This is a genomic window from Marinicrinis sediminis (genome assembly GCF_042685085.1).
Lineage (GTDB): Bacteria > Bacillota > Bacilli > Paenibacillales > KCTC-33676 > Marinicrinis > Marinicrinis sediminis.
The window spans coordinates 714,908-803,238 of the sequence record NZ_JBHUMM010000043.1 but is presented as its reverse complement, the minus strand read 5'-3'; the positions used below and the strand labels follow the sequence as shown (position 1 = coordinate 803,238).

Genomic DNA, 88,331 nt, shown 5'->3' with positions numbered 1-88,331 from the left:
GCCAAGGCGAGGGTCGCGAGTTCGAATCTCGTCGTCCGCTCCATAAGTGCCCTTAGCTCAGCTGGATAGAGCGTTTGACTACGAATCAAAAGGTCGGGAGTTCGAATCTCTCAGGGCACGCCATTTCAGTCTGGATTAGAAATATTGAATTGCGCCGGCGTGGCGGAATGGCAGACGCGAACGACTCAAAATCGTTTGGGAAACCGTGGAGGTTCGAGTCCTCTCGCCGGTATCGTATACATAAGTAGAATGAAATCCACTGTCCAACAGAACTTTGTCTGTTGGATTTTTTGTTTTGTCTTGTTACATATGGCATGATTGATAGCAGTCTAAGAGAGTGTCATTGACATTGCAATGAAAAGTATATAGAGGAATTTGCTAATCATCACTTATAACAAGGTATAAGTGATGATTCAAACACATAGTGAAGCGACCAGATATCAAGGAACGACTGAAAACAGATCAAACAAAATAATTACAAAAAATAGTAGAAAAATATTTTATAATAAGTTATGGTTAGGGAAATTGGGTTTGGACTTCGAAATGTTGAACCCCAATTCGTCCGCATTGTTGGCAGGAACAGAATTATTGTTTCCCATGTTCTTTATCTTTGAAGCATTTGCTTCTAGTTTAGCTGTGGGTCTCAGTACTGTGACTCAACGATTGGAGAAAGGAAGTTCGAGGAATGTAAAAGTCTAGGGATTATTTCTATATACATGGACACCGGATTGACTACTTACATTCAAAAAAAGTAGCCAGATACATGACTAATAATGGGAGTTGAGTAAATGAAGCCGATCCATATTCAGAGAGCTCGTGTACACAATCTCAAAAATATTGACATCTCCATTCCAAAAAACAAGGTGACCGTTGCAACCGGTGTCAGCGGTTCTGGTAAATCCAGTCTCATGTTCGATATCGTATTTGAAGAAGGACGCAGGGAATATCTTCAGTCTATCGGCATGTTTGACGGTCTGGAAGAGGAACGCAAGTTTGACCGTATTTCAGGCATAGGACCTACTGTTGCGGTGCAGCAGAGCATCGTTCGCCAGAGCAATCCAAGATCGACAGTTGGTACGCGAACTCATATTTGGAATCTGCTTAGCCTTCTTTATTCAAGTGAAGGTCAATTGATCTGCTCTGAGTGTGATGCTTTGATCGAGAGGGGAGTGATCTGCCACAAATGTGGAAATGAAGAGGAACGTCTGGAAATCGGCTTCTTTTCGTATAACCATGCGAATGGGATGTGTATGACTTGCTCCGGACGAGGAGCTTATTACCACGTCAATATGGAAAAGCTGGTGCCTAACGAAAGGACGACAGTTCGTGAAATCTTCCACTCGATCGAAGTCACGCCTGGCATTGGCAGGGTGGTAGAGCGTAATCTCAAATCCTACATGGATATGCCTTACTCGCAGCTGCCGGAGGAAGTAAAGGACGAAGTCATAAATGGACACTACACGAATAACAGCGCGAATCAAAGTTTCTGTCTCTCCAGAATCTTGCAAATTCGTCATAACAAAGGGGAGTATCTCCAGGGTCTATATGAGCTGATCGAATGTCCGGAGTGTGATGGTTACCGTGTAGGAGAAAAAGCACGCCGGGTGTTGATCCATGGAAAACAGATCGGCGAAGTGGGTAAAATGACGCTCGTGGAGGTAAAGGCCTTTTTCGAATCGACCTTACAGCAACGCAGATTCTCCCAGTCCGGCACGAATCTGATTGAAGATGTCATGTCTAAAACCTCATCTTTAACAAAAGCCCGTCTCGGGCACTTGTCTCTATACAGAGAGATGTCTTCGCTCAGTGGTGGCGAGATTCAGCGTCTCTTCCTGCACGCCCATCTGGAATCCAAGATGGAATCCCTCATTTACATTCTTGATGAGCCGACTGTCGGTCTTCATGAATCGGAAAAAGCGGAACTGCTCAAATCGATCCGAGCATTGAAGGAAATCGGGAATACCGTGATCGTTGTCGAACACGATAAAAGCACCATCGAAATGGCTGATCATATTATCGACATTGGCCCCAAAGCCGGCGTTGAAGGCGGAGAGGTCGTATATGAAGGCAGTTATGCAGGATTGCTGCAATGTGAACACTCTTTGACTGGCTAATATTTGTCTGGTCGAGTGAAGATGCCTGTCCGAACGTTGAGAACCAATCTGTTCAGGGCTGCACACACCCCAAGTCTGACCATCCGTCATGCCCGAACAAATAATTTGAAGGACATTACAGTCTCCATTCCTCTAGGTGTTCTTGTTGGGGTGGCAGGTGTATCGGGTTGCGGTAAAAGCTCACTCATCTCTGATACGCTGGTGCCATTGTTACGAAGCCATTTCCGTGATTCATCCAACAATAGCCATCGATCTCTTGATGACAGTCAGATTGAGGATGATTCCTCCTTGATACAAACCTTGGCGCAGAGCCTGGACGGTGTCGAGAATCTATCCGGATTTGCAGAGGTTTCGCAATCCCCGATTGGACGAAACAATAACTCTAATCCCGTCACTTTTATTCAGATTTGGAACAAAGTTCGGAAACTGTTTGCCGATCTGCCGGAAGCCAAGCGATTGCAATTAACTGCGGGGCATTTTTCTTTCAACTCAGATGGCGCCTGTCCGGAATGTGGAGGCAGTGGCCGAATGGCCATTTTTCCTGGTGCAGCCATGAAAATCTATAAGACTTGCGAGGAATGTAAAGGCAGTCGCTACAATGAAACGGCTCTGAAAGTAAGGTATAAGGGGAAAACCATCTCGGACGTCCTGGATTTGCAAGTGTCAGAAGCGGTGACTTTCTTTCAAGAGCATAAGGGCATTATATCCACACTAGAAGTTATGGAGCGAATAGGCATGGGTTACATGACCCTTGGACAGCCAACTTCAACGATGAGTGGAGGAGAGTCACAACGGCTCAAACTCGCCAAAGAAATCGGCAAAAAAAGAAAAGGTAACATTCTGTATGTCATGGATGAACCGACAACAGGCTTGAGTCTGTACGATACGGCACAGCTCATCGCTCTTTTGGACGAATTAGTAAGCAATGGCAATTCAGTGCTGGTCATTGAACACAATCATGAAGTCCTGGCGTGCTGTGACTGGCTAATTGAACTTGGTCCAGAAGGAGGGTCTGGTGGTGGAAATGTCATGGCGACAGGATCCCCACAAGACTTGCTGGACAATCCAGTTTCTATTACGGGCAAGTATCTAATTCGCAAAGGTAAAGAACGGTCGGGTGTAATGACATAAGTTATGGAGTGGGAAAGGCAAGAAGCGCAATCCGTTGACATTCGTATAGCATATTTCCTGATAGATCTGATAAACGGCAATCTTAGCCAGTATGCTCAACGGGAACAAAATGAACACTTTATAAGCATCAGAATGCGGAAGAATCAAAAGCGAATATTCGACTTCAAGTGATATTGGATCAGACCATTTTTTGGGGGTTGGCAGAGTCATCTTTGTGTGTTACAATCATTTTTGTGATTCAAGCTCAACTCCCCATTGTGGTTAGGAGTTAGCATCCGGGACGTAGCTCAGCTTGGTAGAGCACCTGGTTTGGGACCAGGGGGTCGCATGTTCAAATCGTGTCGTCCCGACCACTTAAATACGCGGGTGTAGTTCAATGGTAGAACTCCAGCCTTCCAAGCTGGTAGCGTGGGTTCGATTCCCATCACCCGCTTTTAGAAAAAAGAGCCGCTTGGCTCTTTTTTTGTTGGGTGGAGCGGATGAGAAGCCACGCCGGGTTCGACCAGCCGTGAAGACATCGTGGGAAAGACAGAATAGGCTGAGCGTCCGTTCCGCCCGCCAGTAACAGGGATACATCATCGAACAAGCTGCTATTCGATGGAGGAACGGAGTATTCCCATCACCCGCTTTTGATAAAAATCACAAATCGGAGTTATGCAAGATGAGCGACCGCGTAAAGTGGATATTTTTATCGCCAAGTAGAAAACCTTCTGCTGTGGAACAAAAAAAGAGCCGCTTGGCTCTTTTTTTGTTGGGTGAAGCGGATGAGAAGCCACGCCGGGTTCGACCAGCCGTGAAGACATCGAGGGAAAAGCAGAATAGGCTGAGCGTCCGTTCTGACCGCCAGTAACAGGGATACATCATCGAACGAGCTGCTATTCGATGGAGGAACGGAGTATTCCCATCACCCGCTTTTAGAAAGGCTATGTTAAAATTTAATGTTGATGTATAACCATAAGAAAACCGCCTTGACGTTAAGGCGGTTATTTAAGCTATCGTCTCCCGTTAGTTTAATGACTATTCTCTTAGCTATTTGAATCAATTTCATAACTCTGAAGCCTTGATGTGACTGACTTTTTTAACCATAGAAAGAGAAGTGCCTCGGCAAGTCAGAGCAAGTTTTCTTGTCCTGCATTTGTATCTAGGAGGTATCTCTACCCTTGGGGTGGTTGAATTATGTCGGAGCACCCCACTCATTAGAACGACGGTATTCAGGCTGTTGGTCTTTCTGTTATGATTTATATTCTTTCATACTCCTAAAAAGTGGCCCAAGTTCTTGTCGTTGGATATTGACAATAACTTGGGCCTATAATCAAAGAAATCCCATATTCATTTAATTAGCCTTAATTTATGTCTTCAGACAACTACAACACTGACTGTTTGACGACAAAAGTTTGAGTTGATTTACCTTATTTTCCCATTATATCTACTAATTCAAAGTAATTTCTTCTTTCTTTTTAGAATCTAAATCAGTAATACTAAAGATCCAGTTTTCACCATTTGCTTTAATATCATTTATTACAGGAATGCCGTTAATAAAGGTGGATTTTTCAATTGCTTCTTTAACTTTTTTTGCATTCGCATTAGAATTAAGAATTTTTATGTTGGTTGCACTTGATATGGGGGGATTTGACTGGTCAATATTCCCTGAATATGCAACCGTTACTTGCTGACCAACAAAAACTTGACCGTTATTTTCAGTTCCTGTAATTTTAGTTTTTTCAGACATAACAAACCATATGGCATTATAGCTCTCACTTGAATTGTTAGTAATTAAAACACGTCCATCTTGGTCCTTTTTTACAATGTACCCAGTAATGTTTTTTCCATTTGTACTACAGGCTGTTATGAAAATTAGCAGTATTAATAAAATAGATTTATATTGTCTACACATAAATCTCCTTTCCCCATCATTTCTTATATTGTAAGTGTCCAATAACCTAATTTACACGTAAATAAGGAATAAAGTTGAGTGCTTCCTTAGCCTCATATATATGAGTATATACTGCATAACCATTTGCGTCTCTACCCTTATTAATCCCATTCAGCTCATGGTATATCCATACCGGTCCTCCACTATCTCCTCCTGTACTAGTGTAAGTCGCCCTTCTTAATCCATAGAAATAAATACCACTCCAATATCCTGATGTGTTAACACTGTTAATGTATCCACAGGAGACATTGTCCTGGTTTGCTCCTGACATACAAACAGATTGTCCATAATAGTCACCGTTCTGACTTTGGAACGAATCAATCCATCCACCACTATATGCAGTTGTATACAAATAGCCACTTAAATCCGAAAATCCAACTTGAATAAGTGCTACATCCGCTTTATTCTTTTGATACTTATTAACCATTGAGCCAATTGAATTGTAACCCTGATACCATGTTTGACCAGTTGAACCACAATGTCCTGCAGTTACAAGATAATAACCAGACCCATTAAGGCAGTGAAACTTGCTGTACACTTCACAAATGAAGTTGCTGAAGTGTTTATTGCTAATCCACCTTGCAAAGGACGATGATAAGAAGTTCTTGAGGAATCATCTATATTATCTATTTGTTGTTCGAAAAATTTCAATGGAACTGAAGAAAACATCTTGTTTAATGTTTTCTGTGAACCTTTTGTATTAGGATAAATTCCAATATCAAGCGCTTCATTGGGTATATCTACAGAAATTGAATTGATTTTTATCCCTTCTTCTTCAACAGCAGATAAATTATTAATGATGTCTAGATGTGCTTGATTTAATTCCTCCTCGGTGAATTTTGCCTTTTTAAATAGCACTTTGTTTTCAATATAGTCATTGTAAATCTCTTTCTTTTCTTGCTCATTTAGTTTGGATAGATCCTTTATCCCTATGTTAATTATTCCTCCATTTGGTTGGTCAACATATAACCAAGATAATTCAGGTTTTAGTTTTGCCTTTATCTTAGGAATAGCTTGCTTTTCTTTTTTGAATCTAGTATCTAATTCCTCCAATTCTAAATCAGTAAGATAGGCGCCGAATTGCTTAAATGAATTGTTTTTAGGTTTTTCTTTTATGGTATTAATAACTTTAGTTTTATCACTATCTAAACCAAAATCTTTTCTAAATCTTAAATTTTCAGCAAGTATACTTTCCTCAGAAATTCCTAAATAATTTTCTTCTGTGGTATCAGGACTTTCATGTGCAGATACTGGAAAGACTGTTGACAATACTAAAATAAAAATTAGTCCAGGCGTTAAGAAAAACTTTTTCATCATGTTAATCCCCTTTCAAAAATGGTATGATGATACATTTATATGATATTACAATATTAAATGGAATTCAATAGGAGGTGTACTTTTGCAGATTAATGCGATTCTTCTCGTTACTTAAAAGACTAAATTCACCTCATAACGGAACCCCATTTCACTCCGCAATTCTGCCCGTTAGCTTAACAAGAATAAGAAGAGATCCTAATTTTGGTATTCGTTTCAGTTACAGTAAACTGGCACGATTTTACCAACATATTTTTCTTATTCGATGAGGTATTCTCATATTCCTTGCTATCTATATAACGGAACCATGCCAAATACTGTTGCAAATATTTCGTTGCAACACCATTAAAGCGATCCATCCATTTCTTCAAGCGGCTGTGGTAACTATTTACGTTTTGGATATGGTAAACGCCTTTTACCCGTTGTTTTCCATCGGACTTGAATCGGTAATGAGCCAAGCCCTTTGAATTCGCATAGGAACTGAATGCTCTCCACGAATCAGTGCATAGCACGTTTGAGTCCGATATATGGCCACCAATCGCTTCATTCAATTTTGTAGTCCGAATACGTCCACGCCCAAGTACGCCAGAGTAACTCATTTTCTGACGGTCACGGTCAACGAGTACACACACCTGGTCATTACTAATACCACGATATTTGTCTTTTCTGCCGCGTTTACGTGGCTTGCGTTCAGAAATATTCCGTTTGCCCTTTTCAGAGTATAAGAAATACGTTCCTCCATTTCAACGATTCCCTGGAACGCTTCAGTTGAAATCTGCTTTAGACCGGCAGAATTCTTATGTCGCCAGTAAAACAAGGTGACGTGTGTGACTTCACCATTTAACTGCTCTGCACATTTTCTCAGAGAATAACCCTCAATCATACATTCAATAAAACGAACCCAAATATGAGGTCTCCTCGTTCGATGCAGAGGGGTATTTGTAAGGTCATTGAACGTTTGGCGACAGGACTTACAACGGTAACGTTGACGTTTAACCTCTCCAGTACGTGTTTTTACAGCGTACTTCCCAAAACGCACAACAGATAGGTTTTTGCAATGCGGGCAAACGAATCCATCTTTATGCTTCTGCTTTTGAATTTCATCAATCGCTCGAACTGGAACCGCCACACCTTTGGTTCTGGACTGCAAAAAGTAGATAAGCTCTCGCTTACCTTTATCGTCCAATGTATCAGCAAGCCTCTTTAGTTCCTTCTAATCCATGGGTAAACAATCTCCGAATAGTGATAATACCATCACTATAGAACGTTAGTTCGCATATATCAAATATCATCAACAAAATTTAACATAGCTTTTAGAAAAAAGAGCCGTTTGGCTCTTTTTTTTGTTGGGTGGAGCGGATGAGAAGCCACGCCGGGTTCGACCATCATAGCCCTCAGCCATTTGGAGCAAGAAAGATCATCAAACTGTCTCCATCGCCCTAAAAAGAAATTGGAGAAAGACCTTACCTAACCCGGATAAAGAAAGGTAGAACAACCAGACTGATCGCGAGAAGGGTGACCGCGACGGCACCAGTCCGTGAACGATGTTGTTTCCACAGAACGACTGCATACCCGATGGAATAAACAAAACCGGCCAACGCAATGAGCCACAACACGAATTTCATCATCGTCTTCAATCCTTTATATGGTCTTGGGAAGGCAATTTGATCTGTTTACCGAAACGATTGATGGAAACCTTTGTTTGAATATCAATCTGCATGTTCGGATACATCTTAAACCAGTCGGCCTTTTGATAAGCGGCCTGTGTTAAATAAGCTTTCCGAGCATGCAGAGACCAGTGGAAAGGCTCACCTTTCAGCGTGGTTTGAGTTTTTCGAATCAATGCGGCAAATTTTTGATTCAATTCATCCTCAATGGAAGCTTTCAGAAGCGTTTGGTTTTTCATATTGCACGCATAATCGACCATGCTCGGAATGTTCAAAATCTCAATCCCGATCGGAATCTCTGCATGGATCTGTGCCGGTTCTTTTTTCAATTGCATATCGAGCGTCGGCTTCTCACTTAAAATAATCCGAACCGTGATCCGGTATTGTTCACTTAACGGATCTTTAAAGGTCGCGATGATCTCTTTTATTTTTACCGTAGGATCAAGCAGAAGCGACAACCTGGTTTCCTCGCCATTTAAGTATCCAATTAGCTTTCCTTCCTTAAATACCCCCGACCCGATAAACTGGGAGGGACTCCCGCCTTTTTGTTCGATCTGCCCGGCCAGATATTCATCTTCATAGCCTTGCTTTCCATCTGCGGTCTTCGTCGTGGCATGCATAGATAAAAACAAGTCTGCATCGCCTTCCGTTGTGAATAAAAAGCGGTGGATCGTGGCTTTGGGAATGAGTCCTGTCACAATCCCGCGGTCCATCATAAATTGATAGAACTTGTGGGGGCGGGTCTCCAGCGTAGACTGCACCGAACGAATGAAGTCCTCGGCTTTTTCTGAGGTCACGATCAGATTGACATCCCTGCGGATGCTCTTGTCTTTGGCTGTGGCAAATAAAAATTGATAGAAATCCTCTTCTCTCGCTAGCTCCTCTGACACCACGATCACCGAAACAAGCTGAAACGTTATCGAACGGGTAACAAAGGCATTGGCTGTATGCCGGGCAGAAATGAAATCGGTGGACGTAAAGGTGACGATTTCCTGGGGGGCTTCAGTGGTTTGACTGCCTTTTGCCGCTGAACCCACTTCTGGGTTGGCAATTTGCAAGGTGACTTTGACCGTACCCTGTTTCTCGGACTTGTCCAGTCCAATTCCAACTACATACGCTTGTTCTTCCAGTTCAATTTGATCCCAGCAGCCGGTCAAGGTCCACATGAGGAGGACACACAGAGTGAGATGGCATACCTTCATGATGCTGATCTTCCTTTCCATGCAGCCGTTATCCAGATCAACATCGGGACTAGCAGAAAGAACGGGGAAGCATACCTTAGCAGTTGTTCACGGACCAGATAGACGTTTACGCCAGAATTCTCAGGTATCATCCCGATCCAAATGATTAATATGCCCAAGGGGAAAAACAAGTGCTCATGCTCCTGAATCTGAAACACCTTCCCGAACAAAATACCTAGCATATATAAGTAAATCGTGAATCGAACGATCGTGCCAATCAGCCAAAATGGAAGGAATAGCGTTTCAATATTGGTGAAAAAGGAACCAATCTGAATGAATCGGATAGATTCGTGAAAAGGATAAGAGATTTTTTCAATCGATGGGTAATCATAGAGTAAAATGAAAAACAGTGTAAACACGACAATTTGAATCCCACTCGTAATAAAACCCACATACAGGCCGCGTGAGAATTCCCGCTTATTCTTCAACAACGGCAGCAGAAACATCAGGACGAGAATATCCCCGTAGATCGAAATATGATACATGGATTCTTTTAAAATGGTGACATATCCGGGACCAAACAGGGGAAAGATTCGTCCCATCTGCAGATAGGGAATCATGAGCAAGAGGGCGCCTACGAATGTAATGATGATATAGAAGAGGGTGAGCCAGGCAACGGTGGCGATGGCTTCCAGTCCTTTTTTTGCACCGTAGACAAGAGCTAGCATCAGCAAGATATAGATCACGAGCATGGGCGACTTTTCAAAATACATAGTGCCAATCACATCTACATAGCTGCGTGTATCCGTGACAATCGCTACAAATGTAATGACGAGAAAGCAAAAAAACAAAAGTGTGCTTATTGGCTTTCCCAGTAGATGGGTGGCAATCTCGAACATGTGCTGATTTGGAAATCGATGATACACCTTCATCATCAGAAAAACAGGAATGCCTAACACTGCAAATGAGAGCAGGGGGACCATCCAGCTGGCATTCTCTGCACCCGAGTACATGAGAGAGGGAGTGGTATCCGTAGCTTTCATGCCGATGGCAAACAAGATCATCGCAGCAAATTCACGATATCCGATCCGGTCTTTGTTGAAAAGGCTCTCGTCTGACACCTGTGTCATCGTCATCCCTCTTTCCTGCTCATTTCAGATTAACTCGGCCGCTTCGATTTTGCTTTCTTTTGCTGATCTTTTGTCTTCAGATATCCCGGTCGCAATTTCTCCTGCATCAATTTTTTGCGAAAAATCGTATCCTTCGAGGAAGAATAGTGTGGGGACATGGGTGCCAGATAAGGAACCCCGAATGATTTGATTGTAACCATATAAAATAACCCCATCATAAACAAGAGCGTCATGCCAAACATTCCGAAAAATCCGGCAGAGATAATGAATAGAAAACGAAGAATACGTAATGTGAAATTCAGACTGATATCGTTGATCGCAAACGAAGAAAGCCCCGAGACAGCTACGATGATAATCACAATGGGACTAATAATGTTGGCATCCACAGCGGACTGACCCAGAATCAATGCACCAACAATGCCGATGGTGGTTCCGATCGGTGCTGGAACACGCAGCCCCGCTTCACGAATCAGCTCAAAGGCAAACTCCATTAATAATACTTCAAAAAATATCGGCAATGGCACCTTTTCTCTCGTACTCACAATCGCCAGCAACAGGTCTGCAGGTATCATTTCACTATGGTAGTTGGTAATCGAAATATAAATGGCGGAGGTAAACAGCGTCAAAAATATAGACATCATACGCAAAATCCGCGTGAAATTTCCATATAAATATTTCAGATAATGATCCTCCGAGGTATGAAAGAAGGACCAGAAAGTAGCCGGCAGGATCAGGCAGTCCGGACTGTTGTTCATCAGCAGAATAATGTGTCCATCCTCCAAAAAGGACGCTGCGCGATCCGGGCGCTCAGAATATAGAAGGGTGGGGAAGACCGAGCTAGTGCCATCTTCGATATATTGCTCCAGCAAACCCAGATTCTGAATGGCGTCCACATCCAGACTGCGAAGACGATCTTTGACGCGCTCCAGAATGTGTTCATTGACCAATGATTGATTGTACATCAGTATCACTTCATTATGTGAACGGGTGGAAATAGACATACGCTCGGCATACAACTGTTCATGATGGATTTTCTTGCGTACAAGCGAGATATTGCTGGCCAGATTTTCAGAGAACGCTTCCTTCGGTCCTTTTAGCGACATTTCATTCTGAACCTTGTCTATGCTTCTGCTGTCATACTTGGTGGCATGAATGAGAATCACTTCGAGAGAGCCATCGATAAACAGGGCAGCTTGCCCCAAATTGATTCCTTCAATAATGGTTTTCATCTCTTGGGCGAGGGTCAGATTCTGTGCGGTGATGAGGTTTTGAACCGGCTGTGGTTGCGTAAATCCGTGAGATTGCAGCAAAGGCTGGATCACTTCTGATTGCAGCGTTTGTGCATCCACAATGGTATCAAAGAAACAGAGAACAGCTTGCTGTCCCGTCGCGCGAATCTGTAAGGACCGAACCACAAAATCGCTGTTTTTCTCAGGTGCGTAGAGCGTTCGAATAACAGCCAGATTGTCTTCCAGGCTGCTGACAAGCGGGGGATAGGATTCGCTTCGGGAAGCAGACGGATGTGGTGGTCTGTGATGGATAAAAGGATGACGCATCCCGTTCACCTGCTTTTTCTGTATTCTCTCATGCCGTTTATCCGCTCTTCATTTTTCACACATCGTTTTTGGCGCGTCGTTTTTTCGCATGCTTAGTGAATTTCATGGTGGATCATTATGCTTACGATTGCCTGTGAACAGGCAGATTATTCCGTAAAAAAGGACAGAGGCGATGAAGCTTGCCCCTGTCCGGTGTAACAGATCGATATAGATCACGAATGATCCGATTTCTTTTTCTTCGGGAAATTGAAGTATTGATAATACTGGCACTCGATGCGTCCATTGTAGAGCTTGCGACGCTTGTTAGCTTCTTGACCGAAATGGCGTTCGAATGTCTTGGTAGGGCTAATGGCAAAAGTAGACCAGTCTTGCATTCGGCGATGAAGCTTGCCCAATTCCTGAATCAGAGATTCAACCTCCCGTTGCTCACTGATTCGTTCCCCATACGGTGGATTCGTGATGATAATCCCGCCATGTCCATGCGGAGAAGCTTGGTGAACGGGGAGTGCCTTGAAGCTGATTTCCTTGCTGAATCCAGCAGATTTGGCAGATTGTATGGCAATGTCGATAGCGGAAGCATCGATGTCTGACCCGCCAATTTGCAAGGGAATATCATCATTTACCGCATCATATGCTTCATTTCTGGCTGTATCCCAATCTTCCTCCGGAATGATCGGCCAGTGCTCGGAAGGGAACGATCTTCGCAGTCCCGGTGCGACATTCCACCCGATCATCGCGGCTTCAATCGCAATCGTGCCCGATCCGCAAAATGGATCATACAAAGGCCATTCCGGCTTCCAGCGACTGATATAGACCAGTGCTGCTGCCATCGTTTCCTTGATAGGAGCTTCTGTAACCAGTTTTCGGTAGCCTCTTTTGTGCAGGCTGGGACCTGTTGTGTCCAGTGTTAAGGTCGCCACATCTTTGTGCAAGGATACCTCAATGGCATACAGCGGACCCGTTTCTTCAAACCAGTCTGTCCGATAAGCTTCCTTCATTTTTTCCACGATCGCTTTTTTCACGATACTTTGACAGGCAGGAACACTGGACAGTTGAGACTTTTGTGAACGACCCTGTACCGGGAATTCTGCATGTGCCGGAACCCAAGTGGGCCAGGGGAGGGCTTTGGTTTGTTCAAATAATGCTTCGAAGGTCGTTGCCTGAAATTCTCCCATTTTGACCAGTACTCGATCTGCGGTTCGCAGCCAGAGGTTGGTCCGGGGAATGTCCGAGAGTGAGGCACGGAACGTCACTCTCCCGTTTTCTGTCATCTGATCCTCATATCCCAACTGTTTTAGTTCATAAGAGACGATAGACTCCAGACCCATCGGGCAGGTCGCTATCAGTTGCAGATTTTCCATAAGACGCATTCATCCTTTTCCATTTCACTTTGAAGCTTATATTATCATAGCATGGGTGAGATGAGAATCAATCCACTGCATCGATTTTCAGCCCGCCTGTATGCACATCGACGAGAATCAGTTTTCCCTGAAACTCCGTACCATCTTCATGTTTGAACTTCAGCTTGTTCGTACTGCCTTTCTCGATCAGTCGGCTGATCATGGCGGTAGTCAGAGTTTTATTGAAGCTTTTCTTCCAGATTACAAAGCGGCATCCACGTTTATAGTGGGTGCAGCCGAAGCCTTTCTTGCCCTGGATGATCGTACCGCCACAGGAGGGACGGGGACATGGAGCAAGCGGACTTAGGTGATCACCAGACTTCGATGAAGAAGGAGAGGAGGGACCTCCCGATGTTTGTTTGCGACTTGTCTGATCTGTTGACTGATTAGTTGCAGCGGTCTGTCCAGATTTGCGGGCGGATGGACTGGATGTTGTCCGTGATCGGGTGCGTTTACCCTTGCCCTTTCCTCGTGAACCCGCTTCCTCCCCAAAGGCAGTGGCTTCGACTTTCGACTGCGCCCCGACCTTCTGAATGATATGGGTCGTGAATTCCTTTACCTTGTCCATGAACTGACTGTCTTGCGCTTTTCCTCTGGCGATTTCATTCAATCTGCGCTCCCAGTGTCCGGTCATTTCAGGAGAAGTGAGCAGGTGAATCCCTGCTCCGCGAATCACTTCGACGGTCATGCTCCCTTTCTGGGTAATGTCGATCCGTTTGCCCTTCATTTGCACATAACCGACCGCTTTCAGTCTTTCAATCGTCGCTGCACGGGTTGCAGGCGTTCCCAAACCCGCTTCCTTCATCACATCACGGAGTTCTTCATCCTCGATCTGTTTCCCGGCACTTTCCATCGCTTTCAGCAAGGTGCCCTCTGTATATGGCTTTGGCGGTTGTGTCTGCTTTTCCTTGACTTCTGTCTGTTCACTATGCACCGGTGCTGACTCGTTTAGCTGAAAGGGAGTCGCCGTTTCTTCTTCCTCTGTATCCTCTGAGGTGTCGTTGTCTGTTGAAGATGATTGCTTTTTACTTTGAGCTTTGCGACGGGTCTCGTTCTCGTAGACCACTTTCCAGCCAAGCTCCTGTTGCTCTTTGACCGTTGTTTTAAACATTTCCTTTTCTACTTCTGTCCAGACCGTATGCATCAGATATTGGGCAGGGGGGTAGAATTGAGAGAGAAAGCGCCGAACGACCAGATCATAGATTTTCTGTTCATCCGTACTTAATGCACCAGCTTTTTTGGCAGTAGGGAGGATCGCATGATGATCATCTACCTTGGCGGCATTGCATATACGCTTGTTGCCGACATGCACGATTCCAGCTTTGGCCTGCTCCACCAACGGCCTGTAATCGGTGGCTTTTAACGCAGACAGGGCTTTGTGCATCTCCGGGATATTCTGCTCCGTGACATAATTGGAACTCGTACGCGGATAGGAGATGACTTTGTGTTTTTCATAGAGCGATTGGGCCAGATCCAGTGTTTTCTTCGCGGAGAGTCCATATTTGGCATTGGCTTCTCTTTGCAATAAAGTCAGGTCATACAGCTTGAACGGATATTCCCGTTTGTCCTGTTTGTCATATTGCTGGATGCGAGCGGGCTTGTTGGCCGTCTTGGCGGCAATTTGTTCCGCCTGCTTACGATCAGAGAGCGGGTCTCCTTGCCATAACCCCCGATAAACGGTGTCTTGCTGGCGAAAGGTTGCCTGCACATGAAAGAATGTTTTGGAAGAAAACTGCTCAATTTCTTTCTGCCGATCATAGATCAGTGCAAGAACAGGAGTCTGTACACGTCCAACGGACAGCAGCACCTGATGCTTGGTCGTAAAGGCACGCGAGCCGTTCATGCCAATCAGCCAGTCTGCCTCACTTCGGGCACGGGCTGCCTTGGTTAAATTGTCAAAGTCTGATCCATCTCGGAGCTGGGCGAATCCTTGCTGGATGGTTTCGGGTGTCAGATCCGATATCCATAATCTCTTTACCGGGTGAGACAGCCGCAAGTAACGCTGAATGAGAGAGAAGATGTATTGGCCTTCTCTCCCGGCATCACACGCATTTACAATCTCACCGCATTCTTTGGCCAATTCCTTGATCACTTTCAATTGATCCTTTGTTTTGGGATTCGGGATTAATTGAAAGGAATCCGGAATGATCGGCAAATCCTGAAAGCGCCACTTTTTGTAACGATCCTCATACTTGTCCGGTTCGGCCAGGGTCACCAGATGTCCGATCGCCCATGTGATGATATAATGCTGTCCGATGATATGGGTGCGCATATTGCGTGCTCTCGGTTCAATCGCTGCCGCAATGTTACGTCCCATATCGGGTTTTTCTGCAATAATAAGGGTTTTGCCTGGCATGTTTTCGATTTCCTTCCCCGTTCGTATTCATTCCAGTTTCTTTGTTCTCCCTATACGTATGTGCTCCCATTATAGGACATCCTGCCGAACGCGACAATCCATATGCGAAAGCATCATCGAAAATAGCATTCCTTTATTTTACAATGACTCCGACTAAAGTCCAGGATCTTCTTGACCTGAAGCAGGACGACAATGTGGAAAGTCCTGTGATACACTGTAGGAAACGGATTGATTAGAGGAGGAAATTTCGTGAACAGACGTGTATTGGCTGGCGTTCTGTTAATGCTGGCAGGAATATTTTTGTTTTTCAATGATGGGACCGATTACGGAGTTGGTTCTATTTTCGCTTATTTTTGGCCTTCGATGTTCGTCCTGCCGCTCAGTATTTTGTTTCACTGGATCTATTTTTCCTATGGCGGGAAGGAACAGGCAGGCTTGCTCATTCCGGCAGGAACGCTGTTTATCGTCGCCATCGTTTCGCAAATGGCGATGCTGTTCGACGGATGGTCCTATCTCTGGCCCGGATTTATTCTCGCTCCGGCAGTCGGATTGCTGGAATTTTACTGGTTCGGGGGACGCAATAAGTGGCTTCTGATTCCAATCAATATCCTGGGCGGTATTTCTCTGCTGTTCTTTGTGGTCTTTTCTATTGGCCAACTGTTTGAACAGGCAAACAATCAACCCCTGATTGCCATTGGCCTTGTCATCATCGGCGTATTCATGCTGATCGGCAAAAGAAAATCAGATTCTGTACACGACGGGATACGTTAATATCGTGAACAGGCTCTATAGCGAAGCGAGCAGACCGTTGCACCCAGCGGTCTGCTCGCTTCTTTTCGTACCAAGAAAGTTTGCTGGCGATGACAGATATATGGGCAGGATGAATGGCATACATGTAAGAATGGAGAGGCGCTCGTATTAGCTGTCTTGGTAAAAGACTGAACGGGAAAGGTTGCTTTATAAAGCTGAGAGAAGACATGTTCGTCCCGCTACAATGGAGAGGGAATCAATCTCGCTGATGAGCAGCAAAAGGGGTGGAAACAAGAATGGAGAACAAGAAGGATGCCAATTCGGGCATGGCTGATTTGCATGCATTTGCAACGGGTCCATTGCCTGCAGTAGAGCGCAGAGATCGTGCCATTGACTATCGAACACAAACGGCGATGTCGCATCAACGTCCTCCACTGCCACATCATGTGTGCAATGGGGATGAGATGAATTATGCCAATAAGATCGGCAGCTTTTCCAAAACATTGCCACACAATGCGTTTGGAGAAGTGGATCTGGATGCGTATTACTCCTTCCTGCGTGCTCTGACTACCGGACAGAGGGAAGATTATGAGGCCATTCCGATGGGCGGCACACGCAAGCTTGCAAATCCGCAGGCAGCTTATTGTTATGATCTCGTAGGAGCAGATTGTCATCAGATGCTGATGCCGACACCGCCTGCTTTCAGCAGTGCATGGAATGCGGCGGAGATGGCAGAAGATTACTGGCGTGCCTTGACAAGGGATGTTTCCTTCGCAGAATACGATCAGCATCCTCTCATTCAGGCAGCAGTCTGTGATCTGAATCGGTTTTCCGATTACCGGGGACCGAGGGCAGGCAAGGATGTAACCAGTGACGTTCTCTTCCGAGGAGAGACACCTGGTGATCAGACAGGTCCATTTATTTCCCAGTTTTTGTGGAAGGATATCCCGTATGGTTCAGCCGTGATACCGCAGCGATATGCTGCTCCGGTTGCCGATCAGGCTTTTATGACGACACAGGAAGAATGGCTCCATATCCTGAATGGCGGAGCTCCAGCCAAGCAGACTACATTTGGTGGAGAGCCGAGATATATTCACAACGGTCGGGATTTGGCTGAGTTTGTCCATCATGACTTCACGTATCAGAGCTGTCTGTCTGCTTGTCTGATGTTGCTGCAATACGGTCAAAAAGCGCTCGATCCTGCCAATCCGTATTTGTCTTCGCATACCCAGGGCGGATTTGTCTCTTTTGGGGCCGCACATATTCTCGATTTCGTAGCCAGATCTGCCAGAGCGGCGCTGGAAGCAGCCTGGTTCCAAAAATTCCTGGTTCACCGCAGACTTCGCCCGGAAGCATTCGCAGGACGTGTCCATCAGCATGTGACAGGTCGAAGAACGTATCCGATTCATGATGATCTGCTGGCATCAGAAGCGCTGAAGGAAGTATACAACCGGTATGGCAGCTATTTCTTGCCTATGGCTTATCCGGAAGGAAGCCCGACGCATCCCGCGTATCCGGCTGGTCATGCTTGTATTGCAGGAGCAGGCGTGACGATGCTGAAAGTTTTCTTCCATGAAGACATGGAGATCGAAGCACCTGTCATGGCCAGTGCAGACGGTTCCAGTCTGGAGCCTTATACCGCTACTGAATTGACGATCGGAGGAGAGCTGAACAAGCTGGCCTCGAACATCGCACTCGGCAGGGATACCGCCGGGGTACACTGGCGCACGGATGGTGTGGAAGGCTTGAAGCTGGGGGAGTCTGTCGCGATTCATATTCTTCAGGATTATAAAGAAAGCTACCCGGAAGCATTCTCTGGTTTTACTTTTACGTCATTTGATGGCACGAAGTTGACCTTGTAATCTCACAATCGACTGATCACCCACCTTGCAACAGTCGGAGAAATCACCGCTTCAGTTTTGCCAGGCACACGCGTACACGGACGGCCGGTTCGTGTACGTGTGTTTTTACGTGAAGAGGTTTTTGGATCGGGTCAATGCCTGTGCAATTTTCTCAATACCTGCTTCTATTTGAAGGGGATCTACATTAGATACATGGAGCTTTAACAGGCGTTCTCGATAAAATCCGTTTAGATAATGCGGGTCAATCGGTTCCAGCAAAACTTGCTGCTGACGCAAATCTTCAATGAGGGAACGGGTATTGATTTCTCTGGGAAGGACAACATGACTGTTCATACTTAATTCTGACGGCTTGTCATACTGGGGTAGATACGTATCCAGCGCCTGTTGCAGACAGACAGCCCGGTTTTTGTATGCCTGACTCACTTGTGTGCGATAGCGCTCAAACATGCCGCTCTTCAGGTAGAGTTCAAGGGCAGCTTGCGAGATCATAGAGCTGTCGATATGTGTGGCAAGTGTAAAAGATTGATAGGTTTTACATAAGGATGACGGCAATACAGCAATCCCGATTCGAAGGCCAGGGAACATGATTTTGGAAAAGCTCTTTAGATAGATAACTCGTTCCTCTGTGTCCAGGGCAAACAGAGGGTCCTGCTTGCGATCAGATTCGAAGTCTGCGAGATAATCATCCTCCACAATATACACATCGTATTTATGGGCGAGTTGGAGAATCGCTTTTTTCTCATGATTGGAATAGGAGGTACCCAATGGATTATGAAAACGGGGCATGGTATAAAAAAACTTAATGTTTTCGCGCTTAAACAGTTGCTCCAGCTCATCCAGATCGATGCCAGAGACAGATCGACGGATACCTACTGCATGTAACGGGTACGTATGGATCATATCCATATATAAGTGGTATCCAGGTTGCTCGACCAGCAGCGTGGAGCGATGATTGGGAAATGGCATAATAGACAGAATCGACAACGCCTGCTGTACACCTGGCGTAATAAATAGATTGCGTTCATGCGCAAATACCTGATACGTCTGAAGCAATTTCTTCGCTTCCTGAATCAAGGATGGAAGACCACTTAGTGTCCCATATCGAAACAAATCCTCCTGGTACGTATCGATCGATTTCATGATGCAATGCATAAAATCCGAATATGGGAAGTCATGCCACACCGGCGACGAACCTGCAAAATCAATGACATCTGTCGGGGATGACGAGACGGGTTTAGGATGATGAACGACGTAATAGCCGCTTTTAGGTATCGCATAGATCAGATGTTTGTCCTCCAGCTTTCCAAGTGCAGCCAGCACTGTGCTCTTACTGGTCGTGAACTGTTTGGACAAGTCTCTGATTGAAGGCAGCTTCGCACCGGCCGGAAGCTGACCGGACTCAATGAGTTGACGAAGCTGGTCAGCCATCTTTTCATATTTATGCATGACGGTTGCTCTCCCTTGTCTATCTGTATCGGTACAGATGCATCATTTTCGTATCGTGTTTCCTTTTATTTTATCATACGCTTGATGCACGGGCCCGAATGATACGTGAAGGAGTTGTGCAAGTGGTTAAAATCAAGCACACGAAAGGGAAAGAGATACGAAGCATACAGCAACCGAAAGAGATACATGAGATACAAATAAAGCATCCGAGTCCAGATCCCGCGAAGAGCTGCGAATCCAGCAAACGTAAGAAAGCCTATATGGCGGCGGTCAGCTATGCGTTCATCATTGGATTTTCGTTTTTGTTTGTCAAAATGGCTTTAACGACTGCGAGTCCGACGGATATACTCGCGCATCGTTTTTCTGCGGCCTGGTGCGGCATTTTAATCGTAGCTGTCCTGACAAGGAGAAAGGTATGGCCAGATCTGAATACCTTCCTAACCATTCTGCCTTTGGCCATCTGTTTCCCGCTTCTGTTTTTTTCCTTCCAGGGATTTGGACTGATGTACACCTCTTCAACAGAAGCTGGACTCATCCATGCCTTGGTGCCCGTTTGGACGATCCTGCTTGCCAGATTGATTTTGAAGGAACAGACCACGCTATCACAGTTGTTCTTTATCAGTTTGTCAGCTGTCGGTGTCGGATATATGTTTTGGATGAAAGGGTCAGATGTCCCCTTCAATCATTACATGGGGAGTGGTTTAATTCTGTTATCTGCCATTTCAGCTGCCCTATATGCCGTATTGGCGCGCAGAGTCACTCAGAGAGTCTCACAGTGGTCGCTGGTAGCCAGTATGACATGGATCGGATTTGTGGGCTTTAACACGACAGCCATCGGCATGCACGTGGGAAACGGCAGTTTGATGTCCTTTTTTGAGCCCTTCAAACATATTGAATTTGTGACGGCCATTCTTTATCTCGGGCTGCTGTCTCCGGTAACCGCTTATTTGTCCAATTACTCCCTGTCCATCCTTGAAGCATCGAAGATGAGTGTATTTAATCATCTCGCGACTCTCGTGACCATTACAGCCGGGGTGGTCATTTTGAATGAGCGTTTTTATCTGTATCATGTAATCGGAGCCGCTGCTATCATGATCGGGGTAATCGGAACCAACCGCAGGAAGAAGCAAAAGCCGAGCCATCCATCTTTTCTTCCGGTACGCTTATCTCTAGCACATGCACAAGCACAAGCACAAACAGAAGGTCGGCAGAGAAAAAATGACGATAATAATGAAGACAGAAGATAAACGCGAAGACGAACGACAAAAGAAAAGAAGGATAAGAAGGAAAAGATGTGCGAAGGAGGCTGCGCCTTGTTTTTGCGATCAACGGATCAAGCAGATTCTTTTTTGTCCCATGTAAATGACACGCTGCACGCTCGTCATCGTGCCATGATGGATAGTTTGTGGAAGGTGCTGACGGCAGGGAATATGGAAGACGTACATCGACTCGAAGCGTTGGAACATGAGTATGAACATACGTTGCAATCACCGTTTTGGCAACAATCGATGGAAGAGCATTCCCATAAGCATGCGTTGACGGCATCTGCAAGGCGTCAGCTTCATGTCCTGCAACTGGACATGGATGCAGTGACTGGTGACACTGAGCTGCGGAGACGAACGGCGGCGTTATGGAATGATTTGAATTTTCGAATCTCTACCTATCGGACGGAACTGGATGGGGGTCATTTGACGAAGTCAGAAGTGAAGCTGCTGCTTCAGACCGTGCAGAATCAGGAGAAGCGAGAGAAGCTGTGGCGGGCGTTTATGAAGTTGGGGCAGGAAGTAGAAGCCGGATTGCTCGAACTGAGAGCGCTCAGAAACAGCTGGGCCCGACAAAAAGGGTATGCCAACTTCATAGAATGGAAATACGTGAATGAAGAAATGGACCCGTCTTTCATTCAAAATCTGATGAAATCGCTGCGAACAGCCCTTGATTCGTCACATAACCAAATCAAATCGCAATGGGATGACTTGCGAGCTGCCAAATTCGGGATTCTTCCATCGGATTTACGATCCTGGCATTACGAAGATCCGTTTCTTCAATCAGCCAGCTTCAGTCCTTTCACGGAGCGAATGGAGCTGTCAGACGAGATTGTACGGCTTCGGAAGTGGTTTGAAGCCCGTCAGATCCCCATTGATACACTGTTGGACAACGCCCAACTTCATCCGCGTTCGGGCAAAAGTGAGGCCAGCTTCTGTCTGTCTATTGATCGCGATCAAGATGTTCGTATCGCATGCAATCTGACAGCGGATATCCATGGACTGACAGTGCTGCTGCATGAGCTTGGACATGGCCTCTATGCGACAAGTTGTGATCCTCAGTTGCCCTTTCTGCTTCGTCGCCCCGCACATACCTTCTTGAGTGAGGGAACGGCGATGCTGTTTGAACGAATCTGCCGCGTAGACAACAGGGAATGGAAAAATGAACGGTTGATCAAATTATATGGCACGCTTGCAGCCATTACGTTCGAGGAAAAATGGTATGCGAATGAGGACATCCCTTCGAACGAGCTGTGGTGGGATACGATTGAGGACATTCAGGGAGTGAAGCGCCCGGATGACTGGAACCATCCGTACTGGGCTGCATTCCCTTACTATACGACGCTCCCAGGGACGTACTACTCCTATCTGCTCGGAGAAATTGCAGCCTCTCAATTCCAACAGTCACTGGCGGCGCATTATACCGACTGGACGAGCGTGGAAGCCCTTCACGAATTGAAGGATGCCATCTGGAAGCCGGGAGCCTCCATGGCATGGTCACAGTTACTGGCTAATTCCATGTTTCGATCACTGGACCCCCAACCGATGATCGATCAATTTCAGATATAGGCATACATGTAGCGCTTATCGCATTTACTGATAAAGACGTGATCGGATAGAGATATGAATGTAAGGAGAACAGTCGACGTTTGCTCATAAACGACAGGCTGTTTTTTATTTGTTGATTCCATTTCTTATACGTCAAAAAGTGGTTTCAAAGGCCAACTAAATGGTTAATAAAGGGAAAATGGCCCTCTTTTTCAAATCTTTGCGATGAAAAGGAAGGAAATGAAGCCAGGTTGTAGAATGTAGGATATGGAAGTATTCACAATCTCTGAAGGAGGATGCGGAGTGGAACAAGTAACAGTTACAGGTGTTCAGGGTGTTCCCGGAAAAAAAGAAGGGTTTCGTGGAGTGGGACATAAGGTTGTGGCTCCTTTTTCCGAGCTCGGAACGAAAATTCGTGAAGCGAAGGACGATGTGCTCAAGCAAGTGAAAGCCAATTCCAAAATGGAGAGCCAGCCACTGTTGTACTGCATATCCCCACCAGAAAAAATATCCAGTATGGAAGATGATCATACCGTGTATGTTTTGGTAAAAGAGGAGAGCTTCGGTGAACAGAAGCCGCCTGAATCTTTTATCCAGCTGGATGTTCCGACACAGTCTTGTTTGCATTTTCACTATGAAGGATCGATGAATGACATCATGTCCTTTTACCAGGAGTTATTTTCCCGAATTTCTGGCGATGGAGATATTCCGTTTGATCAGGAAGGCTATCGGATTGAAGAATATGGGGAGAATCACAAGTGGGATGATAAAGAGACCGAAGACAATGAACTTGAGATCTTTTTTCCGGTTCAAGCATCATAACCAGATGCAGCGCTTCTGCCAACCAGGCAGGAGCGTTTTTTTTATGCCTTTGACCCGCTAAGACCGAACATTCCACAATCCTGGCAGAGTGGTGCACGTATCGCGATGCTACAATTCGGAGTGAATGGTGCGAACTGCAGTGACCACGGTTGAGGATGATGAAAAGAGAGGGAGGGATCATCTTTGGAAGCTCTGTTTCAACATATGGACACGGTATTTATACGGGTGAAACATTTTGAACGTGCTGTTCAATGGTATGAGAGCAAGCTGAAGCTGTCCGTGATCTGGCGAACTGATCTGATTGCTGCCTTTCGTGCAGGTGACAAGACCACGATTACGCTCGTCCAGAAAGACGTGGTGCCCGATCCATTTCCAATATGGAACTTGTATACTCCTAACATTGTGCATGCGCATCAGGTGATGACAGAGAACGGGATCAAAACGAGCCCCATTCGGGATTACGGAACGGTGCAAATGTTTGACTTCACGGATGTAGAAGGCCATCTGTTCAATGTTTGTCATTATTAGGGAAAGAAAGGAGGACGCGGGATGAGCGCGGCACAACTGACGGCGGAAGAAAAGCAGTTCTTTCAAGAGAACGGTTATTTGATCAAAAAAGGCGTATATACACAATACGAGCTCGACAGGCTCAGTAAGGAATATGTAAAGATCTGGATTGAGTTACTTGCGGAAGGGAAAATTCTGCAAAATCCGGAAAAACCTTTGACCAGTCTGTACCCCAACCGGCTAAGAGATTTCCATCGTGGCAACCGGACGATCACCGCATTTATGTTGAAAACGGAAGCGATCTCCTTGCTTGAAAGTCTGATTGGCGAAGAACCGCTGGCCATTCAAAGCGGGTATTATTACAAACCACCAGGCTCACGCGGACTTGGTTTTCATCAGGATAATTATCATATCGGGGTATCGCCGGGTACGTCTTATGCCATGTGGGTGAGCATGGAAGCGACAAATGCAGAAAACGGGAGTCTCGTATTTGTCCCTGGTACCCATCAGCTGCCACTCGTCTCCTCCGAAGTGGTGCCGGGCAGTAGTGATGCTTATGGCTCTGAGGTGCTGCGTGTGCCGGAGGGATATGAGAAAATTCAGATTGAAACCGAAGCGGGAGACGTCGTTTTTTTTAATGGCAATATGTATCATGGATCTACGAAAAACCGGAGCGAGCATCGCTATCGTCGTTCCTTCGTTACCCATTTCGCTCCAGCCCGTACAGAGAAAATCACCCTGAACTACGGTCAACTAGTCGGGAAGGATGGCAGAAGAGTGCGCAGAAAACTGAATACCGAGGCCAAAATTATGGAGATGGAACAGTCCGTGTTCCATTATCAGGATGCTTCTTTTTATGATCAAATTATAAAAGGAGTTACGGATCGATGATCATGTTCTACCCGTTAAGCAAGGAGAGAGACAAAAAGAAAGCCCGGCAAATCCTTGACTCCGTCTACTATTTGTCCGAAGACATTGAGGATGTTCGATTGACCGAACATGGGATCGAGGTCGCCTACCAAGGAGAACAAGTTGAGGAGATGAATCATCAGCTGACCGCGTTTATGAAGAAGAGCTTGCAGAATCGATTCGCTACCAAATCGGTGATCCGGGACAATCGCGATAAACGGCCGGAGTCCTCTCATTTTTCGATGGCGACGCACACGCCTAGCGGTGGCTTGCACTTGACCCATGACCTGGTGCTGTTGGAGCATGCGCTGGACGGGATATTTCGAGAACTCGCATTGAAGCATGGGGCGAAGCTGCGCAGATACCCGTCTTTTTTCTCCCGGGATCAAATGGCGCGCAGCGGATATCTGGAGCATTTTCCCCAGCATGTATACGGCCTCTCGGAAATTCCGCATGACGAGCAGAAGCTGGCTGATTACCGCGCGCTGTGGCTGCAAACGAAGGAAGTTCAATCTGCCTTTGAGAGCAGTGATCTGTATTTGCAGCCCTGTCTCTGTTTTCATGTTTACGATGAACTGGCCACTGTACAGCAGGAGGAAGGGCTTCAGCTATTCAGCGCAGAAGGACCATGCTATCGGCACGAGCATCGGGGTCGTTTATCTCCTTCCAGATTGCGGGAATTCAGGATGAGGGAGATTGTCTATGTCGGGGAAGGGAAGCCGGTCGCCGACATGCGGGATCAACTGATCGAGGATGCCTGGAGCTGGTTTCAGGAACTAGGACTGCGCGGGTACGTGGAAACGGCTACAGATCCTTTTTATTTTCATGAAGATCATGCCCTGATGTTTTTTCAGTCATCCGGTGCGTTGAAATATGAATTGCGATTCCAATTGGATGACAATACGGATTTTTCCATTGCTTCATTCAATCTGTGCGGACATGTTTTGTGCAACAGCTTCGGGGTGCAATCCTGCTACGGGGAAGTACATTCGGGCTGCACGGGCTTTGGCATTGATCGCTGGTTGCAGGCTATTGTAGCTGTACATGGAAACCAGCGCAAACAGTGGCCGGAAGCACTTCGATTGCGATGTGAAGCCTGAATCTGGTTCCGATCCGAGTCGCATGAGAAGACGAAAGACTGGTTACCAAAAACAGAGGAAGCGACTGGGATTAATGAGATGATAGGGATGTTGAGTGACAATCAGATTGGCTTTCCGGGGACGTCATTCAACCCAACTACCGTCGAGGAGGAGATTGTTCCATGTCTAAATTCGAGTATATCGATAATGTGTTCGTGAAAACGAAAAACCCGAAAAAAATGTTAGAATTCTATTCCAAAACGTTCGACCTGCCATTGGTTTATTCCAACAGTTGTGTACAGCGTTTGCAAGTTGGTTCCAGTGCCGATCGCGCTATGCTGGCGATCGTAGATGAAAACCATCTGGTGGGCGGCCAGCATTCCCTGCTCAGCTTCAATGTCATGAACATCGAAGAGTCTTACGAGTACTTCATGAAGCAAGGCATCGAGTGTGATACACACATCCGCAAGTTTGGACCGAGCATGGAGTACATCTATTTCGAATTCAGAGATCCAGACGGCAACATCAACACGGTCGTTCAATGTCCGGAAATCACACAGGGGCTTCGCTAATCGAAGCCACATGATCACCCCCTTCAACAGGGCGTGAATGAAATCTAGACTGCCCATGTCTTCTCGCATGCAATGAGAGGACAGGGCAGTCTTTTTAAGTTTACGCCTCTCTGTATCTCTCTGTACTTGTCTGTATCTCTCTGTACCTGTCTGTACCACAAGCAGAAATAAAAAAACCTCCTGACCCGGTGAAAAAGGAGACAGGAGGAGGAGGCAGCGAAGCATTATGGGCTTGATGTAGAGCGATCCTGTTGACGGAGAAAGGGCTTCTCGAATTGCAGCTTGTGTGCTTTGTTCAATTTACGTTTGACGATCTCTCCGTGCCGGTTAAAAAGGCTGTTGTAATGAACGAACACTTTCTTGACCTCAATGCTTGTAAAATGGGTAACAAAGGCTCTGCGAAACTGATACGATGTCTGATTGGCATTGGAGCCGTGCAGGATTTGGCCATTGAACAGCACCGCATCCCCTGGTGAAGTAGGCACGTCATCGATCACATATCCCTTCGGCACTCTGACAGCCTGTCCATAGGTGGAGATGTGCGCGGGCAGCCGAGGGGGCTGAAGCTCCATCTGCTGGGTACCAGGCACAAATCGAAGCGCACCATTTTCCTTCGTGGCTTCATCCAGGCTGATCCAGACCGCCCAGGTCGTTCCGGGCGTAACGCCAATATCATAATTATCCTGGTGAAAGGGAAGCACTTCTGCGCCCGGCGCCTTGTAGAAGCAGCCTGTCCCGACAGCCAGAGGTTCTTCGCCCAGAATATCTTCAATGAGGGAAAAATTGCGCGGATCGAGCATTAGTTTTTTCAATCGTTCATTGACCAGATGCCGATCCCGGACCGGATAGAACAGGCTGGTCAGTGGGCGCGCTTTTTCCTGCGTGAAAGTCTGATCCCGGATCAGATCCATCCACTCTTTCTCAAACTCATGACGGATGTCGCGGACTTCATCTTCGCTGTACAACCCTTTAATGACGACATACCCTTTTTCATCTAAATGAGCTCTTTCCTCCGCATGTAATCGTCTCATGAATTTACCATCATTCCTTTCCAGGGACGCTCTCAAGATTAGTCCAAGCATACGACAACGAAAGAGGAGAGGCTCGACTTTATTTGTCAAAAGAGGTTCTCTTTCCAGATTTCTTGTATGAATTGACAACAAAAACCTAATATCTGACAACATATTCCTAACAGGTCAATTTGAAAGGAAGGTAAGATAAAATTACATGAAATCTTTTCATGAATGATGATGAGAAAGGGTGATTGGTTTGAATGTACTCGTAATCGTTCAAAACAAAGGAGGCTCAGGTGATGTGAATATCGCAAACAAGATTTCAAAAAAATCCAAACTAGCCGTGACTGACTGTTTTCAAAGCATCCTCCAGCTAATCAATCAATCTTCCTATCATTTCATTGCCTTTCTGACTGAAAAAGAGTCTTTCACCCAAGATTGGAACGTATACAAATTGAACACTAACTGTCCGACACTGGTCCTGACCAAGGTAAACGATATTCATATCCAGCTGCTGAACTATTGGATCGACACGTATTCAACCACGACTGACCCTGCACAAACGAATGGCCTCATATCCGATTCACTACCCTTCATCGAAGACCACCTGTGTGACAATGATCTCTCCCTTGAGCTTGTAGCCAACCACATGTTTGTCAGCAAATATCATTACTCCAGACTGTTTCAGAAACAAATCGGAATTGGCTTCAAAGAATTTGTCATGCAAAAACGAATTATGAGAGCCAAAAGACTGCTTGACCAGGGGGATTCGGTTACCGATACATGCTACTGCGTTGGCTATAACGACCTGACCCATTTTTCTCGTGTATTCAAAAGACTGGTCGGAGTGACTCCTTCTGCTTATCGCAGAATGTCTGCACCCGTCCCTGTAGCCAGATAATTCATCACAACCCTGAAGGAGATGAGTGTTTTGAAGAGCTGGAATGGCAAACAAATCGATCCGAGATATTTTATATTGCTGTTTCTCTTTACGTTTGTATTAACGGGTCAATTATTTTTGGACTTTTTTCAAAAATGGGATGCATTTTTTGCTGCGATTGGAACGGCTATGGCTGTAGAGTTTGTCCTCTCGGGTCTTATACATAAATCATGGAAATTTCCGCTAAGTGCACTCATCTCCGGGATGGGCATCAGCCTCATACTGAGTTCCTTTCTGATCTGGCCGTATGTGCTCGCTTCCGTGCTGGCGATTTCAGCCAAATATATGTTCAGACTGGGCGGCAGACATGTATTTAATCCCAATAATGTGGCGGTCGTATGTGTGCTCTTCTTCTTGCCGCAGTATGTGGTGAGCACACCCAAGCAATGGACCAACGACATTCAGGTTATGATCCTGATGCTGGTACTGGGTGCTATCGCCGCCTGGTCCGCAAATCGACTGGATACGGTCGCTGCTTTTGTGGCAAGCTTTTCGGTATTTGCGTGGATGCGCCATATCTGGGCAGATGAGCCGATTTACTATTCCATGGGTCCCATGATGGGCGCTTCCTTCCAATTGTTTGTTTTCTTCATGCTCACCGATCCGAAAACCACACCATCCAGTCCCTATGCCCGTGTTTGGATTGCGGTCTGTATTGCTGGAGTGGACGCCTTGCTCAGGGTTTATGGTGTGACCAATTCCTTGTTTTACGCGGCGTTTATCATTACGGTCCTGATCGGTATTCCTTACCGCTGGTATATGACGAGAGAACGAACCCTTCCTTCTGCCTAAACCGGATGCCATGGTTTCCTTTTATGGATGAGCTGCTGGCAGATATAAATAAAGCGAGGCCTCGAACGGGTACGAGGCCTCGCTTTATATGATCTGGTCGATTTAATGAAAGTGATGATGCAGTCTGTACAGGGATGAACCTCTCTGATCCTGCCTAAAACGCGTACCAGCCGAGCTTGAATCCCCAAGCTCCCAAATCCCACCATCGGGCAAGCCCCCAATAGAACAGGAAGTACGCACCGCCCCCGGTGAGAGCCAGCGCACTGATCAGCTCCGCCTGATAAGGCTTGTTTTGCAGCCAGCGTGTAAGAGGCTTACGAGCGATCCAGATCAGAACCAGCATCAGGAGAATCATGACCGCAATCTGTGCCAATCCTTGAAGGCTCATGACGGCTGCCCCATACAGAGGCTGTCTGGCTTCTGCCGCGTAAGTCAGAAAATCCCGAAAAACGGGAAAGGGTCGCCCGATCGTAAACAACCCAACCAGCATTCCCATCACACCGGCCTTCGTATCCGGTCGGCTGAAAAAAGTCACCAGGCCACGAGGCAACCGCTTGACAAGGCTGTGAAGAAAACCAAGTGCAATCATGGCCCAAATGAGCATGAATAGTCCGATGGAAGAAAATACCCATTGGGCCTGAGCCAGACGGACCGATCGTTCATTCATCGCCACGATTTGTTCCGTACGCAGCAGACTGATATATCCCCCATACACGGCACAGACGAGGATGACGCCGGCTGAAAATACGAGCAAGGCGCGTATGGCCGTCTTCTTGATCGAAGTACGGCTGGAGCAGGCCAGCCCGGGCATCATGGCGAAAACAACACAGTTGCAGGCGGTAAAAGTAGCAGCCAGACCTGCAATGACTGCAAACAAAAAGCCGAATCCATAGCCGTGATCACCGAATGATCCGGCAAGCTGCCCGGTGTCTCCAATGGTGCTGCCCGCCACCCAGTCCTTGCCGATCCCGTCCACCACATGGTAATTCCAGAATCCTGCGATACAGATGCCGATCGCAGCCGCGATCAGGGCCCATCGAATGCGAATATGCAATTTTAATTGTGGATGCACACGATCCTCTCCTCTCCATTCCACCCGTTCTCGAACATCATAATGAATGAGGGGGGAGATCACTCAGCTTTTGTTGCAACCAGCCGGATAGAAAAATAAAAAGCCGAGAGGCACAAATAGGCCAGTGATACAATGAGCCACAACAGACAGAATGGGTCAAGTCCACATTGGGGTTGCGCAGGACATCTGAGATTAGGAGAGGATGCTATGAGTGATCAAAGCCTGTATACAGCCTGTCAGATTGCCATCTGGGGAGATCAGCTTGAGAGAGGATTGGAGGCAGCCAGCTATGGCAACATAGAGGCCGTCGAGCTGGGAAGCAGACAGATCCTTCCATTTGAACAGACGCATGAAAGGGGCAAGGAGCTATTTGCGAAATGGAACCTGACACCTCTTGCCGTCTATGAATTCGGACATTTTGACAGCTGGAGCAAACGCAGAGAAATTTACCTCCATCATGATCGCATTGCTGCCTTGCTTCACCTGCTTGGCATCCCCAACGTCGTGCTGGGGCCAGGAATTCGCTTTTCGAAGAAACGGGATGTACAGGAACGGGAGCATCAACTTCGTATGGTGACAGAAATCGCCAAGCGATACCAGCATAATGGGATTTCGGTACATGTTCACCCGCACTTTGGTCATTGCATCTTCACCCTCCAGGATATTCAGGACCTGATCGAGGGGGCCGGGGAGATCATCAGACTGCTTCCGGATCTTCTCCATCTGGCAGAAGCCCGAATCGACATTCCAGACTTTCTATCGACTTATGCGTCTTACATTGACATGATTCATGTGAAGGATTACACACACAGGCAAGGTGACCGATTGCACCATCATCATCGTTTGACAGAAAGCTGTTCGATGGGCACCGGGGATGCGCCTTTGCAGGACGTACGAGCCTTTGCAAGGCAACTCGCACAATCCAGTGCCAAATGGTTAACGTTGGAATATGAACGCAATCAGCCACCCGAGCCCGAGGAACTCCGACAGGATGCAGCGCTGTTGCACTCTTGGAAGGCATGCTGCCATGAATGAAAGATCCATGCCAAGCCGCTGCTTCAATCAGGTCATCGTAGATGACAATGGACGGACCATCACGAAACGAAGCCAGGATGAAGAGAAACTGAGAAATGAGATTATGTGGTATTTACGATTGCCCAGGGCTTTGCATTCGTATCTGCCCGACATCATCAGCTACAGCCTGTCAAAAGGGAATGTGTATGTCAGGCTGGAGCGGGTTATGCTGCCCTCTGTGCATGATCTGTATATGGAAGCCCAGCATTCACTGACGATGATCGATCATATATTCAATCGTCTGACAGAGGTGCTGGACGCATTTGCTTGCTACCGTTATCCAGCGCCATTTCCGACACGCTTTATACAGGAGATGTATGTGGACAAGACCGTGCAACGCCTTCAGACGTGGTTAACGCAAAGCCGCTGGGCAGCTGCAAATTATGAGCGGGGAGAATGGCGCCTGAACGGGGATGCTGTTCCTTGTCCGTTGCGGCTGCTCGAAAAAGAAGGTTCGTATCTGATGGACAAGCTGAAACGACCTTTCGCACGGATCATACACGGAGATTTTTGCTTTTCGAATTTACTCATGGGGCGAGAGCCGCAGGAAATGAAGCTCATTGATCCGCGCGGCAGCTTTGGAGCTGCGGGGATATACGGAGATGTCCGCTATGATCTGGCTAAAGTTCGTCATAGTGTCGGCGGGTATGAGCATATCATGACAGATCGATTTCATGTCCAGCAAACGTGCGCGAGTCTGCATGCCCAATTGCACCAGCAACCCAGACATCAGAGCTGGATCGTGGCCTGGGATGAGCGATGCGGGTTTCTGGCACCTGAGGTGAGGGGCCTGGAGGCGTTGCTGTTTTTGTCCATGATTCCCCTGCATCGCGATACACCGGAAAGACAGCTGATGATGTATGGGTTGGGTACCAGGAAATTGCTGCTGGCGCTGGACGAGCTGTAGAAACCCGATACGACAGGTGGATACGGGATGTAAGGTGGTCAAGCTGGGAATAAGTGGGGAGGTAAACAAGCGATGAGAATAGTCATCGATCTGGACGGTACGATTTGCAAGTTGAGAAGACCGGATCAGGATTATGCCGATGTGGAGCCCATTGCCGGAGCGATTCATACCATTTGTCAGTTGAAAGAGGAAGGGCATGAGATCATCATTTATACGGCTCGAAACATGCGAACGCAGCAGGGCAATGTCGGTCGTGTGTTAGCTCATGTCGGGGACATCACCTTGTCCTGGCTTGATAGGCACGGCATCCCCTATGACGAGATCGTATTCGGCAAGCCGTATGGTCATGTATATATTGATGATCTCGCTCATCCCTTCCGTGACTGGTCATCTGTCAGAGACGCACTGGCTAAGCGTGAAGCCGATGATCGTGAAAGGGGGGAGACCACATGAAGCCGATGAATATCGTCATTGCAGCGGCAGGAGCTGGGCATCGATTTCGCAGGGAAGGCTTTCAAGCCCCCAAACTGATCATTGAAACTGCGGGCAAACCGATGCTGCACTGGGCGATGGAGAGTTTGCAGCCTGCACTGCCGCAAGCGAAAGTCTTCGTCATTTGTCTGGAAGCAGATCTTCAGGATGGAAGAGTTGAACAGGTCATCCACTCCGGCTGTCCCCACGCAGAGATTATCGCGATCCCCGAACTGACAGACGGACAGGCGGATACCGTGCTGGCGGCCAGAGATCGACTGGATATGCAAGCCCCTCTATGCATATACAACTGCGATACATATATGCAGCTGCATCCCGAGGCATGGTCCCGGATGAGAGAGGTCAATCCGGCTGTATCCGGCATCGTTCCGGTATTTCAATCCAATAGCCCCGGCTACAGCTATGCAGAAGTGAACGAATGCGGACGGATTGACCGTTTACGGGAAAAGGAAGTGATTTCGCCGTATGCGACCACAGGACTTTATCATTTTCAGCAGGCTGAATGGTTTGTAGCGGCTGCGGAGCAGGCCAGGGCGACCCCGACAGGGGATTCAGATACGGGCAGTGAGCGATATGTTGCCCCCCTGTACAACTGGCTGATTGAAGAAGGCCATCAGTTTGAGATCGTACTCGCCAAGGCATGCTATCCAATCGGAACTCCTTCTGAACGGACAGCCTTTGTGCAATGGATTCACAATCATTCAAAATCAGACGGAAGGTGAGGGATGCAAGATGCACGTCTTTATCGGATTAAGCGGAGGTATGGGCCCTGTACTGCGCACGGTCCCGATTGCCCGACAGCTCGTTCAAAACAAGATGAAGGTGACCTTTAGTGTATACGGACCTTCCAGCCAGATGTGGATTGAACGATTGGGATTCCGGCACGAAGCGGATACCGATCCCACCATGCCGGGAGCTGCATTTCTTCTTCCCAAACAGCCGCATTTTTATCATCTGGATCATTACTATGCCCAGCAGGGCCTGCTGGATCGTCATTTCTTATCCTCATGGATTGAGCACCGCATACACATGCTTGAGAAGCTGGAAGCTGACGTCGTCATTGCTGATCTCAGTCCACATACCCTCATTGCGGCCAAGGTACTCGGTATTCCTTCCATTTCCCTGACGCAGTCGTGTCTGCATGCAAGTGGCAAACCCCTCAACTACTGGACTCAAACCCCTCGCAATATTCCCAAGGTGGTTCCTGTACTCAATGATCTTCTGCGCAGCTACCAGTTGCCGCCGATCGAGCGAATGGAAGAGTGCAATCGGGGAGATCTGGATATGGTGCCAAGTATCCCTGAACTGGACCCTTTTCATGATCGCAGTGTTCAATTTGTAGGACCGATCAGTATGGACTTGCATACAGACAGCCCTTCGCTGCGCCCGTTTCAGGAACCGTGGCCTGTCATCCTGGTCTATCCGGGCAGAATGACGGATGCGGCTGGGGCATCTGGCAACCGTTTGGTTCAGGCTGTCGTGCAGGCATTCGGCAACCGCCCTGTCCATGTGATCCTGGCGACCGATGAGAAGCTGCCGCCCGCTCTTCATCATTCGACTGCTTTTCCGCAAAATATCCAGATCGTCGCTTCATATAATGAAGAAATGCTGGGCAAGGCAGATTTGTTTATCCATCATGGCGGCCATGGCAGCTGCTTGTCTGCCTTGATGAGCGGGGTGCCATCGCTGATCATACCGACCCAGACGGAAAGAGAATTCAATGCCAGACAGGCTGCATCGCTTGGCATTGCCGAGTATATGCTGCCAGATACGTTTACATCCGCACATCTGTATGAATTGAGTCGATACATGCTGGATGATCATTATCAGGATCGTACGCTGGAACTGCGAAAGGCCGTATTGCGCAGAGGTTACCGGGGAGCGAAAGAGGTCAGCGACAAAGTAAAGCTCATCTATAAACGCAATGTACATCGCTCGTAAGATCGCAATTTTAGCCGACTTTGAATCCCAATATGCCAAGCCTTCGCACAGGTCAACGCGATATGATGAAAAGGCAAGCAACATACCAAGAGCATCAGTTCGACGGTCGCCTCGGAGAAGAAGAAAGTGAGCCATGCGTGAAGGGAATGGAAGGAAAGGAGGGTTGAAATGAAAGAACTGGCAGACTGTATCCGCATCGTCCAGGAAGTGATTGCGAGAGAAGTATCCCAGCAACCGGATGATATATCAGCAGATAGTGCGCTCTATGAGACACTGGGAATCGATTCATCCGGTATTGTCACATTGCTGCTGGAGCTGGAGCAACGGTGTGGCATTGAATTTGACATGGAAGAGCTGGAACCGGAGCACTTGGCTACCGTACAGAGTCTGGCCGTCTGCATTTTTGAGCTGAAGTCCAGCTAGTCGTGCATGACGAAAGGAAAAGAAACCATAACGAAAATAAAGGAGCGGTTAATTGAAATGAGTCTGTTTAAGCGATTGGATTCGGTCTTTCTGCCTGTTACAGATGTAGAAGCTTCAAGTGCGTGGTACGAAACCCATCTGGGGATGTCCCTGGAGATGAAGGATACGAAATGGAAATATTATTCCTTGCAATTAAAGGGAGCGGAGAATGATCCCATCCCCTGGATTACCCTGTATGAAGTCAAGCAAGTGACACCGATGGAGCATATGCCCTTTAACTTATATACGCCTGACGGGATGGCGCGCTACACGGATATGAAGGAAAAAGGATTGCAAGTAACGGAGATGATAGATACCGGTTCCATGCTTGTGTTCGAGGTCATCGATCCTGATGGCAACCGGATTGGCATTGTCAGCTGGCCGGAAGCAGAATAAGCGTACGGAAGGAGAATGAGCTTGAAGCTGTTAATTTTGGGCGGATCCATGTTCGTGGGGTATCATATGACGAAGGCCGCATTGGATGCGGGTCATGAAGTGACGTTATTCAATCGGGGGAAGACAGACCCGGATGCCTTTCCGGAAGCCGAGAAGCTGATCGGCGATCGCATGGAAAATCTGACTGCATTACAAGGCAGACAATGGGATGCTGTCATTGATACGTCCGGCTATTTGCCGCGCGTCGTCAAGGCTTCCGTAGCACTGCTGGCGGATCAGGTTAAACAATATATTTTTATCTCCACCATTTCCGTTTATCAGGATTTTCTGAATCCGGGTGTGGATGAGACGTATCCAGTGAGCGAGATGGATGACCCTACCAATGAAGATGTGCGCAGCTATTACGATGAGCTCAAGGTACTGTGTGAGCGAACGGTTGAGGATTACTTTCCAGAGCGTGGTCTGTATATCCGTGCAGGCCTGATTGCGGGTCCGAGAGATCCGCTGGATCGGTTTACGTACTGGCCGACACGTATGAAACGGGGTGGGGACGTACTGGTTGGCGGAAATCCGGATGATGCGATTCAGTTTATTGATGTACGTGATCTGGCCGAATGGACGATTCGAATGATCGAGAACGAAGAGACCGGTGTATATAATGCGACTGGACCGGACGAACCCCTGACGATGCAGCAACTGCTGGAGACTTGCCGGCAGGTAACGGATGTGGAAGCCAAGTTCATTTATGCAGACAGCGATTTCCTGATGGAGAAGAAAGTGATTCCGTGGGACGAGCTACCACTCTGGAATCCGAAGCAGGGAGAGACGGCACATATGACCTACTATTTGGCCGTCAGCAATGAAAAAGCCAGAGCGAAGGGACTTCGATTCCGACCATTGCAGGAAACCATCCGGGATATTCTCTCCTGGGATGCAACAAGGCCCGTTGATCAAATGCGTTATGCAGGACTGGCGGAGAAGAAAGAACAGAAGCTGTTGAAAGAGTGGCTGGAAAGAACAACGCAGTCGCAATAGCAGGAACGTTCATCTCCGTCTAAAAATGGATACACACCATGAAAGCTGTTCCGGCGGGTTAAGGCCCGGGGAACAGCTTTTTGTTGATGATGCCGTAACTTGTTCGAATACTTGCCTGCGTGAACTATAGCTCAGGCAGAGCCACATACTTCGGGTTGAAGGTTTCACGTACATACATAACGGGAGATTGCTCCAGATAGATGAGGTAATGTTTGAACGACGCCAGTACGGCACAGGAATGTCCTTCTACCTGGCGCACACCAGAACCGAGCCCTTTTCGAAATCCGGAAAAACGACCTTCACTCCACAACTTGCCAATCGGCTTCTCTTCCTCGTGCAATCGATCCACGAAGGCGGGACAGCGCATGTGGCAGATCCAGACGACGTTTTGTGAAATCCACTCTTCGCTAGCGGTTACCAGCATGGATCGTCTCAGCATGACCGTGCGCTCGTCTTTCAGCTCCAGGACCTTTTGGATCAAGGGGGGAGCTTTGTCAGGCGGACAGCACTGTTCCATCTGGACACGAACGGAGAGTGGTGTGTCCAGCAAACTTTCGAGAAGCTGGGTCGTGGAACCATCGCTGTTCAGCAGCATGCGGGTAACGGCTGCGGACATGTTCAGATTTGCTTCCATCCACGTTTTCCTCCTTCAGAATGATACCTTGTCAGTGGCCTCCAGCAACAACAGGCTGCAATGTTGCATAGGGCCCGCCATCATGAGCAGGACCTGGTCACCTGGCTGAAACGGGATGTGCTGCTGAGCTTCAGACAGGGAAATCAGGCCATCTGCACTCAGCAGATTGGTTCTGGGCTGCTGCAATCGTGTGTAGACCGGTATGGGACTGAGCAACTGCTGGATTTCCTCGATGAAGTTCGCACTCACGGCTTGAACGATCGCGATGCGAATTCGATTCACTTCTGGTTTTGCGGCATGCATCCAAGCTTGCAGTGTTTTCTTCGTTCGGGTGATCAGGTATTGCTCCTGTCTGATCTCCTCATTAAGGCTCCAGCGGTAAGGATTAGGGGAAGGGAGCGGCCAGAAGTCAAGCTTCCAGGAACGGATGAACCAGTCACCTGATGACCTGCTCCACTTGCAGGCAACGGAACTGCCTCCAAACGGATATCGCTGATGCCATTGTCTGGGCAGGGGTGCCTGCATCCGATCACATAATACGACGATTGCACTGTCTTCCTGAACCCATTCTTTCACTTCTGCGGCTGCATAAGCCGTTGCAGGCAGTAAGTCATGCTCCAGCATTTGTATCGCGTCTGTCAGGACCGAGGCACCGCTGTGACTGATGGCGAAAGGCGTCAGTTGTCTGAGGTGAAACGCCTGCTTGAGAAACAGGCAAGGGGTGAGGAAATAGCTTGACTCTGCTGTAACAAAGCCATATAGCAGCGACCGGGCATGAGAGGCCAGCGCGGGCTCCTGCTCAAGTAATTGTTTTACTGCGAGATAGGCGAATTCTGCCGCACTCCCCTCGATATCTGCAAACGGAGTCAACGAAGAACTGGTTTCTGCTGCTACTCCCTCATCCTCCGGGTCCTCTTGCATGGCAAAGGGATAACCTGACGAGACAGGAGAGATCCCAAATTCCTTGTGTAGTTCGACCATTGGCTGATCGATGTGCCGCACCTTTTGTTTCTTGCCCTGCCTTGACGTCAGATTATCTTTCTCCTTCACATAGGGAGAAAGCAGTGAGATATATCCCATCTCTACCATCTCCCTTCTCTACCATCTCCCTTTGCTAATGGTGACTGTGCTGGAAAATGGAGCAGCCAAATGTGCTGCCCATCCCGACAGAGAGCGTAGCATAGTAATCTCCATCCTGAAGCACCCCCTTTCGCAGCGCGTGCTGATAGTTCAGGATCGGATCGGCATTATGGGCATGGCCAATGCGGGACAGCAGAGGAAAATAAAAGCGTTCCAGCGGCAACTGGCTGCCTTCACTGACCCGACGCCAGGTTCCTTCATTTACATTGGCCGGGAAAATCCATTTTAACTGACTCAGGTCAAGCTGGGCCTGTGCAGCTGTTCGACGCAGCAGCTTGATCAGCCCGAAGGAAAAGGTTTGCTGAAACCAGGCAAAACGTTCCGGGCTCGATCTGACACTGTTATACACAGACGCTTCAGCATGCACACAGGAAGCCAGGAGCCGATTGACAGGCTGTTGCCGGCTGAGCAGGACAGCAGCCGCTCCGTCAGCAGAAACGGTGCTGTCTTGCAAATATCGGCTGTTCGGCATGTACATTTTATCTGCGGCGAGAAGCAGAATGGAACGGGCCTCTGTTCGTTCAAATCGCTGTCTAGCTGCGGAAAAAAGCAGATCCATAGATGCACAGTTTAGTTGTGTCAATGCTTGTACTGGAACATGGGATAACGGCCATCGCTGCTGGATGCGGGCAAGGGGATCATATAAAAAGGGAGCAAGCGGATTGAACGTATGGGTGTACAGTATACAGTCAATGCTGTCTGCCATCTTCCAATGTCTGGTGAGCAGTTCGTTGGCAGCCTGCTCCATCATCTCTACCACGTTGTGTTTCGTTTCCACTGCAATGGTGTCCAGTTCATGCTCGTCCATTAAGCGGTGCAGTTCTGACGGACTAATCTGAAGCTCTGCCTGCATATCGGATAAACGGATTCGCTCTGCTGGCACATAGCATGCGGTATCGACTATACCGTAAGCGTGCTGGCTTTTGTCTTCAACAGGGATATCCTGCGTTCTGCTCATCCATGCTCACTCCTTATCCACCCGGATTGCTCTCAATGTATCGTGTGGATGACCGCTTGTCCATGAATGGTACGTGACCTTTTTGTACATCAGGCATGACCGTTTGACAGGCAGACCCAATCAAAGCCGAGTTGCCGAATGCGGGATCATTTTATAATGAAGCCAAACAACAGAGGAGGGAGCTGCAAATGGGGGATTGGCTAAGTGTACTGAGCAGACATGAGGAACAGGACCGGATTGCCATCCGTGATGGGACAAGCGATCTCACGTATGCCGCATGCTGCGAGATGTTAAAAGAACTTGCACTGTCCCTGCCGCTACATGTGGATCGAATCGGGTTGATGATGGATCAGAGTGCCCAGGCCATCTTGATCCTGATGACCCTGATGGACGATGGCATTGCGGTCTTGCCAGTAGATGACAAGCAAACACGTGCCGATCTCATGCGGATAGAACGCACCTGTCCCGTAGATCTCTGGATTATACCTGATGAGAAATGGTCGTCGCTATATCACGACACAGATGATCATCTTCATATGTACAGCGAATATCTGCCAAGTCCCACGTCCCCGGAGACCCGCAGGGAATGGCTGAAACGGGAGAAGCCCCGATTTGGTGAGCTGTATTTGCTGACCTCGGGCAGTACGGGCCAATCCAAGGCGGTCTGTCATTCATCTCTCACCCTGCAACGGGAAGGCAACCAGTACCGCCGCTGGTTTGGCTATCATGCAGGCGATCGGGTTTTGGTTACGGTGCCCCTGAACCATTTGTACGGATTGTCCGGTGGGCTGGCTGCCGCGATGCTGGCAGGCGCAACGTTGATCATTTGCAGACACCCCGCTCCAAGAAAGGTATACCAGATGGTGGAGACGGAGAGGGCCACCTTGCTGCTTGCCGTTCCTGTCATGATCCAGCTGATGAATGATCTCAGATTGAAGGAATGCGGTGGACTGTATTCGCTGCGTGCCGCGATCTGTGCGGGCGGCAGACTGGAGCCTGAAACCGCGGCACGATTTCAGGAGCGATTTCAGGTTCGTCTGTTACAGCTGTATGGCAGTACGGAAACCGGCGCCATCGCAGCTGAATCCTGTCATCACTATCACCGCCATCCATCCCGTTATGTGGGGGCGTTGCTGCCGCAAATAGAAGCACGACTGGCTGCCAGTGGAAGACTGAGCATTCGGAGCCCGAGCCTGTGCCTTGGCTACACGGAGGGGAATCAGATGATTCCATGTACAGAAGACGGATGGTATGAAACAGATGATCTGGCTGAGATCAGGGATGGACAACTGGTTCTGCTTGGACGTGTCCCTAATTTTATCAATGTAGCGGGTCGCAAAGTTTACCCCCTGGAGATCGAGGAAGTGTGTCGTTCCCTTCCTTCCATTCAGGACGCGAGAGTATGGGGGACAGCGGATTCGCTGCACGGCGAGCGGATTGTGGTGGAATTCGTTGCCACAGAGAGTATGTCTGTTCCGGCGCTGAAGCAGGCGCTGCGTGCACAGCTGGCAAGCTACAAGATTCCACATGAATGGATACAGGTTGAGAAGATCCATCGCGGCTGGAAGCACGCACCTGCGGGTGAAACAGACGGTGAATAGGGAGTGAAGGAACGTTGCACACACACAAAGATTTTATTAGGAGGGAAATGAGCCGAGTATTCCGTTCACACTCCCTCTCACTGGATGAGATTGACATGGATGTCCCGCTAGTCTCAGACGAACTGAACATTTCCTCGATTGTCTGGATGCGTATTCTCCTCGAACTGGAGCACTGCTTTGATATGGATATCGATATCGAGCAACTTGGCGAACATGAGCTGCCCACTTTGCAGCATTTTATTGACATGATCGAATCTGCACTTGTCCGCCAGGGCATTCCACAGACGAGTCATGATGGGGAGGAGGGCGAAGACCTTGCATGAAGGAATGGTCATTGGATTGATAGGTGTAAAACCCTATCTGGTCGGTTCACTCATCCAGGCGCTGCCAGCTGGTGTCTCACTCCTGTATGCCCGCTCTCTGGAAGAAGCCCAGATTTGGAAACAAACCGGGTCGCTAATCAATGGCATGGTCTGGGAAATGAATGAGGAGATTCAGGACATACAGGACATTCAGGAGAATATCGATCTCTTGTCAGACCAATTGCCTGTCTCTGAATATCTGACCCTGTATGTATTAAGCTTGCCCGTGAGTGCGGAACCAGCCCATCATCCCTCTTCCATTAATGCCACCCAATCGGACAGACTGTCCACGCCAGCGATACATGGCCGACAGGGGATCTATCCGGTATATTCCCGCAAAGGTGCAGAGGTATTTTGGATTGAACCGGGATTGGAAATGGCCGTCTGGTGGGAGCACCTGCTCATGACTTTGCGCAAAAGCCGTCAGGAATGGGTGCTGCAAGAAGAGGTGGTGGTCAAACCTGAACTGCATGCCGTCTGGAACAAGGGCAAGCTGAATATGTTGCCGGGCAGGGAATGGGAAGTATTCTGTCTGCTGCTGAAGCATCGCGGCAGATTTGTTTCGACGGAAGAAATTCGTCTGGCCGTATGGGATGAGTATGCCAGCAGTGATACGGTACGCCAGTATATTTATCGTCTGCGAAAAAAATTGTCCTCTAGTAATGGACAAGGGTCGTTCATTCAGCACAGGAAAGGCATGGGGTATTGGCTTGGTGACCTCGATGAATCCGTATATGAGCAAGGATATCCTCACGATGAAGGTTCAGATTGGATGGACAGGAAGCAGGAGGTTGAACGATGGAAATGATCATTTCGCAAGAACAGAAAAACCATTTTGATGAGCAGGGATATGTCGTGTTGTCACAGGCGTTGTCTGCAGAAAAGGCAGATGACATCAATCGGGCCTTTCATCGTCTATGGCATCAGCTTGTCCTGGATGGCGTAATCAAACAGGATGAACAGCGACCGCTGGAAAGTCTTTTCCCGAGACTTCGGGATTACCATCTTACCCATTCGGACATTACAGAACAGGCATTGTCGGATCAGATGTTTGCCATCGCCGAAGCCCTGATCGGAGAGGCTGCACTCGCCATATCGACGAGCTATTACTTCAAAGGGCCGGGAACGAGAGGACTGCCCATGCATCAGGACAATTACAGTGTAGGGGCAGAGCCCGTCTCGACCTGTTCAGTATGGCTAAGTCTGAGTGCTACATCCGCTGATAATGGAGGACTGTATGTCGTTCCCGGTTCTCACAAGCTGGGACTGATGGTTCCGGAATCCATTGAGGAAAGCGACGCGGAATACGGTGAAAAACTGGCGCTTCCCGATGGTTTTCAGAAGCTGCCACTCGTGACGGAGAAAGGAGATATTGTGGCCTTTCACGGCAATTTGCTGCATGGCTCCGTGGAGAACAAGTCCAGGCATGATTTCAGGCAGGCCCATGTCACGCATTTTACGAGTGAACGTGTAGAGAAAGTATCTCTGAACTATCGGTCGCTGCGCAACCGGGACGGAGAATGGGTTCGTCGCAGACTCAACTTGCAAAAAAGACGGACATCTTTGAAACAATCGGCCTGGAGCGGAGTGGGAGGGGATTTTCAGTGGGAATAGGGGTGGAGGTTCACGAAGCAGCACAACGTCATCATACGATTATAGGAATAGGCTGTGACATCCAGCAAATATCGAGCCTGAAGCAGACGATGGACAGGCAGTCTCGCTTTGTCCCTTCGCTGTTTACGGCCGCTGAGATTAGCTACTGTGAAAGCCGGGGAAGGCCGGAGCAGCATTTTGCAGCGAGATGGGCGGCCAAAGAAGCGTTTTACAAAGCGGTGAGCAGGCTGCTGGAAGGTCCTATTCCATTCCGGCAGGTTGAAATTTGCCATGCGAATGGCGGACAGCCTTGTTTGAATCTGTATGGAGAGTTGAAGCAACAATGTGAAGCAAGGGGTCTTGCGTTTTACCTTAGTCTTTCCCATTCCGCTGACATGGCAATGGCCTATATCGTGGCGGTCACCCATAACGAAACGGGGGCATCACCATGATCCGAAAAACATTGCCGATTCATGCCAACCCGGGTCTTGAGACAGAATGCTATCATAATTTCAGACTGAGCCTTTTACTGGCAGATGCACAGAGAGAACCATGGGCATGGGGTCATTTTGTCAATTTGCAACTAAGCTGCGAAGCGTCGTTTCGTTTTCCGCTTGTTCGATTTGAAGAGCATCTTGACCTGTATGCCCCCGTATTGAAGGAAGAACCACTGCCCTGTGAAGGTCGTGACTGCATTGCGGTTATCCGCGAAGCGATTATGCGGGATCAGTATGTCGTCATCTATTTGAATTGGAAACACATTCCGGGGTCCAATCTGTATGAACAAAAAGATATGGTGCATGACGCGATCATCTATGGATTTGATGATGAACGAAAATTGTTGCAGATGATTGCGTTTGAGGTGGAAGGACGTTCCTACGCGCCGATCCATCTTTCCTATGAATTGTGCAGACGGGAATTTGAGACGATCTTGCAGGAGGAATTGCATGCCCAGCAGTGGTTTGCCTACTATGGATTCCCACTGTCTGCGATTACGGTCCAGAACCATCGCGATATGAACTTTGAAGCGAGCAGTTTGTATTTTTCACTGGATCGAGGAAAAGTGGGGATTCAGAAAGGTAGCGTCCAGATGTTTGCTAATGGCTATCCGGTCAACGAGGCGATGTCAGATTATTTCGCACAAGTCGCCGCGGGGCGGGAGCTGGACCCGCGCGAATATCATTTCTGGAACATCGTCATTGTGAAAATGGTCCAGCACAAAAAATGGATGCTGCGAAGACTGCATTATTTGCAGGCGAACAACCCTTCCAAACTGCTGCAGGCCTGTCAGCGATTGTATGAGAAGGCCAAACAGCAGTTGATGCAAGTACGCATCGATTCCTTCAAGTATCAGAAAACGGGCGAGATCCATTATGTGCGTCAGCTTAGTGAGCATTTTCATTTGATCTATGAACAGGAAAAACGTGCTGTTCCTTTATTAATGGAGCATCTGATCCAAGTACGCATGAGCCCCTGGCAGACCGAGACCAATCGTACAGGAGAGAAAGGAAGATGAGCATGCAGGATGACAAGCTGCAAGAACGGATCATGAACTGTCTGGAGGAGATATTGCCTTCGACTGTCACGGTTACGGCGGAATCCAACTTGTGGGAACTGGGAATCAATTCGATGACGTTTATCCGGCTGGTCGTAGCGCTGGAAGAGGCATTGGATATCGAGATTGAGGATGAGTCCATTTATTTGGAGCACTTTCGCAATGTGGAGAGTATCAAGGCGCTCGTCAGCCCTTACGTATCGTCGTCATGATCACAACAAACCACGGAGGATATGCTGTGGAAAAGCTGAGAGATTTGATCCTGAACATGAGAAGATATAGTTGTCCCCGGGGGGCACACACTACTATCCATTCAGGAGGGAATTTCAATGAAAGCAGCAGCTTTAAAGAAATTATCCATGACGCTTGAAAACTCCAATTCCAAAACGTATCTGGAACTGCTTGACGGTCGTGCAGAAGAACTTCACTTCGAGCAGGCAGAACCTACTCACTTCACCGTGAGCGACTCTGAGTTCAGCTTGAAATCCGGGGTAACCGTAGATCTGGAAATTCAAAACGTAGATCTGGTTGCAACTTCCAGCAAATTGTGGCCTGGACAGCAAATTCGCGTTCGCGGCGGATTGCATGGACAAGGCCAAACAATGAAAGCCAGTGCAACCATTCCTTTCAACAAGAAAATGGCTGAAGGTGTACAAGGTGAATCTTACCTGTACTGGGTAATGGAAACACCGGAAGGCACGTTCCACAACAAGCAACCGATCCACATGAAAGGAACACTGAAAGGTCTTCCACCGAAGGATGCTACTTTCTATTCTGAAAGTGTCATTCCAATGTTTGACGAGCAAGACAACCAAGTTGGCCAAATCTATGGCTGCCTGCAATCCAACTAATCCCGCAACATGAGTCAGTCACAATAGAAGTGCGGAAGGACCATCATCGATGGTCCTTCTTTTTCAAGGGAGGAGAGACATGAAGTCTTATGATGTCATCATTGCGGGTGCCCGCTGTGCAGGCGCCTCCACCGCCTGTTTTCTCGCGGAACAGGGATATCGTGTGCTGTTGATCGAAGCCTATCAGGCGCCCGGACCAACCCTGTCTACCCATATTATTGGAGAGACGGATATCTATGATCGTCTCGGTCTAACTGGAAAATTTCAGGCAGCCAAAATCCCTGAAATGACCCGTATGCGGGTAGATCTGGACGGACGAGTGATGGAATCCGCGATCTGTGTAACAACCAGAGCCCTAAGCGTCAGGCGGGAGCTGCTGGATTCATGGCTGCTTGAGCGTGCCGGGTCCTATCCCGACGTGGATATTTTACTGGGGACAAAGCTGGTGGAGATGGAGATCGTGGAAGGCGAGGCGGAAGAAGACTGCTCCGTGAAGATCACTGGCCACAATGAGCAGGGAGAGAAGATATTGGCACAGGCCAAGGTTGTCGTGGGCGCGGATGGCCGTCACTCCACTGTGTCTGAACTGGCGAATGCCCCAATGGAACGGGAATCCGATAAAGATCATTTGGCGGTGATATATGCGTACTTTAAAGGATTGCTTCCGCTTCCCATTCCAACCGTCGAATGGTATTGGACGTATCCGGGACTGATGCTGTGCAATCCGCTGGACAACGGTCTGCATTGTATCGCCTGGATGACGCCGCAAGCGCAGTTCAATCCGCAGCGGAAAGATCTGAAGGCCTATCTCCTGCAATCGCTCGCCCGCATCGAAACGCTGGCTCCCCGTCTGACCCACAGCGAGATAACAGGGAGAGTGAAGGGCGTACCGGCCAAAGCCAGTTATATCCGGCAGCCATACGGAGATGGCTGGGTACTGGTCGGAGATGCTTCCGCATACTTGCATCCGGTATCCGGCTCCGGGATTGACAATGCCATTTGCATGGCTGAACAATTGGCCGCACAGCTTCACCTGTATTTGCGTGGTGATCTGAGCTGGCAGCAAGCGATGGCATCATACAAGCAGCATCGTGATGAGCGAATCATCCCGCAATACGACGCATGTCTGCAAACGCTCAGTCGAGCGGGCGAACAGCTGGAAGAAGATCAACTGCAGGCGCTCGATTGGCTGCTTACCTTTCCAAGTTTGTCGAAATCGCTGACTGGACAAGCAGCCTCCATTTATCACAATTTGACAGGAGGACACACGCATGCTGGAATGCCCCAATGACCGCACGTTGAATATCACGTATCTGGAAGCACCGCTGGAACAGGTCTGGTGGTCTGTGGCGACCCCCTCGGGCTCCAATACGTATCTGACCTATTATGCTTCGACGTCCGGTGTAGATGGATCACCCAGGATCGGAGACCGCTATCAGCTCAACTATGGCGACATCATGAATGAAAATGAAATTGTGGCATGTGAACCCATGCGTAAAATCGCATTTTCAGATGCGTATCAATCGATGGACCCGGATGGTCAGATGCAGACCTATTCCGTTCAGACCTCTTATGAACTGGAGCAGGCAGGTTCGCTGACGAAGCTTTCTTTGCAAGTGAAAGGATTTGAACCTACGACGCATGGCCAGTGGTTTCGGGAATGTCTGGAGATGGGATGGCGCAGATCTCTCATGAACTTGAAGTCCGTCCTGGAGCTAGGTCTGGATCTTCGCACCGAGATGTTCAGTTTTCCGCGGCTGGGCGTCTTGAACGGAACCGTCAATAAGGAACAATCTATTGTAACAGGTGTCCCCCAAGGTGAAGGGAATTATTTACTGGAAGTATTTCCGAACAGTCCAGCTGCACAGGCAGGACTTCGAAAGGGTGATGTGGTGCGGTCCATCGGAGGAGCAGATACAAATGATTACGCAGAATTTGTCCGTGTCGTATCTGGCTACTATGGACAGCAGGCAGAACCAGGACTGACCTTTGTCCGCAACGGCAAGGAACAGGAGACAACGATTCAGTTTACACTGGATGATACGTTTACAGGATTGATTGATATCGAGAAGACGCCACTGGAGGAAATTCGCAGGAAAAGGGAGAAGCTGGCCAAGCAGCGTGCTGGCTCAGGTCAACGATGGTCGAATCCGAACGAGGAGTAAATGCTGGAGAGTCAGGTGATGGCGTGCCAAAAGAGAGAGGCATTTATTTTAAAGAGCAGACAAAACCAGTGAGCGTGTCTTTGCGATTGTACCCGCCATTTGTTCAAGGATATTTATTCTACGCCTATCCTGCCAGTTTGATCGGAATGACGGATGAAACCAAACCATGGATTTTCAGTCATTACATTCAAATGTGCATCGACCCCGATTTTGAGCATAGCCCGGTACCCTATACGTTCTATGCGTTTGACTATGCGATGTGCCCCTGGTTAAAGGTGGAATCGATCTCGAGAAAAACGTTGCAGGCCTGCGGCCCGGACCCGCTTTCGTTTTTCAAAGCGTGTATCGCACAGCAGCAGTGTATCTATGTCTATCTGGATGAATATCAGATTCCACACCGTGTTCACTATCGCAAGTCGCGTTTTATCCATGAAAACCTGATCGTCGGATATGACGATAACGAAGGCGCGTTTGAACTGCTGGGCTTTGATGAGTATATGATTTTTCGCAGAACGAAGATCTCGTATGAACAGATGCTGACTGCCTATGCCGGCGTGGATGACGGGATGGATCAACCTGATGAGCTTCATCAAATCTTGAATTCGGACAGTGCACGGGTGTTTCAGCGCATCCAACTGTTTCAACGCCACTCAGATGTCCGCTATCCCTTTGACACACAGCTGGTGTGGGAAAGCATGCAGGATTATGTACAAGGTTACAATACGTCCAATCGGCTGTCCATGCTGAGAAAACCCTGGAACCGGGCATACGGGATTCACTGTTACCCCTACATCCTGGATTATGTCCACCGGCTGATTCACGATGAGGTGCCATTCGATATCCGATATCTTCATAACCTCTGGGAGCATAAGCAGCTCATGACCAAACGGATTCACTATATGCAGCAGCATCAGTTCTTGGGACGGGATACAGCGATACAGAAGGAATTTGAAAAGCTGGAGCATCAAACTTTGCTGCTTCGCAATCTCATGCTGAAATATTATTATCAGCCAAATCGAGCCCATCTGGAACACATCGGGGAAGCATTGCCGCAGATTGGAGAAAAAGAGGTACCCTTACTTAGATGCGTCATGGAAGATATGCAACATCAAGCTTGCCTGGCCGGACGACCCATCTCCGAGTAAGGAGATGGGAGGGTTCATTCTCTTGTTCGAATGTCGTTCACCCTTGCATCCGTAGGCTCCACCAGTCCGGTCAGCAGAGCGTGATAAGAAAGGCGGGCAGTCGTTTCGTACTCGGTTCCTCGTCGTACATATTGAATGTCTACCGTATCTTTTTTTCCATATGAGCGGGAGAGCTCCTTTACAAAATGGGCGTAAGTGGGCACTTTATGCTGATCCAGAGCGACGATGATGTCGCCTTTTTGCAATCCAGCGAGCGAGGCAGGGCCATCAGGGAACACTTCCATCACCCAGTTCCCCTGCACATGATTCGGGTCAAGAAAGTGGGCACGAAGCTGCTGAGAGGTAGCGGTATAGTTGCATATCCCCAATCTTGGATAACCAAAGATCGCTTGTCTCAGATCCAGCCCCAGTTCCAGTCTAGTTTTCAGGTTGAAGAGGGACTGCTTCCAGCCGAAATCGGCACATTCCCGTATCCATTGCAGCAGCTCATCGTCAGATTCATAGCCTTCGACGATGGCGGACACCGCATACATAGAGGACGAATCCCGGGAAAAATCCGGTTCCTCTACAGGTTCGATGAGAAAGGTAGTCGTTACCTGGTAGGATAAATAACTGTCATCGGCTAACAAGGATTTGAAATGATCGTGAAAGGTCACGCTTCGCATCGGTTCGATTTGTGTACACACCGCCTCATTCAGCATGTCCCCGATTACAATATGCACAACGGTTCCGCTCTCCAAAAACGCGGTGGACATGTTCACACGATCGGTCAAGTAATCGTTCATGCCGGATGCCGTTGTCAGATGATACCAGATCGATGCAAGAGGCGCTTCAATCACCATCGTCGTTTTTGTCTTTTCGGTATGCATGTTCTCAGCTCCATTTCATATTGGGATTGAGATAAACGGAAGAGAAGCAAAGCTCTCTTCATTATGTGCGCGCCAGACGAATGGAAACTAGGCTTTTCCTAACGAGGATGGATGTGCGGGAGCATCCAAAGCTGAGTAATGCTGTAAAGCCGTCGATATAATGTGAAGCAGAAGCAGAATGACAAGAAATAAAACGATTGGAATGGAGGATCTCATCATGCGGCAATTGATTTTGGAGCTGTTAAGCCAGGATGGGTGCGGGGTTTTGCCCAAGGAGGAGATTGCGGAAAGCAAGCGATTGTACGATATCGGATTCGATTCCCTCCGGTATATGGAGTTCGTGGTACTCCTCGAGGAAAAGGCGGGAATTGCCGTTCCGGATGAGTGGCTGGAGATTCGAGCTGAGACCACCATCGACCAATTGATTAAGGCGTTAACGGATCACCATGGTTAGCGCACATGTGGTGATTCCCGTTCATAATCAGTCGCTGCCGTTGCAATTAACGCTGGAAGGGTTCACCAGACAGACGATTTCTTCCTCCCAATTCCAGATCACGGTCGTGGATGATGGCTCAGACGTTTCGGTGCAAGAGATCGTACAACCTTTCACCTCCAAGCTCCCGGTTCAATGCATGCGGCTGGAAGAGCGAAGCGGAAGAGCTCGTGCGCGCAATATCGGTGTAGAGCAGGGAGAGGCTGATCTGCTCATTTTTTGTGATGGTGATCGTATACCCAGACCCGATTTTATGGAGGCTCACCTCCAGACCCACCGACAGAAGGAGCGCCCCGGCCTGCTGGTGGGTCAGGTCAGAGACCTGTATCTGGCCGATCTGCCAACCCAGCTCGAACGGGCCAGAACTTCTGTTGTCAACCAGGTCCATGATCGCATACCGCAATATCCTTCCCTCGTATATGGATTGTTTGATGAACAGGGTGAGACGCATTCCCCTGTGGCCTGGATTGCCACGTTAACCGGGAATCTCTCCATGCCAACTTCGCTGTTCAGCCAATTGGGCGGATTTGATGAACGGTTCCGGGAATGGGGTTTTGAGCATTTTGAATTCGGTTACCGCGCCAGTCAGGCGAAGATGCCCTTCTATTATGAGCCAAGGGCCATCAATGTCCATCTCGCCCATCGGCGGGACAAGGATGCCTACGTCCAGCATTTAACGGAGAGCCATACTTATTTTTACGGCAAGCATCCTGATGCAGCCGTGAAGGGATTGTTGCCGTTTATGCTCGGTGAACTCACGCTGTCCCGATTTGAAAAGGTGGCCAAGGGAGAAGAACAGGACGACCAGACCATTGAAAAAGCGACACACAATCGCGTACGCATTCAGAACTTTTAATTGCAGTGGAAGACACTGGAACAAGGAGGCGTGCTGAGAGGCATGCAGAAATCGAACTTGATGTCACTATTGCCGCAGCAAGATCCGTTTCGGCTCATCGACCGGATTGTGAGCTATGAGCCGGGACAGCGGTTACGGGCTGAAATGGATCTGTCCAGGCTGTATTCGGATTTCGGTCAACAGGCCATCGTTCCGTTGCATGTGCTGGTCGAGTCACTGGCTCAAACCGCTGTCATTTATGTTCAGTTGGAGACGAATCCACTGGAGGATCATGAGGTTCCTTTACTGGGAAAGGTAGAGGCCAAGGCAATAAAAGACGTCGCCTGGACGCAATCGGTTCAACTGGAGATTACACCGGTTCGTATCCTCGCCAAACAAGCGATGCTGACCGGTCGCGTCCGTACTATTCCCGAAGAGGAGATCCATCTGACGGCAGAGTTATATGTAGCCGTTTCCAAAGGGCAGGTGAGTCATTTGTGAAACCGGAGCAGATATTGCCCTATGCCAAGCCATGGATACTGATCGATGATATGCAGTATGAGGAATCAGCCGGATGGGCAACCAGCAAAAAATTGGTGAGCAGCAGTGATCATTATGTAAGAGGCCATTTTCCGGAACAAAGCATCTATCCCGGTGTGTTGCTTGCGGAAGGAATGGTGCAGACGATCGAGGCTGTGCTTTTACATGAAAAGATCTGTATGAAGCTGGTCGAAGCCACCTCTCGCTTTTTACGTCCCGCTGTCCCGGGCGATGAGGTGCACTTTGTAGTCAAAATCTGCGACAGGCAAGCAGACAGATGGGTGTGTGAGGGAACCGGATTTGTGGACGAACAACAGATGATTCACAGTACGATGACATTTGCCAAATAGAAGATTCGACAAACCAACGCGAAGGGATGGGGTGAGAGGTTGAACGGGCGTGGAGAAGAACGATTCGTGGAGCTGGAGGATGGCGAACATCGCATGGCAGGTATCCTGCATCTGCCTCCTGGCTCTGACAAAAAGCAGGGAGAAGATGCTGCATTTCCGGTCATCTTGTATTGTCCCGGGAAAAATGGTGAGCGCTATGAGGTGCACCGTCTGGCTGTAAAATTTGCCCGATATCTGGCCAGTATCGGGATTGCCATGCTGCGGTTCGATTACGTGGGGCTTGGACTCAGCGACGGACACACTTCACAAATGACGACTTCCACCAAATTGTCCAATGTGGCGGCTGCGTATACCTGGCTGACTGAACAGCCCGAAATTGACAAGCATCACATTTGCCTGCTCGGATTCAGTGACGGGGCTCGGATGGCCTTGATGTCAGCTAACCGGTTAGGAATTGATCAAATCATCCTATGGAGTCCGCTGTTTTATGAATTTGGTGGAAATATGCCGGGAGGACGAAAGCCCCGATTTTCCCGCCATCCCGAATATACGGATCGACTGGTGATGCCTTGGGCTGGCCTATGGATCAGTATGGATTTTTACCGCGATTTGCACGGCCTGGACATTCAGCAGGAGCTGCACCGTTATGCCGGCCGATCTCTGGTGGTATACGGTGATAATGATCCGCTCATCGAAGAAGAATTCGCGCAACTTCAAACGAATCAGATTGCGATATACGCCGGAACCGATACACATCAAGTTACGGCCATTGCAGGGGGAGGACATCTGTTTACCTCCTGTGAACTGGAAACGAAGCTGATCCATCGAACGACTCGCTGGCTGCAAGAGCAGTTTGGTCATACGGAAGGGAACCCGGTTCAAATGGATGCTGTGGAAGGGGGGATTGAGCGATGTGGCGACAGGTGAGATTCGGCAGACAGCTGGAAATGACCGGACTGGAAGAACGGCCTGAACGAGGACGGGAGAACTTGCCCCTAGTCGTGACCCTCTCAGGACTCGGGCAAGCCATGAGTGAGAAAAACTATCTCTTTTCCCAGCTTCGCAAGCGTCTGGCGGATCGTCGGCAGTGGGTGGTGCAATTTGATTACCGCGGACATGGAGACAGTCAGGGAGAACTGGGTGAGGTCAGCCTCTCCACGATGGTGGCAGATACGCTTCAGGTTTTGCATGAACTTACGAGACAGACTACGCCTCCTGCCATTTATTTAGTCGGACATGCGCTCGGCGCGGTCGTGGCCCTGCAGGTCACCTCCATCTGGAATAGCCGAACAGGTGCAGACACTTCCGTTGAAACAACTTCACATCCTTCCCCTACGTCCGGGCCCAGTTTGGCAATTCCTGTCCTTATTTCACCACCTCCACTGGAACGAGCGGATGTGTACGCGCTTTTTCCGCCTGACGCCCTGAAAAAGGCTGAAACCGTTGGTGCTATAGATGCTCGTGAACTCATTCCGGGAGAGGATTATTACACCTTCAGCGATTTGGATGCCGATCAGGTGCAGGTGATTCAGCAGTTGGGCGCGCACTTGTTGTATCTGCATGGACAACGAATTAGTTCCACTATGATCCACGATTGGGCGCAGTTGAATATGCAGGCTCTGTACGAGGCGCAGCGTGTGCCCATTCATCTCTTGCACGGTGTTGAAGATGAAGTCTCATCTGCTCTGACTACGCATGTCCAGGCAGACATTCGGCTCTGTCCATTTCAGCCGGGACGCAACTTCTATCATCATCCGGCTGCGATGGATGATCTGATCAGGAAATTGTGCAACCTGATTGTGCCGCAGAAGGCTTGTCAGGGAACTTGTACACGCTGTCGATGTGAAACATATACAAGACAGGCAAACGAACGAATAGGGAGGAAACAGGATGACCACGTCAATGCTGAAGGATGACCTTCAACACACACATAAATGGGACTGGCGGTTTCCGGATGAGTTTGGTCTCAGTGAGCGCAACCTGGATTGTCTGCAACTTTCAATCCTGGAAATATTGAAATGGAAAGGGGTGGATGATCCCATCCCCCTCTTTCTCCAACCCTTTGACTGCCACTCACATGAACTCTTGTTGCGGCGAAGCCGTCCTGAATTGAAACGGTTATGGACACTCATTCCTTATCCATTGCTAGACCAGGCACAATCTGCTCATCTGCTGCGCTCGCTACTGGATGGCGAAGGCTATGCACTGGTCAGGTACCAAGCGTATGAGGCCCCGTTTTCCGCGTATTGCGGGAAGCATGACGTAACGCACTGGGCGCTGATCCTGGATATGACGGAGGACGAAGTCATTCTGCTCGATGATGCCGGTGCACCCGAATTTTATAACGGCCTGCTCGGCCGGGTGCCTGTGGACACTTTTTTTCAGGTGTTGGCAGATCATCCCGACAACGGGTTTGCCATACTCAAGCCCAAAACCATGCCAGATGCAGCCGAAACCCGGTGGGAACAACAATGTTTTCAGCTGATGCAAGCATCCGTCACTGAAATGAAGGAAAAGGGGGGACTGCAACGTTTGTCCGCTTTTGCTGATGCCGTTGAGCATGTACCGCTTGTGAGCCTGACATCCTCACTCGAGCAGCTGGAATTCGATATTCATTATTTTCGCCGCTTGCGTGAGCTCTGGTGGACAGCCGTCCAGCGCAAGGCCCTGCCAAGTCCATGTGTGAATCCGGAGTGGCCACAGATTCTGGAAAAGCTTTGTCATACGTGGTCGTATGTGATGGGGGTTTTGATGAAATGGAAGCGTCAGCCAGAACGGGATTACCGAGTGAAACTCATCGGACATTTGAGGCAGGCTGTCGAACTCGAGGGGTCACTTATGGATAGCTGGGAAGAACAAATTGGCAACAGGGAGTTTCTGTCATGAATACACCGCGGGCCATAGCCGCTCAGCTCATCCATCATTCCCTACGTGTCTCGCCAGGAGAAAAAGTCCTCCTGGATGTAACCGGGACGGCGGACGATTATATAGAAGCCATTGTCACCGAGGTTTACGAAGCAGGAGCAGAACCGCATGTTATTCAGCATTCCTTTCCGGTGTTGAAGTCGCTCGTCGCCTCCAGCAGCCAAGCCCAGCTTCAACGATGGGCAGCGGCAGATGTGGCGAGGATTCGTAGTATGAATGTGTATATCGGGCTGCGTGCCGAACAGAATCCGTATGAGCTTTACGATCTGCCTGAAGAACGCTATCGGGATTATGTCACCCATTATTTGCAGCCCAAACAGTATGCCATGGGCAGTCTGTCCAAATGGAATCTGTTGAAAACACCGACCTCTTCCTGGGCTCAGCTGGCGCACATGAGTAATCGGGCTTACGAGAGGCTGTACCGGGACGCTTGCACGATGGATTACGCGGCATGGGCGGCAGCCGTACAGCCCTTGTCTGAAATGTTCGCTACTGCCAAGCACGTCCGTATTACGGGCCCCTCAACCGAATTGACGTTCTCCGTAGAAGGGATGACCAGTATGATCTGTGCCGGGCAGTATAATTTGCCTGATGGAGAATGGTTCACGGCACCGGTGCTCGATTCTGTGGAAGGGCACATTCAATTCAATGTACCCACTTCCTACATGGGGACCTCTTGTGACCAGGTTCGGCTGGTATTCCGCCATGGCTGTGTCGTTGAGGCATCGGCTGCGGTCAATCAGCACTGGCTGGAGCAGATGCTCGAGCAGGACGAAGGTGCGCGCAAGGTCGGAGAGTTCGGAATAGGTCTGAACCCGCACATTGTAAAGCCCACCCAAAACTTGATCTTCGATGAAAAGATGCAGGGCAGTCTTCATCTCGCCCTTGGTCAGGCCTATCCAATGGCAGACAACGGCAACGTTTCCAGGCTGCACTGGGATTTTGTCTTGTTGCAATCAGAATCACACGGAGGCGGTTCCATAGAAGTGGATGGAGAGCTGGTTCGTCACAATGGACGATTTGTCTTACCCGAGCTGGAAGCCCTGAATGGTCCTGCATGAAGATAAGCGAGGCTAGAGACAGGAAAAGAGGTGAGAAATCATAGCGAGACAAATCGTCATCGTCAGTCAATGGTTGCTCGGTCATCTGGTTCCGGTATTAGGACTGGGAAGAGAACTCGCTCAAAAGGGGCATCACGTAAGTGTTGCTGCACCCTTGCCCTTTCAAAAGCTGATTGAACAGCTCGGGCTACATTTCATCCCGGTCACAAGAGGAAAGTATCCGCATCATTTCCTGCAAGAAACCTTAGATGAAATGGATGAGGTGCTTGCAGCGCACAGAGTGGACTTGATGATCTGTGACTCTGCGCTCAGTGCGCCAGCCTATTACGCTGAAAAACATGGCATTCCATGGGTGAGTTATCAGACGGCGCTGTACTGGCCGGATAGCTCTTTGCCGGGAGACGCAAGGACAAATGCCAGACTGAGGGAGCAATATCGACAGAAGCTCAATCAACTCAGACAACATTACGGATTGCCGTTACTGCACGATGATCTGCGATCTCGCGGCGATCTGGCCGGATATTCGCCCGACCTGCATCTGGTCATGGTGTTGCCTGCCTTGATTCCACGATCTATCCCCTTGCCCGAGAGCTTTCAGGTTGTTGGGCCGTGTGGTCTGGCAGAAGAGGTGGAAACGAAAGCCGCATCCTTGCCCACACAGCCGCAACACGCTCATCTGTTCGTCTGTACCACTTCAGCAGACAAGCCGGGATACAGAGAGAAAACCGATCATTATCTAACCGCCGTAGTAAATGCATTTCCCGACCCCGTCATGCAGATCACCATTCTGGACAACCCGCCTGACGGATTGAAGCATGCCGTTGCCGATAAAACACCTTCACACATTCGTTATGCAGGAACGGCACTCCGTCATCATCAGGTACTGCCCACAGCGGATGTGATGGTTACCCATGGCGGCTGCGGCACCATTCAAAAGGGTGTGCTTTATCAGATTCCGATGCTGGTTATCTCTCTCGGGCTGGATCACACCCTGCTTGCCGACCATTGCGAGCAGCTTGGCCTAATTAGACAAATCAAACCCCACGAACTGAACCCCGAAACGATCAGGCAACGCATCAAGGAACTTCATCAGGATGCAGATATTCGACACCGTCTCAAACAAGTATCGTCAGACCACGGCATACAGCAAGCGAATCAGTATGCCGCTGAACAAATCGAAAATAAATGGATGAGGGGATGAATGATGTTGGAACAGACACAATTGATTGACATGATCAAGCAAATCAGTGGCAGGGAAGAAGTGAAACTCGAAGATACCTTTGAGGCACTGGAAATGGATTCAACGAATATCGTTGAGCTGCTCATCGAGATGGAGATGGTGCTCGACATCGACATCCTGGATGCCAACCTTAACTTGTATGACATGATTCGGGTAGCAGACGTGGAGGCATACATCCAGCAAATTACCAAGGGATAGGAGTAACCGTATGATTCGAATCGGTGCAACGGCAAGCTATGTGCCGACAGAGAGATTGTCTGCAGCAGATTATTATGCACAGGGAGAGATCAGTGAAGCAGACTTGGAGGGACTGAAAAGCAGAGGGGTCACGTCTGTGCCGATAGAACCGGCAGCTTCTGCAGAAGAGATGATGATCCGGACCTTGCATAAATTGCTGGAAGGTTCCTCCATTGAGCCTGCATCTGTAAAATGGCTGCTCGTGCCTTATTTGAATTATGCCTTTCGTTATGATGATCCGGTACTGGAACGAATAAAAAGCAGATTTGATCTGTCCCGGGCAACCTGCTTTTCCCTCCGAGATCTGCTCTGCTCAAATACGCTGATGGCCATTCAATTGGCCGCTCGAATGCTGGAGGCGGAAGCAGATGAACAGGCAACTGCGCTTATCCTGTGTGTGGAGAAATGTCTGCTCCCGGATCAGCGTCAAGGCGGTGGGCACTTTCTGACAGGAGATGCAGCGGCTGCGCTCTCTCTCCATGCAGGCACATACGGAGACAAACTGCTGGCCTTTCGCGCCTTTTCGGACGTTCGCACGATTCAAGAGGGCAAGATGAAAAACGGTCAAACGGAAGTACCGGACTATTTTTATTACGTCACCCTGGTCAAGCAGATCAGGCAGCTTCTGACTGATGCCCGTATCCACCACACCGATCTGAGTCTGATCATCCCCAACAATGTCACACCTGAAACATGGCCCTTGCTCGCCAGGCTTCTCAAGCTGCCTGTGGAACGATTCGAACTGGAGGGTTTCACGCGGTACGGACACCTCAACAACTGTGATATCGTACTGAATCTGGATCGCATTCGAAACAGCAATCGACTGAAAAAAGACGATTATTATATCCTGTTGACTCTGGGGAACGGGGGGGTGGTCTGTTGTGCACTTTGTCAGAAAGGGTAGCTTGTATGCGTCTGTACCCAGCGTGCACACCGCCTATACGAACAAGCCGTTGAAACGTGACTCGATCGAGCACCGCCTGTACGAGGAAATTCGTGCACAGACCAGGACTGCTTGCAATCCTGTAGGTGCGACCAATGGTGCAAGGCCGAGTGGGAGAGCATCGGATGAAGGGCTGTTTTTCGAATACACCCCCGTTGAATACGCAGGACAACAGATTGGGGAAGCAGCCCGGCGACGTTCACCGCAGCACCTGATTGGCTGTTATGCGGCGTACCCACTGACTGATAAAATCAACGCCCTCCTGACGATTCAGAAGCAGTGCAAGCTTGAACGTACCATGCCTTTTTCCATTGCAGATGCCGGCAGTTTGGCCCTGTTATGGGCGATTCATGCGGCAGAAGTGATGCAACACACGAGTCTGCTCATTAGCATGGAACAGATGGAAACGGGCGAATGGCAAGAGAGGCAACAGAAGCAAGAGAGGCAACAGAAGCAAGAGAGGCAACAGAAGCAAGAGAGGCAACAGAAGCAAGAGAGGCAACAGAAGCAAGCAGTCACAGGTGCAGACGACTTTGACATCTCGACGACGGCTTCCCGTTATCCACTTGCGGATGCACTCGGTTGCTTGTTTCTCTCTCCAAAGCCAGAGGATGGAGATTGGCTGTTGCGTGGATACGGCATGACAGATTCCACCATTAAACCTACAATCATTCTTCCAATTGCAGAAAATGAACGTGTTTTCTCAGGCGGGGAAACGGATAGCACGACACAAAATCTGCATGGCCTAGATGAAGAAGCTGGCTGCTCAGTTGAAGCTGTGGATGGGGAGATGGCCGAGAAGTCGATTCAATGGCTGCACACGTTTATTCAATCTTTCGATCTGAGTCCGAACGAAGTGATGGTCATCCCCCACCAGCTGAGTCTGGCCTATATGGAGCCTTTCCGTGATCATTTCTCTAACGTATGGCTGCAAACCGATTTTCGAAATCGGGCTACAGCCGATCCGCTCTATGCCTGGTCTGCCCTGCTGGATGAGCGGCAACCGGAATATATTTGCCTGAACCTCATGGACCCGCAACGTGGCACTGGTGCCATGCTGTTACAAAAAAGGAGGCTTGCACATGACTGATTTTCGTGCCGCATGGCTGGAAGCCCGTGACCGTCGCACAGAGGACCAGGTAGCCTGGCTGGCAAATTTTGAAGTGGAACAGCAGTGGAAGGAACCTCATCACCTCGCGCTTCCAGGCCTTTCCTCCCAAGTACCCTATCATCATGCCCTGTCGGAAATGGCGCTCTTGCTAGCGGAACCGCAAGATCTCGTTTTTCTTCATCAGGAGCCGGATGTGGATTTTCTGGCCTACCTGTCTTCCTTTGGCTGGAGACCACCCACCATGATCGCCATCCACTCGGGTACAGAAAGTCCCAATCACCGGGCAGAGGGCTTCCATCACCTTCTGACTGATCAATTGATCCAGCAATGGCAGGCATCATCATCCAGGGCATCCATGCAGCAGCGCTTTCAGGACTGGGCTCATTCGGGTTCACGGCCAGGCTCCCTGATGGTTCATGGCACTTCTCAGCTCGAGGAACAATTATCCCGGATGCTGAATCTGAACATGCTCTCATCGAGTAGTGATGTAGTGCGAGCGGTAAATAGTAAAATTTTCAGCCGGGACAGATGCCTCAAACACGGCATTGCTCAAACAGAAGGCCGATCTGTGCACCACTTGTCTGAGCTGGAAGAGGCTTTCAGGCATTTAAAACCTGCTTTGGTTCACCATCCGCTTGTCCTGAAGGATGCCTATGGGGTGTCCGGCAAGGGTCTTTTTCTCATTGAAGATGAACCCAGATTCAGGCAGTTGCAAAGCAAGCTGATGAAACAGGCAGAGCGAATCGGTTCAGATCGCATGGAAATGGTGCTGGAAGTTTGGGTCAACAAACTGAAAGACCTGAATGTTCAATTTATGGTATACCCTGATGGCCAGACGTCACCGCCCATCATTCAGGAAGCACTGGTCGTGAATGGCGCACATGCCGGACATGTATCCGCTCCCCACCTCTCCCCGCTGATGCACCAGCAACTGGAAGCGGCGGTTCGTCTACTTGGCGTTGAACTGGCTGATGAGGGTTATGTTGGCCCTGTTGGACTAGATGCGCTAATGACGATCGACAATCAGCTATATCCTTGCATTGAACTGAATGCCCGATTCAATATGTCTACGTATCACAACCGTGTGCGACAGAAATGGATGCCAGCAGATACCATTTGCATGACAACGGCCTGTTCCTTCCGAAGGCACAAACCGGTCAGCTTCAAACAGATGAAGCAATTACTCGGTCCGCTGCTTCTGACACCTTCTTCAGCATCTGGCTTGCTGATCGTATCATTTGCCTCGGTCAATTCCATCTACAGCCGTGACGAGAAACAGACACGGGGCAAACTCTATGGCGTCATAGCCGGCAACAATAGAAAACACTGTGAGCAGATTCAACAGCAGGTGCAGAATCGGCTGGATGCTCTGGAGGCAAACATTTAATGACCTAAATGATTAATGGCATAACTTATTGAAAGGTTCACGATCCGATGTTGAACGAACCGAAGGTGATAAACAGCGAAGCGAAAAGGCGAGAGGAGGTTTCTTATGCTGCCGCTTGATCCGTATCAAGATCACACGATGCTTGAAGGGCTTGCTGAACAATACGGCACGCCCTTTTATCTGTACGATGCCCATGTCATTCAGAAACAGATTTATGCCCTGCAGTCCAATCTGCACCCCGCGATTCAACTGTGTTATTCATTGAAGGCAAATCCAAATCCCACCATCGTACAGCTTATGCTCCAACAAGGACTGCACGCAGAGATTTGTTCCGAGCATGAGCTCGCAGCCGCCATTTCTGCGGGAGCACAGCCTCATCAAATGATGGTGCTGGGTCCGGGGAAGAGTCGGCAGGAGCTGCAAAGGCTTCTGTCAATCGGCGTGAAATATGTCATTGCCGAATCATTGCAGGAATTGCAAATCATAGCCGAGCTAGCTCGGGAACGTGCCTGTCCGGCACAGGTCGGCATTCGTGTGAACCCGAAATCGGTCGTACAGGGAGCCAGATTAAAAATGGGCGGCACGGCCAGACAATTCGGTATCGATGAGGAACAGTTGCCACAAGTGATTTCATGGATGGAAGAGTGCGATGTTCTGTCTTTGTCTGGCATTCACGGGTATTTCGGTACCCGCATTTTATCTGAAGAGACGCTCGCAGCCAATTTCTCCTATATGCTGAACCTTGCTGAGCAGTTCATGGACACTTATTCGCTTCCTCTCCAATATGTCGGTCTCGGGGGCGGGTTTGGCATTCCGTATTATGAGAATGAGAAGCCTTTGCACCTTCCCAGACTTGGACAATTGACAAAGGAGGCGTTCCAAGCTTTTCACAAGCGGCATCCGCACATCGAATTGCTCGTGGAATCCGGACGTTTTTTGTCTGGTCCGGCAGGGATTTATGTGGCGAGAGTTCGCTATGTGAAGGAATCCCAGGGCGTGCATTTTGCTATTCTCGATGGCGGTACACACCAGCATGCAGCCGCTGGCGGATCTGGAAGTCTGCTGAAACGCAACTTTCCGATTGAGGCGATCATCCAAGAAGAACGGGAGAAAAAGGCCTATACCCTCACAGGACCGTTATGTACACCGGATGATGTGATCGGTCGGCAAGTGATGCTCCCTGAACTGCATCCTGGAGATCTTATCGCCGTTTACCAGTCGGGGGCTTATGGGCTTACCTTTAGTCCGGTCCTGTTTCTCAGCCAGTCTCTGCCCCGGGAGCTGCTGCGGGAGCAGGAACAGATTCACCTGATCCGTGACCGACATGAATTTCTGGTTCCCAAGGCAAGACGAACAAATCTGTCTTAATTCGAACAACAAACGCGCAATGATCTCCGAATGAAGACGCAATTAAAGTCGAGAGATGCACCTCCGTCATCCTGTACGATGTACCTAATCACACCTGGAGGTGGAAAAGCATGCATTATGATATCGTCATTATCGGAGCTGGTCCAGCTGGAGCAAGCGCAGGTATTTTTGCGGCCAGAGCGAAGAAAAATGTCCTTATTCTGGACGAGGACAATAGTGGTACCAAGAAGGCATGGATTGACAATCATTATGCCGTAATGGGCATGACAGGGTATGACGTTTTCGAGACAGGCAAGAAACAGGCGGAGAAATTCGGTGCCAAGCTGTTGACCACCAAAGTACTGAATCTTGTACCTGTAGCAGACGACTGTAGCGAGCAAGACAAAGCCGCACAGGAAGGGACAGCAGGACGATTCAGGCTGACGACAGAGGACGGGGTTTTTGATGCCTCGATTGTCATGATGGCTTCCGGGTCCTCCAAGGAACTGGCCAAATCGCTGGATATGAAAATGAAAAAAGGGTCGGAGCCTGGTACCGGTATGGTGATTGACGTAGATGCCGAGGGTCGAACGAGTATTCCGGGTATCTGGGCCGCTGGGCTGTGCACGGGAAGCAGTATGCATGTAGCGGTAACGGCTGGAGATGGTGCGCGAACAGCCATTCATATATTGAGTGAAATGAACGGGAAGCGACATGTGGATCACGATATGATGTGCTAGAAAGGAGGCGAGGAAATGACGATGAGAACATTAAGGGAAGAAGAACGCACGTTTTTTGAGCGGGAGGGCTATTTACTGTTGAAGTCCTTCTATTCTGCGGAGGACATTGCCAAGCTGAATGATGCCTATTGGGAGATCTGGAAGCAGTTGATGGCGGAGGGCAAGATTATGCAGGCTCCGAATCGCCCTTTCGACAGTCTGTTTCCGCGACTGCGTGATTATCATTGGGAAAATGAAGAAATTCTGGATTTTATTTTGGAGCAACAAGTGATTGGTCTCCTGCAGGAATTGATAAATGAAGAGATCCTGGTTTGCCAGACGAGCTATTATTTCAAAGCACCGGGCGCGAAAGGACTGCCGATGCACCAGGACAATTACAGCATCGGGGCCTCGCCGGACACCACCTATGCAATCTGGGTCAGTCTGGACGCTTCCGGGCAAGAAAATGGCGGTCTGCAGGTTGTGCCAGGCTCCCATGTATTTGACATCCTGTCTCCGGAGATCGTCCCGGAACGAATCAACGTATATGGCAAGCAGATTAATATCCCGGACGGTTATGAAGCGATTGAGCTGCCGACAGAACCGGGTGATGTGGTGATATTCAACGGCAACATTCTGCACGGATCGACGGACAATACGTCCACGAATCAGTTCCGTCGCGCCATCGTCACACACTATGCCAGGCAGAGTGTGGAGAAGATTACGTTAAATTACAGCAATCTAGTCTTGCCAAACCGGGAACGAACGAGACGCAGACTCAATGCGGAGCCGAGAGTCGTAGAGACCAAAGATACGTTATTCGAATTCAAGGATGCAAAGTTTTTTGATCAAATCATCAATCGACAATCCAAAGGGTAGTCTGTCATGAAGATGCCCGATATGCTGACGCTCATTGCTGGACATACCGGACCATTCTGCAAGACAGAGGGAAGAGTCGTATCTTATCCGGCACTGACAAAAGCCGTGCAGTGGAACGTTGCGGCTCTGGAGAAGCTCGGTTTTGCCCATGACCGTGAGAGAGAGGGGCAGCCACTACTTGGCCTGGATATTGCACTCGGATGGCGATCGGTTCCCGTCCTGCTGGCTGCCTTTGCTTTGCGTGTGACCGTGATGCCGATTGATCCCGGGCGCAATCCCAGACTGGCGGAGTCGCAGCTCGCGCAAACCTCGCCAGCCCTGACTGTCCATTCTCAGATGATCGATGAGGATGGCTGTATGGTGAACTTCCCGGAGGTGTTCCCAATCTGGCACCAGGAGCTTGCAGATACGGCCGTCCTGATGTACACCTCGGGAACAAGTGGACATCCCAAGGGCGTCATGCTCACCTATGACAATCTCTCCTGCAATGCTGCCGCGATACTCGGCTATCTCAACCTTCAGTCTGCCGACTGTCTCTATCTCCTGCGTCCACTGACGCATGCCTCATCCCTGACCGGAGAGTTGCTTCCGGCGCTGGTGAGGGGATGTGTGCTGGTGATGAAATCACAGGATCAGCCTCCATTGACCGCGATCCGGGAAATGGCACAGACCGAATCCACCATTCTCTGTACGACACCGACCGTGGCGGCCCGGCTGTCTCATTTTGCAAACCGGTATGATCTATCCAGTCTACGTCATCTTTATGTTAGTGGGGAGCGGCTGTCCGCGTCTCATTTCCATCGCATCCAGACCGGATTTTCGCATGCCCGGATCGGCAATGCATTCGGTTTGACTGAAGCATCGCCGCGCATCAGCTGCAAGCGAGTCATTGAGGATGATGCCGATCTGGACAATGTGGGAACCGTATTGCCAGACGTACAGATACGGATCGTGAATGATCATGGCGAGTTGCTGCCTGACGGAGAACGGGGCCATTTGCAGGCAGCGGGTCCCAACATCATGAAAGGTTATTTTCGAGATCCTACAGCGACGACGGCACGACTGCAAGGTGGTTGGCTCGCGACTGGGGATATCGCAAGTATCCGGGACGGTGAGTTGTATGTGCATGGCCGGGCTGATCACATGATTGTACGAGCAGGCATCAATGTTGATCCCCTGGAAATAGAGTCCTGGCTGCTCCAGCTTGATGAAGTGGAAGAAGCCGTTGTCTTCGGCAAGCTGGATACGGGGGATGTCCGCAACGGAATGCGGGTGCACGCCTGGATTGTTCCACAGGCAGCAGTGAAGGAAAGCGAGCTGTATGACCGGATTTTGTCTCACTTGACGGACAGCAGGCTGTCGATTGATCATCTGGTATTTAAGCAGGAGTTGCCCAAGACCTCTTCCGGCAAGCAGATTCGACCCAATATGAATGAAGGCAGGTGATGAGATGGCATCCAGTCACGTGTTGCATCCTTTTACGTATATGCCGCCCGTCAGTCAGAGAAATGGAGAAGAATGGCTGAAGCTGGTAATGGGAGAGGGGTGCTGGGTATATGACGAACAGGATACGGCCTATCTATATACGACGACGGCCGTTCCGGCACTGGGTTTCGGTCAGAAGCAGATTCAAAAAAGGCTCCATCGGCAATATCGCAAGTTGAGCTTTGCCTCCATATGCGCCTCCACCCATGAACATGTCGAGGAATTGGCCCAGCGTCTCATCGATGTCACCTCCTCTCGATTCAGTCAGGTTTTTTTCAGTAATGACGGTTCCGGTGCAGTAGAAAGTGCAATGAAGCTGAGCCGGTTGTACCATGCGATGAGAGGAGAACCTGAACGCACTGGATTTATCAGCTTTTCGGGTAATTATCATGGCACTACGTTTGCCAGCGGATCTGTGACCGATATGGGCATTGACGGGGTATTTGGACCAGGACTCGAGCAATGCTGGATTGCGCCATTTCCAAGAAATCATCTAGACCTGGATCAGCTGGAGCAACAAATGTTGGAGAAAGGCACCGACCAGATTGCAGCAGTCTTGGTTGAACCGATACAGGGTGTCGGCGGCATTGTGGCCATGCCTGATGCTTGCTTTGCACAAATTCGCCAGCTATGCAACAAATACGGCATTCTCCTCATTGCCGATGAGGTCACGACAGGACTCGGTCGTGCCGGTACATGGTCGGTAAGTGAGGATCAGCAGTTGCATGCCGATCTGATCGTATACGGAAAGGGACTTACAGCCGGCTACTTCCCCATGGCTGCCACACTGATAACTGATGACATGGTACAAACGCTATTCGCTTCAGGCGGCATCTTTTTGCACGGGGCTACTTTAAGTGGACATCCAGTCGGTTGTGCGGCCGCTCTGGAAGTGCTGAACATCATGGAACGGAAACAGCTCGTTCGCAGGTCAGCGCAACTGGGCGCCGTGATATTGCAGAAGCTTCAACATCGCCTGCATGACTACGAATGTGTGCGAGAAACGAGAGGCAGAGGATTGATGCTCGCTGTTTCCTTTCAAACAGCGGCTAAAGAATCGGTCGGTGCGGATTGGGGTACCAGGTTTTCAGGCTATTTGCGGGAAGCCGGCATTTTGGCGAATTTCTTCAATTCTGATCTGATCATGTATCCGCCCCTTACGATTTCAGATCAGGAAGCACAGTTTTTGATCGAAGGTGTTGTTTACGCCGTGGAGCGAATGGAAACAGGAGGTGGATGAAGATGACGCAAGAAGCGTGGACACAATTTTTCGGACGTGATTATGTCGCTTTTTCCGAGATGATTTTATCCCCTGAACGAACCCAGTTCGAGCGAAATGCCATCGTGGAAATGTTGAAATTGCCGGCAGGCGCTTCGATCCTGGACCTGGGTTGTGGACAGGGACGTCTCAGTATCCCGCTTGCCCAAAGCGGATATCGGGTCACCGGATTCGATGGGGCCCCGCATTTGCTTGCGGAGGCAAAACGTCGGGCGGAAGCCGCGCATGTCCAGGTGAACTGGGTACAGGGTGATATGCGTGAGCTCGTGTTCTCCAATGAATTTGATGCGGTGATCAATATCGGGACGGCTTTCGGCTATGTTCCTTCTCAGGAAGAAGATCAGAGGATTCTGGAGCGAATATACCGTGCACTGAAAAAAGGCGGCAGGTTTGTACAGGATACGGAGAACCGGGACTTTAAATTGACGCATCTCGGGCAGACCTGGAGTCGCATGCAGGATCAAATAGTTTGCAGCCACCGTGCTTTTCATCCCGAGACAGGGAGATGGCAGGAAAATCTGTTCTGGTTTACGGAAGAAGGGAAGAAGGAGACGCTGCTGGATCTCCGTCTGTATAGCGCCACGGAACTGATTCAGATGACGGAACAGGCCGGATTGAAGGTGCGGAATGTATATGGCGGATTCGATCTGCAGCCGCTGGCGGTACATAGTCCGCGCATGCTGTTGCTGTCAGACAAGGGGGAGAGAAGCGTATGAATCAGCCTTTCGAAGCGCAACATCTCATTATTTCGACTGAGGAACGGATTTGGGAAAAGGGTGTATACGAACAGACCGAAATGTGTTACTTGTGGGCGGATGAAGAAACGTCGCGACGATGCTTCCTGCTGAAAATGCTGCCAGGTTCCTCCATTCCCAAGCATGATCATCCTTATCGCGAGCTGGCTGTCGTCCTGGAGGGTGAGGTTCGTTTAAATGATGACGTGATGAAGGCAGGAGATTTTCTGACTGCAGGACTGGGGCAGGCGCATGACGTGTATTCGGAGCAAGGATGTGTGATGTATATTCACGTCGATTTTGATGTAACGGTGTATGAGCTCGTGAAAAAGGACAGGCCAGGTACATGAGCCAGGCTTCGTACCCTACGACGCTATTCAATGATCACTATCATGCCGCATACCGCTATGTATCGGATTATACCGCCTACGCCCTCCAGCGTATGCTCATGAGCCATGGTGTCAGGCTGGACAAGGGAGCTTCCTTGTCGCAGATCGTGCAAACACTGGGTTGTCAGCCTCCATTCGAGGGTCATGTGAAGTGGGTACTCGCTTTTATGGCCCAGCAGGGTGTGGTCTGGCAAGACCATGAGAAGCGATGGATTGGCAAATCCCTGACACGTCCAGTCCGCCCGAAGACCATTGCCCACGTGCATATTGAACCTTCCATCCGACTGATTGATCATGTGTGCGAGCATTGGCCAAACGTCATCAACGGAAAACAGCGCGCCCTACAAGTCCTGTTCGGAAATACGAACGAAAATGGCGAGTCTCTGTGGGAATCGTATTTCTGCAACAGCCATGATTTGTACGCTGTCCATAATCAGTGGGCAGCCGAGCACTGTGCCAGTCTGGCAGCCCGCATGGATGTAGCCAAGTGTGGTCCGCGCGTGCTTGAGCTGGGAACCGGCTTCGGATCTGCAGCCCGGGCATTGCTGGCTGAATACTTGCTGCAAGGTCTGCCGCTTCGCCATCTGATGCTGTCAGACATAAGCCCTGCGCTTGCGACCCGGGTGCAGCGAGAACTTCAACCCTGCCATGAACAGATGGACATCACCAGCTGTAAACTGGATATTAATCGGATTGATCCTGACTTAGACCCCAATTACGATGTGGTGCTCGCTGTCAATGTCGCTCATTGTGCCAGTCATATCAGGGAATCCCTTGCGGGACTTAAAAAGCTGCTGCGTCCCGGCGGGAGACTGGTTCTGTCTGAATGTGTACGAATAGATGATACGACACGACTTCACCAGGAATTTATTTTTTCGCTTTTGCCCCACTTTTCACCGATTCCGTCCACCCCCGTCTTGAACTCGGACCCGTCTGTTCCTTGCTTTGGTTTCCTGAAAGCGTCGGATTGGGAAGAGGCCTTGAAGGGAGCCGGGTACTCGGACGTTCAAGTCCATATTAATGAGGGTGAGCAAGTTTGCGGAGCTCTCATCACAGGGACAAACAAATAGGCGTGCTCTTGCAGTTCGCCTGTTTGTTTTTTTGTTGGCCAAAATACAGTTAATGTCAATAAAAACAGATTGTGAGTATATTAAAGCCGAGTGAAAATCACTGGAAACGCCTACGATGGAGTTAAGCAAGCAGAATCAATCTACATTGGCAGGAGGGAATTCATTGATTGTCATATGGAACGTCGATCAGGAGCTGCTGCACTCGAACTGGCAAAGTGAACCTGAAGATCAACAGGAGAAAGACTTGATCCAGAGTGCAGAATCGTTTGAAGATGTGCGTGATTTTGTTCTGAATGGGCGCTTTGAGGCCGTATTTATCCTCACATCCCGTAAAGAAGTACCCGGTATGGCTGCTCTGCAATCTCTGAATACGGTCATCCCCATCTACACTTTCACCCAGGTGGACAAGCATGCGCAGTTTATTATTTTGTATTTCCTCTATTATCTGGCTTCTGTAACCGAGGAGTCGCATCAGGAACAGGCGGAGCTCGCCGCCTCACGGGACGATGTGGACTGGGATCAATCCCTTGCCTACATCCGGGAGCATCTCTATGATAATGATCTCTCTCTGGAACAGGTGGCGAAACAAAATTATGTGTCCAAGTGGCATTTTTCGAAAATATTCAAGAAACGGTTCGGGATTACGTTCAGGGAATTTCTGATTCAGGAACGTGTCAGTCTCGCCAAAAAACTGCTGTTGACTAATGAATCCGTTACAAGCGTGTGCTATGCCGTTGGTTATGGGGATTTAACACATTTTGGACGCATTTTTCAGAAAAAAGTCGGAATGCCGCCTTCCCGCTATAAAAAACTGTATTGGAAGCCGGATATGCACGAAAGGAGAATCCGATGAAAAAGATGCTGCTTGTCCTGCTGCTCTTTTATGCACTGGTTCTTTCGATGTGGGGATATCAGCAATGGACGAAGCCGTATGCGCTCCCGAAGCTGAATGAAGACGTGAAGTGGGCGGATTATCGCCTGGATTTTAGGGAAGAGGCGATCTTGCATCAGGCCGTTCAAAGCGGGGAAATCACTCCTCTAGCGCCTGTAAGCTCTATCGAGCATACAGAAATGGCTGATCAAGCCTATATGTACGCACTAGAAAAGGGAGACATCGCGTTGCTGAAGCAGCTCGTAACGTTCTCCCCGGCGCAGCTCGCATACAGCACCTCCCTTCGCATTCAGATGACAGAAGCAGGGAGGACGGAAGAGTTGATGGATTTCTGGGCACAGCTTCCACAGGATGAATACCCGGATATCCGCCTGCAAAAGGCACTGACCTATATCGACATGCTGCAGGACCCTTCTATCGGAACAGCGAAGCTGGGCCAGTATTCCTATCAGTCCATTGCAGAGCTCGAACGAATTCTGGATGCGTATCCGTATGACTGGATGGCGCATTACGCAAGGGGCATCAATAATTTGTACTGGCCGGTGGGACTGAAGCGAATTGATAAAGCCATCCAAGATTTGTCCTTTTGTGTGTCGGTCGCACGAAGCTATGCAGACAGGCAGACACAGCTCTGGCCGATGGCCTATACAGCACTGGGAGATGCCCTCGTGAAAAAGGGGGAAGTCAGTCAAGGGATCAAGGTATGGAGCGAGGGATATGATCGCTACCCAGACTTTGCTGAGCTGGAAGAACGAATGAGGGCAGGAGAAGAGGGCGCCGTGAAACTGGTCGCCTCGATGCGCGGCATGGAGCAATTTCAGCGTCCTCAGCCGGATTTGACCCATATTCAGCAAATATGGACGGACCAAAGTGCAGGTGAATAATGGTGAACTATTCAAATGCGGAAATTGTCGTCACAGGAATTGGCGTATATAACACCATCGGCATCCATGCAGATTCATTTTGGGAACAATTACTCGCAGGCAAGAACGGACTGCGGAAGATCGACCTGTTTGATGTCAGTGAGCAGCGTGCCCAGACAGGCTGCCAGCTTACCGAGTTGCTGCCATCCGCCTGGTTTGCTTCGGAGAGCGAGACGATGGGGCGTACCACCCGCATCGTGTTGCCTCCCATCGAGGAAGCACTGCTACAGGCTGGACTCGACCAAGCAGATTGCAGTGGCGGTAAAACCGGCCTCTGCATCGGCACGACGATGGGTGAGATCGAACCGCTTGAAAAGGCGATGCGCGGCGATCCGAACGGGCAAACCGGCGGGCCGCATGCGATTGCCGAACAGATTGCTACGCTGCTGGCTCTTCAAGGGCCGATATGGACCTTTACCAATGCTTGTGCCGCTGGCAATTTCGCCATTGCCCGTTCGATGGATGAACTCCGCTCAGGACGTGCAGATCGGATGATTGCCGCCGGAGTCGATGCCATGTCATGGGCTGCTTTCACCGGATTCAATAGTCTGAGGGCCATGTCAACGGATGCTTGCCGGCCTTTCGATGTGACTCGCAAAGGTCTGATTCTCGGCGAAGGAGCTGGCGTGCTGGTCATGGAACGCAGAGAAAGCGCGGAAGCAAGAGGGGTCACTCCGCTCGCTCACATTCTCGGATACGGGATGACCAGTGATGCACACCATATCACCCGCCCAGATCCGAAAGCGAAAGGAGCGGTGCGGGCAATGCGGGAAGCAGTCGCGATGGCTGGGATTCATCCGGATCAAATCGATTATGTCAGTGCCCATGGAACCGGGACGATGGCTAATGACCGTATGGAAGCGACGGCACTTCGTGAAGTCTTTGCGAACCATCCCACTTCAGTCAAGGTCAGCTCCATCAAAGGACATATCGGACATACACTGGGGGCAGCGAGCGCGATCGAAGCGGTCATGAGTGTCAAAGCGCTGCAAACCCAGATGCTTCCGCCCACCTTGCACTTGGAGAATCTGGACCCGGCCTGTGTAGCCGATTCGCTTCATATGTTAAGGGAGCCATGGAGAGGCAAGGTATCGCTGATCCTGTCCAATTCGTATGCATTCGGCGGAGTGAATTCCTCTATTGTGTTGTCTGCGCCACAGGAGGGGGGCGTCTTTCATGAATAAGTGGATGATGGTGGAAGCTAGTGCAGCCATCGGCCCAGAACTGAAGCAACAGGCAGACGACACGGCCCTGATGCTGCAAGCAGGCCATGTGCGCAAATGGTCGAGGCCAGCCCAGCAGGCGTTGCACGTAGTCAACAAGTGTTTGCAGGACGTGCAGGGATTGGAATCGGAGCGTACGGGGTTTGTCATTGGCGCCAACCATACGACCTTAACGCCGATTCTGGCCCTGGATGCGGATGCCCGTCAGTTTGGCGTGCAACAAACCAATCCGGGATTGTTTCCTGAGACCGTTTTGAATGCCATTGGCGGACATCTGGCTCAATATTTTCAGTTTACCGGGCTGAATGTGACCATCTCCAATGGCTCTAACACAGGTTTGGCTATTGTGCAATATGCCATGGATGTGCTGGCAAACCAAAAACTCGATCACGTCATCGTCGTCATGTTTAACCAGCTTCCACCAGCAGAGTTGCAGCCTTACCTGCATCCGATTGAGATGGAACAGGAATCCGTTGTGGCCCTCTTGATGAGCAGATGGAACCAGGATGGTTCAAAACCGATTGCATCCGAACAATCCATTGCGTCGCAACCAATTTCTGAGTTGTATGCAGTGCCGGATACATGTGATCTTCTGCATGCCAATGAATTGCCCTGGCATCTGTATGAGCTAGGCCGTCAATATGGCAGAGCCGTATGCTGCCTCGCGAACCGGGAGATGGCTACAGATTGCGTGTCCGTCAGCAACCATGACGGCCATACGCCTGATTCCCGGCAACGGTTGGAAAACGTTTCAGAAATCCGACGTTATGAACTCGAGCCGGCACTTGGTGACAGTCATCTGCTCATCTGGGTGCCACTATCGGGGCGTTCAGAAGAGAAGGAGGTGCAAGATGAGCACCGCACATAGCCAGATTACCGGTACAGCCATGCTCACCTCGTCAGGTCAGAGCAGCGAAGAGGTCTGGAAAGCGGTCTGTGAGCAACGGGCGGCTATTTCTGAACGGCATTGGCAAATGAACGGGGAAACGGCGATTGTCTTCCCGTGCTACGCTATTGGGTCTGTGGATCTCAGGCAATGGATCTCCTCTTCGGCCATTCAGCAGATTCGGGATTGGGGACTGGCAGAAGATCGGGATTTTACGTATCTCGTTGCCGTGATTGCAGGTGCACTGTCTGATGCAAAATGTACGGAAGAAATGAGAAAATCCAGCCGTATTTCCCTTGTGATCGGACACGAGAATCTGGGTGTTGTCAAGCTGATTGACCAGCTGATGCAGGACATGAGCCAGCAGGAATCGGCCTGGCAGCGTGGATTCGAATCGTCCTTTACCCAGTATCAGCAGCACTATTATCAGTTGCAGAGCTTTCCTTACTTGTATTATTTGTCCAGACTGTTTGATTTGAACGGACTGACCTATACCGTCAACAATGCGTGTGCATCGGGCTTGTATGCCATAGAACTCGGAGACATGCTGCTGAAATCGAATCAGACGGATATGGTCGTGGTGGCTTGCTCGGATTATGCGCATGTTACGGAATATTTGTGGCTGAAGGAAAAGGGTGCGATGTCCACGGGACAGCAACTGAAGCCCTTTGATTCCACGAGAGATGGATCGGTGCTCGGAGACGGTGCTGGCGCCATTGTGATGGAACGCAGAGAGAGTATGGAACATCGCAAACAGGCCGTACACTGCTATGCGGTCTATGCAGGAGGAACATTTGCCCAGGAATCGTGGCATATGACTTTGCCTGATGTGACGCAGCATACGTATGCGAATGTCATAGAGCGTGCGATCCGTCAATGGGTGACACCGGAACGTCGGGATCACGCGGTAGATTTGCTGGTTCCGCATGGCACAGGCAGTCCGATGTGGGATCGGTATGAGGCCAGTGAGATCCAGCGCGCATGGACGGCTTGCCAGCTTCCCCCACCGTTCGTGACAGCCTTCAAGGGCTATATCGGTCATACACTGGGTGCCAGCAGTATGATTGAAGCGATCTTGATGATCCATTGCCTGAAGCATCAATGTGTGCCCCGCACCTTGAATGCGGATCAGCCAGATCCTCAGCTCAGATTGCCAATCGCCGAGCAGACCAGGCAGGTTCCGCTGCACACGGCTGTCAAGTCGGTACCCGCCTACGGCGGCTTTCACGTAGCTGCGGTATTTAAGAGAGGGGAATGAAGGAGGGCGTATGAAGCAGACACAATGGAATTTTTCAAATCAATCTGCCATCGTAACTGGCGGGTCCAGAGGGATCGGGGCCGCGGTGGTCAAAGGGCTGGCTGATGCGGGAGCCGAGGTTCTCTTCACCTATTCACACGACGAACAGGCAGCGATGAGACTGATTGAACAGTGCGGGACTTCACGGGTCACAGCGGCCAAGGTCGATTTTACGGATCCGGGAGACATGGAAGCATTTCTCAATCAGCTGACAGACCGGAAGGTGGACTGTGTGGTCAACAATGCCGGCTTACTGCGAGATGGCCCGCTGTACAAAATGAAGGAAGCGCACTGGCAGCATGTTTTTCAGGTTAATGTGGAGGCCCTGTTTGCCGTATGCAAAAAACTGATTCCCGCTTTGGCGATCAGCGAAGGTCGAATTGTCAATATTTCATCCGTCTCCGGCATCAGCGGCACGGCCGGGCAAGTGAATTATTCAACGGCCAAGGCAGGGGTCATTGGCTTCACCAAATCTCTGGCAAGAGAGATTGGTCCACTTGGGATTCGGGTCAATGCTGTCGCCCCGGGATTCGTTGAAACGGACATGCTGCTGACGATCCAGCCACAAAAGCGCAAGAGTCTGTATCGCGATGTTCCGCTTCGCAGACTGGGCAAACCGGAAGAGATCGCCAGTACCGTCCTGTTTTTGCTTTCAGATGCCGCGTCGTATATGACCGGTTCCATCGTGGTAGCAGACGGGGGATTGTATTAAACAGGTTAAGCATCGAGGCTGGATGAAACACGGGAGCCTGAATGAGGAACGAATAAGCAGGATGAGAAGAGATGAGGACAAGTATGGACAAGTGAGGACAAGCACGGACAAGTGAGGAAAAAGGAGTCGATGAGCGATGGATAAGAACATAAAGCAGCGCATGATTGCGCTGACGCTGCAAGTGACAGGTCAGGGGGAACCACCTTCTGATGATCAGCTGGATGCATACATGGCACAGCCTTTGTCTGATTTGGGGATTGATTCGCTCAGTGCTCTGGAGCTTGCGGTACATCTGGAAAGAGAGCTTGGCGCTCGTCTGGAGGAAGACGAATTGGCTGAGGTTCAGACGCTCGCGGATATCGCGGCCGTGATCGACGAGAAATTGCAATGAGCGGAGTACTGACCTGGATGAAGCAGGATTTCGAGCGAGTGGCTTCGACGATTCCGGTGCTGCAGCAAACGAGCCAGCGGACTTTTCAAGCGCGATTCTCAATCATACTGGAAGCTTTTTTGACCGGATACAATGCCGCATTGGCGGATCGAACCCTGCATATCCAAGCGATACAGGAAAGTCTGGACAATCAATATGATCCGTATTATGTGGGATTCGCCTATGAAGGGCTGGGCATGGGACTAGGTGCCCGCACCCTGCGATATCCATCCGAGATTTCTTCACTGGAACATCAGTTCAAACGGTTCTCCCCCCGATATATGTATCAATATTATGTCGGGCTGGGCTGGTGGATGCATACGCGTTACGGATTTCGACCGAAGCCCTACCAGCAATGGCTATCGCGACTGGACCCGCTGTATGGCTCCATTGTGTTCGATGGCGTCGGGTTTCGCAGCGGAATATGGAAGCTGGCGATCGAGGGGGATCGTCTGCTTGCCCGATTCAGGCAACTGGGATATGAAGCGGAACGTACATGCTTGCAGGGACTTGGCAGGAGCATCTGGTTTCTCGGTGAATGCAACCTGCTGAAAGCCTTGCAGCTGGTGGAATCGTTGCCCAAGTCACATCAGCCAGATGTGTGCAGCGGCTTGGGACTAGCCGTGGGCTATACCGAATTCGAAGATTTGAAGTGGATGCTGAGCCTGCAGGAATGGGTGCCACAAGAACTCCGCATCTCATATCAGCAAGGTCTGGCCTTTGGCTTGTATGCAAGAAAAAGACAGATGAATGGTTTCATTCACTGGATTGATTGCTATGCGGACTCGATTTCCAAACCGGTTCATGCTTATCTGGATATCGTGACGAGGTCCTATGAGACGATGCAGCAGACGGATGTGCCATACACTTATTCCCATTGGCTGGATGATGTGAGGTCGCGACTGGAAGCCATGAACGTATGAAGAGAAGAGGGGTCATTTCAGCTTCAAGTGACATGAAGACGAAAAAACAAGGAGTGGAGATCATGTTTTCGTCCAATTCGAGCATGTACAAAATGATGAGGATCACCGTCGGCTTCCTCGGACTGTGTCTTCTCCTGCTAACGGCGTGCGGGGGCAGACAGGAAGAGCATCCCATTGATTTTCACTATACAGATATTACAGAAGAGGCGGGCATTGATTTTGTTCACGAGAAGCCTGTCTTTGACTCGAAAGTGGATCGGATCATGCCTTGGCTGGCTTCCACAGGAGCCGGGGTATTCACAGCGGATTATGATCAGGACGGCTATATGGATTTGTATATGATCAATTCCGCGCGAGGCAGTCTGAATCACCTCTACCGCAATCTGGGGGATGGCACCTTCGAGGAAGTAGGAGAGGTTGCCGGAGTGGCAGATGTAAACCAGGAAGGGGTGTCCGAAACAGCCCTCTGGTTCGATTACAACAATGACGGATATCCGGACTTGTTTGTCGGAACATGGAGCAGTGAGAGCAAGCTGTTCGAGAATAATCAGGACGGAACCTTTACCGATGTCAGTGAAGCAACCGGACTCAGCCCTCTGGTCGGCAATTTCAACAAGGCGGTCGCAATCGACTATGATCGAGACGGCTGGCTGGACCTGTATGTCGGCGGGTATTTTCATGAACAGCACAATATGTTCGCCCTGACGACGACGAGAATTATGCATAACGATTTTGAACGCGCGCGCAACGGGGGACGCAATGTCATGCTTCGCAATGAGGGCGGTACGTTTACTGACGTGTCAGATGCGCTTGGTGTTGCAGATACGGGCTGGACACTGGCTGTCGGGGCGGCAGATGTCAATCAAGACGGCTGGACCGATCTATATAATGCCAATGACTTCGGAGCTGATACGTTTTACTTAAATGAAAAGGGACAGCGATTCCGTCAGGTTGTTCAGTCGAGAGGCATCGGTGAGGATACGTTTAAAGGCATGAATGTAGATTTTGCCGACGTCTTTCATGATGGACGACTGGCCATGTATGTGACGAATGTGAGCAAGCCGCTGTATATCCTCGAAGGCAATCAGCTCTGGCATGAAGATGAAAGTGGCACCTATGTGGATCGTTCCATCGAAATGGGCATCCAGCTCGCTGATTTTTCATGGGGTGCCCGTTTCTTCGATGCGGATAACAAGGGTGAATTCAGTCTTGCTGTCGCAACCGGATTCATATCTGCCAGCAAAAAGCGAGACTATTGGTTCGATTTGGGTACCCTGGCCACGACGCCAGGAACGATTGTAGAGGATGCGGACAACTGGATGGACTTTGAAGACAAGAGTCTGTCCGGATACGAGCAGTCTTACCTGTTCTGGAATGATGGCAACCGCTTCAGCAATGTCGCCGCTCAGGCAGGCATTACCTTCGACAGCGACAGCAGGGGGGTGGCACCAGTAGATCTGGACAATGACGGTGATCTGGATCTTGTGTTTGCGAATCAGGGAACTTCACCCAATGTGTATCAGGCAGAGGTAAACCCGGATCATCACTGGATCAAGCTGAAGTTAACCGGAACGATGCCGAGCAATCGGGATGCTGTTGGTGCACGGGTAACCTTTGAAGTGGGGGGTACGAAGACCGTGATGGAACGTGACGGGGGAAATTCACACGGTGCCCAGGCGGACCCGAGATTACACTTTGGACTGGATGACGCCGAACGGGTAGATCGCATCACCATTCAGTGGCCGAGCGGGCGCGTTCAGGTATTGGAAAATGTGCAGGCGGATCAGATTCTGTCAGTGATGGAACCGGATACGCCCCTTCCCGTGTCCGATGAGGAACAGCGATGAGCATGGAGAGAGAGATTCCAACCGTTCAGCCCATTCGAGCGGCCGTGATAGGTTGTGGCAAAATCGCTCAGGTGCGCCATCTCCCGGAGTGGAAGGAGCTATCTCAGACCACTCGTCTCACTGTCCTCTGTGATGCCAATCGGGAACGGGCTCAAGCACTGGCTGACCAGTTGGACGTTCCCTATGTCTGTACGTCTCATTCTGAAATGCTGGCGCAGTTTGCCGATCAGTTTGATGCTGTTTCCATCTGTACACCCAATACCCTCCATGCTCCGGTAGCTATGCAGATGCTGGAAGCAGGCAAACACGTACTTGTGGAAAAACCGATGGCCCTGAACTGGAAGGATTGCACCCGTATGGCGGAGATGGCTTATCGCCATCAGCTTGTGTTGCTGGTCGCGCACAACCAGCGGCTTCATCCGGTGTACAAGCGTGCACGGGAAATCATTCAGTCTGGAAAGCTGGGACGCATGATTCAATTTTCCGTTCAGTTTCAGCATGGGGGACCGGAGGGATGGAGTATCGATGGCCCGCAAAACTGGTTCCTTGATGCACAGCATGCGGGTTGCTACGGGGTGCTGGCCGATCTCGGGATACACAAACTGGATCTCGTACGCTGGATGCTTGGTGACGAAGTGGCTACTTCGGACATGGTCAAACAACACGTAAGAGGCTTGACGCAGATCGAAGACGCGGCTACGGTGCTGCTGCAAATGGAGAGCGGAATCACCGGGACCATTCAGGTCAGTTGGTGCAACCCGGGTCAGGATCATCGCACCGTATTTTACGGAGACAAGGGCAACCTCATTCTCGGTGAAAGCCTGGACAGCATTCGCATCGACATGCATGATGGCCGGCAGTGTGAAGAGACGATAGCCTATCGGTTGCGAGAAGATGGGGGCATGAACTCAGGCGTCATTGAGGAATTTGTGAATCGTATCCGGACAGGAAATGGATATGCGTCTCCACTGAGCGGATTAGAGGCCGTGCAGACAATGCGCAGTTTTTTTCAACTGTTTGCCCGTTGACCCATTGACCTAGTGACCTTGCTAGCGGCATGTGTGCAAGATCAATCAACCTGAATGAAAGAGGTGGAAGACGATGAATATTGATTTGACTTTATATGATGCTTCGCTGATTCCTGCGATCATGTTTTTATTGATGGTATTAAATAAACAGGGAGTACCGAAACGATGGATTCCGGTCTTTTCCTTGGCCTTGGGAATATTAGCCGCCCTTGTTATTGTAGAATGGAGCGCAAATGGCGTCATAGTCGGCATTTTGCTTGCGGCCAATGCGGTTGGCTTTCACAGCGGGACGAAGAATGTATTTAAGTCTCCCACAGGCGATTCCAATTCTGAAAGCTGATCGGAACGACGACATCACGGACAAGGGAGACGATCCTCATGCTTTCCATGTTTATCAGCTCAACGATCAAGGACCTCCATTATGTCAGACAAACCTTGGCTTATCAGATTGAACAGCAGTTGGGACATGAGGTGATCATGTCTGAATCGATCTCATTTGACTGGAATGACGCGGATATTATTCAAAGCTGTTTGAATGAAGTGGAACGGGCAGATTTCTTCGTGTTGATAATCGGCAATCGGGGCGGTACCCCGCTGCCTGAAGGCGGTATGACCATTACCCGAGCCGAATATCGCAAGGCAGCCGCGAAGCGAAAGCCGATCTATGTCTTGATCCAGCAAGATACATGGATCTTGTATGAACAGGCACCGGATCGACTGGAACCTGCACTGAAGGAACTGATTCAGGAAGTGAGCAAAGAATGGAAAACCTACTTGCGGGCTTTTCAACATGCAGAGGATGCCTTTCGTTATGTTCGAACACAGTTGTCGCAATGGTGCAGGCAGTTTGCCCAGTTGAACCTGAGTGTATCCGAGATTGAAAAGCTGAAGAAAGAGCGGGAACACTGTCAGGCGTACTACCGTTTCGTGCATGCACTGTTCCACCACGAAGGAGATATGGATCGATTGCTGGCTATTCTCACACAGGAGATCGAGAGCGGACAGATTTCCAGCAGAATGGTGGTGGAGCAGCCTATCATGCAAATTAGCCAGGCAACCGGCGCGACACTGTACCGATATGAAGCATCGTGCCAGTCTCTCTGCATGGCAGGCTGTGCGGGAGATGCAGACTGTCAGGACAGCTATCCCTTGTCCAACGCTAACAACTATATGGGCGCTGCTTATCTCGCTCAGGAGATGAAGTTGTATGAGAAGGACGGTCTGTATGACCAGAAGGAGCTGATCCTTTGCCTTCCGTTGGCTCAGCTTTATGTGCTGACGCTGCATTTTCTGATTGAAGAAGTATTCACCGATCAACATGCGCACCAGGACATCCTCGATGATTTTTTGAATAAAAATGAAAGATTGATTCATACGTTTCATATGTACTTGGAAAGGAGGAAGCCACATGGACAGACCGGAGCAGACAAATGCGGGGATGCTGCACCCTGACGGGATTCAGACCATGGCAGAACCAGAGTTGCCGTATCAGTCAGGCCCCTCCGTATTAAGCAAAAAAGGGGATATCGCAGAGATGGCAAGCAAGAAGTTCAGTTTTGTGCAATTAGCCCATTTGTCCGCTATTCCGCCTCATCATTTCCCAGGCAAACGCAAATAATGCCTGAATTCGAGAACAGCGCCAAACGCTCGACTTCGATCGACGGTAACTGACAACACAATACACCGCTTCACATCACTTCAAAACGCTTCACATCATAGGCTGGCTGTCGGCTGCCCTGGTTCAGATTGAGACTTTCTCTTCTGATTCAGGGCTATTTTGTTTGGAGATAGATAAAAAAAGATAAAATTAGGGTAAGGAGACACTGGAAGAAGAGAATGATAGAAGGAAAGGGGGATGACCGTATCGAAGGAGATCATCATGAAGGAATATGAAGTCAGTGGTGGGGTGAAAGGAGCCGATGAAGATGTGGCTGAAGTGGTTTGGGAGTAAAAAATGCGTCATATGCGGTAAAAAGGCGATAGAGCCGCGTGCCTATGTGAATGATGAAGGAAAACCTGTCAAGGTATGCGTGCAGTGTGTGGACTATGCAGAACGTCGTCTCTATCGGAAGAAATAGCAGTATTTCATTATCTGAATGTAAACAGAAAGGGTGTTGCAAGGATGGAAATTTGGTATCACGGACATTCCTGTATTCAGCTGATCGATGGAGAACATGCCTTAATCATAGATCCGTTTATTTCTGGCAATGAGCTGGCCGTGACGAAGCCGGAGGATGTTCAGGTAGATGCGGTGTTGTTGACCCATGCCCATATGGATCATATTCTGGACGCCGTTCCGATTGCGAAGGCAAATCAGGCACCGATTGTCGCGACCTTCGAGCTGGCCAATTATATGAGCTGGAAGGGGGCAGACACGAAACCCATGAACATCGGGGGAAGCATGGATCTTGGATTTGCCACTGTTCAGATGGTACAGGCCTTCCACAGCTCTGCGATTGTCGATGAGGAAACCCAGCAGATTATCTATGCCGGCATGCCGGGCGGGTTTATCGTACACTGGAATGGGAAAACGATCTACCATGCAGGAGACACCGCGCTCTTCTCAGATATGAAGCTGATCGGGGAGCAAAACGAAATAGATGTAGCCTTTATTCCGATCGGGGATGTGTTCACAATGGGGCCGGATGAGGCTGTTATCGCGGCGGAGTGGATTGGAGCCAAGAAGGTGATTCCGATTCATTACAATACGTTTCCTCCTATCCAGCAAGATCCGCATCATTTTGCGGAGCGTATTCGTGAAGTGGCGCTTACAGGTACGGATTCTTCAACTATCTCACACAAGATGACTAGTCACGTCTTGGCGCCCGGTGATCGATTGGAATGCTAAGTCAAGGGTAACGTCAGGGTAATGCGTATTAACCTCGTTAAGGAAACCCGCATATTCAAAAGCCTGGTTTCTCAGTAAATACTGGAAATCAGGCTTTTATAATCTATCACTTTTTTTATTATTCACTAAGGAGTACTTCGGTTATCAGATATTGTAGATAGACATTTTTGATCTGATCATAATAGTCAAAGTATAGTTCGACCTCATTCCCTCTACTTCCATTATACGACTTGTTGATCATGATTTATAGACTACATCTTCTCATTTCCCTGCCTTATACTGTTATTAACAAAACTAAAAAAATAAGGTGGGGAATCGAAATGGATGAACATAACCATGTTCTAGATCATGGCCCTTTCTTTCATGGAACGAAAGCAGAACTAGAAATTGGAGATCTCTTATCACCTCAACACGGTTCAAATTACCAAGACAAAAAATCGAATCATATCTATTTTACTGCTACCTTAGATGCCGCAAAGTGGGGCGCAGAGCTAGCAAAGTCTAATTCAAAAGAAAGAATTTACATTGTAGAGCCACTAGGGAATTTTGAAAATGATCCGAATTTAACAGACAAAAAATTCCCTGGAAACCCAACACGATCTTACCGATCTCAATCGCCTTTAAAAATCGTAGCTGAATTAAAGTCATGGGAAAGACATTCCGATGTAGAGATAAAACACATGCTTACGCATATAAAAAAGTTAAGTGAACAAGGGAAAGATATCATAGATGATTAATTCTCAACATCTGTACGATCATAACGGTTAGAAGACGGGGATTCGTCAAGAAAATGTGCTCAGCATTGTATTTCGCATTTTCTTGACGGTTCTTTTTCAAAAGATTTTGTTTGAAGAAGAAATAGATTAGAGATATGATCCGAGACTTCCAGTAAACCATATTTTTATTATGTAAACCAAAGTGTTGACATAGATGCCATCGCGATCTTGATCGAAACAGAAGAGAGGAAGGTCATTCAGTGGGAGCAAGCGGAGCAGGCTATTCAAATGCACATGCACAATTGATTCTGGACAGTTACCAGCATTGGACTGGGGCGCAGTTGATGGAAGTCAAGCATCCTAATGAAGCCTTCCTGACGTTGTATCATGCGCCAATCGTGGTGCTTTCACATGGAACGGAAGCCGATCCAATTCTGAATTTTGGCAATGCGGCCGCGCTGAAGCTTTGGGAAATGAACAGGGAAGCCTTTACCCAAATGCCCTCCAGACAGACAGCGGAACCGATGAGCCAGGCAGATCGATCCGAATTTATGCAAACCGTCACTGAACAAGGCTATATCACGGACTATTCAGGGATTCGTATTTCGCGCACCGGAAAACGCTTTTTGATACGTCAAACAACAGTGTGGAATCTGGTTGACCCTAAAGGGGTCTATCGCGGACAGGCAGCAGCGTTTTCCAGTTATTCGAGTTGCTAAGTAAGTGTATAAATGAATCGCTTGTATGAAGATGCGCGATCCCAACTCATACTATCTATGGAAAGTATGTTTTCAATATTTATTTATAACATTAAATATTAAAGGGGTTAATCGATGAAGATGAAGGGTACTTGTGAGCTCTGTGGCCGTACAGAGATTGATCTGACCGTACATCATCTTGTCCCGAAAGAAGAAGGTGGCGTTCACTTGCCCACGGCAGATTTATGTATCGCCTGTCACAAGCAGATTCATGCCTTGTTTACCAATCAGGAATTAGCGGTCAATCTGAATACCGCTGCACGACTTCGAGCGGAGCCGCGAATGGCTGCTTTCGTGAAATGGGTTCGCAAGCAACCTTCTTCCACCCAGATTCAAATCAGGAAATCCAACCGAGTGAAATTTAAAACTACCAGGTAACGATCTAATCCGTTCAGATTCCTTTCTCCAGGACATGCTAGACTGATTCAGGTTTTTTTGACACGGGTATGTACCTCTCATACACAATTGAGCCATTGCAAAGACAGAGAGGGGTTATGGAAAGATGAAAACAAGAAACCTGCTAATCAGTATGGGAATTGCAGGCAGTATACTAGTTACGGCTTGTGGGGGTACCGATTCCAATTTGAACACTCAAAACTTGAATCAAGTGAGTATAGATGCCGATCCTGCCAAGAAATTTCCAGATCCGAAAAATGTTCCGGTTGAAATGGATCAGGCATCGGATGAAGAAATGACGAACGATACGGCTGAACTGAGCGAAACCGATGTAAGGATGGAAGGCCAAGTTACGTTGAACGATGATCGTCTCCTGATTGAAGGACTGTCTAATCTAATGCCAGGTGCCATTTTAATCGCGGAAGCCACATTAAAAGGATCGGATTGGGTTAGCGAAGAAGGATCGGCACAGGTCAATCCGGATGGAAGCTTTTCGATTCGACTGGACAAACCTGAGTTGGAAGAAGGACAAATCGATTTATACGTTCGATTCCGACCAGCTGATCAAGCGGATGATGTAAAACTTCGATATGGCAGTGAAGGAGAGGAATTAGAAGGAGATCTGATTTCATCTTATGAAGAAGAGGATACAACGCTTCAACAGGTTCAGGTATCCGCACAAGTAGATCTGTCTGAGGAAGCGCCTTCTGTTCCTCTTACTGCTGAAATGGAATCTGACCTTCCCTAATTCTTTGTAATGTGATCTGATATGAATCCGTTGTGTCACCCTGGTGATCAGAACCGCAATGTAGTGGTTCTGATCTTTTTTTGTTCCATGTATTATCTCTCGAGCAAACGTTCCAGTTCGGATATCTGCAAGATCGTCACTGTACTTCGATCAAACTCGATGAGTTGTTCATTCCGCATTTGACTTAGTTCTCTGGAAAGAGATGGACGCTGTACGTTCAAATATTCTGCCCAGGTTTTTCGCGAATAGGGAAGCTGAATCACATTTGAATTTTGACGACGACTGAGCTGGATGAGAACAGAGGCAATCCGTTGGCGAAGAGATCCCAGGGACAGTATTTCAATTTTCTGATTTAGCAACAGGACCCGCTGTGACAGGTCTTCCATAAAGGAAATCATGATAGCCGGATCGAAGGAAAAGAGGTGAACCAGGGCTTCTCGAGGTAGCCACAAAATGGTGGTGGGCTCACGGGCGATTACCGTAGCCGGATACGTTCGTTGTCGTGAAAAGAGAACCGCCTCCCCAAAGCTGTCTCCTTGCTGAAGCGTAGTCAGTAAAACAGAATGACCGGATGGATAAATTTTATGGATACCCACGCTTCCCGTCAGGACAATACCCAATACATCTGCCTGATCCCCTTCACTGATGATCCATTGTCCATGACGATAGGTTCGCTCATATGTATGCACCTGATCAAACATACGTTGAATTTCATTTGCAGTCTTCATATGAAAAATGACGCAACGTCGAATTATATGCCATTTCTGTTCCATATTCATGACCTCCCTATCTAGGTTCCCCACCATATCGTAACACAGGTTACCGACTTGTGGCTGACAGAGTGCTTACAATATACATGAGGATCACAGGCGGACCTGATGGAACGGGTCCATAAACGCTTGTAATAAGGGAGGATGCTGTATGACGGATGCGATGTTCTGTTTTCAATGTCAGGAAGCCGCGAAGGGAACAGGTTGTACGATAAAAGGCGTATGTGGCAAAGACAGTGAGCTTGCTGCTTTGCAGGATATTTTATTGTACATGGTAAAAGGCGTTGCCACCCTGCATCTGACAGCCCGCCAAAACGGATTGATTTGCGAAGAGGCGGAGATGTACATCATGAACAGCTTGTTTGCGACCATAACCAATGCAAATTTTAATAAAACCGTATTCTATAACCGAATTCGCGAAGGCTTAACATGGAAAACACATATTCGTCAACAACTGGAGGAAATGGGTGTCGATCTAAATCTGTCATCTCTCCAGCATGATGCTGTAACCTGGTATCCTCGTACGGATGAGGATATTGCGTCCAAATGGATAAAAGCCAGTGTACTGGCAACAGAACAGGAAGATATTCGCTCCTTGAAGGAGTTGCTCACATATGGCGTGAAAGGAATGGCCGCCTATGCGGAGCATGCCGCTCAGCTCGGCTATCGGGATCCCGAAGTTCACGCCTTTATAGATCGAGCGTTAGCGGCTACTTTAGAAGATCAGATCGCAGTAGATGAGTGGCTGTCTCTCATCATGACATGTGGAAAATATGGGGTGCAAGTCATGTCACTGCTCGATCAGGCCAACACCTCGACATTCGGACATCCCGAAATCACCAAGGTTAATATTGGGGTGCGTCAGCGTCCTGCCATTCTCGTAAGTGGTCATGATTTGAAGGATTTGGAGGAACTACTGAAGCAAACGGAGGGTACTGGTATCGATGTATATACCCATTCCGAAATGCTGCCAGCACACTATTATCCGGCTTTTAAGAAATATGAGCACTTTGTCGGCAATTACGGCAATGCCTGGTGGAAGCAAGAGACGGAATTAGAAATGTTCAATGGTCCGATTCTCTTCACGACCAATTGCATTGTGCCTACGAAAAAACCGTATGTGAATCGCATGTATACGACTGGGCAGGCCGGTTATCCCGGAGCTGTTCACATCGAAGAAAGAAAAGCTGGGGAGCCGAAGGATTTCTCCATGATCATTGAACATGCCAGACGCTGTGAGCCACCAGTACAAATAGAAGAAGGCGAAATCGTGGGTGGTTTCGCACATCATACGGTGCTTGGATTGGCAGATCAAGTGCTCGAGGCCGTTCAATCTGGACAGATTCGCAAATTTTTCGTCATGGCCGGCTGTGATGGTCGTATGAAGTCGAGAGAATATTATTCAGATTTCGCTGAACAGCTTCCGGAAGATACCGTTATTTTAACGGCTGGTTGTGCGAAATATAAATACAACAAACTACCACTTGGTGATATCGGTGGCATCCCTCGCATATTGGATGCCGGTCAATGCAATGATTCCTACTCGCTTGCTGTTATTGCGCTTAAATTAAAAGAAGCATTGGGACTGGAAGACATCAACGAGCTCCCGATTTCATACAACATCGCCTGGTATGAGCAAAAGGCTGTTATTGTATTGCTGGCCCTTTTGCACCTGGGTGTAAAGGACATTCATCTCGGCCCGACATTGCCTGCATTCCTGTCTCCAAATGTAGCTAAAGTACTGGTAGAACAGTTTGGCATTGCAGGCATTACGACCGTAGAAGCAGATATGGCTGCATTTTTGTCTCACGCAGAGCAATAAATGACTTCATACGTCGCACCTGTCACGCTTCACTCATTTCTCTAACACACGTTGCAACCCATTTATATGACGCACTTAAATGGGTTTACCATCGGAGTCACCACCATCACAGGACATGAACTGACCGCAAAGGGTTCGTTCACATGTTCTGTGATTTTTCTTGTGCGCTCATTCTGATCAGCAGACGCAAATATCGATGTTGGTTGATAGGGAATGAGGATGAAAATGATCAGAAAATGTTGAAGGATAGATAATTATGGTAATATAGATACAAGAAGACAGTCATCTGGTGAAGAAAGACTGGAAATAGGGAGCGCAAGTAAAGGGATAAGATAATCGGGAAAGGAAGGAAATAAAATGAGTGGAAAGTATGAACACACGGCCAGGTCCCATTCAACACCTTCAAATTCGAACAAAACCAATCAGGTTGCGAAAGGGATAACGGGTTCACCTCATGAGGGAATATCCTCTCATGGCATCATGCAAATGCAAAAATGGATGGGCAATCAGGCAATGATTCATGCCTCCAGTCAGATGATACAACGGGTATCTGCCGCTGGTACGATTGGAAGCAAGCAATCCGGAGCACCAACGTCTCGTGTCATTCAGAAGGGAGGAGATGAAAGATCGAATGAGGCAAATACCGAAATTATCAAGAAAATTACTAAGGTAAATGACATGGTTGTCTATTACACCAGAGGCAAAGAATACTATCATGTGGAAGCATGGGAAAATCAAAAGAAAGTTGGAGTCGTAGACATTCAGGACGGCGATCCGACCGTGTTGCTTACCCATTCAGATGAACAGGGGGGACGTGGCAATGTTTTGGTCACAATCGCTATTAAAGTAATTGCGAAATATCATGCCAATGGTAAAGGAAACGTGATGCTACCGATGGGAGGCGGAGCCGTGGTGAAGCTCATGATTTCCAAACTGAGTCAGGTCTTTGGAAATCCTGATATCCATGCAGAAGCTGAAAAATTAAGAAAGGCAAGGAAAGCCAAAGAGAAAAAGGGACAGAGCAGTTCATCACAAGATCTCGATCGATTTGACGAGCAATTCGTAGAGGAGCATATGCTTCACATGCGCGCCTTAACAGAAGGTGAGTATGCCGATCAAATCAAATTGATGTCTCCTGTGGGCATGGTCGTGAAAGAACCGGATGATCAAGCTAAAGTACCGGAAGTGGATGTGGGGGATGATTATCTGAATCAACTTCTCAGAGCACCTAAGTTGACAGTCACATTTCCGAACGCCTTGTTCAGAAAATTTGCCAATGAACTCGGATAAAGAAGAGGAGTGGACGAATAATGAAAAAATATCTATTTATCACAAAATACGTATTTTGTGCGTAAGATGATCTATCCTAAATCTATCATTGCGTGCAGTCAGGACGTGAAAGTCTGTATAAACAACATCACATCGTAGTCGAAATAAATTGATAGGTAGTGCAGTTGCAGTTGGACGGATTCCTACTATAACTGAATGGTAACGGAATGGCTGTAGCAGCTAGTAAATAAAACTCTGCTGTAGATATAAATTGTGTTAACCC

Annotated in this window: 89 protein-coding genes, 4 tRNA genes and 1 pseudogene; 77 read left to right on the top strand and 17 right to left on the bottom strand. The window is 49.0% G+C overall.

The window, feature by feature from the left end; genetic code table 11:
* Positions 1 to 46: 46 nt before the first annotated feature.
* The 6 genes from ACFSUC_RS17545 (at position 47) to ACFSUC_RS17520 (ending at position 3,678) form a co-directional block, all read left to right on the top strand.
* Positions 47 to 123, top strand: a tRNA-Arg gene (locus ACFSUC_RS17545).
* A gap of 30 nt (positions 124 to 153) precedes the next feature.
* Positions 154 to 232, top strand: a tRNA-Leu gene (locus tag ACFSUC_RS17540).
* Positions 233 to 788: 556 nt separating this feature from the next.
* On the top strand, positions 789 to 2,114 hold the full coding sequence (locus tag ACFSUC_RS17535) for a hypothetical protein (protein WP_379930945.1): 1,326 nt from the start codon (positions 789 to 791) through the stop codon (positions 2,112 to 2,114).
* Positions 2,115 to 2,402: 288 nt separating this feature from the next.
* Positions 2,403 to 3,245: a hypothetical protein gene (locus ACFSUC_RS17530; protein ID WP_379930944.1), complete on the top strand. Its 843-nt coding sequence runs from the start codon at positions 2,403 to 2,405 to the stop codon at positions 3,243 to 3,245.
* Positions 3,246 to 3,521: 276 nt separating this feature from the next.
* Positions 3,522 to 3,598, top strand: a tRNA-Pro gene (locus ACFSUC_RS17525).
* A 9-nt stretch (positions 3,599 to 3,607) separates the two neighbouring features.
* A tRNA-Gly gene (locus ACFSUC_RS17520) sits at positions 3,608 to 3,678 on the top strand.
* 996 nt (positions 3,679 to 4,674) lie between these two features.
* Here ACFSUC_RS17520 and ACFSUC_RS17515 read toward each other — a convergent pair.
* The 9 genes and pseudogenes from ACFSUC_RS17515 to ACFSUC_RS17475 all read right to left on the bottom strand — a co-directional run bounded on the left by ACFSUC_RS17515 (position 4,675) and on the right by ACFSUC_RS17475 (position 15,782).
* On the bottom strand, positions 4,675 to 5,139 hold the full coding sequence (locus tag ACFSUC_RS17515; RefSeq protein ID WP_379930943.1) for a DUF3221 domain-containing protein: 465 nt from the start codon (positions 5,137 to 5,139) through the stop codon (positions 4,675 to 4,677).
* A gap of 528 nt (positions 5,140 to 5,667) precedes the next feature.
* Positions 5,668 to 6,495, bottom strand: coding sequence for a hypothetical protein (locus ACFSUC_RS17510; protein ID WP_379930942.1), 828 nt, complete (start codon positions 6,493 to 6,495; stop codon positions 5,668 to 5,670).
* Positions 6,496 to 6,668: 173 nt separating this feature from the next.
* A pseudogene (locus ACFSUC_RS17505) lies at positions 6,669 to 7,678 on the bottom strand (IS1595 family transposase).
* Between the two features lie 277 nt (positions 7,679 to 7,955).
* Positions 7,956 to 8,120 (bottom strand): hypothetical protein, encoded by a 165-nt coding sequence (locus ACFSUC_RS17500; protein WP_379930941.1) that lies wholly within the window; start codon positions 8,118 to 8,120, stop codon positions 7,956 to 7,958.
* A gap of 5 nt (positions 8,121 to 8,125) precedes the next feature.
* Positions 8,126 to 9,361 carry a Ger(x)C family spore germination protein gene (locus ACFSUC_RS17495; RefSeq protein ID WP_379930940.1) on the bottom strand — a complete coding sequence of 412 codons (1,236 nt, stop codon included), beginning with the start codon at positions 9,359 to 9,361 and terminating at the stop codon, positions 8,126 to 8,128.
* A complete protein-coding gene (locus ACFSUC_RS17490) occupies positions 9,358 to 10,476 on the bottom strand; it encodes a GerAB/ArcD/ProY family transporter (protein WP_379930939.1) in 1,119 nt (372 codons plus the stop codon). Before ACFSUC_RS17490 ends, ACFSUC_RS17495 begins: the two co-directional genes overlap by 4 nt.
* 23 nt (positions 10,477 to 10,499) lie before the next feature.
* On the bottom strand, positions 10,500 to 12,026 hold the full coding sequence (locus tag ACFSUC_RS17485; RefSeq protein WP_379930938.1) for a spore germination protein: 1,527 nt from the start codon (positions 12,024 to 12,026) through the stop codon (positions 10,500 to 10,502).
* 212 nt (positions 12,027 to 12,238) lie between these two features.
* On the bottom strand, positions 12,239 to 13,387 hold the full coding sequence (locus tag ACFSUC_RS17480; protein ID WP_379930937.1) for a THUMP domain-containing class I SAM-dependent RNA methyltransferase: 1,149 nt from the start codon (positions 13,385 to 13,387) through the stop codon (positions 12,239 to 12,241).
* A gap of 67 nt (positions 13,388 to 13,454) precedes the next feature.
* Positions 13,455 to 15,782 (bottom strand): type IA DNA topoisomerase, encoded by a 2,328-nt coding sequence (locus tag ACFSUC_RS17475; protein WP_379930936.1) that lies wholly within the window; start codon positions 15,780 to 15,782, stop codon positions 13,455 to 13,457.
* Between the two features lie 249 nt (positions 15,783 to 16,031).
* On the opposite strand from ACFSUC_RS17475, the gene ACFSUC_RS17470 reads away from it, so the two are divergent.
* On the top strand, positions 16,032 to 16,553 hold the full coding sequence (locus ACFSUC_RS17470; RefSeq protein WP_379930935.1) for a hypothetical protein: 522 nt from the start codon (positions 16,032 to 16,034) through the stop codon (positions 16,551 to 16,553).
* Positions 16,554 to 16,828: 275 nt separating this feature from the next.
* On the top strand, positions 16,829 to 18,394 hold the full coding sequence (locus ACFSUC_RS17465) for a vanadium-dependent haloperoxidase (RefSeq protein ID WP_379930934.1): 1,566 nt from the start codon (positions 16,829 to 16,831) through the stop codon (positions 18,392 to 18,394).
* Between the two features lie 105 nt (positions 18,395 to 18,499).
* Here ACFSUC_RS17465 and ACFSUC_RS17460 read toward each other — a convergent pair whose 3' ends face one another.
* Positions 18,500 to 19,840 carry an aminotransferase-like domain-containing protein gene (locus tag ACFSUC_RS17460; RefSeq protein ID WP_379930933.1) on the bottom strand — a complete coding sequence of 447 codons (1,341 nt, stop codon included), beginning with the start codon at positions 19,838 to 19,840 and terminating at the stop codon, positions 18,500 to 18,502.
* Positions 19,841 to 19,962: 122 nt separating this feature from the next.
* Between ACFSUC_RS17460 and ACFSUC_RS17455 the strand changes: the two genes are divergently transcribed.
* From ACFSUC_RS17455 to ACFSUC_RS17425, 7 genes are all read left to right on the top strand, one after another.
* Positions 19,963 to 21,087, top strand: coding sequence for a DMT family transporter (locus tag ACFSUC_RS17455; RefSeq protein WP_379930932.1), 1,125 nt, complete (start codon positions 19,963 to 19,965; stop codon positions 21,085 to 21,087).
* A gap of 66 nt (positions 21,088 to 21,153) precedes the next feature.
* Positions 21,154 to 22,671, top strand: coding sequence for a hypothetical protein (locus ACFSUC_RS17450; RefSeq protein ID WP_379930931.1), 1,518 nt, complete (start codon positions 21,154 to 21,156; stop codon positions 22,669 to 22,671).
* 282 nt (positions 22,672 to 22,953) lie between these two features.
* Positions 22,954 to 23,472, top strand: a complete 519-nt coding sequence (locus ACFSUC_RS17445) for a GyrI-like domain-containing protein (RefSeq protein WP_379930930.1) — start codon at positions 22,954 to 22,956, stop codon at positions 23,470 to 23,472.
* A gap of 183 nt (positions 23,473 to 23,655) precedes the next feature.
* Positions 23,656 to 24,000 (top strand): VOC family protein, encoded by a 345-nt coding sequence (locus ACFSUC_RS17440; protein ID WP_379930929.1) that lies wholly within the window; start codon positions 23,656 to 23,658, stop codon positions 23,998 to 24,000.
* 21 nt (positions 24,001 to 24,021) lie between these two features.
* On the top strand, positions 24,022 to 24,870 hold the full coding sequence (locus ACFSUC_RS17435) for a phytanoyl-CoA dioxygenase family protein (RefSeq protein WP_379930928.1): 849 nt from the start codon (positions 24,022 to 24,024) through the stop codon (positions 24,868 to 24,870).
* Positions 24,867 to 25,988, top strand: a complete 1,122-nt coding sequence (locus tag ACFSUC_RS17430) for an aminoacyl--tRNA ligase-related protein (protein WP_379930927.1) — start codon at positions 24,867 to 24,869, stop codon at positions 25,986 to 25,988. Before ACFSUC_RS17435 ends, ACFSUC_RS17430 begins: the two co-directional genes overlap by 4 nt.
* Before the next feature lie 161 nt (positions 25,989 to 26,149).
* The gene (locus ACFSUC_RS17425; RefSeq protein ID WP_379930926.1) at positions 26,150 to 26,539 is read left to right on the top strand and encodes a VOC family protein; all 390 of its coding nucleotides are present in this window, start codon (positions 26,150 to 26,152) and stop codon (positions 26,537 to 26,539) included.
* A gap of 224 nt (positions 26,540 to 26,763) precedes the next feature.
* Here the strand turns inward: ACFSUC_RS17425 and ACFSUC_RS17420 are convergent, their stop codons facing one another.
* Entirely contained in the window at positions 26,764 to 27,570 is an 807-nt protein-coding gene (locus tag ACFSUC_RS17420; RefSeq protein WP_379930925.1) for a phytanoyl-CoA dioxygenase family protein, read from the bottom strand.
* Between the two features lie 283 nt (positions 27,571 to 27,853).
* On the opposite strand from ACFSUC_RS17420, the gene ACFSUC_RS17415 reads away from it, so the two are divergent.
* Positions 27,854 to 28,453: a helix-turn-helix transcriptional regulator gene (locus ACFSUC_RS17415; protein ID WP_379930924.1), complete on the top strand. Its 600-nt coding sequence runs from the start codon at positions 27,854 to 27,856 to the stop codon at positions 28,451 to 28,453.
* A gap of 30 nt (positions 28,454 to 28,483) precedes the next feature.
* The gene (locus tag ACFSUC_RS17410; protein WP_379930923.1) at positions 28,484 to 29,284 is read left to right on the top strand and encodes a hypothetical protein; all 801 of its coding nucleotides are present in this window, start codon (positions 28,484 to 28,486) and stop codon (positions 29,282 to 29,284) included.
* A gap of 154 nt (positions 29,285 to 29,438) precedes the next feature.
* Here the strand turns inward: ACFSUC_RS17410 and ACFSUC_RS17405 are convergent, their stop codons facing one another.
* Positions 29,439 to 30,356 (bottom strand): hypothetical protein, encoded by a 918-nt coding sequence (locus ACFSUC_RS17405; protein WP_379930922.1) that lies wholly within the window; start codon positions 30,354 to 30,356, stop codon positions 29,439 to 29,441.
* A 207-nt stretch (positions 30,357 to 30,563) separates the two neighbouring features.
* On the opposite strand from ACFSUC_RS17405, the gene ACFSUC_RS17400 reads away from it, so the two are divergent.
* From ACFSUC_RS17400 to ACFSUC_RS17365, 8 genes are all read left to right on the top strand, one after another.
* Positions 30,564 to 31,391, top strand: a complete 828-nt coding sequence (locus ACFSUC_RS17400) for a sugar phosphate isomerase/epimerase family protein (RefSeq protein WP_379930921.1) — start codon at positions 30,564 to 30,566, stop codon at positions 31,389 to 31,391.
* A complete protein-coding gene (locus ACFSUC_RS17395) occupies positions 31,384 to 32,337 on the top strand; it encodes a hypothetical protein (RefSeq protein WP_379930920.1) in 954 nt (317 codons plus the stop codon). Before ACFSUC_RS17400 ends, ACFSUC_RS17395 begins: the two co-directional genes overlap by 8 nt.
* Positions 32,338 to 32,409: 72 nt before the next feature.
* A complete protein-coding gene (locus tag ACFSUC_RS17390; RefSeq protein WP_379930919.1) occupies positions 32,410 to 32,790 on the top strand; it encodes a 5' nucleotidase, NT5C type in 381 nt (126 codons plus the stop codon).
* Entirely contained in the window at positions 32,787 to 33,551 is a 765-nt protein-coding gene (locus ACFSUC_RS17385; RefSeq protein ID WP_379930918.1) for an NTP transferase domain-containing protein, read from the top strand. The genes ACFSUC_RS17390 and ACFSUC_RS17385 overlap by 4 nt, the downstream gene beginning before the upstream one ends.
* A gap of 10 nt (positions 33,552 to 33,561) precedes the next feature.
* A complete protein-coding gene (locus ACFSUC_RS17380; RefSeq protein WP_379930917.1) occupies positions 33,562 to 34,770 on the top strand; it encodes a glycosyltransferase in 1,209 nt (402 codons plus the stop codon).
* Positions 34,771 to 34,938: 168 nt separating this feature from the next.
* Positions 34,939 to 35,193, top strand: a complete 255-nt coding sequence (locus ACFSUC_RS17375) for an acyl carrier protein (RefSeq protein ID WP_379930916.1) — start codon at positions 34,939 to 34,941, stop codon at positions 35,191 to 35,193.
* A 57-nt stretch (positions 35,194 to 35,250) separates the two neighbouring features.
* The gene (locus tag ACFSUC_RS17370; RefSeq protein ID WP_379930915.1) at positions 35,251 to 35,628 is read left to right on the top strand and encodes a VOC family protein; all 378 of its coding nucleotides are present in this window, start codon (positions 35,251 to 35,253) and stop codon (positions 35,626 to 35,628) included.
* 21 nt (positions 35,629 to 35,649) lie between these two features.
* Positions 35,650 to 36,663 (top strand): SDR family oxidoreductase, encoded by a 1,014-nt coding sequence (locus ACFSUC_RS17365; protein ID WP_379930914.1) that lies wholly within the window; start codon positions 35,650 to 35,652, stop codon positions 36,661 to 36,663.
* A 124-nt stretch (positions 36,664 to 36,787) separates the two neighbouring features.
* On the opposite strand, the gene ACFSUC_RS17360 is transcribed toward ACFSUC_RS17365, so the two are convergent.
* From ACFSUC_RS17360 to ACFSUC_RS17350, 3 genes are read right to left on the bottom strand one after another with little or no spacing between them, the layout of a single operon-like run.
* Positions 36,788 to 37,297, bottom strand: a complete 510-nt coding sequence (locus ACFSUC_RS17360) for a chorismate pyruvate-lyase family protein (RefSeq protein ID WP_379930913.1) — start codon at positions 37,295 to 37,297, stop codon at positions 36,788 to 36,790.
* A 15-nt stretch (positions 37,298 to 37,312) separates the two neighbouring features.
* On the bottom strand, positions 37,313 to 38,377 hold the full coding sequence (locus ACFSUC_RS17355) for a hypothetical protein (RefSeq protein ID WP_379930912.1): 1,065 nt from the start codon (positions 38,375 to 38,377) through the stop codon (positions 37,313 to 37,315).
* Positions 38,378 to 38,411: 34 nt separating this feature from the next.
* Positions 38,412 to 39,395, bottom strand: a complete 984-nt coding sequence (locus tag ACFSUC_RS17350) for a 3-oxoacyl-[acyl-carrier-protein] synthase III C-terminal domain-containing protein (RefSeq protein WP_379930911.1) — start codon at positions 39,393 to 39,395, stop codon at positions 38,412 to 38,414.
* Positions 39,396 to 39,583: 188 nt separating this feature from the next.
* Here ACFSUC_RS17350 and ACFSUC_RS17345 point away from each other — a divergent pair, with 188 nt between their 5' ends.
* From ACFSUC_RS17345 to ACFSUC_RS17295, 11 genes are all read left to right on the top strand, one after another.
* A complete protein-coding gene (locus tag ACFSUC_RS17345; protein ID WP_379930910.1) occupies positions 39,584 to 40,996 on the top strand; it encodes a class I adenylate-forming enzyme family protein in 1,413 nt (470 codons plus the stop codon).
* Between the two features lie 47 nt (positions 40,997 to 41,043).
* Positions 41,044 to 41,319 carry a phosphopantetheine-binding protein gene (locus tag ACFSUC_RS17340; protein WP_379930909.1) on the top strand — a complete coding sequence of 92 codons (276 nt, stop codon included), beginning with the start codon at positions 41,044 to 41,046 and terminating at the stop codon, positions 41,317 to 41,319.
* Positions 41,312 to 42,166: a winged helix-turn-helix domain-containing protein gene (locus ACFSUC_RS17335; protein ID WP_379930908.1), complete on the top strand. Its 855-nt coding sequence runs from the start codon at positions 41,312 to 41,314 to the stop codon at positions 42,164 to 42,166. Before ACFSUC_RS17340 ends, ACFSUC_RS17335 begins: the two co-directional genes overlap by 8 nt.
* The gene (locus ACFSUC_RS17330; protein WP_379930907.1) at positions 42,157 to 42,972 is read left to right on the top strand and encodes a phytanoyl-CoA dioxygenase family protein; all 816 of its coding nucleotides are present in this window, start codon (positions 42,157 to 42,159) and stop codon (positions 42,970 to 42,972) included. The genes ACFSUC_RS17335 and ACFSUC_RS17330 overlap by 10 nt, the downstream gene beginning before the upstream one ends.
* Positions 42,963 to 43,403 (top strand): holo-ACP synthase, encoded by a 441-nt coding sequence (locus tag ACFSUC_RS17325; protein ID WP_379930906.1) that lies wholly within the window; start codon positions 42,963 to 42,965, stop codon positions 43,401 to 43,403. Before ACFSUC_RS17330 ends, ACFSUC_RS17325 begins: the two co-directional genes overlap by 10 nt.
* On the top strand, positions 43,400 to 44,467 hold the full coding sequence (locus ACFSUC_RS17320) for a hypothetical protein (RefSeq protein WP_379930905.1): 1,068 nt from the start codon (positions 43,400 to 43,402) through the stop codon (positions 44,465 to 44,467). Before ACFSUC_RS17325 ends, ACFSUC_RS17320 begins: the two co-directional genes overlap by 4 nt.
* Positions 44,464 to 44,718: an acyl carrier protein gene (locus ACFSUC_RS17315; RefSeq protein ID WP_379930904.1), complete on the top strand. Its 255-nt coding sequence runs from the start codon at positions 44,464 to 44,466 to the stop codon at positions 44,716 to 44,718. The genes ACFSUC_RS17320 and ACFSUC_RS17315 overlap by 4 nt, the downstream gene beginning before the upstream one ends.
* A 117-nt stretch (positions 44,719 to 44,835) precedes the next feature.
* On the top strand, positions 44,836 to 45,357 hold the full coding sequence (locus ACFSUC_RS17310; protein WP_379930903.1) for a hypothetical protein: 522 nt from the start codon (positions 44,836 to 44,838) through the stop codon (positions 45,355 to 45,357).
* 79 nt (positions 45,358 to 45,436) lie between these two features.
* On the top strand, positions 45,437 to 46,648 hold the full coding sequence (locus ACFSUC_RS17305; RefSeq protein ID WP_379930902.1) for an NAD(P)/FAD-dependent oxidoreductase: 1,212 nt from the start codon (positions 45,437 to 45,439) through the stop codon (positions 46,646 to 46,648).
* Entirely contained in the window at positions 46,629 to 47,522 is an 894-nt protein-coding gene (locus ACFSUC_RS17300) for a PDZ domain-containing protein (protein WP_379930901.1), read from the top strand. The genes ACFSUC_RS17305 and ACFSUC_RS17300 overlap by 20 nt, the downstream gene beginning before the upstream one ends.
* A 68-nt stretch (positions 47,523 to 47,590) precedes the next feature.
* On the top strand, positions 47,591 to 48,667 hold the full coding sequence (locus ACFSUC_RS17295; protein WP_379930900.1) for a hypothetical protein: 1,077 nt from the start codon (positions 47,591 to 47,593) through the stop codon (positions 48,665 to 48,667).
* Positions 48,668 to 48,681: 14 nt separating this feature from the next.
* Here ACFSUC_RS17295 and ACFSUC_RS17290 read toward each other — a convergent pair whose 3' ends face one another.
* The gene (locus ACFSUC_RS17290; protein WP_379930899.1) at positions 48,682 to 49,536 is read right to left on the bottom strand and encodes a PDZ domain-containing protein; all 855 of its coding nucleotides are present in this window, start codon (positions 49,534 to 49,536) and stop codon (positions 48,682 to 48,684) included.
* Positions 49,537 to 49,753: 217 nt separating this feature from the next.
* Between ACFSUC_RS17290 and ACFSUC_RS17285 the strand changes: the two genes are divergently transcribed.
* From ACFSUC_RS17285 to ACFSUC_RS17095, 39 genes are all read left to right on the top strand, one after another.
* The gene (locus tag ACFSUC_RS17285) at positions 49,754 to 49,990 is read left to right on the top strand and encodes an acyl carrier protein (protein WP_379930898.1); all 237 of its coding nucleotides are present in this window, start codon (positions 49,754 to 49,756) and stop codon (positions 49,988 to 49,990) included.
* Positions 49,983 to 50,885 carry a glycosyltransferase family 2 protein gene (locus tag ACFSUC_RS17280; RefSeq protein WP_379930897.1) on the top strand — a complete coding sequence of 301 codons (903 nt, stop codon included), beginning with the start codon at positions 49,983 to 49,985 and terminating at the stop codon, positions 50,883 to 50,885. Before ACFSUC_RS17285 ends, ACFSUC_RS17280 begins: the two co-directional genes overlap by 8 nt.
* A gap of 42 nt (positions 50,886 to 50,927) precedes the next feature.
* The gene (locus tag ACFSUC_RS17275; protein ID WP_379930896.1) at positions 50,928 to 51,365 is read left to right on the top strand and encodes a FabA-like domain protein; all 438 of its coding nucleotides are present in this window, start codon (positions 50,928 to 50,930) and stop codon (positions 51,363 to 51,365) included.
* The gene (locus tag ACFSUC_RS17270; protein WP_379930895.1) at positions 51,362 to 51,754 is read left to right on the top strand and encodes a 3-hydroxyacyl-ACP dehydratase FabZ family protein; all 393 of its coding nucleotides are present in this window, start codon (positions 51,362 to 51,364) and stop codon (positions 51,752 to 51,754) included. Before ACFSUC_RS17275 ends, ACFSUC_RS17270 begins: the two co-directional genes overlap by 4 nt.
* Before the next feature lie 39 nt (positions 51,755 to 51,793).
* Complete coding sequence (locus tag ACFSUC_RS17265; RefSeq protein WP_379930894.1) at positions 51,794 to 52,681, top strand: alpha/beta hydrolase family protein; 888 nt, start codon at positions 51,794 to 51,796, stop codon at positions 52,679 to 52,681.
* A complete protein-coding gene (locus ACFSUC_RS17260; RefSeq protein WP_379930893.1) occupies positions 52,666 to 53,670 on the top strand; it encodes an alpha/beta hydrolase in 1,005 nt (334 codons plus the stop codon). Before ACFSUC_RS17265 ends, ACFSUC_RS17260 begins: the two co-directional genes overlap by 16 nt.
* Positions 53,645 to 54,640, top strand: a complete 996-nt coding sequence (locus ACFSUC_RS17255) for a hypothetical protein (RefSeq protein WP_379930892.1) — start codon at positions 53,645 to 53,647, stop codon at positions 54,638 to 54,640. Before ACFSUC_RS17260 ends, ACFSUC_RS17255 begins: the two co-directional genes overlap by 26 nt.
* A complete protein-coding gene (locus ACFSUC_RS17250) occupies positions 54,637 to 55,740 on the top strand; it encodes an aminopeptidase (RefSeq protein WP_379930891.1) in 1,104 nt (367 codons plus the stop codon). Before ACFSUC_RS17255 ends, ACFSUC_RS17250 begins: the two co-directional genes overlap by 4 nt.
* 73 nt (positions 55,741 to 55,813) lie before the next feature.
* On the top strand, positions 55,814 to 56,941 hold the full coding sequence (locus ACFSUC_RS17245) for a glycosyltransferase (RefSeq protein WP_379930890.1): 1,128 nt from the start codon (positions 55,814 to 55,816) through the stop codon (positions 56,939 to 56,941).
* Positions 56,942 to 57,178: a phosphopantetheine-binding protein gene (locus ACFSUC_RS17240; RefSeq protein WP_379930889.1), complete on the top strand. Its 237-nt coding sequence runs from the start codon at positions 56,942 to 56,944 to the stop codon at positions 57,176 to 57,178.
* Between the two features lie 10 nt (positions 57,179 to 57,188).
* Positions 57,189 to 58,121, top strand: coding sequence for a 3-oxoacyl-[acyl-carrier-protein] synthase III C-terminal domain-containing protein (locus ACFSUC_RS17235; protein WP_379930888.1), 933 nt, complete (start codon positions 57,189 to 57,191; stop codon positions 58,119 to 58,121).
* Positions 58,099 to 59,250, top strand: a complete 1,152-nt coding sequence (locus ACFSUC_RS17230; RefSeq protein ID WP_379930887.1) for a hypothetical protein — start codon at positions 58,099 to 58,101, stop codon at positions 59,248 to 59,250. Before ACFSUC_RS17235 ends, ACFSUC_RS17230 begins: the two co-directional genes overlap by 23 nt.
* Entirely contained in the window at positions 59,243 to 60,658 is a 1,416-nt protein-coding gene (locus ACFSUC_RS17225; protein WP_379930886.1) for an ATP-binding protein, read from the top strand. Before ACFSUC_RS17230 ends, ACFSUC_RS17225 begins: the two co-directional genes overlap by 8 nt.
* Positions 60,659 to 60,763: 105 nt before the next feature.
* Complete coding sequence (locus ACFSUC_RS17220) at positions 60,764 to 62,026, top strand: diaminopimelate decarboxylase (protein ID WP_379930884.1); 1,263 nt, start codon at positions 60,764 to 60,766, stop codon at positions 62,024 to 62,026.
* 110 nt (positions 62,027 to 62,136) lie between these two features.
* On the top strand, positions 62,137 to 62,745 hold the full coding sequence (locus ACFSUC_RS17215) for an FAD-dependent oxidoreductase (RefSeq protein ID WP_379930883.1): 609 nt from the start codon (positions 62,137 to 62,139) through the stop codon (positions 62,743 to 62,745).
* 15 nt (positions 62,746 to 62,760) lie between these two features.
* Positions 62,761 to 63,603, top strand: a complete 843-nt coding sequence (locus tag ACFSUC_RS17210; RefSeq protein ID WP_379930881.1) for a phytanoyl-CoA dioxygenase family protein — start codon at positions 62,761 to 62,763, stop codon at positions 63,601 to 63,603.
* Between the two features lie 6 nt (positions 63,604 to 63,609).
* Positions 63,610 to 65,049 (top strand): class I adenylate-forming enzyme family protein, encoded by a 1,440-nt coding sequence (locus ACFSUC_RS17205; RefSeq protein ID WP_379930880.1) that lies wholly within the window; start codon positions 63,610 to 63,612, stop codon positions 65,047 to 65,049.
* Between the two features lie 4 nt (positions 65,050 to 65,053).
* Positions 65,054 to 66,328 carry an aminotransferase family protein gene (locus ACFSUC_RS17200; RefSeq protein ID WP_379930879.1) on the top strand — a complete coding sequence of 425 codons (1,275 nt, stop codon included), beginning with the start codon at positions 65,054 to 65,056 and terminating at the stop codon, positions 66,326 to 66,328.
* 2 nt (positions 66,329 to 66,330) lie between these two features.
* A complete protein-coding gene (locus tag ACFSUC_RS17195; protein WP_379930878.1) occupies positions 66,331 to 67,083 on the top strand; it encodes a class I SAM-dependent methyltransferase in 753 nt (250 codons plus the stop codon).
* Positions 67,080 to 67,451, top strand: a complete 372-nt coding sequence (locus ACFSUC_RS17190) for a cupin domain-containing protein (protein WP_379930877.1) — start codon at positions 67,080 to 67,082, stop codon at positions 67,449 to 67,451. Before ACFSUC_RS17195 ends, ACFSUC_RS17190 begins: the two co-directional genes overlap by 4 nt.
* Positions 67,448 to 68,560 carry a class I SAM-dependent methyltransferase gene (locus ACFSUC_RS17185; RefSeq protein ID WP_379930876.1) on the top strand — a complete coding sequence of 371 codons (1,113 nt, stop codon included), beginning with the start codon at positions 67,448 to 67,450 and terminating at the stop codon, positions 68,558 to 68,560. The genes ACFSUC_RS17190 and ACFSUC_RS17185 overlap by 4 nt, the downstream gene beginning before the upstream one ends.
* Before the next feature lie 163 nt (positions 68,561 to 68,723).
* Positions 68,724 to 69,413: a helix-turn-helix transcriptional regulator gene (locus ACFSUC_RS17180; protein WP_379930875.1), complete on the top strand. Its 690-nt coding sequence runs from the start codon at positions 68,724 to 68,726 to the stop codon at positions 69,411 to 69,413.
* Complete coding sequence (locus tag ACFSUC_RS17175; RefSeq protein ID WP_379930873.1) at positions 69,410 to 70,336, top strand: hypothetical protein; 927 nt, start codon at positions 69,410 to 69,412, stop codon at positions 70,334 to 70,336. The genes ACFSUC_RS17180 and ACFSUC_RS17175 overlap by 4 nt, the downstream gene beginning before the upstream one ends.
* A 2-nt stretch (positions 70,337 to 70,338) precedes the next feature.
* Positions 70,339 to 71,559 (top strand): beta-ketoacyl-[acyl-carrier-protein] synthase family protein, encoded by a 1,221-nt coding sequence (locus ACFSUC_RS17170; RefSeq protein WP_379930872.1) that lies wholly within the window; start codon positions 70,339 to 70,341, stop codon positions 71,557 to 71,559.
* Entirely contained in the window at positions 71,552 to 72,466 is a 915-nt protein-coding gene (locus ACFSUC_RS17165; RefSeq protein ID WP_379930871.1) for a beta-ketoacyl synthase N-terminal-like domain-containing protein, read from the top strand. The genes ACFSUC_RS17170 and ACFSUC_RS17165 overlap by 8 nt, the downstream gene beginning before the upstream one ends.
* Entirely contained in the window at positions 72,450 to 73,742 is a 1,293-nt protein-coding gene (locus tag ACFSUC_RS17160) for a beta-ketoacyl synthase N-terminal-like domain-containing protein (RefSeq protein ID WP_379930870.1), read from the top strand. The genes ACFSUC_RS17165 and ACFSUC_RS17160 overlap by 17 nt, the downstream gene beginning before the upstream one ends.
* Before the next feature lie 10 nt (positions 73,743 to 73,752).
* Positions 73,753 to 74,493 (top strand): SDR family NAD(P)-dependent oxidoreductase, encoded by a 741-nt coding sequence (locus ACFSUC_RS17155; protein ID WP_379930869.1) that lies wholly within the window; start codon positions 73,753 to 73,755, stop codon positions 74,491 to 74,493.
* A gap of 136 nt (positions 74,494 to 74,629) precedes the next feature.
* Positions 74,630 to 74,884, top strand: a complete 255-nt coding sequence (locus ACFSUC_RS17150; protein WP_379930868.1) for an acyl carrier protein — start codon at positions 74,630 to 74,632, stop codon at positions 74,882 to 74,884.
* On the top strand, positions 74,881 to 75,846 hold the full coding sequence (locus ACFSUC_RS17145; RefSeq protein WP_379930867.1) for a DUF1702 family protein: 966 nt from the start codon (positions 74,881 to 74,883) through the stop codon (positions 75,844 to 75,846). The genes ACFSUC_RS17150 and ACFSUC_RS17145 overlap by 4 nt, the downstream gene beginning before the upstream one ends.
* 62 nt (positions 75,847 to 75,908) lie before the next feature.
* Positions 75,909 to 77,693: a CRTAC1 family protein gene (locus ACFSUC_RS17140; protein ID WP_379930866.1), complete on the top strand. Its 1,785-nt coding sequence runs from the start codon at positions 75,909 to 75,911 to the stop codon at positions 77,691 to 77,693.
* A complete protein-coding gene (locus tag ACFSUC_RS17135; RefSeq protein WP_379930865.1) occupies positions 77,690 to 78,721 on the top strand; it encodes a Gfo/Idh/MocA family protein in 1,032 nt (343 codons plus the stop codon). Before ACFSUC_RS17140 ends, ACFSUC_RS17135 begins: the two co-directional genes overlap by 4 nt.
* Positions 78,722 to 78,794: 73 nt before the next feature.
* On the top strand, positions 78,795 to 79,061 hold the full coding sequence (locus ACFSUC_RS17130; RefSeq protein WP_379930864.1) for a hypothetical protein: 267 nt from the start codon (positions 78,795 to 78,797) through the stop codon (positions 79,059 to 79,061).
* 38 nt (positions 79,062 to 79,099) lie between these two features.
* Positions 79,100 to 80,173 (top strand): DUF4062 domain-containing protein, encoded by a 1,074-nt coding sequence (locus ACFSUC_RS17125; protein ID WP_379930862.1) that lies wholly within the window; start codon positions 79,100 to 79,102, stop codon positions 80,171 to 80,173.
* Positions 80,130 to 80,339, top strand: a complete 210-nt coding sequence (locus ACFSUC_RS17120; RefSeq protein WP_379930861.1) for a hypothetical protein — start codon at positions 80,130 to 80,132, stop codon at positions 80,337 to 80,339. The genes ACFSUC_RS17125 and ACFSUC_RS17120 overlap by 44 nt, the downstream gene beginning before the upstream one ends.
* Before the next feature lie 504 nt (positions 80,340 to 80,843).
* Positions 80,844 to 81,569 carry a metal-dependent hydrolase gene (locus ACFSUC_RS17115; protein WP_379930860.1) on the top strand — a complete coding sequence of 242 codons (726 nt, stop codon included), beginning with the start codon at positions 80,844 to 80,846 and terminating at the stop codon, positions 81,567 to 81,569.
* 320 nt (positions 81,570 to 81,889) lie between these two features.
* A complete protein-coding gene (gene arr, locus ACFSUC_RS17110) occupies positions 81,890 to 82,306 on the top strand; it encodes an NAD(+)--rifampin ADP-ribosyltransferase (protein WP_379930859.1) in 417 nt (138 codons plus the stop codon).
* 239 nt (positions 82,307 to 82,545) lie between these two features.
* Positions 82,546 to 83,004 (top strand): MEKHLA domain-containing protein, encoded by a 459-nt coding sequence (locus tag ACFSUC_RS17105; RefSeq protein ID WP_379930858.1) that lies wholly within the window; start codon positions 82,546 to 82,548, stop codon positions 83,002 to 83,004.
* 114 nt (positions 83,005 to 83,118) lie between these two features.
* Positions 83,119 to 83,421 (top strand): HNH endonuclease, encoded by a 303-nt coding sequence (locus ACFSUC_RS17100; protein ID WP_379930857.1) that lies wholly within the window; start codon positions 83,119 to 83,121, stop codon positions 83,419 to 83,421.
* Between the two features lie 124 nt (positions 83,422 to 83,545).
* Positions 83,546 to 84,187 (top strand): hypothetical protein, encoded by a 642-nt coding sequence (locus tag ACFSUC_RS17095; RefSeq protein ID WP_379930856.1) that lies wholly within the window; start codon positions 83,546 to 83,548, stop codon positions 84,185 to 84,187.
* A 92-nt stretch (positions 84,188 to 84,279) separates the two neighbouring features.
* Here ACFSUC_RS17095 and ACFSUC_RS17090 read toward each other — a convergent pair whose 3' ends face one another.
* The gene (locus tag ACFSUC_RS17090; RefSeq protein ID WP_379930855.1) at positions 84,280 to 84,960 is read right to left on the bottom strand and encodes a Crp/Fnr family transcriptional regulator; all 681 of its coding nucleotides are present in this window, start codon (positions 84,958 to 84,960) and stop codon (positions 84,280 to 84,282) included.
* A 148-nt stretch (positions 84,961 to 85,108) separates the two neighbouring features.
* Here ACFSUC_RS17090 and hcp point away from each other — a divergent pair, with 148 nt between their 5' ends.
* The gene (hcp, locus tag ACFSUC_RS17085) at positions 85,109 to 86,779 is read left to right on the top strand and encodes a hydroxylamine reductase (protein ID WP_379930854.1); all 1,671 of its coding nucleotides are present in this window, start codon (positions 85,109 to 85,111) and stop codon (positions 86,777 to 86,779) included.
* Between the two features lie 357 nt (positions 86,780 to 87,136).
* Positions 87,137 to 88,069, top strand: coding sequence for a hypothetical protein (locus ACFSUC_RS17080; protein WP_379930852.1), 933 nt, complete (start codon positions 87,137 to 87,139; stop codon positions 88,067 to 88,069).
* The last annotated feature ends 262 nt before the right edge of the window (positions 88,070 to 88,331 follow it).

Bases quoted from the DNA above. Each gene is read 5' to 3' on its own strand.
- ACFSUC_RS17535 (WP_379930945.1), top strand. From the start codon at position 789: ATGAAGCCGATCCATATTCAGAGAGCTCGTGTACACAATCTCAAAAAT.
- ACFSUC_RS17515 (WP_379930943.1), bottom strand. From the start codon at position 5,139: ATGTGTAGACAATATAAATCTATTTTATTAATACTGCTAATTTTCATA.
- ACFSUC_RS17510 (WP_379930942.1), bottom strand. From the start codon at position 6,495: ATGATGAAAAAGTTTTTCTTAACGCCTGGACTAATTTTTATTTTAGTA.
- ACFSUC_RS17500 (WP_379930941.1), bottom strand. From the start codon at position 8,120: ATGATGAAATTCGTGTTGTGGCTCATTGCGTTGGCCGGTTTTGTTTAT.
- ACFSUC_RS17495 (WP_379930940.1), bottom strand. From the start codon at position 9,361: ATGAAGGTATGCCATCTCACTCTGTGTGTCCTCCTCATGTGGACCTTG.
- ACFSUC_RS17490 (WP_379930939.1), bottom strand. From the start codon at position 10,476: ATGACGATGACACAGGTGTCAGACGAGAGCCTTTTCAACAAAGACCGG.
- ACFSUC_RS17485 (WP_379930938.1), bottom strand. From the start codon at position 12,026: ATGCGTCATCCTTTTATCCATCACAGACCACCACATCCGTCTGCTTCC.
- ACFSUC_RS17480 (WP_379930937.1), bottom strand. From the start codon at position 13,387: ATGGAAAATCTGCAACTGATAGCGACCTGCCCGATGGGTCTGGAGTCT.
- ACFSUC_RS17475 (WP_379930936.1), bottom strand. From the start codon at position 15,782: ATGCCAGGCAAAACCCTTATTATTGCAGAAAAACCCGATATGGGACGT.
- ACFSUC_RS17465 (WP_379930934.1), top strand. From the start codon at position 16,829: ATGGAGAACAAGAAGGATGCCAATTCGGGCATGGCTGATTTGCATGCA.
- ACFSUC_RS17460 (WP_379930933.1), bottom strand. From the start codon at position 19,840: ATGCATAAATATGAAAAGATGGCTGACCAGCTTCGTCAACTCATTGAG.
- ACFSUC_RS17435 (WP_379930928.1), top strand. From the start codon at position 24,022: ATGAGCGCGGCACAACTGACGGCGGAAGAAAAGCAGTTCTTTCAAGAG.
- ACFSUC_RS17430 (WP_379930927.1), top strand. From the start codon at position 24,867: ATGATCATGTTCTACCCGTTAAGCAAGGAGAGAGACAAAAAGAAAGCC.
- ACFSUC_RS17425 (WP_379930926.1), top strand. From the start codon at position 26,150: ATGTCTAAATTCGAGTATATCGATAATGTGTTCGTGAAAACGAAAAAC.
- ACFSUC_RS17420 (WP_379930925.1), bottom strand. From the start codon at position 27,570: ATGAGACGATTACATGCGGAGGAAAGAGCTCATTTAGATGAAAAAGGG.
- ACFSUC_RS17400 (WP_379930921.1), top strand. From the start codon at position 30,564: ATGAGTGATCAAAGCCTGTATACAGCCTGTCAGATTGCCATCTGGGGA.
- ACFSUC_RS17395 (WP_379930920.1), top strand. From the start codon at position 31,384: ATGAATGAAAGATCCATGCCAAGCCGCTGCTTCAATCAGGTCATCGTA.
- ACFSUC_RS17390 (WP_379930919.1), top strand. From the start codon at position 32,410: ATGAGAATAGTCATCGATCTGGACGGTACGATTTGCAAGTTGAGAAGA.
- ACFSUC_RS17385 (WP_379930918.1), top strand. From the start codon at position 32,787: ATGAAGCCGATGAATATCGTCATTGCAGCGGCAGGAGCTGGGCATCGA.
- ACFSUC_RS17380 (WP_379930917.1), top strand. From the start codon at position 33,562: ATGCACGTCTTTATCGGATTAAGCGGAGGTATGGGCCCTGTACTGCGC.
- ACFSUC_RS17375 (WP_379930916.1), top strand. From the start codon at position 34,939: ATGAAAGAACTGGCAGACTGTATCCGCATCGTCCAGGAAGTGATTGCG.
- ACFSUC_RS17370 (WP_379930915.1), top strand. From the start codon at position 35,251: ATGAGTCTGTTTAAGCGATTGGATTCGGTCTTTCTGCCTGTTACAGAT.
- ACFSUC_RS17360 (WP_379930913.1), bottom strand. From the start codon at position 37,297: ATGGAAGCAAATCTGAACATGTCCGCAGCCGTTACCCGCATGCTGCTG.
- ACFSUC_RS17355 (WP_379930912.1), bottom strand. From the start codon at position 38,377: ATGGGATATATCTCACTGCTTTCTCCCTATGTGAAGGAGAAAGATAAT.
- ACFSUC_RS17350 (WP_379930911.1), bottom strand. From the start codon at position 39,395: ATGAGCAGAACGCAGGATATCCCTGTTGAAGACAAAAGCCAGCACGCT.
- ACFSUC_RS17345 (WP_379930910.1), top strand. From the start codon at position 39,584: ATGGGGGATTGGCTAAGTGTACTGAGCAGACATGAGGAACAGGACCGG.
- ACFSUC_RS17340 (WP_379930909.1), top strand. From the start codon at position 41,044: ATGAGCCGAGTATTCCGTTCACACTCCCTCTCACTGGATGAGATTGAC.
- ACFSUC_RS17330 (WP_379930907.1), top strand. From the start codon at position 42,157: ATGGAAATGATCATTTCGCAAGAACAGAAAAACCATTTTGATGAGCAG.
- ACFSUC_RS17320 (WP_379930905.1), top strand. From the start codon at position 43,400: ATGATCCGAAAAACATTGCCGATTCATGCCAACCCGGGTCTTGAGACA.
- ACFSUC_RS17315 (WP_379930904.1), top strand. From the start codon at position 44,464: ATGAGCATGCAGGATGACAAGCTGCAAGAACGGATCATGAACTGTCTG.
- ACFSUC_RS17310 (WP_379930903.1), top strand. From the start codon at position 44,836: ATGAAAGCAGCAGCTTTAAAGAAATTATCCATGACGCTTGAAAACTCC.
- ACFSUC_RS17305 (WP_379930902.1), top strand. From the start codon at position 45,437: ATGAAGTCTTATGATGTCATCATTGCGGGTGCCCGCTGTGCAGGCGCC.
- ACFSUC_RS17300 (WP_379930901.1), top strand. From the start codon at position 46,629: ATGCTGGAATGCCCCAATGACCGCACGTTGAATATCACGTATCTGGAA.
- ACFSUC_RS17290 (WP_379930899.1), bottom strand. From the start codon at position 49,536: ATGCATACCGAAAAGACAAAAACGACGATGGTGATTGAAGCGCCTCTT.
- ACFSUC_RS17285 (WP_379930898.1), top strand. From the start codon at position 49,754: ATGCGGCAATTGATTTTGGAGCTGTTAAGCCAGGATGGGTGCGGGGTT.
- ACFSUC_RS17280 (WP_379930897.1), top strand. From the start codon at position 49,983: ATGGTTAGCGCACATGTGGTGATTCCCGTTCATAATCAGTCGCTGCCG.
- ACFSUC_RS17275 (WP_379930896.1), top strand. From the start codon at position 50,928: ATGCAGAAATCGAACTTGATGTCACTATTGCCGCAGCAAGATCCGTTT.
- ACFSUC_RS17260 (WP_379930893.1), top strand. From the start codon at position 52,666: ATGTGGCGACAGGTGAGATTCGGCAGACAGCTGGAAATGACCGGACTG.
- ACFSUC_RS17255 (WP_379930892.1), top strand. From the start codon at position 53,645: ATGACCACGTCAATGCTGAAGGATGACCTTCAACACACACATAAATGG.
- ACFSUC_RS17250 (WP_379930891.1), top strand. From the start codon at position 54,637: ATGAATACACCGCGGGCCATAGCCGCTCAGCTCATCCATCATTCCCTA.
- ACFSUC_RS17240 (WP_379930889.1), top strand. From the start codon at position 56,942: ATGATGTTGGAACAGACACAATTGATTGACATGATCAAGCAAATCAGT.
- ACFSUC_RS17235 (WP_379930888.1), top strand. From the start codon at position 57,189: ATGATTCGAATCGGTGCAACGGCAAGCTATGTGCCGACAGAGAGATTG.
- ACFSUC_RS17225 (WP_379930886.1), top strand. From the start codon at position 59,243: ATGACTGATTTTCGTGCCGCATGGCTGGAAGCCCGTGACCGTCGCACA.
- ACFSUC_RS17220 (WP_379930884.1), top strand. From the start codon at position 60,764: ATGCTGCCGCTTGATCCGTATCAAGATCACACGATGCTTGAAGGGCTT.
- ACFSUC_RS17215 (WP_379930883.1), top strand. From the start codon at position 62,137: ATGCATTATGATATCGTCATTATCGGAGCTGGTCCAGCTGGAGCAAGC.
- ACFSUC_RS17210 (WP_379930881.1), top strand. From the start codon at position 62,761: ATGACGATGAGAACATTAAGGGAAGAAGAACGCACGTTTTTTGAGCGG.
- ACFSUC_RS17205 (WP_379930880.1), top strand. From the start codon at position 63,610: ATGAAGATGCCCGATATGCTGACGCTCATTGCTGGACATACCGGACCA.
- ACFSUC_RS17200 (WP_379930879.1), top strand. From the start codon at position 65,054: ATGGCATCCAGTCACGTGTTGCATCCTTTTACGTATATGCCGCCCGTC.
- ACFSUC_RS17195 (WP_379930878.1), top strand. From the start codon at position 66,331: ATGACGCAAGAAGCGTGGACACAATTTTTCGGACGTGATTATGTCGCT.
- ACFSUC_RS17190 (WP_379930877.1), top strand. From the start codon at position 67,080: ATGAATCAGCCTTTCGAAGCGCAACATCTCATTATTTCGACTGAGGAA.
- ACFSUC_RS17185 (WP_379930876.1), top strand. From the start codon at position 67,448: ATGAGCCAGGCTTCGTACCCTACGACGCTATTCAATGATCACTATCAT.
- ACFSUC_RS17175 (WP_379930873.1), top strand. From the start codon at position 69,410: ATGAAAAAGATGCTGCTTGTCCTGCTGCTCTTTTATGCACTGGTTCTT.
- ACFSUC_RS17165 (WP_379930871.1), top strand. From the start codon at position 71,552: ATGAATAAGTGGATGATGGTGGAAGCTAGTGCAGCCATCGGCCCAGAA.
- ACFSUC_RS17160 (WP_379930870.1), top strand. From the start codon at position 72,450: ATGAGCACCGCACATAGCCAGATTACCGGTACAGCCATGCTCACCTCG.
- ACFSUC_RS17155 (WP_379930869.1), top strand. From the start codon at position 73,753: ATGAAGCAGACACAATGGAATTTTTCAAATCAATCTGCCATCGTAACT.
- ACFSUC_RS17150 (WP_379930868.1), top strand. From the start codon at position 74,630: ATGGATAAGAACATAAAGCAGCGCATGATTGCGCTGACGCTGCAAGTG.
- ACFSUC_RS17145 (WP_379930867.1), top strand. From the start codon at position 74,881: ATGAGCGGAGTACTGACCTGGATGAAGCAGGATTTCGAGCGAGTGGCT.
- ACFSUC_RS17140 (WP_379930866.1), top strand. From the start codon at position 75,909: ATGTTTTCGTCCAATTCGAGCATGTACAAAATGATGAGGATCACCGTC.
- ACFSUC_RS17135 (WP_379930865.1), top strand. From the start codon at position 77,690: ATGAGCATGGAGAGAGAGATTCCAACCGTTCAGCCCATTCGAGCGGCC.
- ACFSUC_RS17130 (WP_379930864.1), top strand. From the start codon at position 78,795: ATGAATATTGATTTGACTTTATATGATGCTTCGCTGATTCCTGCGATC.
- ACFSUC_RS17125 (WP_379930862.1), top strand. From the start codon at position 79,100: ATGCTTTCCATGTTTATCAGCTCAACGATCAAGGACCTCCATTATGTC.
- ACFSUC_RS17120 (WP_379930861.1), top strand. From the start codon at position 80,130: ATGGACAGACCGGAGCAGACAAATGCGGGGATGCTGCACCCTGACGGG.
- ACFSUC_RS17115 (WP_379930860.1), top strand. From the start codon at position 80,844: ATGGAAATTTGGTATCACGGACATTCCTGTATTCAGCTGATCGATGGA.
- arr (WP_379930859.1), top strand. From the start codon at position 81,890: ATGGATGAACATAACCATGTTCTAGATCATGGCCCTTTCTTTCATGGA.
- ACFSUC_RS17100 (WP_379930857.1), top strand. From the start codon at position 83,119: ATGAAGATGAAGGGTACTTGTGAGCTCTGTGGCCGTACAGAGATTGAT.
- ACFSUC_RS17095 (WP_379930856.1), top strand. From the start codon at position 83,546: ATGAAAACAAGAAACCTGCTAATCAGTATGGGAATTGCAGGCAGTATA.
- ACFSUC_RS17090 (WP_379930855.1), bottom strand. From the start codon at position 84,960: ATGGAACAGAAATGGCATATAATTCGACGTTGCGTCATTTTTCATATG.
- hcp (WP_379930854.1), top strand. From the start codon at position 85,109: ATGACGGATGCGATGTTCTGTTTTCAATGTCAGGAAGCCGCGAAGGGA.
- ACFSUC_RS17080 (WP_379930852.1), top strand. From the start codon at position 87,137: ATGAGTGGAAAGTATGAACACACGGCCAGGTCCCATTCAACACCTTCA.